Here is a 111,090-nt window from a genome sequence, read left to right as displayed (position 1 = left end):
GGCGTGGCGATGAAGGATGACTCAGAGACGATGGCCCTCACGGGGGCCGACCATGCCACCAACGATCCCGACGAGGCGCTGTGCAGATGCGGCCTGGTCATCGGCGGGGCCCGGCAGACCCGCAGCGGCGGAGGGTAGGCGAAGCGGCGTCCGGCGCCGAGGCCGAAGGACAACAAATGAGCTCTCGCGGAACAAAGTACTGGTCGGCCCGGGCAATTCCGCTCATAGCACCGGATATTCTCGGCGACATCATCGCGACGGCGTCGGACATCTCGATCGTGGTCACCGACATGGGCCACGTCCTGTCGGTTCTCGTGAATCCCCACCACGCCAGCTTCGGCCATCTCGACCACTGGGAGGGGCGCGATCTGCGCGATTTCCTCACCGGCGAGAGCGTCACCAAGCTCGATGCGCAGCTCAAGAGTTTCAGCAGCGGCGAAGAGGCCACGCGCTCGGTCGAGTTGAACCACACGGACGGCACCACGTGGGAGTTCCCCGTGCGGTACTCGTTTCATCAGGTCGGGCCGGACGGCGCGCTGTTGATGCTGGGCCGGGACCTGAGGCCCATCGCCGAGATGCAGCAGCAACTCGTCGAGGCCCAGCTCGCGCTCGAGCGTGACTACGAGGCGCAGCGCGACTCGGATACGCGGCTGCGGGTGCTGATGGAATCGACGGACGACGCCGTTGCCTTTGTCTCGCTCGCCTCGGGCCGGGTCAGCGAACTGAACGCCACGGCGGCCTCGATCCTCGGGCAGGCGGCGGGCGATCTCGTAGGTTCGGCCTTTTCCGACCTGTTCCAGGGGGACGGGCAGCGTGACGTGATCGAACGGCTGACCGACCCCGACCGCGCGGATCAGCGCGGGCCGGTCGAGATGACCGCGCGCAAGACGGGGCGTCCGGTCGCCGTGACGCCGCGCGTGTTCCGCGCCGCGGGCGAGCGGATGCTGTTCTGCCGGATGGCCGAGATCGGGCCGGCCGGCACGGGAAGCGACGCGCTGACCGGTGGGCTGCTGGGCCTCTACGACCGAGGCGCCGATGCCATCGTCTTTACCGACCTGCAAGGCCTTGTCACCACCGCGAACGAGGCGTTCCTGAACCTCGCGGACCTGTCCCACGCGGGCGCCGCGCGGGGCAAGCCGATCGCGGATTTCCTGTCGCGCGGATCGGTCGATGCGCGCGTGCTCATCGACAACGCGGTGCGGGCGGGGCGCATGCGGCTCTACAGCACCAAGCTGACATCCGAGTTCGGCGGACAGACCCCGGTCGAGATCTCGGCCACTCACCTGAGCGACGCCGGTGCGATCGCCTTCGTGTTGCGCGACGCCGGCCGGGCCGAGGCGTTGCGGATGCCGCAGATCGGCGGCGGCGACGACAGTGCCCGCAGCGTGATGGAGCTTGTCGGGTCGGCGACCCTCAAGGAAATCGTCGCCGAGACCACCGATGTGGTCGAGAAGATGTGCATCGAAACCGCGGTCGAGCTGACGAACAACAACCGCGTCGCCGCGGCCGAGATGCTGGGGCTGTCGCGCCAGTCCCTCTACGTCAAGCTGCGGAAATACGGCCTTCTGGCGCGCCACGGCGACTGACGCGTCAGCCGGGCAGGCCGTCCCAGAACGCGTCGATCGCGCTCGCGACCAGTGCGGGCGCTTCCTCGTGGGCCAGGTGGCCGAGGCCGGGAAGATGTCGCAGCGTGGCGTTCGGCAGGCGGTGCGCGGTGCGCTCGGACGTGGCGGGCGGCACCGATCTGTCACGATCCCCGACCATCAACAGCGTCGGCGTCGTGATCTGCGGCAGGTGGTCCAGCAGTCCGTTCAGGCGCCACTGAGCCATCATCGCCAGCGTCGCGTCGACGTGCCCCGAGTCCGACACGAGCCGGCGATAAAGCGCGATGCCCTCGTCGTGGATCGTCGATCCGGTCGAGTCCAGCAGATCGCGCACCCGCTTCTCCGACCCGGCGAACCGCGCAAAAAGCGGCGGCACCACCGGGTTGAGCGCCAGCATCCGCGCCATCACGGGAAACAGCCATCCCGCGACGCCCTCGAACGTGCCGAGCGCGGCGTTGATGCCCACCACGGCCCGCGGTGGCGTGGTCATCGCCATCTGCAACCCGACGGCGGCGCCGGCAGAGTGGCCGACGATCAGGTCGGGCGCCCAGCCCTCCTGCGCGCAGAGCGTCGCGATGTCCTCGGCCAGAGGCCCGAGCCCGCACCGCATCCGCGCGCCTAGGCGGGTGAAGCCCTGTCCCGGAAAGTCCGGCGCGACCACGGTGAACCTGCGGGCGAGCAACGGGAACAGGCCGCGCCAGCTTTGCGTCGCGCCCCCCGCGCCGTGCAGCAGCAGCGCGACCGGCCCGCGACCGGCGACCTGCACGTGCCAGTGATGCGGGCGGCAGACGACGAAGCGCGAGGCTTCGGCATTGGGCCAGTCGCGTCCGTCGCGCGTCCAGTCCATCAGCCGAGCACGGCGGACACCGCCCCCGACAGGCCCCGCGCGTCGGCACGGGGAAGCGCGAGATAGGGGGCATCGAACGCGCGCGCCAGCTCTTCCAGCGACCGCGCCGGCCGGCGGCCGGTGTCGATCACCAGCCCGGCGATTCCCTCGGTGCGCAGAAGGCGGGCCATCCGGCCGGCATCCGCTTCGGCGGTGCCGCGGTTCGCCGAGCCGTCCAGCGCGATGTTCGCCCGTCCGTCGGTCAGCAGCGCGAGGCTCGGTGTCAGGCCGCGCCCCCGGCTGGTCCGCGCCAGCTCGCACCCCGCCTGCAATCCGGCGGCAAGCGGCGTGCCGCCCCCGCCGGGCAGCCCCGCAAGGTGCCGCTTGGCCTGCACCAGAGAACGCGTCGGCGGCAGCAGCACGTCGGCGCGGTTTCCGCGAAAGCCGATCAGAGCCACGTGGTCGCGCCGGGCATAGGCCTCGGACAGCAGGATCTCGACCGCGCCCTTGGCCTCGGCCAGACGCGCCATCGCGGCCGAGCCGCTGGCATCGACGCAGAAGATCAGCACGCGGTCCGATGTTTCCTCGTACTGCTTCACGCGGATATCGGCGGACCGGATATGCAGCCGCCTGTCCGTCCGGTCGGCGGCGCGGCGCATCGGCTGCCACGGCGCGGCGGCGCGCAGGGTGGCGACAAGGTCGATTCGGGCCCGCCCGTCGAGCGTGCCGGGTCGCGGGGGCAGCGGGCGGCCGCGCCGATTGCCGCGGTGGGCCGCGCCACTGCCGCCGGCCGTGCCCGCCCGCCGCGTCCGCGCCTCGGCCAGCCGCGACAGCAGGTCCGGCGGCAGGGCGGCGCGGACCGCGTCGAGCAGCATGTCGTCGGGGATCTCGGGGCGCTGCGTCTCTCCGTCCTGCTCGTGGGACTCTTCGGGCGGTGCGGACGTGTCGTCCTCGGGCGCCGGAGTGGCCTGCGCGCGGTGGGCGAAGGTCAGCTCGCAGGCAAGGCGCAGGTCCGCGTCCTGGACCTGCGATCGTCCGTCGAGGGTCGCTGCGGTGCGCGCTGCGGCGGCGGCGAAACCCGGCGGCCGCAGGCTCGCGATGCCCAGAGACGCCGCCGTGACCGCCAGCGCGTCGCGCTGCTCGGAGGCGAGGGTCACGGTCGGAAGAGACGCCGGGAGGTGCATGTCGAGCGGCCCGGTGTCGCGCAGTGCAACGTCGTCGAGCGACAGGAACAGGCCGATCCGGTCGGTCAGGGCCGGTGGCGGGCACTCGTCCCCATCGGCGGCCTCGTCGAGCAGGATCAGGCTGCCCGCGCCGCGGTCGAGCCACTGGCCGAGCGTCGCGGCAAGCCCGCTGCCGCATCGCTCGGCCGAGGTCAGCAGGATCGTCGCGCCGGGGGCGAGCAGCCCGTCACGCAGCACCGGTGTCCCGGCCGACAGGGTGGCGGCGAGGTCCATGCCGCCGCTCAGGGCGTCGGAGGCGATGGCAGGGTGAATCCGGCGCGGCGGCACCGGCAGGCGGTCGAGCGCCGCAACCACCGCGTCCCTTGCCGGTCCGGGCCGGGCGCGCAGCCACAGCCCGCCAAGGCCCGACGGGTCGGCCGCAAGCAGCCGCAGTGCCAATGCGGCCCTGTTCCATGTCTCGGTGCCGCTCATTCCGCGGCGGTCTGGTAGGGGCCGAACACATCGCCCAGCGTTCGTGCCACCCGCGCGGTCGATCCTGCCTCGTCGAGCGGATCGCGGCGCAGGCGGTGCCGCAGGGCCGAGGGCGCGACAGCCCGCAGGTGGCTGCGCCCGACCTCGTCCTGCCCGTCGAAGGCGGCCAGCGCGCGGGCGGCCCGCAGCAATGTCAGCTCTCCCCTCAGCCCGTCCGCGCCGAGCGCGACGCACAGCTCGGCGCAGTCGCGCAAGCCCTGTTCGGGCGTTGCGACCGATGGCAGTGCCGTCCGCGCCGCCTCGATGCGCTTGCGCAGCTTTCCGTCGCGCGGGCGCCAGGTCTTCATGAAGGCGTCGTTGTCGTGCTCGTAGGCGTCGCGGCGGCGCAGGACCTCGATGCGCTGATCGACGTCGGTGGGGGATGTGACCTCGACCGACAGACCGAACCGATCCAGCAATTGCGGCCTGAGTTCGCCCTCTTCGGGATTGCCCGAGCCGACCAGAACGAACCGCGCCGGGTGACGGATGCTCAGTCCTTCCCGCTCGACCACGTTCTCGCCCGACTGGGCCACGTCGAGCAGCAGGTCGACGATGTGATCCTCCAGCAGGTTCACCTCGTCGATATAGAGGTATCCCCGGTTGGCGCGGGCCAGCAGGCCGGGCTGGAACGCCTTTTCACCGCGGGTCAGCGCGCGCTCGATGTCCAGAGCGCCGGTCACCCGGTCCTCGGTCACGCCGAGCGGCAGATCCACCACGGGCGTCGGACGCTTGACCAGCCGCGTCGATCCGACCTCGGCCCAGTCCGGACACTCGGCGGCGCGGGCCGAGTTCACCGGGCAGCCCTCGACCTGACGGATCGGCGGCAGAAGGGCGGCAAGCGCGCGCACCGCGGTGGACTTGCCCGTGCCTCTGTCGCCGAAGACCAGCACGCCGGACAGCGCCGGCTCGATGGCGGTCAGGAGCATCGCCTGCTTCATCTCGTCCTGGCCGACGATGGCCGAGAATGGGAAGGGCTGTTTCATGGCGCTTCTCCGTTAGGCAAGGGGCATGGGATGCCGTCGTCCGTGGTCGCAGGCAGCGGCATGGTCAGGCCGCCTCCCGCCGGGGCCGCGCGAGCGGCGGGGTTCCGTTCCAGCTGCCGCGTTCGCCGGTCACGGCAAAGCGGGCGTAAAGTTCTTCCGCGAACCAGCCGCCCTCGCGCACCGCGCGGATGGCGCGGGCATGGGGCCCGCCCGCGCGGGCGAAACGGGCCATGCTGTCGGTGTCCGGCCAGATCGAGAAGGTGACCTGGTGCAGCACCGGGATCTCGCCCAGCCCGATCCGGAACAGGACATCGGGATTGGCGGCGATCATGGTGGAGATCTCGGGCGCGCGCCGCCAGAACCGCAGAAGCTTCGACGGGCGGATCGTGGCGCGCGTCAGCGCGGCGATCGGCCCCGCGACCTCGGCACTCCCTGCGGCGAACGGTGTGTGTCCGCTCCAGTGGCCGCGCACGCTGGTCGGGGCGAGAAACACGGTCCACGTCTCATCCGCGCGGCGGCGCCAGCGGTGAAAGGGCGCGCCATCCTCAACCTGCCGCTCTGCCGTGGTGGCGTCGGGCCAGGCCGCGAGGATCGCCCAGATCGACGGGTCCGGCGCGGCGAAGTTCTCGCCACCCGAGCCGCAGAGCTTCCAGAAGCTGCAACCGGGCAGGCGGGCCATGTCCCGACGGGCCAACGCCATCTGCCCCACCGCCCAGAGCCGGGCGGCGGCGGTGTCGAAGCGATGGACGCTGAGCGTGACGGTCTGGATGGCGAGTCCTCCGGTAATGTGTAAGCCTACACTGACACCGATTGAGGCGCATGCAAAGGAAAAGAGGGAGATTGTCAACTTAACTGGACATGGCTAGCATCGAGAAATGCAAACGCGACTCCCCCCCGACGCCCCGGCGTCCAATCGTCCGCCGGCGCTGGTCGTGGGGGCCGGGCTTGGCGGCCTCGCCGCCGCGATGCGGCTTGGCGCCAAGGGCTATCGCGTCACGGTGCTGGACCGGCTCGAGACACCGGGTGGGCGCGGCACGGCGCTGCATGTGGACGGCCACAGGTTCGACCTCGGGCCGACGATCGTGACGGTGCCGCAATTGTTCCGCGACCTCTGGACGGCGTGCGGCGGCGACTTCGACGCAGATGTCGACCTGCGGTCGCTCGACCCGTTCTACGAGATCCGATGGCCCGACGGATCGCGCTTCACCGCCCGCGCCGACACCGACGCGATGCGGGCCGAGGTCGCGCGTCTCTCGCCGGCGGACGCGAGGGGCTATGAGACGTTCCTCCGCGACAGCGAGCTGCGCTACCGGATCGGCTTCGAAGACCTCGGCCGGCGCCCGATGCATCGCTTGGCCGATCTGTTCCGAGTCCTGCCCGCCTTCGCGCGCCTCAGGGCCGACCGGTCGGTCTATGCCCATGCGGCGCGGCGCTTCCGGGACGAGCGGTTGCGGATGGCGTTCTCGTTCCACCCGCTGTTCATCGGCGGCGATCCGATGAACGTGACCTCGATGTACATCCTCGTCAGCCATCTCGAGAAGGCGTTCGGCGTGCACTACGCGATGGGCGGCGTGGCCGCGATCGCCGACGCGATGGCCCATATGGTCGAGCGGCAGGGCGGGCAGCTGCGGCTGGGCGTCGAGGCCGACGAGATCCTGGTGGACAAGGGCCGTGCCAGGGGCGTCCGGCTGAGCGGGGGCGAAGTGCTGCGCTCGGACGTCGTGGTGTCGAACGCGGATGCGGGCCACACCTACGACCGGCTGCTGCGCAACCATGAACGGCGGCGCTGGACGCCGCCGCGCCTGCGCCGCACGCGGTGGTCGATGGGGCTGTTCGTCTGGTATTTCGGCACCTCCGCCACGCGGGACCTGTGGCCGGATGTCGGCCACCACACCATCCTCAACGGGCCGCGCTATGCCGGGCTCTTGCGCGACATCTTTCTTAAGGGGCGTCTGTCAGAAGATATGAGCCTGTATCTTCACCGCCCCTCGGTGACCGACCCCTCCTGCGCGCCCGCGCGGGGCGACACGTTCTATGCCCTGTCGCCGGTGCCGCATCTGGGCCATGCCGACAGGGTGGATTGGGCGGCGATGGCCGAACCCTATCGCGAACAGGTCTGCCGGGTGCTCGAGGACGGCCCGCTGCCGGGCCTGTCGCGGCATCTCTCGGCCAGCCGCGTGTTCACGCCCGAGACATTCCGCGACCGGTATCTCTCGCCCCACGGCAGCGGCTTCTCGATCGAGCCGCGGATCCTGCAATCCGCGTGGTTCCGCCCGCACAATGTCAGCGAAGAGGCGCAGGGCCTGTTCCTGGTCGGCGCCGGTACGCATCCGGGGGCCGGTCTGCCGGGGGTCATCTCGTCGGCCGAGGTGCTGGATCAGCTCGTGCCCGAGGCGCGGCCGCTGCCGCAACAGATGGAGGTGGCCGCGGAATGATCGACCCGAGAGACCTTGAGCATTGCCGCGCCGCGATCCGTCACGGCTCGCTGTCGTTCCACACAGCCTCGCGCCTGCTGCCGTCCGAGATCCGCGACCCGGCGCTGGCGCTTTACGCCTTCTGCCGGCTCGCCGACGACGCGGTGGACCTGCACGAGGAAAAGGCCGCCGCGGTGCTTCGGCTGCGCGACCGGCTGGACCTGGCCTACCAGGGGCGGCCGCGCAACGCTCCGGCGGACCGGGCCTTTGCCGCGGTGATCGCCGACCACGACATGCCGCGTGCCCTGCCGGAGGCTTTGCTGGAAGGGTTGGCCTGGGATGCGACGGGCCGGCGCTATGCCTCGCTGTCGGACCTGCGGGCTTATTCCGCGCGGGTCGCGGCGGCGGTGGGGGCGATGATGTGCGTTCTGATGGGCGTCCGCGATCCGCACGCGCTGGCTCGTGCCTGCGACCTCGGCGTGGCGATGCAGCTGACGAACATCGCACGCGACGTGGGCGAGGATGCCCGCGCCCGACGGATCTACCTGCCGGCGGACTGGCTGGCCGAGGCCGGGATCGACCCGCGCAGCTTCTTCGCCGACCCGCTGCCCACCGACCCGATCCGCGCCATGGTGCGCCGGCTCCTGCGCGAGGCGGATGGGCTCTATGCCCGGTCCGAGGCCGGGATCGCCCTGCTGCCACGCGGGGCGCGTCCGGGGATTTTCGCCGCACGCCACATCTATGCGGGGATCGGCGGGGCCATCGTGCGCAACGGCTACGATTCGGTCAGCTGGCGGGGTCGGACGAGCCGCCGGCAGAAGGTCGGCTGGCTGGGCCTGTCGGTGGGGCGGGCGGCGTTTGGTTCGGTCATGCCGCGCTCGGCGGTGCTGTATGCGCCGCCGCTGCCCGAAACGGCGTTTCTGGTCGAGGCCGCGGCGCAGCGCGCGCCCGAGGTCCCGACATGGGGCGAGGGCAGGGCCGGTGCGATGATCGCCCTCTTTGCCCAGCTCGAAGCGCAGGACCGTGCGCGTGCGGGCTAGCCGCGGGCGTACGGGGCGCTAAAGTATCGCTCATGTTCTGGATTCTGTTTCTCCTTTTCCTCGTCGTCTGCGGGGCTTCGGCCACCACGGGTTCGATGTTCCAGCCGGGCGAGTGGTACCGGGCGCTCGACAAGCCGACATGGACGCCGCCGAACTGGGTTTTTCCGGTGACTTGGACGGTGCTGTACCTGCTGATCTCGGCGGCGGCGGCACGGGTCGCGCCGCTCGACGGCAGCGGCGTCGCGCTGGGGCTCTGGGCGATGCAAATCGCCTACAACACGCTCTGGACGCCGATCTTTTTCGGGCTGCGTCGGATGCGCCCGGCACTGATCATCATTGGGGTGCTGTGGCTGGCCGTCGCGGCGACGATGGTGGCGTTCCTGCGGCTCGACCTGTGGGCCGGGCTGATGTTCGTGCCCTACCTCGTCTGGGTCACGATCGCCGGCGGGCTGAACGCCAGCGTCCTGCGCCGCAACCCCGCTTACGCCTGAGGGCGGTCAGTCGAACCGCCACCCCGCCCGCCGGGGGACACGTACGGCGAGCATCGGCTTGAGCCAGGGCGATGCGAACCGGTCGAGGTCGAGCGCTTCGTGCACGCCGGTCGTGTCCTCGCCGCAGATTCGCGTGCGCACGGCCGATCGCGTATAGAACGGGGCGTCCAGCATCGCCTTCACCTGCCGCGCGCCGTGCCCTTCATCCGCCCGTGTCTCGCGCCGCACGGCCCAGAGCGAACGGGGCAGCGGCGTCTTCGGCGGCAGCGGCAGGCGATGGGCGCGGCCGTCCGGGCCGAAGCGCAACCCGACCGCCAGCGTGGAGCCATCCCGCCGCGTCGCGTCGTAGAAGCAGGCCGCCCCGTCGCGCAGCGGGAACCGCCCCCACGTCCAGTAGCTGAAATCGTCCTCCAGCGCGCGGCGGCCGAAATTGGCGTCGAAGTAGCCGTGCCCGCCCCATTGCCAGCCCCGGCCCAGATCGACCTCGATCCGCGCGGTCGGCGCGAAGGGGCGCCAGACATGCGCGCCGTTGGGGTGCAGCGTCAGCTCGCGGTCGGTCATGGCGGCTGGGGTCAGCACGATCCGCCCGCGAAGGCGCGAGACGAGGGGCGGGGCGGCGATCTCGTCGATGTCGATCTCCAGCCGTCCGCCCCGCCATGCCATCGCCGATGGCCCGATCCGCAGCGTGTCCCGGCTCTGTTTCAGGGCGGCGCGGCCGCGGTCGGTCATGGCGAACCGCCCGCCGGGCCCGTAGGTGGCGACGTTCAGGCAGCAATGGTTCTGCGGTTCGCGCCGGCCAGACCAGCGGTACCAGGGCGAAAAGACCGAGCCTATGAAGCCGATGACGCTGACGGCGCGGGTGCCGTCGTCGCTGAGGCCGTCGACGTACCACCAGGCGTAGCCGTCCGGCGGGACGTCGACGTCGAAGGCCGGTCGCTCAGTATCGCCGCGGCCGCGTGCCGGCCCGAGAGCGTCGCCATCGGCACCCCCGGCCCCGGATGCACCCCGCCCCCCGCCAGGTAGAGCCCGGCGATCCGGCTTCGGGCCGTCGGCCTGCGGAATGCCGCCATCATCCCGTGAGGGCTGAGACCGTAGAGTGCCCCCGCGCTGCCGGGACTCAGCGTCTCGAACCCCTGCGGCGTCGTCAGGGCGCTGTCCGGCGGGGGCGGCGTGAAGGTCAGCCCGTGGCGGGCGAGCGCGGGAAAGGTGCGAAAGCGGCATGTCGGGGGCTCCTCCTCGGCGCCGCCGGGCAGGGGCGGAGCGTTCATGATGATCTCGAAGCGTTCGAGGTCGGGCGGCGTCAGGCCGGTGCCGCGATCCTCGGCGCAGACATAGAGCGTCGCCGCCCCGGTCGGGGCGCCACGGTCGAGCGGATCGAACTCGTCGGCGGGATCGGCGCAGAAAAAGACGTTGTGATGGGCCAGATCAACGCCGCTCGCCTTCGCTGCGAAGGCCCAGACACTGGCCGAGAGGCTGCGCCGCCGGGCCTGCCGGGGCGTAACGGCGTCTGTCGCGCCCTGCACCATGCCGGTGCGCAGCGCTTCCGGATCGCCGTTGAACAGCGCCGCGTCGCAGGGCAGGCGGGTGCCGTCGGCCGTCTCCACCGCCGTGACCGTGCCCTCGCGCCGTTCGATCCCGGTCGCCGTGGTGCTGTAGAGGATGCGCGCGCCCAGCGTCTCGGCGCGCGCGGCGATAGCGCGGGCGAGTGCATGGAGCCCACCGTCGACCCGCCAGACACCGCCGGCCTCGGCCTGCCAGATCAGCGACAGCAGTGCCGGAGTGCGGGCCGGCGTGCCGCCAACATAGGTGGCGTATCGTCCGAACAATTGACGCAGGCGCGGATCGGCAAAGTGACGGCGCAGGCGTCTGGCCAGGGTCTGACCCGGCATCAGGGCCGGCGTCAGCCCCGGCCGTCCCATCAGGGCTCGGGCGATCCCGAAAGGCGAGGGCGCCGGGGCGCGCATCACCGGGGCGTCAAACGCGGCATAGAGCGCGCGTGCTTCGGCCGAGAACCGCCGGAAGCCGTCCGCCTCTTTCGCGCCGGCAAGGGCATCGACGGCCTCGACGTTGAGCGCCTCGTCGGACCACAGGTCCAGTGACGCGCCGTCGGGCCAGTGATGGCGCGCCAGCAGCGGCTCGGCCGTCAGGACCACATGGTCGTCCAGCCGCGCGCCCGTCTCTTCGAAAAGGTCGTCGAACACGCCCCGCAGCGTCAGCACCGTCGGCCCGGCATCGACGGGCCCGGCAGGGCTGTCGATCTGCCGGGCCTTTCCCCCGGGCGTCTGGTGCAAGTCGAGGACGGTCACCGCGCATCCCGCATGGGCCAGCCGAAGCGCGGCCGCGAGGCCGCCCAGCCCGGCGCCGATCACCACGATGCGGTCAGGTCGCGTTGCCATGCGGCGATTGTTGACTTGCAGCGCCTAAGTGTCCAGACTGATTTACAGTATGTGTCCAAATATTGTGACACTTTGTCGGAGGCCCGCCATGTCGCTCAACGCCCGCATCGAAACCGCCGTCGCGGCGGCCCTCCGCTCGGCGCATGGCGCAGACGCGCCGCCGCAGCTTGGCTCGGCGCTGGATTATGCGGTGACACCCGGCGGCGCGCGCATCCGGCCGACGATCCTCTTGAGCGTGGCGATGGCCTGCGGCGACGACCGGCCGGCGCTGTCCAATGCCGCCGCCACCGCGCTTGAGTTGATCCACTGCGCCAGCCTCGTGCATGACGACATGCCGTGTTTCGACGATTCCGACCTGCGGCGGGGCAAGCCCAGCGTGCATCGCGCCTATTCCGAACCGCTGGCGCTGCTGACCGGCGACAGCTTGATCGTGCTGGCCTTCGAGGTCCTGGCCCGGGCCGCGCCGGACGGGCCGTTGCGCGGGATGGAGCTTGTCCGCCTGCTGGCGGCGCGCACCGGAATGCCCGGCGGCATCTGCGCCGGCCAGGGCTGGGAGAGCGAGCCCCGAATCGACCTCTCGGCCTATCACCGGGCCAAGACCGGCGCGCTGTTCATCGCGGCGACGCAGATGGGCGCCGCCGCCGCCGGGCAGGAGCCGGAGCCCTGGGCCGAGCTCGGCGCGCGCATCGGCGAGGCCTTCCAGGTGGCCGACGACCTGCGCGACGCGCTCTGTGACGAGGGGCAGCTGGGAAAGCCCTGTCACCAGGACGACCTGCACGGCCGGCCGAACGCGGTTGCCGAGCTTGGCGTGGCCGGAGCCATGTCGCGGCTCGACGACATCCTCTCCGGTGCCATTGCCTCGATCCCCTCCTGTGCGGGCGAGGCCGCCCTGGCGGGGATGGTGCGGGCCTATGCCGACCGTCTGGTGCCGCAGGGTGCGCGCCGCACGGTTCCGGGCGAATGAGCGGGGCGCGTGGCTGATCTCGGACTGCCGATGCGCCGCAGCCGCCCGGGCTGGGCGGCGCTGCGCAACCGGCTCGTGGCGTCTCCCCGGTTCCAGGCATGGGCCGCCAGGTGGCCGCTGGTCCGCCGCATCTCAGGACACGAGGGCACCGCGCTGTTCGGGCTGGTCTCGGGCTTCGTGCAGTCGCAATGCCTTGCGGCCCTGGTGGAGTTCGAGATTTTCGAGCTGCTCATGGAGGACCGGCTCGACGCCGACGCGGTCGCCCGGCACCGTGGCTTGCCGCGCGACCGGGCACGGGTTCTCTTGCAGGCGGGCGCGGCGCTGAAGCTGCTCGACCGGCGCGGGGACGGCTACATGACCGCGCGCCGCGGTGCGGCCCTTATGGGCGTGCCGGGGCTGACTGCAATGATCTCGCACCACGCGGTTCTGTATCGCGATCTGTCCGACCCGGTCGCGTTCTTCCGCGGCGAGACAGAGACCGAGCTGGCGCATTTCTGGCCCTATGTCCTTGGCGCCGAGGGCGCGGACGACGCGCAGGCCGCGCGGTACTCGGCGCTGATGAGCGACAGCCAGGGCCTTGTCGCAGACGAGACGCTCGACGCGGTCAGACTGCGCGGGGTGCGACACCTGATGGATGTGGGCGGCGGGTCGGGCGCCTTCCTCAGGGCGGTCGCCGCCAGGTATCCCGCGCTTGACCTCACATTGTTCGACCTGCCGCAGGTGGCGCCCGTCGCGCGGAAGGCTCTTGCGGCGCACGGTCTGGACGGCCGGATAGCGCTGGAAAGCGGCTCTTTCCGCGACGAGTCGCTGCCGCGTGGCGCGGATGCGATCAGCCTGGTCCGGGTGCTTTACGATCACGGCGACGATACGGTCGGCGCGCTTCTGGTGCGCGTCCACGACGCGCTGCCGCCCGGCGGACGGGTGATCGTGAGCGAGCCGATGTCCGGCGGCGCCCGGCCCGAATCGGCAGGCGACGTCTATTTCGCGACCTACACCCTGGCGATGCGCACAGGGCGGGCCCGGTCGGCTGACGAGATCGCGGCGGCGCTCCGCGCGGCGGGGTTCGGAGCCGTACGCCATCGCCCTACCACACGGCCTTTCGTGACCTCCGTCGTCGAGGCGTGGAAGCCTGTCAGCCAGGACTGACAGTCTTCAATGTCTGTTTAGATTGACATAAAGAAGTGTAAGGTTAAACTGACACATGAGCTTACGAGTGGCTCGGTCCATCGGACCGGCCGCCAACCGGGGCACCAACAGCGGGGAGGCACGCGCGATGCAGACCAATGCCGTTATCCTGCAGGGACCGCAGCAGCTGGACCTGGGCGCCCTTGACCTCATTGCCCCCGCCGCGGGCGATCTCGTCATCGAGATCGCGTCGTCAGGCATCTCCACGGGAACCGAAAAGCTGTTCTGGGACGGCACGATGCCGCCCTTTCCTGGCATGGGATACCCGCTGGTGCCGGGCTACGAATCGGTGGGAGAGGTGGTCGAGGCCGGAGCTGGCACCACCCTGCGCCCCGGCGCCCGCGTCTTCGTGCCGGGGGCCAACTGCTTCGACGGCGCGCGCGGCCTTTTCGGCGGTGCGGCCAGCCTGCTTGTGACGCCCGAGTCGCGGGTCACGCCGGTCGACCCGGCGCTGGGGGCCGAAGGAGCGCTGCTGGCGCTGGCGGCGACCGCCCGGCACGCGCTGGCCGGCTTCGACCACACGCTTCCCGAACTGATTGTCGGTCACGGCACGCTCGGCCGGCTGCTCGCGCGGCTGACCCTTGCCGCGGGCGGCCAGCCCCCCGTCGTGTGGGAGATCGATCCCGCCCGGCGCGACGGAGCCGCCGGCTATGACGTGATCGCGCCCGAGGACGACGCCCGCCGCGACTATCGCAGCATCTATGACGCGAGCGGCCGGGCCGACATGCTGGACAGCCTGATCGGCCGTATCGCGCGGGGGGGCGAGGTCGTTCTGGCGGGCTTCTACGCCGCGCCGCTGCAATTCGCTTTCCCGCCCGCCTTCATGAAGGAGGCGCGCCTGCGCGTCGCCGCCGAGTGGACGGCCGACGACATGGCCGCGACCCGCGCGCTGATCGATGCCGGCGCGCTCTCTCTCGGCGGTCTCGTCACCCATACCCTGCCGGCAGACCAGGCGGGCGCGGCATACGGCACCGCGTTCACGGATCCCGCCTGCCTGAAAATGATCCTGGACTGGAAAGGTACCGCATGACCCTCGACGTTCCGAACCTCAAGGACTTCGACCAGCGTCTGCGCGACGAGGCCAACGAGGACCTCGCCGATCTGATCTCCGAAGAGCCCACGAAACAGACGCAGATCATCGCGATCTACGGCAAGGGCGGGATCGGGAAATCGTTCACGCTCGCCAACCTGAGCCACATGATGGCCGAGCAGGGCAAACGCGTCCTGCTGATCGGCTGCGACCCGAAATCGGACACGACCTCGCTGCTGTTCGGCGGCAAGGCGTGCCCCACGATCATCGAGACCTCGACGAAGAAGAAGCTCGCCGGCGAGGAGGTCGCCATCGGCGATGTCTGCTTCAAGCGCGGTGGCGTCTTCGCGATGGAGCTGGGCGGGCCCGAAGTGGGCCGGGGCTGCGGCGGGCGCGGGATCATCCACGGCTTCGAGCTGCTGGAGAAGCTGGGCTTCCACGACTGGGACTTCGACTACGTGCTGCTCGATTTCCTTGGCGACGTGGTCTGCGGCGGCTTCGGCCTGCCGATCGCGCGGGACATGGCTCAGAAGGTGATCCTGGTCGCGTCGAACGACCTGCAATCGCTTTATGTCGCCAACAACGTCTGCTCGGCGGTGGAGTACTTCCGCAAGCTGGGGGGCAATGTCGGCGTCGCGGGGCTGGTCATCAACAAGGACGACGGTTCGGGCGAGGCGCAGGCCTTTGCCGAGACGGTGGGCGTGCCGCTGCTGGCGTCGATCCCGCAGGACGACGACCTGCGCAAGAAATCCGCGAACTATCAGATCGTCGGCAGCGCGGCCTCGCGCTGGGGCGACCTGTTCGCCGGGCTGGCCGAGCAGGTCTCGGCCGCTCCGCCGGTGCGCCCCGAGCCGCTGGACCAGGACGGTCTGCTGGCGCTGTTCGATTCCGACGAGGTCGGCGGCGGCATCGTGCTGGAGCCCGCGACCGACGCGGACATGCGCGGCAAGTACGCCACGAAGCGGGAAAGCCTCGAGGTGATCTATGACGACGCGTGACGATCTTCGGATCGCTGACGCGATCCGATCCGCCGGGAGGGCGCCGCCCTCCCGGACCCTCCCGGGATATTTTCGGACAGAAGAAGTGAGGGCGTGATGGCGAAGGACAAGTCCTGCGACGCTGACGGACAGACGGAGGCGACAGCCACCGGAGCGACGGGGTGCCACGGCGGCGCCGCAGAGATGGAGCGCGCGGCCCGCGCGGCGGGGCAGTCGGAAGTGCTCGACCGGTATGCCGCGGACTACCCCCAGGGTCCGCACGACAAGCCCCAGAGCATGTGCCCGGCCTTCGGATCGCTGCGGGTGGGCCTGCGGATGCGGCGTGTGGCGACGGTCCTGTCGGGCTCGGCCTGCTGTGTCTACGGGCTGACCTTCGTGTCGCATTTCTACGGCGCGCGGCGGTCGGTCGGCTACGTGCCGTTCGATTCCGAGACGCTGGTGACGGGAAAGCTGTTCGAGGACATCCGCGAGAGCGTACACGCGCTGGCGGACCCGGCGCGTTACGACGCGATCGTGGTGACCAATCTGTGCGTGCCGACCGCCTCCGGCGTGCCGCTTCGGCTGCTGCCGGACGAGATCAACGGTGTCCGGATCGTCGGAATCGACGTGCCGGGGTTCGGGGTGCCGACCCATGCGGAGGCGAAGGACGTGCTGGCGGGGGCGATGCTGAACTATGCCCGTCGCGAGATCGAGGCGGGGCCGGTGGCGCGGCCCGTGTCGGGGGTGTCGGACCGGCCGAGCGTGACGCTGTTAGGCGAGATGTTCCCGGCGGACCCGGTAGTGATCGGGCAATTGCTGGCGCCGATGGGGCTGGCAGCGGGGCCGGTGGTGCCGTGCCGGGAGTGGCGCGAGTTGTATGGCGCGCTGGATTGCGGGGCGGTGGCGGCGGTACATCCGTTCTACACCGCGGCGCTCAGGGAATTCGAGGCGGCGGGGCGCCCGGTGGTGGGCTCGGCGCCGGTGGGACTCGACGGCACGGCGGATTGGCTGGCCGCGATCGGCGCGGCGTTCGGGTTGTCCGCAGACCATGTGGCGGCGGCGCAGAACGCGGCTATCCCCTTGATTCGAGAGGCTTTGAAGGCGGCGCACATCGACGGGACGATCACGCTGTCGGGCTACGAGGGCTCGGAGCTTCTGGTGGCGCGGCTGCTGATCGAGAGCGGGGCGCGGGTGCCGTATGTGGGCACGGCCTGTGCGCGGACGGCGGCGGCGGAGGTGGATGCGGCGTGGCTGGAGGCGCAGGGGGTCCGGGTGGTGTTCCGGGCGTCCCTGGAGGACGACCTGGCCGCAATGGAGGGCGTTCGTCCGGACCTTGCGATCGGCACGACGCCGGTAGTCCAGAAGGCGAAAGAGCTAGGAATTCCGGCGCTTTACTTCACGAACCTCATCTCGGCGCGACCGCTCATGGGCGCCGCCGCCGGGGGGTTGGCGGAGGTCGTGCGGGGGGCGATCGGCAACCGGGAGCGGATGCAGCGGATGCGGGCCTTCTTCGAGGGGGTCGGCACCGAGGACAGTGCCGGGATCTGGGAGGGCGAGCCGAATTTGCGCCCGGATTTCAGGGCGTTGAACCAGCGCAAGCTGGAGCGCCAGGCAAAGGCCCGCAAGGCCGAGGAGATGATCTGATGGCGATGCACGAGGCATGCACAGGGTGTGCACGGAGCGTGCACAGGGCGGCATACGATGTGCGGTCGGGCGCCCGGGCCGGCGGGCGCGGTGCCTGTGCCGGGCCGGCGGGTTCTGGATATTTCCGGGCAGAAGAAGGATGGGGCCGAGCGCGCCATGGGCGGGCCGGTATTAGCCTGGCGGGAGGTGCGTCATGCTGGTGACGGATCACGACCGGGCGGGCGGCTACTGGGGGGCGGTCTACGCGTTCTGCGCGGTGAAGGGGCTGCAGGTGGTGATCGACGGGCCCGTGGGCTGCGAGAACCTGCCGGTGACCAGCGTGCTGCACTACACCGACGGTCTGCCGCCGCACGAACTGCCGATCGTCGTCACCGGACTCGGCGAGGAGGAGCTGGGCCGCGACGGCACCGAGGGCGCGATGACGCGGGCCTGGAAGACGCTGGACCCCGCGCTGCCGGCGGTCGTGGTCACCGGGTCGATCGCCGAGATGATCGGCGGGGGCGTCACGCCGCAGGGGACAAACCTGCAGCGGTTCCTGCCGCGCACCATCGACGAGGACCAGTGGGAATCGGCCGACCGGGCGATGACCTGGCTGTTCACCGAGTTCGGAATGACCAAGGGACGGATGCCCAAGGAGACCGCGCGCGACGAGGGCGCGGCACCGCGGGTGAACATCCTCGGGCCGATGTACGGCACCTTCAACATGCCCTCTGACCTCGCCGAGATCCGCCGGCTGGTCGAGGGGATCGGCGCCGAGGTGAACATGGTGATGCCGCTGGGCGCGCACCTGGCCGAGATGCGCCACCTGGTGAATGCCGACGTCAACATCTGCATGTACCGCGAGTTCGGCCGGGGCCTGGCCGAGGTTCTGGGCAAGCCCTACCTGCAGGCGCCGATCGGCATCGACTCGACCACGCTGTTCCTGCGCCGGCTGGGCGATCTGCTGGGGCTGGACCCCGAACCCTTCATCGCGCGCGAGAAGCATTCGACGATCAAGCCGGTCTGGGACCTGTGGCGGTCTGTCACGCAGGATTTCTTCGCCACCGCGAACTTCGCCATCGTCGCCAACGAGACCTATACCCGCGGGGTGCGCAACTATCTCGAGGGCGACCTGGGTCTGCCCTGCGCGCTGGCCGTGGCGCGGTGCCGGGGCAAGAAGACCGACAGCGAGGCGGTGCGCGCCGCGCTGGGCCGCGAGCGGCCGCTGGTCGTGCTGGGCTCGATCAACGAGAAGATGTACCTGGCCGAGCTGGCCGCCGGGCACGGGCCGCGGCCGCAATTCCTGCCGGCGAGCTTTCCCGGCGCGGCGATCCGGCGGGCCACGGGCACGCCGTTCATGGGCTATGCCGGGGCGACCTACCTGCTGCAGGAGGTCTGCAACAGCCTGTTCGACGCGCTGTTCCACATCCTGCCCCTGGGCAGCGACATGGATGCCGTCGACGCCACGCCGACTGCCCTGCGCCGCGACATGCCGTGGGACGCCGACGCCCAGGCCGAGCTGGACCGCATCGTCGCCGCGCATCCGGTGCTGACGCGGATCTCGGCCGCCAAGAGCTTTCGCGATGCCGCCGAGCGGGCGGCGCTGGCCCAGGGCGACGCGCGCGTCGTCCGCGAGACCGTGGCCGCGCTGTCGCCCGAGGCCGCCCCCGATCCACACCAGAAGACGGCGGAGAGCACGCCGCGCGAGCCGGGCGGGGCAAAGCCCCCGCGCCATGTCCAGCAAGGAGGACAGACATGACCGACATGACCACCGACACGCCGATGATGCCGGCGGCACGGGCCCGCAGGGCCGCGCCCCGGACCGAGTTCGCGGTCTATTTCGCGGTGATCTTCCTGGCGACGCTGCCGCTGGCGGCGCTGACCTGGGGACTGACCGCGCTGCGGCAGCTGCGGCTGCCCGAGCGCGGGCCGGTCGCGCGGGCCTGGAGCCAGGCGCGGATCATCACGCCGATGATCTTTTCCGCCTGAGGGCGGTGACGTGTTTCCCCGGCCGTCCGCGGCCGGGGGGAAGCCGGTGGGGGAGCCCGCCGGAACCCGGCCGCGGGGCCCCGCGGCGTCAGCATGACGATCCGGAGGAGAGTACATGGCTGATAGAACCGACCTGTCGTTCACAGGTCTAACCGACGAGCAGGCGCAGGAACTGCATTCCGTCTACATGAGCGGGCTCTGGCTGTTCACGGCCGTGGCCCTTGTCGCTCACCTGGCGGTGTTCATCTGGCGTCCGTGGTTCTGAGGAGAGAGAAATGGCTAAGTTCTACAAGATCTGGCTGATCTTCGATCCACGCCGCGTCTTCGTGGCACAGGGAGTGTTCCTCTTCCTGCTGGCGGCGATGATCCATCTCGTCCTGTTGTCGACCGAGCACTTCAACTGGTTCCAGCTGGCCGCCGAGCGCGCGGCCAACGGGGGCTGAGGCCGGTCGGCCGAGACGCAGGCCGCGGGCGGGCCGGCCCCGCCCGCGGCGATCCGGCATTACGGACGATCCCGGCGCCCAGCCGGGCCCAACAGGGAGAATGAAGCATGGCCCTGCTCAGCTTCGAACGAAAATACCGCGTGCCGGGCGGCACGCTCGTCGGCGGCGACCTGTTCGATTTCTGGGTCGGGCCGTTCTATGTCGGCTTCTTCGGGGTCACGACGGCGTTCTTCGCGCTGCTCGGGACGGTCCTGATCTTTTACGGCGCGGCGATGCAGGGGGTGTGGAACCCCTGGATCATCTCGATCAACCCGCCGTCGCTGGAATACGGGCTGGCGCCCGCGCCGCTGGACGAGGGCGGGCTGTGGCAGGTCATCACGATCTGCGCCCACGGCGCGTTCATCTCGTGGCTGATGCGCGAGGTGGAGATCTGCCGCAAGCTGGGGATCGGCTATCACGTGCCCTTCGCCTTCGGCGTCGCGATCCTGGCCTATACCACGCTGGTGGTGATCCGGCCGGTGCTGATGGGGGCTTGGGGGCACGCCTTTCCCTACGGCATCTTCAGCCATCTCGACTGGGTAAGCTATACCGGCTACCTCTACGGCAACTTCCATTACAATCCGGCGCACATGCTGGCGGTGTCGCTGTTCTTCACGACGACGCTGGCGCTGGCGCTGCACGGGTCGCTGATCCTGTCGGCGGCCAACCCCGAGAAGGGGACCGCGATGAAGCAGCCCGACCACGAGGACACGTTCTTCCGGGACTTCATCGGCTATTCCATCGGACCGCTCGGGATTCACCGGCTGGGGCTTCTGCTGGCGCTGAACGCCGGGTTCTGGAGCGCGGTCTGCATCGTGATCTCGGGCACCGTCTGGTTCGACCAGTGGATCGTCTGGTGGGACTGGTGGCTGAACCTGCCCTGGTGGGCGGACCTGTAGGGAGGCAAAGACATGGCGTATCAGAACATCTTCAGCCAGGTGCAGGTCCAGGGACCGCCCGAGATGGGCATGGTCGAGGACACCGACCTGCGCGACCGCACCAAGACCGCTGGCTTCAGCCCCCTCGTGGGCTGGCTGGGCAACGCGCAGCTGGGGCCGATCTACCTGGGTCCGTTCGGGGTGGTGTCGCTTGCCACCGGGTCGATCTGGTTCTTCCTGGTCGGCGCCTCGTTCTGGGGGCAGGCGGATTACAATCCGGCGGTGTTCGTCCGGGATCTGTTCTACATGGCGCTCGAGCCGCCACCGCCGGAATACGGCCTGTCCGTGGCGCCGCCGCTGAAGGAGGGGGGGCTATGGCTGATCGCCAGCTTCTTCCTGCTGATCTCGGTGCTGACGTGGTGGGTGCGGTCCTACATGCTGGCGGTGCAGCTGAAGATGGGCAAGCATGTCTGCTGGGCCTTCGCCAGCGCGATCTGGCTGTTCCTGGTGCTCGGGCTGTTCCGGCCGATCCTGATGGGATCGTGGTCCGAGGCGGTGCCCTACGGGATCTTCCCGCACCTGGACTGGACCAACCTCTTCAGCCTCACCTACGGCAACCTGTTCTACAATCCGTTCCACGCGCTCTCGATCGTGTTCCTCTACGGCTCGACGCTGCTGTTCGCGATGCACGGCGCGACGATCCTGGCGGTCAGCCGGTTCGGCGGCGACCGCGAGCTGGAGCAGATCGCCGACCGCGGCACGGCGGCGGAGCGGGCGGGGCTGTTCTGGCGCTGGACCATGGGGTTCAACGCGACGATGGAGGGCATCCACCGCTGGGCCTGGTGGTTCGCAGTGCTGACCACGCTCACCGGCGGGATCGGCATCCTGCTGACGGGCACCGTCGTCGACAACTGGTACGTCTGGGCGCTGGATCACGGCTATGCCTCGGACACCAACTATCTGCCCGGCAACTGAAGGAGACGAGACGATGTCCGACAAGCTGCCCTGGTACCTCGAGAACGAACGGCCGGGCCTCGGGGCCTGGATCTTCACCCAGATGACGGTCGGCGCGGCCTATGCCGCGCTGGTCCTGGCCGCCGCGATCGCCTTCATCCTGATCCTCAAGGTGATCTCGCGCCTGCTGCCCGAAGACCCCTATGCCGCGCTGGACGCGGGGCTGCGGGTCACGGGCCTGGCCTGACGAGAGACGACGGGGCGCGCGACGGCGGTTGCCGCCCGCGTCCCCGCCGGGATCGCGCCCGCCAAGGCGGACGCGGTAAGGGGCCCCAGGCCCCGGTTCCCTTCCTGTTGGCTACAGGAAACTGGCGCCGCAGGGCCAACTCCCTGCGGCGCGCTTTGCGTTCGCCCGCAGGATCGCCGCCACGGGAGGACGACGATGACACCGACACCCACATCCACACCCACACCCACACCCACACTGGACCGCGTGGCCGGCCCATCGGACCTGAAGGCCCTGAGCGACGCCGAACTCGCGCGGCTGGCGGGGGAACTGCGCGCCGAGGTGATCGACGCGGTGTCGGTCACCGGCGGACACCTGGGATCGTCCCTGGGCGTGGTCGAGCTGACCGTGGCGCTGCACGCGGTGTTCAACACGCCGTTCGACAAGCTGATCTGGGATGTCGGGCACCAGTGCTATCCGCACAAGGTGCTGACGGGCCGGCGAGGGCGCATCCGGACCCTGCGGCAGAAGGACGGGCTGTCGGGGTTCACCAAGCGGGCGGAATCCGAGCACGATCCGTTCGGCGCGGCCCATTCCTCGACCTCGATCTCGGCCGCGCTGGGCTTTGCCGCCGCGCGGGAGTTCGGGCGTGCGACGGGAGACGCGATCGCGGTGATCGGCGACGGTGCGATCAGTGCCGGCATGGCCTACGAGGCGCTGAACAATGCCGGCAGCCAAGGGCGCCGGCTGTTCGTGATCCTCAACGACAACGAGATGTCCATCGCACCGCCGGTGGGGGCGATGTCGCGCTATCTCTCGGGGCTTTACGCCAGCCCGCCCGCCGCGGCGCTGCAGCAGATGACCGAGGGGTTCGAGGCGGCGCTGCCGGGACCGCTCCGCGAGGGTGCGCGGCGGGCGCGGCAACTGGTGACGGGGATGCCCGGCGGCGGCACGCTGTTCGAGGAACTGGGTTTCAGCTATATCGGGCCGATCGACGGGCACGACATGGGGCAGCTCCTGCCGGTGCTGCGGGCGGCGCGGGCGCGGACCTCGGGGCCGGTGCTGATCCATTGCTGCACGGTCAAGGGCAAAGGCTATGCCCCCGCGGAACACGCGGCGGACAAGTATCACGGCGTGGCCAAGTTCGACGTCGCCAGCGGCGCGCAGACCAAGAAGGCGCCGAACGCCCCGGCCTATACCAAGGTGTTCGGCCGCGCGCTGACCGACCTTGCCGCCGAGGACGAGCGCATCGTCGGCATCACGGCGGCGATGCCGTCAGGGACCGGGCTGGACATCATGGCCGAGCGGTTCCCGGCCCGCGTCTTTGACGTGGGCATCGCCGAGCAGCACGGCGTGACCTTCGCCGCAGGGCTGGCGGCGGCCGGGATGCGGCCGTTCTGCGCGATCTACTCGACCTTCCTGCAGCGGGCCTATGACCAGGTGGTGCACGACGTGGCGTTGCAGCGGCTGCCGGTCCGCTTCGCCATCGACCGCGCCGGGCTGGTGGGCGCCGACGGGGCGACCCATGCCGGGGCGTTCGACGTGGCCTACCTGGCGAACCTGCCGGGCTTTACTGTCATGGCGGCGGCGGACGAGGCCGAGCTGATGCACATGGTGGCCACCGCCGCCGCGCATGACAGCGGCCCGATCGCGTTCCGCTATCCGCGGGGCGAGGGGGCGGGCGTCGACCTGCCCGAGCGCGGCGTCCCGCTGGAGATCGGCCGGGGCCGGGTGGTGCGCGAAGGGACGACGCTGGCGCTATTGTCCTTCGGCGCGCATCTGGGCGAATGCATCGCCGCCGCCGAGGCGCTGGAGGCGCGGGGCATCTCGGTCACGGTGGCCGACGCGCGGTTCGCCAAGCCGCTGGACACCGACCTGATTTCCCGGCTCGCGACCGGGCATGCCGCGCTGGTCACGGTCGAGCAGGGCGCGCAGGGCGGCTTCGGCGCCCATGTCCTGCATCACCTGGCGGCGACCGGCGCGCTCGATACCGGGCTGCGCATCCGGACGATGACGCTGCCCGACCGGTTCATCGACCAGGCGAGCCCGGCCGAGATGTACGCCGCCGCCGGACTGGGCGCGCAGGACATCGCCGCCACCGCGATGGAGGCGCTGGGCGTCGCCGCGCCGCATTTCGACCGTCAAAGGGCGTAGACGCGCTTGCGGCGGATCGCCTGCCCGGCGATAGCGGTCGGACGGACCAGTAAGCGGGGCAGGATCAGGCATGGAACAGGGCATCCTAACGGTGCAGTGCGACTCGCGCCGGGGCATCGTGGCGGCGATCTCGACGTATCTGTCGGAAGCCGGCTGCAATATCACCGACAGCGCGCAGTTCGACGACAAGGAGACCGGGCAGTTCTTTACCCGGATCGCCTTCGACAGCGAGAAGGGCACGACGACGTCGACCCTGGACGAGGGCTTTGCCGCGGTGGCCGAGCCGTTCGGCATGACCTACGCGTTCCATGACTCGAAAAGCCGGATGAAGGTGCTGATCATGGTGTCCAAGTTCGGACACTGCCTGCACGACCTGCTGTTCCGCTGGCGGATCGGGGCGCTGCCGATGGACATCGTGGGCGTGATCTCGAACCATCTGGAGTACCAGAAGGAGGTCGTGAACCACGACATTCCCTTCCATTACATCAAGGTGCGCCCCGAGACGAAGGCCGAGGCCGAGGCCCAGATGATGCGCATTGTCGAGGATACGGGCGCCGAGCTGGTCGTGCTGGCGCGGTACATGCAGGTCCTGTCCGACGATTTGTGCCGCAAGATGTCGGGGCGGATCATCAACATCCACCACTCGTTCCTGCCCTCGTTCAAGGGCGCCAACCCCTACAAGCAGGCGTATCATCGCGGGGTGAAGCTGATCGGCGCGACCTCGCACTACGTCACCGCCGATCTCGACGAGGGGCCCATCATCGAGCAGGACATCGCCCGCGTGACCCACGCACAGTCGGCGGCCGATTACGTGGCCATCGGGCGCGACGTGGAAAGCCAGGTGCTGGCGCGCGCGGTGCATGCCCATATCTACCAGCGGGTGTTTCAGAACGGCGACAAGACGGTGGTGTTCCCGGCGAGCCCCGGCAGCTTCGCGCCCGAGCCGCCGACCTGAGGCGCCGCGCGGCGCAACCCGTGGTCGCGGTGGGGCGTTGGAGTCCCGAGACCAAACCCGCGACCGGAGCGGCCATGCCCGACATACCCGCCGATCGCGCGCCGGATGCCACGCTGCAACTGCGCGCCGATCCCTACAGATTCATCTCGGCGCGCTGCCGGGCTCACGGCAGCGACCTCTTCGCCACGCGCGTGCTGATGGAGCCGACGATCTGCCTGCACGGCGCCGCCGCGGCCGAATTGTTCTACGATACCGACCGGTTCCGGCGGGCGGGGGCGCTGCCCGACCGGATCCGCAAGCTCCTTTTCGGCGAGGGCGGGGTGCAGGGGCTCGACGGGGCGGTGCACGCCCACCGCAAGGCGATGCACCTGTCCTTCATGACGCCCGAGCGGATGGCCGAGATGGAGACGCTGCTGCTGGACAAGCTGCGCATCCGCGCGGCCGCCTGGGAAGAGCGCGGCAAGGTCGAGATGCACGACGCGCTGGTGGGGCTGGTGGCCGATGTGGCGGCGACGTGGTGCGGGCTGGGGCCCGAGCCCGACATGACCCGGCGCCGCGACCAGTTGCAGTCGATGTTCGAGCAGGCGGGCAGCGCCGGCCCGGTCTACTGGGCCGCACGGCTGGACCGCCGCCGCGCCGACACCTGGGCGCGTGACCTTGTGGATGCGGTGCGGGCCGGGCTGGCGACGCCGCCGGCGGACAGCCCGCTTGCCATCATCGCCGACTGGCGCGACGCCGAGGGCGCGCTGCTGCCGTCCGAGGTGGCGGGGGTGGAATTCCTCAACGTGCTGCGGCCCATCACGGCGGTGGGCGACTGGCTGGTCTTCGTGCTGCACGCTCTGGCCGTCGAGGAGGCGCCGGACACGGACGACGCCTCGTTGAAGCGGTTCGTGACCGAGGTGCGGCGGCTCTACCCGTTCTTTCCGATGCTGGGCGCCCGCACCACCCGCGCGTTCGAATGGCAGGGCCATGCCTTTCCCGCGGACCGGCTGGTGCTTCTGGACGTCTGGGGCACAAACCGCGACCCGCGCGTCTGGGACGACCCCGACCGCTTTGCGCCGTCGCGGTTCGAGGGGCATACGCCGGGGCCGTTCGAGATGATCCCGCAGGGCGGTGGCGACCATGCCACCGGGCACCGCTGTTCGGGCGAGTGGCTGACGGAACGGATGATGCGTGTGGCTGCCCGCTTCTTCGTCGAGGAGCTGGACTGGGACGTGCCCGAGCAGAAGCTGGACCTGGATTACCGCCGGCTGCCGGGGCTGCCGCGGGGCGGGATGCCCCTGTCGCGGATTGCCCGGCGCTGAGCGTTCGCGCCTCAGATCGGCGGGTAGATGCGGACTGGGGCGCCTATCTCGACCCGATTGTAGAGGTCGATGATGTGCTCGTTCTTCAGCCGGATGCAGCCCGACGAGACGGCGGTGCCGATGGTCCAGGGCTGCGGCGTGCCGTGGATGCGGTACATCGTGTCGCGGCCGCCGCGATAGAGGTAGAGCGCGCGGGCGCCGAGCGGGTTCTCGGGGCCGCCGGGCACGCCGTCGGCATACTTGCCGTACATCTCGGGCTCGCGCCGGATCATGTTCTGGGTCGGCGTCCAGGAGGGCCATTCCTCCTTGCGCTTCACCGTTACGCGGCCGGTCAGGTTGCGACCGGCCTCGCCCACCGCGGTGTGATACTCGATCGCGCGGCCGGGGGAGGTGACGTAATACAGGACGAACCATTGCGGAACGACGTGGATCGACCCGACCTCGGCGTCGTCGCGGACATCGACGTTGCGGGGCTCGAAGCTCTGGGGCGAGTCGTGCGGGGGACCCATATGCGCGAGCGCGCCCGTGGGCAGCAATCCTAGGGCGGCAGCGGAAGTCAGGAATTGGCGGCGGCTTTGCATCTGCAGGCGTAACTCTTCTTGGCTTATTTATCCGAACTTAACGCGTGGACGCCGGATGGGTCCCACGATGGGCGTAAAAAGACGTGAGTCCTGACAGAGACGTGACCGAATCCGCGCGATTCAGGCCCGAGTCAGCGTCGGAAACAGCTGAAAGGCGTGCTCGCGGAGGTAGATTCGCAACCAAGGCGTGAACTTTTCGGGCGTGGCCGCGATCTCTTCGCCGAGCGAATCAAGCGTCATCCACCGTGTCTCGGCGACCTCGTCAGGATTCGGGATGGGGGTGGTCGCGGGGCCGGCCTCGGCCACGAAGAGGTCCACGACCTCGTGCTCGATCAGGCCGTCGCCCACCGGCGCGCGGTATTCGACGCGGCCGTGGGGCACCGGCGACAGGCCGGTCAGGCCCAGCTCTTCGCGCAGGCGGCGGCGGGCGCAGAGCTCGGCCGGTTCGTCCCATAGGGGGTGGGTGCAGCAGGCATTCGCCCACAGGCCCGGCGTGTGATACTTGGAGAGCGCGCGCCGTTGCAGCAGCGTCTCGTCCCCGCGCATGACGAACACCGACACCGCCTTGTGGCGCAGGCCGCGGCGATGCACCTCGAGCTTGTCTGTGGGTGTCAGCGTTCCGTCCTGCCAGGCGGGGATGGGTGGCGTCATGTATAGGCTTCCGGCACGAGGCGCGTCAGGTGGGCGATGTTCTTGAGCCCGATCCTGAGATGCGCCATCGGGCGGGCGGTGACGAGTTTCTTGTTCATGTAAGCCTCGAACGTCAACTTCTGAACGTCGACATCGTGGCAGAGCGAGACGAAGCGTTCGCGCCGCTCGTCCGACTTGTAATAGGCGTCCTGCATCGAGCGGAGCACCTTGAACACGGTCTTGTGCTCTTTCATGAACATCTTGCGCGCGGTGGACAGGTCGCGCGGGCGCCCGGTGACCAGTGCCGACAGCGCCGCCGTCGCCGCGACGCGGCCACCGACCATCGCGTAATAGATCCCCTCGCCCGAGGAGGGCGCGACGACGCCCGCCGCGTCCCCCGCCAGCACGAGATCGTGGCCGTTGTCCCAGCGGTCGAGCGGCCTGAGCGGGATCGGCGCGCCCTCGCGCCGGATCGTATCGCACCCGGCAAGCCCCGCGGCCTCGCGCAGCGCCGCGGTGGCGGTCTTGAGGTTCACGCCGTTGACGGCGGTGCCCATCCCGACGCTGGCCTGCGCGCCGTGGGGGAAGACCCAGCCGTAGAAATCCGGGCTGATCCGCCCGTCATAGACGACGTCGCACCGGTCGGGGTCGTATGTTCCGGTGGGCGCGGGGGCCGAGATGATCTCGTGATACGCGATGACGTAGGGGATCGTGCTGCCGCCGGGCATCTCCTGCCGCGCGACCTCGGATCGCGCGCCGTCCGCGCCGATCACCAGCCGGGTCGCCAGCGTGCGCTCTTCCTGCGTGGCGCGATCGCGGTAGATCACGCGGGGGCCGTCCCCGTCACGCTCGATCCGCAGGAAGGTGCCGGTGTGGCGGTGGGCGCCGGTGCGGGCGGCGCGGGCGCGCAGGAACTCGTCGAAATGCTCGCGGTCGACCATGCCGACGAAGCCGTTCTCGATCGGGATGTCGACGTGCCGCCCGGTGGGAGAGATCATCCGCGCGGTGGTGATCCGCGCGACGAGCTGGCTGTCGGGGATGTCGAAATCGACGATCAGGCGCGGCGGGATCGCGCCGCCGCAGGGCTTGATCCGCCCGACGCGGTCCAACAGGGCCACGCGCTTGCCCGCGCGGGCCAGATCCTCGGCGGCGGTGGCGCCGGACGGCCCCCCGCCCACGACGACGGCATCGTATGTCATGGTCATTCTCCGGGTACCAGTTGTGTCGGGGCGGGTGGGGCCGTGCGGTCCATGATCCGCGCGGCCATGAGGGCGGCGGCGAGGAACAGCGCCGCCTCGAACACGAACACCGCGCCGAAGGCGGTGGCGTCGCCCGTCACCTGGCGCATCACATCGACCGCGCCGGCGCCGAACAGGCCGCCGAACCCTGCCGCGATGGCCTGCGCCGCGCCCCAGAGGCCCATGCGCGTGCCCTCGCGCGCCTCGCGGCCCTGTCCGGCCAGCGCCATCATCGCGCCGATCGCGGCGACGGCGAACATGCCGTTGAAGATCCCCAGCGCCACCGCCGCCGGCACCAGCAGCGGCAGGCCCGCCTGGCCGATCGCGCTGATCGCCGCCAGCGCGGTGGCCGAGCCGAGGCACCCGGCCACGACCCAGTGCCGCAGGCTGCCGAGGCGCAGGCCGGTAGCCGCGATGCCCACCGTCAGCATCCCCAGGAACACGCCGCCGTTCTGCGCGCCCGAGAGCGTGGTGGACTGGCCGGGGGTAAAGTCGAACACCAGCCCGGCATAGGGTTCGAGGATCAGCTCCTGCATGAAATAGGCGGTCATGCTGAGGAACACGAAGATGGTGAAGTTGCGGGCCCGCCGCTCGGCCCAGATCTCGGCCAGACCTTGGCGGAAGGGCATCGGGTCGGACCGGGCGCGGGCGACGATCCGCCGCTCGATGCCCCAGACGGCCAGCACGGTCAGTGCCAGCGCGCCGGCACAGACGACCGCCACGATGCGGATCAGGCGCTGCGGCGAATAGGGGTCCAGCACGGCGCCGACCGAGGCGGCGGTGATGGCGATCCCGGCGACCATCATCAGCCAGGTGATCGTGGCGGCGGCGGCGCGGCGGCGCGGTTCGGTCGCGGTGGCGAGAAGCGCGAGCAGAGAGGTGCCCGAGGCGCCGACGCCAAGGCCGATCAGCGCATAGGCCAGCGCCGACAGGGCCAGCCCGCCGGCAAGGTGGCTGTCGAGCACCAGGACGCCGCCCGCCGCCAGCAGCCCGCCGAGCGCGAGCACCGCCATGCCGCCGACGATCCAGCGGGTGCGGTGGCCGCCGGTGTCGCTGAGGAAGCCCCAGTTGGGGCGGGTGATCTGGATGCCGTAATGCAGCGCCACGAGAGCGCCGGGCAGCACCGCCGGCAGGGCCAGTTCGACCACCATCAGGCGGTTCAGGGTCGAGGTCGTCAGCACAACGATGGCGCCGAGACACATCTGCACCAGCCCGAGCCGGGCAATGGACATCCAGGACAGGGTCATGGGCCGATCTCCACGCTGCGGACGGCGAGGGCCGCCGCCATCATGCCCGCAACATACAGCGGAACGCCCATGCCGCTGTACCAGGTGGCCTGCGCCACGGGGTCGCGCAAAAGGCGCCGCATCGCGACGATCTGCGTCGCGATCAGGGCGGCGACGACCAGCGCATGCCACGGGCGGCCCCAGACCAGCAGCATCACCGTGACGACCAGCTGCGGCACGATCATCACCGAGCAGGCGATGCGGGCGGCGATGTCTGGGCCCTTGAGGACGGGCATGGACTTGATGCCAGTGGCGCGGTCCCCGGCCATGGCCTTGAAGTCGTTCAGCAGCATGATGCCCTGCGCGCCCATCGCGTAGAGCAGCGCGAGCGCCAGCACGGGGAAGGGCGGCGCCCCGGCGGCGAGGACGGCGGCCCCGGTGACCCAGGGCAGCCCCTCGTAGCACAGCGCGACCAGCGACGGCCCCCACCAGCCCGACCGCTTCAGCCGGATCGGCGGCGCCGAATAGGCCCAGGCGGCGACGACGGCGAGCGCGGTGGCCCCGAACCCCCACGGTCCGAGCATCCAGCCCAGGAGAAGGGCGGCGCCGCTCATCACCAGCGCGAGGCCGAGCGCCCAGGATGCGGGCACGCGGCCCGAGGGGATCGGCCGGTCGGGCTCGTTGATCGCGTCGACATGGCGGTCGCACCAGTCGTTGGCGGCCTGGCTCATGCCGCAGACGACGGGGCCGGCCAGCACCATGCCCAGCAGGACCAGCGGCCAGGCCGAAAGGGGAGAGACGCCGATCGAGACGACGCCGCAGAGATAGGCCCAGACCGGCGGGAACCACGTGATCGGTTTGATCAGTTCCAGCAGGGCGGCGGGCGCCGGCATACGGCGGGGGTGTATCACGTTACTGACACTCATGTGTCAACTAAAGCTTACAGCCCGAGTCGGCGCAAGAGAAAGCTGCGCGGTTCAGGAATCGAGCCGCATGCGGCTCATCTCGCGGCCGATGGCGTCGCACATCAGCCGCTTTGCCGGATCCACCGCAGACGAGGACGACACCATGGTGGCGACGCGCACGTTGTTCAGCGTCTCCTGCAGGAGCGGCACGAACTGCAACGCGCCGCGCTCCGTCTCGTCGTAGAAGCCGATCTTGGTGTAAAGACCGATCCCCTGGTTGGCGAGGATCATCTCCTTGGCCAGGTGCAGCGTGTTGGTGAAGACGTGTGTCGACAGGGGCGAGGCGAGCGTGTTGATCGCCTGGTCGATGATCGAGTTGCGGCCGCGCGCGTCGATGGTGCGGACGAGCCGATAGGCGGCGATGTCATCGACGGTGACGCTGGCGCGTCCGGCAAGCGGGTGGTCGGGGCGCAGGATGATCCCGAAGGGCGCCGATTTCTCGGACAGGATGCGCACGTCGGGATGGGTGGAAAAGCTGAAGGCGATGCCGATGTCGGCCTCGCCCTCGGCGACGGCGTGGGTCACGTCCTCGGGCTGGGCCGTGGTGACCGAGATAGAGATGTCGGGGAAGGTCTCGGCGAACTGGTTCATCGCGCGGGGCAGGCATGCGACTGACACCGAATCGACGGTGAAGATGGTGATGTGCCCGGTCCGCAGGTCGCGGATGTCGTCGATCAGAATCTTGGTCCGCTCGTAGTCGTGCAGGGTCTTGCGGCAGTGCTCCAGAAGGATGCCGCCCACCGCCGTCAGCTCCACCCCTTCCGGCGTTCGATCAAAAAGTGGGACACCCAGCCTCTTTTCTATGCTCAGGAGCTTCCGGTTCACCGAGGTGGACGAGACGTTCAGCACCAGCGCCGCCTTCCGGATCGAGCGGTGCCGCGCGACTTCGTCGAAATATTTCAGGAAGATGGAGTGGATCATGTCCGCGTCTCCGGAAGGGCGGTGCAGAAAATGCATCACCGTTGGCAGAACTTTGTTCTACCTGCATCGCCAGACGCAGACCTAGAGTCAACGAAACAAGGTCGAACCAACAAAATGGCCGTCAAGACAGTTCCAACTGGAGAGAGCGAGACATGACCAGCGATCATCAATCCGGAGTGACCCGACGGTCCGTCCTATCGTCGCTCGGCGCGACGGCGGGCCTTGCCTGTGCCGGCACCTTCGCAAGTTTCGGCCCGGCCCGCGCGCAGGACCTCAGGACCGTGAACCTCCAGCTTGGCTGGCTGGCGAGCAATGGCATCCTGGGCGAGGTCGCGGCGGCAGAGCAGGGCTTCTTCGCGGAAGAGGGCCTGGAGCTGGACATCACCGCGGGCGGTCCGAACGTGGACGGTGTCGCGTCGGTCGCGTCGGGGCGTGCCGCGCTCGGTTCGATCTCGTCCAGCCCGTCGCTGATGCTGGCGCGGTCGGCGGGCCTGCCGGTCAAGTGCATCGCGGCGGGATACCAGCAGCACCCCTTCACCTACTTCTCGCTCGAGAAGAACCCGGTGCGAGAGCCCAAGGACCTGATCGGCAAGACCGTGGCGACCAACGGCACCGCGCGCATACTGCTGCAGGCGCTGCTGGCCAAGAACGAGATCCCCGAGGACGAGGTCGAGGTTCTGGTCATGGGGTCGGACATGTCGCCGCTGATGACCGGACAGGCCGATGTCGTGACCGGCTGGAAGACCAACACCAGCGCGCTCGAGGTGATCGGCGACCAGCGGGTCGACATGTCGCTGTGGGATGCGGGGATCCAGCTTTACGCCAACCCCTACTACGTCACCGACCAGAGCCTGTCGGACGAGCCCGAGCTGGTGAACGCCATGCTGCGCGCCGTGGCCCGCGGCTGGGGCTGGGTGCACGATAATCCCGAGGCCGCCGTGGACCTGCTTGTCGGACGGTATCCCAATCTCGACCGCGAGGCCGAGTTGAACACCGTCGACATGGTGCTGGACTATTCCTTCAACGACGCCACCGCCGAGCGCGGCTGGGGCACCATGACGAAGGAGAACTGGCAGGCCCAGCTCGACACCTACGACTCTCTCGGACAGTTCGAGAACGCCGCGCCGGCGGTCGACGACGTGATGACGCTCGCGCCGCTCGAGGCCACCGCAGACACCCGCCCGAACTACGGAGGCTGACCCATGCTGGCTGTCGAACAGACCATTCAGGCCGACCCCGTGCCGCCGCCCCAGCGCGATCTCGCCGCCTCGCTTCAGGGCGCGTCGGTCCGCTTCGGCCGGTTCACCGCGCTGGAGGACATCACGCTCGATATCGACTGCGGCGCGTTCTACACGATCCTTGGACCGTCGGGATGCGGCAAGTCCACCCTGCTGCGGCTGGTGTCGGACCTGATCCCCGCCGCCTCGGGCGACGTGTCGATCTTCGGCAAGACGACCGAGCAGGCGCGGCTGGCGCGCGAGTTCGCCTTCGTGTTCCAGGACGCCACGCTGCTGCCGTGGCGCAGCGCCCTGAAGAACGTGGAGCTGCCGCTCGAGATCGGCCGCAGCCGCGGGATCGACATTCCCGCCGGCAATCGTAGCCCGCGGGAGCTGCTGGAACTGGTCGGGCTGAAGGGGCGCGAGGACGCCATGCCGCACGAGCTTTCCGGCGGGATGCGCCAGCGCGTCGCCATCGCCCGTGCGCTGGTCTGCCAGCCCAAGCTACTGCTGATGGACGAACCCTTCGGCGCGCTGGACGAGATGACGCGCGACCGGCTGAACCTGCAGCTGCTGGACATCTGGCGCGAGACCGGAACGACGATCCTGTTCGTCACCCATTCCATCGCCGAGGCGGTGTTCCTGGGCGAGAAGGTCGTGATGCTGCGCGCCCATCCGGGCCGGTTGCGCGAGGTGGTCGACATCGACCTGCCGGCGCCCCGCACGATCAAGCAAAGAGATTCGCAGGAGTTCAACCGCTACTGCGGCTACCTGCGCGACCTGCTGGAGACCTGCTGATGGCTGTTGTCGAAGAAATCCCGAATGTCGCCGATGACGTGGAAGCGCAGGAGGTCGCCGCCGCCCGCAAGGAGAAGATCACGGCGATCGGCGTGCCGCTGGGCACCGCGCTGGGCCTGCTGCTGTTGTGGGAAGCGGGAGTGACGCTGTTCGGCGTGCCGACCTACATCGCCCCGGCGCCCTCCGACGTGGCGGTCGCCTTCGTCGAGAAGTTTCCCATCCTGATGCAGAACTTCTGGCCGACGCTGTTCGAATCCGTCGCCGGTTTCGCGGTGGGCAACATCGCGGCGATCCTGATCGCGGTGGCCTTCGTCCATTCGCGCCATGTCGAGCGGGCGTTCTTTCCGATCGCGGTGTTCATCAACACGATCCCGATCCTGGCCATCGCGCCGATTCTGGTGCTGATCTTCGGCCCCGGCATCACCGCGAAGGTCGTCATCGCGGCGCTGATCTGCTTCTTCCCGACGCTGGTGAACATGGTGCGCGGCCTGCAATCGGTCAGCGACCAGGCGCTGGAGCTGGCCCGCATCCTGTCCGCCTCGCGCTCGGAGGTGTTCTGGAAGATGCGGCTGCCCTCGTCGCTGCCGTTCCTGTTCTCGGCGCTGAAGATCTCGGCCACCACGTCGGTGATCGGCGCCATCGTCGGCGAATGGGTCGGCGCGGATCTCGGCCTGGGTGCTCTGATCATCGAATCGACCTTCAACTTCAACTCGCCGCTGCTCTACGCGACCGTGTTCATGTCTTCCGGGCTTTCGGTCGCCATGTTCGCCGCCGTCTCGATCGCCGAGCGACTGGTCGTCCGCTGGTAGGCTAAGCCGCTGGCAATAAATTCAAAATTCGCGCCCGGTCCGCAACGCGGCTCCCGGCGCCACAGGAGGAGTTCGTCAGAATGACCGATCGTATCAAAGCCCACGTGATGTCCCGCAGCGAGCAGGTCCCCGTCGTCGCCGACACCGACGTGGTCGTCGTCGGCGCCGGCCCCGCCGGCCTTAGCGCCGCGGTATCGGCGGCCCGCAACGGGGCGTCCGTCACGCTGCTGGAGCGGTACCACCACCTCGGCGGCATGGCCTCGGGCGGGATGGTCCTCGTGCTCGACGACATGGTCAACGAGGGCAACGAGATCGTCACCACGGGCATCGTGGACGAGTTCGTCGACCGGATGGAGCGCCAGGACGGCGCCGTCTACCCGCCGTCGGAGGATTGCCTGACGAACTGGGACATGTGGCAGAAGTGGTCCCGCTGGGGCTGCATCGACTTTCACAAGCCGGGCATGCCGCAGCCGATCATCCACGCCGTCGCCTTCGATCCCGACGCGTGGAAGCGGGTGAGCCTAGACCTCGTGAAGGATGCCGGCGTCAACCTGCGGACCCATTCGTGGTTCTCCGAGGCGCTGGTCGAGGACAGCCGCGTCACCGGCGTGATCTGCCAGACCAAGATGGGCCGGCAGGCGATCCGCGCGAAGATGGTGATCGACGCCAGCGGCGACCTCGATGTCGCCTCGTCGGCGGGGGCGCCGTTCATCGACGGGCAGTACATCGTCACCACCGTGTTCCGCCTGATGGATGTCGACACCGACAAGGCGGAGGCGTTCGAGTATTCCCATCCCGAGGAGTACAAGAAGCTCGACCGCCAGGCGCGTCGGATCATCGGCGGCGCCTGGGGGATGTGGTGGCTCAAGACGCCGCTGCCGGGCGTGGTGTGGTGCAACTGCCCGCACATGCCGGGCTATGACGGCATGTCGCCCGAGCACATGGTCGAGGCCGAGTTCGAGGGCCGCGAGCGGATGATGGGCCTTCTGGCCTTCGCCCGCGAGAACCTGCCGGGCTTCGAGAACGCCAAGATGCTGGGCGCGGCCGAGCAGATGGGCATCCGCCAGACCCGCCTGCTGCAGGGCGAGTACGTCGTCACCAAGGACGACGTGAAATCGCGTCGCCACTTCGCCGACAGCGTCTGCCGGGGTCGCGACTACTATACCCCGTACCGGGCCCTGCTGCCGCGCGGCATGGACAACCTGATCGTCGCCGGCCGCCATTACTCGGTCGAGAGCGAGGCGCAGAAGCAGTCGCGCGAGATCCCGCCGTGCATGGCGCAGGGCGAGGCCGCCGGCATCGCCGTGTCGCTGGCGCTGAACGAGGACAAGCCGCTGCGCGACGTCGATGCCCGCAAGATCCAGCAGCAGATGCGGGCGCAGGGCGCCGATCCGGGCGACGTGCCCTCGGCCAACGCCCTGGTCGAAGAAGAAGTCGACGCGTGAGGGAGGACGAGATGAGCACGCACCACCTGCCGCTCGAGGGCGTTCGCGTCCTCGACTTCACCCAGGTCATGATGGGGCCCTGCGCCACGCAGATGCTGGCCGATTTCGGCGCCGACGTGATCAAGATCGAACGACCCGGCGCCGGCGACCTGTCCCGCAACTTCTTCGGCGAGCCGACGGAAGAGGCGATGAACAACGCCGTCTTCGCCTCGCTCAACCGCAACAAGCGCTCGGTGACGATCGACACCAAGTCCGAAGAGGGGCGCCGCATGGTCTATGACCTGGTGGCGGACTCGGATGTGGTGGTCGACAACTTCCGCGCCGGTGTGATGAAGCGGCTCGGCTTCGACTACGACACGCTGAAGGAGATCAATCCGCGCATCATCTGCGCCTCGGGCACCGGCTACGGCGAGGTCGGCCCCTATGCGCACAAGGGCGGGCAGGACGTGCTGGCCCAGGCGATGAGCGGGGTGATGGAAAAGACGCAGGATCCCGCGATCCCGAAGTCGATCTATCCCACGACGCTGTGCGACTACACCGCCGGCATGCACCTTGTGCAGGGCATCCTGGCCGCGCTTCTGGGCCGCGAAAGGACCGGCCGGGGGCAGAAGGTCGGCGTGTCGCTCTACGATTCGATGATCGCGATGCAGATGCAGGAGGCCGCGCAATGGTCCCAGCATCGCGAGGTGCTGAACTGGGCCGCGATGCCGCTGACGGGCGTGTTCGACACGACCGACGGCGCGCTGGTCGTCGTGGGGGCGTTCAAGGCGAACCCGCTGCGCGACATCTGCACCGCGCTGGGGGTCGAGGACCTGTCGCCGCACTACCCGACGCTGGCAACTCAGCGGGCGAACAAGCCCTACCTGCAGGGTGTGTTCCGCGATGCCTTCGCCACCAACACCACTGCGCACTGGATCGAGCGGCTGGAAGAGCAGGACCTGCTCTGCGCGCCGGTCCGGTCGCTGGGCGAGGCGCTGGACGATCCGCAGACCGCGGCGAACCAGATGCTCCTGGACCTAGAACATCCGTTCCTGGGCAAGGTCACGCTGGTCAGCTCTCCGGTGCACCTGAGCGACGCGCCGGTCGTGGTGCGCCATGTCCCGCCCCGCTTGGGCGAGCACACCGACGAGGTGATCCGCGAGTTCAACCTTCAGGCCACGGCCCGGCGGGAGGCGGTATGAGCGTCCGCTTCGAGGTCGAGTCCCACGTTGCGCGTGTCACCATAGACCGGCCGGACCGGATGAACGCGGTCGACGGTGCCACCGAGGCGGAACTCGACCGCATCTGGGACGAGATCGAGGGGCGCGATGACATCCGGTGCGTCGTGCTCACCGGCGCCGGGGAGCGCGCGTTCAGCGCCGGCGCCGACCTCAAGTCGGACACCGGCAAGTCGGGCCTGGAATACTGGGCCAGCGGCAATCCCAACGGCTTCGGCGGCATCTCGTTGCGCACCAGCCTGGGCGTGCCGGTGATCGCGCGGGTCAACGGCCTGGCGCTCGGCGGCGGGTTCGAGATGGTGCTGGGCGCCGACATCGTCATCGCCTCGGACGGCGCCAAGTTCGGACTGCCCGAGGCGCGGGTGGGGCGGCTGCCGCTCGATGGCGGGATGGTGGCGTTGCAGCGGCTGATCCCGCGCAACATTGCCGCAGGGCTGATGATGACCGGCCGCACGCTGTCGGCGCAGGAGGCGGCGCATTACGGCCTGGTCAACGCCGTGACGGCGGCCGACGGCCTCGATGCCGAGGTCGACGCCTGGGTCGCCGACATCCTGGCCTGCGCGCCGCTCTCGCTCGCCGCGATCAAGCACACGCTGCGCGGCACGGCGCATCTGTCGCCGGCCGAGGCCCGCAATCTGCAGACACCGGCCCTGATGGCCGCCCTCGTGTCGGAGGATTCCGAAGAGGGGGTCAGGGCCTTCCGCGAAAAGCGCGCGCCCGTGTGGCGCGGCAGGTAATCGGAGGCACACCATGACGCTCGTCATTCAAAGCCAGTGCATCGACGTGAAGGACGGGATCTGCACGACGTCCTGCCCGGTCGACTGCATCTACGAAGGCGAGAGGATGTACTATATTCATCCCACCGAATGCATCGAGTGCGGGATGTGCGAGAGTATCTGTCCGGTGGACGCGATCCGCTACGACGACGAGATGGAGCCCGAAGAGGCCGTGTTCGCGCAGATCAACGCCGATGCGTTCCGTGACGAGTCCGGCGAGATCGACGAGCCGGGCGGGTGGAGCAAGAAGGACCCGCAGCGCAAGGACCCGCCGCAGCTTGCGGCGTTCGCCAGGCGGGTGCCGCAGGACACATGAGGAGAAGCCCATGAAGGGTGTCGTTGCAGCCGTCCCGACCCCGGTCGATGCCACCTGGCAGCCGATAGAACCCCTGTTCCTCGAACATTGCCGCTGGGCGCTGTCCAACGGCTGCGACGGGCTGAACATCCTTGGCTCGACCGGCGAGGCGAGTTCCTTCGACACCGCGACCCGCCGCACCGTGATGGCATGGGCCGCCGAGGAACTGGATCGTGAGCGACTGATGGTCGGCACTGGCACGCCGTCGCTGGCCGAAACCATCGCGCTGACGACCCATGCCGACGATCTTGGCTACCGCGTCGCGCTGGTGCTGCCGCCCTACTATTACGCGCCGGTGTCGGATGCGGGGCTGATCCGCTGGTACATGGCGCTGCACGACGCGCTGGGCGACCGCGCGATCGAAGTCTACTTCTACAACTATCCCAAGATGACCGGCCTCACGATCCCGGTCGAGGTGATCGAGGCCCTCCATGCCGCCTCGCCGCAGCGGTTCCGCGGGATCAAGGATTCCTCGGGCGATCTGGACTATTGCCGCGACATCGTCGCCCGCGTGCCGGGCATGGCAGTGTTTCCCAGCGCCGAGACCAGCCTGCACCTGTCGGCGGAATGGGGGCTGGCGGGGTGCATCTCGGCCACGGCGAACCACACCGCGCCGCTCTGCGCGCGGGCATGGCGCGGCGAGGCGAACGATGCCCTTGTGCACCGCATCGCCGACCTGCGGGCCACCATATCGCAGCAGCCGCTGATCCCGTCGGTGAAATACCTCGTCTCGCTGCGCACCGGCGAGCCGGCCTGGACGAACACCGTGCCCCCCTTCACCGACCTGTCCGAGGACCAGGCGGCGGCGCTGGACGCGCTGGCCTTCACCGAACGCGCGGCGGCGGGCTGAGATGGCGGACGACACCACCTGGGCCCGGCGCTTCCTCGCGCTCGCCGACGAGATGGCGAGCTGGTCCGAGGACCGCGACTTTCACGTCGGCGCGGTGATCGTGGGCGCCGGGCACGAGGTCCGGGCGAGCGGCTACAACGGCCTGCCGCGCGGCGTGTCCGACGCCGACGACGCGCGCTTCGACCGGGCCACCGGCGAGAAGTTCTTCTGGATCGAGCACGCCGAGCGCAACGCCATCTACAACGCCGCGCGGGCGGGCACGGCGCTGGAGGGATGCACGATCTACGTCAATCGCTTCCCCTGCGCCGATTGTGCCCGCGCCATCATCCAGAGCGGGATCGTCCGCGTCGTCGCTCCGCCGCGGCCCGAGAATGACGGCGCGCTCGACCACAGCTTCGCGGTCTCCGAGCAGATGCTGGTCGAGGCCGGGGTCGATATCGGCGTGGTGACCGACGCCTAGCTGTATTTCGCCAGCAGCTCGCCCAGCAGGTCCGCCGCGGGCTGTCCCTTCAGGCTGCGCCGCCACAGGTCCCGCGCGACCGACTGGTGCAGATCGACCGATTCCTGCGCGGCGGTGACCGTGGCTACGCCGATGCGCGTGTTGGCGAAGGTGCCCAGCCGGAACGGCGAGACGAGCACCTGCGCCGACGGCCCCTGGCCGATGACTTGAAAGCTCGAACCCGGCAGGGCGTCGATGATCACGCCGATCTGCACCCCCATCGGCGGATCGGCGAGCAGGGTGGCGATGTTCTCGACCTCGCTCCGGGCCACCGCGCGGCGCTCGGCGCGGGTGGTCTCGTCTGGCAGGTGGGCGCCCACGAAGCCTTCGCGCAGGAACTGTTCCAGCTCGCCTGCCGAGACAAGGCTGACGATGTTCGGGCGGCGCTGGCGATAGGTCTCTTTCCGGCTGCGCAGGATCTCGGTGACGCGCGCGCCGTGGGCCGTGTCGCGTTCCGGATCGGCCACTTCCGACGGCACGCTCTCGCGCAGGACGTCCGGCAGCACCGCGTCGAAGGCATCCGTCGTCAGCAGGTAGGACACCGGGCCGAACAGCACGGTGATATGATCCGCTTCGGCCTCGAGCTGGCGCATCCTCTCGAAGAACGACACCGCCGACGAGAAATACTCGGACCCGACGCCCAGCAGTGAGGTCAGCGAGACCCCCAGCAGTTCGGCGATCTTGCCCAGCGAGTCGACGCGCATCGGCTGACCCGCCTCGTATCGGTAGATCGCGGCGCGCGAGATTCCCGTCCGGCGGGCAATCTCGTCCGGCGTGAGCCCCTTGCCCAGCCGATACGCACGAAGCCGTCCGCCCAGTGCCGCGATCGCGTTTTCCTGCGAGGTCATCCATCCCCCGATGCGGTTTGCCTCACGACATTAGGCGCGTGCGTAAACTTTTCGCAAGATCGGGATTGAATAACCTCATATTCTCAAAATTGAGAAAAATCTTGACTTGGGGACGCCGCTGTCGTGACATTCTTCCTGTCCAACAACGGAGAAGATCATGCTGACATCAGACATTCTGCGGCGCGGGGCCGTCACCGCGGCGCTGAGCCTCGGGCTCGGCGCGCTCTCCGGCGCCGCTGTCGCACAAGACTACACCGCACGCATCGGCCATCTCGAGTCCGATCAGCAAAGCCGGCACGTGCTGCTCGAAAAGGTGGCAGAGCTCGTGAACGAGCGCACCGACGGCGACGTCGAGTTCCAGCTCTTCCCGCAGGGCCAGCTGGGCAACCAGCGCCAAATGACCGAGGGCGTGCAACTCGGCACGCTGGAAGCGACGGTCGCGCCGGCGGCGTTCCTGGGCGGCTTCAATCCGGCGGTCTCGGTGCTCGACATTCCGTTCCTGCTGCCCGAGGACGAGGACCAGGCGCAGGAGCTGCGCCAGGGTGAGTTCGGCCAGGCGCTGCTGGACACGTTCGACGACAAGGGCGTCGAGGCGATCGCGCTGTGGCCCAACGGGCGCAAGCACTTCACCTCGAACGAGCCGCTCGAGGACATCTCGGCGTTCGAGGGCCAGAAGTTCCGCGTGATGGATTCGAAAATCCTGATCGAGCAGTTCAACGCCCTGGGCGCCTCGGCCATCGCGCTGCCCTTCGGCGAGCTCTATACATCGCTTCAGACCGGCGTCGTTGACGGGCAGGAGAACCCGCTCGACACGATCCAGCGTATGAAGTTCTACGAGGTGCAGGACTATCTCGTCGTGTCGGGCCACGGCGCGATGGAGGACGTGGTCCTGTTCAACCCCGCGTGGTGGAACAGCCTGCCGGAAGAGCACCGGACCACCATCGTCGACACCTTCAACGAGGTCATCCCCGAGCTGCGTCAGCACAAGGCCGACGCGGTGAACGCCGCTCTCGAGGTGATCCGCGACAGCGACATCGAGGTGCGCGAAGCCTCCGCCGACGAAAAGGCCCGCTTCCGCGAGCAGATGTACGCCCCGGCCCGCGACGCCTATCTCGAGCGCGCCGGCGATGTCGGCCAGCAGCTGATCGACACCTACGAGTCGCAGCGCGAAGAGATCGTCCAGTAAGACGGCCCTTGTTCAAGGCGGGGCGCACCGGCGCCCCGCCACCTGTTTTTCTTACCGCGGAGACGTCATATGGCCGCGCTAGCCCTTCTCAGGCGCGTCGAACGGACGCTTCTGGTCACGATCTTCCTGACGATGGTCGGGCTTTTCTTCTTCAGCGTCCTCGCGCGCGAATTCGGCGGCAGTTTCGCCAGCCGTGTCGCCTGGATCGAGGAGGCCGTGCGCCTTCTGAACATCTTCCTGGTCTTTCTCGGGCTTGGCCTCGCGCTCGAGCGGGGGCTGCATGTCGGGATCGACACGTTCCGCGACCGGCTGCCCGACCGGCTGAGGCGGCCGCTGCTCAAGGTCGTGGATCTCTGCGGGGTTCTCTTTTCTGCCTACCTGGTCTGGCTCGGCGTCGGTCTCGTGCGCTTCGTGCTGATGACAGGGCAGCGGAGCCCCACGCTGGAGCTGCCGATGGGCTGGATCTATGCCGCGCCGGTCGCCGGGTTCGCGCTGTTGGGGCTGCGCTTCGCGCTCAGCCTCTTCGGGGTGATCGACCGATTCCAGCCGGCCGAGCCGCTGGTGGGAGAGGCGCAATGATCCTTATCGCCATCCTCGCACTCGCCGTGCTGCTGCTCGTGGCCGGGTTCGAGATGTTCCTCGTCCTCGGCATCCCGTCTCTGGTCACCAAGGAGGCGTTCTTCGCCTCGATCCCGGACCCCGCGGTGGTGCAGAAGATTCTCGGCGGCGTCGACCATTCGACCCTGCTGGCGATCCCGTTCTTCATCCTCGCCGCGAACCTGATGGGCTCGGGCCAGATCGCGGCGCAGCTGATCGGCCTGGTGCGCTCTCTCGTCGGCCACACGTCAGGCGGCATGGGCCATACCGTCATCGGCGGGTCGATGGCGTTCGGCTCGGTCTCGGGCTCGGCGCCGGCGACGGTCGCCGCGATGGGCCGCATGGTCTATCCCGAGATGCGCAAGAGCGGCTTTTCGGACCGGTTCAGCCTGGGCCTGCTCGTCGCCAGCGCCGAGACGGCCCTGCTGATCCCGCCGTCGATCACCTTCATCATCTACGGCTGGATGACCGGCACGTCGATCGCGCGGCTGTTTGCCGGCGGGCTGGCCGTGGGCCTGCTGCTGGGGCTTGCCTTCGCGATCTATGTCAGCATCGAGGCGCGGCGCAGCGGGATCGAGACCTCGGCCCGCAAGGGCTGGGGCGAACGGCTGCGCACGATGCGCAGCGCGGGCTGGGCGCTGGGGATGCCGGTGATCATCCTGGGCGGCATCTACAGCGGTTTCGTCACACCGACCGAGGCCGCCGCCGTCAGCGTCGTCTACGCGATCTTCGTCGAGATGGTGGTGTATCGCAATTTCGGCCTGCGCGAGCTTGCCCGGATCACCGAGCAGAGCGCGCTGGCCACCACCATCATCTTCATCCTGCTGGCGATGGGCGGGCTGGTGTCGTTCTATGTCACGCTGGCCCAGGTGCCGCAGCAGATCATCGCCTTTCTGGAAGCCACCGGCGCGGGGCCGGTCCAGTTCCTGCTGGTCGTGAACATCTGTTTCCTGATCGCGGGGATGTTCATCGACCCGAATTCGGCGCTGCTGATCCTGGTGCCGCCGCTGTTCCCGGTGGCGACCAGCCTGGGTGTCGATCCGGTGCATTTCGGCATGATCGTCACACTCAACATCAGCCTCGGGATGATCACGCCGCCCTTCGGGCTCGACATCTTCGTGGCCTCGTCGACGCTGGGCAAGCGGGTGCTCGACATCATCGCGGGCGTCTGGCCGTTCGTCGTGGTCAACCTGATCGTCCTGCTCATCGTCACCTACGTGCCGGAGATCTCGCTCTTCGTGCCGCGTCTCATCTTTGGATAGGAGGGGGTCGTGATGGAAACCGTCATCGAAATGCCCACACGGGGCGCCCTGCGCAAGGGGCCCGTGGCCGAGGGCATGGCCCGGATCAAGAGCAACGACATCGTCACCGGCGACTACCGCCTGATGGTGCTGGATGCGCCGCCGGAAATGCTGGACTGCCGCGCGGGCCAGTTCTTTCACATCCTGTGCCCCACGGGCGAGAGCTTCCGCCCGTATCTGCGCCGCCCGATGAGCATCTACTGCTTCGACCCGGCCGCCGGTGAGTTGAAGTTTCTCTACAAGGTCACCGGAGAGGGCACCGGCGCGCTGTCCGAGCTGCGCGACGGCGCCGAGGTCAACCTGCTGGGACCGCTCGGCAACGGCTTCACGATCCGCGAGGACTGGAAGAACCTGCTTCTGGTGGCGCGGGGCGTGGGGCTGGCCACGCTGGCCCCGCTCGCCAAGGAGGCGCGCGAGGCCGGCTGCACCCTCACGGCCATCTGCAGCGCCCGGACCGAGGCGCTGTTGATGTCCATCGCCGAGTTCGAGGCGATGGGCGCCGAAGTCATCCCCGTCACGGACGACGCGGGAACCTCGGGGGTCGAGGCGCTGCGCGAGGTGATCGAGGGGCGCATCGCTGAAGGCGGTCTGGACGCGATGTATACCTGCGGCTCCAACCGCATCCTGACGCTCCTACAGGACATCGGCGCGCGCCACGCAATTCCCGGCGAGATCGCGCTGGAGCAGCAGATGGCCTGCGGGTTGGGCATGTGCCACTGCTGCGTGCGCTCGTTCCGCCGGGAGGGCGGCATCGTGCACGAACGCGTCTGCCGCGAGGGCCCCGTTTTCGACCTGCAGGAGGCGATGGGATGGTAGACCTGACGACCCGCCTCGGCGCGCTGACGCTGAAGAATCCGATCATGCCGGCCTCGGGGACCTTCTCAGAGGATCTGGCCGACGTGTTCGACCTCGACTGCCTTGGCGCCCATGTCACCAAGACCATCACGCGGGAAATCCGGGGCGGCAACCCGACGCCGCGGGTCTGCGAGGTGCAGGGCTCGATGCTCAACTCGATCGGCATCCCCAGCAAGGGTCTGGACTACTTCAAGAGCACGATCCTGCCGCACTACGCCGCCTACGAGACGCCGCTGGTCGTCTCGATCTCGGCCAACGACGCGGACGGGTTCGCGCGGCTCTGCTCGGACGTGACGCTGCCCGGCGTTGCCGCGATCGAGGTGAACATCTCGTGCCCGAACATAGAGGAGGACGGCAAGGCCTTCGCGATGCGGCCCCGCACCACGACCGAGGTGATGGAAAAGCTGCGCGCCGCCACCGACCTGCCGCTCTGGGCCAAGCTGACGCCGAACACCGGCGAGACGATCGAGGTCGCGCAGGCCGCCGAGGCGGCGGGCGCCGACGCGCTCGTCGTGTCGAACACGCTGCTGGCGATGGCGATCGACGTGCGCACCCGGCGGCCCAAGCTGGGCAACCTGATGGGGGGCCTGTCGGGGCCGTCGATGAAGCCGATCGCCCTGCGTATGACCTATCAATGCGCCAAGTCCGTCGATATCCCGGTGATCGGCTGCGGCGGCATCGGCGAGGTCGAGGACGTGGTCGAGTTCCTGATCGCCGGCGCCAGTGCAGTGCAGGTCGGCACCGCCACCTTCATCAATCCCACGGTGATGCCGCGCCTGATCGACGGGCTGGCAGAGTACATGCACCACGCCGGGATCGCGCGGATCTCGGACCTTGTCGGCAGCGTCCGCGACGAGGAGGCCGCCGACGGCGTCGTGTTCATGGAGGCCGCGCCATGAGCGCCGCACCCGAGGCGGCGGCCCTGGCCGACGATGCCGGCCGCGAGCTTGCCATGCGTATCTTCGACGGCGTCGCGGCCCTCAGCCCCGACCGCGAGGGCGTCAGCCGACCCGCCTTTTCCGACAAGGAGACCGAGATCCTCGAGCATCTCGCAGCGCTGGCCGTGGACGAGGGGCTGTCGATCGGCTGGGACGCGGGCAGCAACCTGTGGATCGCGCTGCCCGAGGACGCGGATGCACCCGGTGCCTCGGTCGTCGGCAGCCATGTCGACAGCGTGCCGATGGGGGGCAACTTCGACGGTCTGGCAGGCGTGGCCGCCGGGCTGGTTTGCCTGATCCGCGCCCGGCGGGCCGGCCGGCGGTTCGCCCGCCCGGTTCAGGTGCTGGCCATGCGCGGCGAGGAAAGTGCCTGGTTCGGGCCCTGCTACAACGCGTCAAAGGCGCTGACCGGCGTGCTGAGCGCGGCCGAGATCGACTCGCCGCACAAGGGCGACGGCCGCCCGATGGGCGCGCACATGACCGATATCGGCATCGACATGGACCGGGTCCGCGCCGGCGAGCCGCTGCTGCCCGAGGGGCGGATGCGAGACTACCTGGAACTGCACATCGAGCAGGGCCCGCTGCTGATCGAGAAGGGCCTGTCCGTCGCCGCCGTCTCGGCCATCCGGGGCAATTTCCGCCACCGGGCGGTGCGCTGCATCGGCGAGGCCGGCCATTCCGGCGCCGTGCCCCGCGCCTATCGCCACGACCCCGTTCTGGCGATGGCCGACCTGTTGTCGCGGCTCGACGAAAGCTGGCTGGCGATCCTGCAGCAGGGCGGAGATCTTGTGCTGACCGCCGGGATGGTGAACACGGACCCCGAACGCAGCGCGATGTCGCGGATCGCCGACGAGGTGACCTTCTCGCTCGACGTCCGCTCGCAGGACACGGAGGTGCTGGACAACATGCGCACCCTGCTCAGGGACGAGATCGCCGAGGTCGAGCGCGCGCGCGGCGTGCGCTTCGAGCTGGGCGACGAGGTCGCCGTGGCGCCCGGCGCCATGGCCGCCGATCGCGTCTCGGCGTTGCAGGACGCGATGTCCGGCCTCGGGCTCGACCCGTTCGTGATGCCGTCGGGGGGCGGCCACGACGCGGCGATCTTCGCGCAGTCGGGCATCCCGTCGGCGATGCTGTTCGTCCGGAACCGCAACGGCTCGCACAATCCCAACGAAGCGATGGAGATCGACGACTTCCTCGTCGCCGTCGCCGTGATCGACGCCTATCTCTCGAAAGGAGCGCCATGACCCGCGCCGAGATCGTCATACCGCGCCCCGATGACATGCACCTGCACCTGCGCGACGAGGCCATGCTGCGGGCGGTGACGCCCGCCTCGGCCCGTAATTTCGGTCGCGCCGTCATCATGCCGAACCTCGTGCCCCCGGTGGTGAGCCGCGCCGATGTCAGCGCCTACCGGGCGCGCATCCTCGCCGCCGTGCCCGACGGGACGCCGTTCGAGCCGCTGATGACGATGTATCTGACCGAGGCGTCCGATCCCGACGAGATCGCCGCGGCCCATGCCGCGGGCGAGATCGTGTCGATGAAGCTCTATCCCGCCGGGGCGACGACGAACTCGGACAGCGGCGTGCGCGACATCGACCGCGTGATGCCGGTGCTCGAGAAGATGGCCGAGATCGGCCTGCCGCTCTGCGTCCACGGCGAGGTGACGGATGCCGAGATCGACATTTTCGACCGCGAGGCCGTCTTCGTCGAGCGCGTGCTGGCGCCGCTCCGCCGCCGCCTGCCGGAACTGCGCGTGGTGATGGAGCATGTCACCACCGCCGACGGGATCGACTACGTCCGCGACAGCGGTGGCGACATCGCGGCGACGATGACGGTCCAGCACCTTGCTCTGAACCGCAACGCGCTGCTTGCGGGTGGCATCCGGCCGCACAATTACTGTCTTCCGGTGCTCAAGCGCGAGCGTCACCGGCTGGCATTGCGGGCCGCCGCCATGTCGGGCGATCCGCGCTTCTTCCTCGGCACCGACAGCGCGCCCCATCCGCGCCACACGAAAGAGGCCGCCTGCGGCTGCGCGGGCTGTTTCACCGCGCCCGTCGCGCTCGGCATCCTGGCGCAGATCTTCGAGCAGGAGCGCGCGCTCGAGCGGCTGCCCGACTACGTGGCGGGCCACGGTCCGGACTTCTACGGCCTGCCGACGTCGACGGCCCGCACGCGTCTCGTCCGCTCGGAGGAACCGGTCGACCTGCCGACCCGCGTGTCGGCCGAGGGAATGGATGTCGAGGTATTCGATCCCGGTTTCGACGTGCACTGGCGCGCGGAGCCGTTGGAATGACCTTTTCCAGCACATTCGGCGACCGCGACGAGATCGCACTCAAGACGACTCGGATGCTGCTCGAGATCGACGCCGTCCGGTTCGATGCGGACCGGCCGTTCATGTTCACCTCGGGTATCGCCAGCCCTGTCTACATCGATTGCCGACGCATCATCTCGTACCCGCGAATCCGCGCGGCGCTGATGGATTTCGCCGTGGCGACCGTCCTGCGCGACGCCGGCTTCCAGCGGTTCGACGCGGTGGCGGGCGGCGAGACGGCGGGCATCCCCTTCGCGGCCTGGATCGCCGCCGAGATGGGCCTGCCGATGCAGTATGTCCGCAAGCGGGCCAAGGGATTCGGTCGCGCCGCGCAGGTCGAGGGGCGGCTGAAGGACGGCGAGCGCGTGCTGCTGGTCGAGGACCTGACGACCGACGGCGGCAGCAAGATCCGGTTCTGCGAGGCGCTGCGCCGGGCAGGGGCCGAGGTGGGTCACGCGCTGGTGCTGTTCCAGTACGACATCTTCCCGCAGACCCGCACGCGGCTGGCCGAGCATGGCCTGACGCTTCATTCCCTCGCCACATGGCGGGACGTCTTCACCCTCTGCTCGGAGGAGAACCGCTTCGATCCGGCCGTCCTGGCCGAGGTCGACGCCTTCCTCTCCGACCCGTTGCGCTGGTCCGGCAATCACGGCGGCGCGTCGGAAATCATGATCTGAAGGAAAGCCAGATGTTCGAAGAATTCGTGCAGATCCTCAACGACATGGGCCGCAGCATCCATGCCTACCAGCGCTGTGCGACCCAGGCCTACGACAAGGCCGGCACAGACCCCGACCACGCCGCGGCCTACCTGATGATCGCGATGGCGGCCGAGAGCTTCGTCGCGCGGAACGAGCGGATGCCGATCACCGCCGACGACGTGCAGGCCGCGTACGAGCGGTTCAGCGGCCATGTCTCGCGGCTGCAGGAGGCGTACGAGACTAGCGGCACCGACGCGCGCATGGCCGCCCTGAACGAGACGGCCACGCGCATCGCGGCCGAGCGCTGAGCGCTCAGGCGCGGCCGAAGGCGGCGGTGACGGGCGAGATCACGTAGGTCACGAGGGGGATCAGTACCGCCCCCAGGGCCAGCCCGACCACCCCGTCGAGAAAGGCGGTGATGATCCACTGGATCGCGCCGTTGTCCGACGTGTGGGCGACGTGCTCGATCAGTTCGGTGGGCGCGTGCCAGCCCAGCTGGTGCAGGCCGTGCACGATGATCGAGCCGCCGACCCATATCATCGCCGCGGTGCCGACGATCATCAGGCCCTTCATCACCCAGGGCATCGCCCGGACGATGCCGCGCCCGAGGCGGCGGGTGAAGGCGGCATTGCCCTCGGCGGCCATCGCCAGCCCGGCATCGTCGGCCTTCACGATCACCGCCACGGCGCCGTAGACCGCCACGGTGATGATCACCGCCGACAGCGCCAGCGCGGCGGCCACGGACCAGATCGACATCTCGGCGGGCAGGGCGGACAGAACCAGCGTCATGATCTCGGCCGAGAGGATGAAGTCGGTCTTGACCGCCGCCTTCACCTTCTTCTCCTCGAGATGGGCGTCGGCCTTCTTCTCCTCGTAGATCTCCTCGGCATGGTGGTCCTTCGGGTTGACCACGTGCCACACCTTCTCGGCCCCCTCGAAGCAGAGATACGCCCCGCCCAGCATCAGCAGCGGCGGGATCGCCCACGGCGCGAAGACCGTCAGCAGCAGCGCCACGGGCAGAAGGATCACCAGCTTGTTGAAGATAGAGCCCCGCGCGATCTTCCAGACGATCGGCAGTTCGCGCTTGGCGGAAAAGCCGTGCAGGTATTTCGGCGTGACGGCGGCGTCGTCGATCACGGCGCCCGCGGCCTTGGACGATGCCTTGACCGTCTGGCCCATCACGTCGTCGACCGAGGCCGAGGCGACCTTGGCGATCGCCGCCACGTCGTCCAGTAGCGCCAGAAGTCCACTCATGCTCAGCCTTTCCTGCCTGCCTGCGGTCTAGGATAGCGGCGCCCGCGCCCCCGGCAACACGATCAGGTCCACATCCCGCGCATTCGCGCCGAGACGTCGATCGGGGCCGGGGCGGGGCGCCGGTCGCGGTGGCTGGCGCCGGTGGCCGTGGGCGTCACGCGGTCGAACCGGTCCAGGATCGTGTCGGGGATGAAACGGGTCCGCAGCGCGTGGACGAACCGGTCGCCCCGCCGGCTCTGCTGGGTGACGTGAAAGCGGACGGGCATGCCGAGGCTCAGGCTCTCCTTCGCGCGGGTCATCGCGACGTAGAGCAGGCGCCGCTCTTCCTCGACCTCCTCGGTGGTGCCGGTGCCGAGGTCCGAGGGGATGCAGCCGTCGACCGCATTCAGGACGAAGACCGAGGTCCATTCCTGCCCCTTGGCCGAGTGGATCGTGGACAGGATGAGGTAATCGTCGTCCTTCAGCGGCACCCCCGCCTGGCCGCCGGTGGCGTCCGGCGGGTCGAGCGTCAGCTCGGTCAGGAACCGCTCGCGCGAAGGATAGCCCGAGGCGATCTCTTCCAGCCGCTCCAGGTCGCCGCGGCGATAGATTGCGTCCTCGTGCTGCCGGTCGAGATGGGGATCGTACCAGGCGCGGGCGCGCGAGAGGGCGTCGGGCCAGGCCTCCGACCCCACCAGCGCCGTCACCAGCGCGCGCCAGTCGTCGCCCGCGCGGGGCGGCGGCGCCACGTCGGCCAGCGCCTTTCCGGCGTCGAGCGCGTCCAGCACCCGTGCGGCCGAGGTGGGGCCGACGCCGGGGATCAGCTGCAGCACCCGGAACCCCGCCACCAGGTCCCGCGGGTTGGTGGCAAAGCGCAGGACGGCGAGCAGGTCCTTCACATGGGCAGAATCGAGGAATTTCAGCCCGCCGAACTTGACGAACGGCACGTTGCGGCGCGTCAGCTCGACCTCGAGCTGGCCGGAATGACTGGCGGTGCGGAACAGCACCGCCTGCTCCTGCAGCCGGACGCCGCGTTCCCGCGCGTCGAGCACCTCGTCGACCACATGGCGGGCCTGGTCGGCCTCGTCGGACAGGGTGACGAGGCGCGGCTTGGCGCCGGTCTCGCGATCCGTCCAGAGGTCCTTGGTGAACCGCTCGCCCGCCTCGCCGATCACCGCGTTCGCCGCGGCGAGGATTGGCCCCGTCGAGCGATAGTTGCGGTCCAGCGTGACGATCTGGGCCGGGGGCGAAAAGGCGGCCGGAAAGTCGAGGATATTCCGCACCGTGGCCGCGCGGAAGGCGTAGATCGACTGCGCGTCGTCGCCCACAACGGTCAACCCGCGGCCCTCGGGCTTCAACGCCATCAGGATGCGGGCCTGCAGGCGGTTGGTGTCCTGGTACTCGTCGATCAGGACGTGATCCCACGTGGCGCCGATATGCGCGGCGAAATCGGGATCCGTCATCACCTGCGCCCAGGCCAGTAGCAGGTCGTCGTAATCCAGCACGTTCTGCGCCTGCTTGGCCGCGACGTAGCCGCTGAATAGCCGCTTCAACTCGTCCTCCCAGCCGGCGCACCACGGGAAGTGGTCGCGCAGGACGTCGGCCAGCTCGGCCTCGGCGTTCACGGTGCGGGAATAGATCGACAGGCAGGTGCTCTTGGCGGGAAAGCGGCTTTCGGTCTTGGAAAAGCCCAGCTCGTGCCGGACGAGGTTCATCAGGTCGGCGCTGTCCTCGCGGTCGTGGATCGAGAACTCGGGGTCGAGCCCGATCGAGGCCGCGTGCTCACGCAAGAGACGCGCGCCGATGGCGTGAAACGTGCCCGCCCAGGTCAGCGCCTCGCTGGCGAAGCCGGGGCCGACGGTGCGGGCGGTGATCTCTTCGACGCGGCGGATCAGGTCGGTGGCGGCCCGGCGCGAGAAGGTCATCAGCAGGATGCGCCGCGGATCGGCGCCGTGGGTGACGAGATGCGCCACCCGCGTGGCCAGCGTGCGAGTCTTGCCCGACCCGGCCCCCGCGATCACCAGAAGCGGCGGGGGCAGGGCGCCGTCGCTGGCGCCAAAGGACGCCGCCGCCCGCTGGTTGTCGTTCAGCCCGTCCAGATATGCGGTATCCATGCCGGCCCCTCGCTCTGCCCCTGCCTGACGGGTAGCCTAGCGGTTAACGAACGAAAGGTGAACTGTCCTGCGCGGCGTCAGCCGTCGCCGGGCGCCGCGGTGCTGCCGCGCCGCACCAGTTCCACGGGCTCGATCCGGTGGGTCGCGCCATACAGCTCGGGCGCGGCGATCAGGTCGAGCAGTAGCTTGGCCGCGTCGATGCCCAATGCGCGGCGGGGCTGGTGCAGGGTGGTCAGCGGCGGATGCACGTGCTGTGCCAGTTCGATGTCGTCGAACCCCGCGACCGACACGTCGCGCGGCACCGACACGCCCTTCGCCGCCAGCGCCGAGATGAAGCCGCACGCCATCTCGTCGTTCGAGCAGAACACCGCCCGCGGCCGGTCGGGCAGGGCCAGCCACATCTCCGCCGCGCGGGCGCCCGACGCCAGACTGAAGTCGCCGGGCAGGATCCAGTCGTCGCGGCAGGGCAGGCCGGCCTCGGCCAGGGCCGTGCGGTAGCCCTCGGCGCGGGTCTGGGTCAGCACGTTCTCGGGCGGTCCCATCACGTGCGCGACGTCGCGGTGTCCGAGGTTCAGCAGGTGCTCGGTCACCACCCGAGCGCCGGCCGCGTTGTCGATTCCGACATGGGGCAGGGGGCGTCCCTCGAGCCACTCGCAGGCCATGACCAGCGGCGGCGTCTCGACCCCGGCGCGCGGCTCCAGCGCGGTGGGCGAGACGTTGCCGTCGAACAGGATCACCCCGTCCGAACGCGTGCGGTCGAGATAGTCGCGCACCGGCCCCTCGCGGTTCTCGCCCGCCAGTGTGTCGGCGATCAGCAGGTTCAGCCCGGCGGGTCGCAGCACCGACGAGATGCCCGCCAGGATCGCCGAGAAGAACGGGTTCGCGATGTTCGGGACCAACGCCACGACACTTCCGGTGCGCCGTTGGCGCAGGTTCCGTCCGGCCGGGTTCACGCTGTATCCGGTGGCCTTCACCGCCTCGAGCACGGCGCGGCGGGTCTCTTCCGAGACCCGGCCCGGCGCGTTCAGGGCCCGGCTGACCGTGGCCGTCGAGACACCGGCGGCCTGTGCCACGTCACGGATGCTGATCGCCCGTTTGTCCACGGCCTTCCTTTCGCTAAGCTGCCGCACGCGACTAGCGGGATGCCGCGGGCGACGTCCAGAAAATCGCGTCTTGTAAACGATTACATCATGTGCTTCCCTTTCGCTAGGACAACGGTTGGCAGGCCACACGCCGCGACCGGACGGGAGGACAGCATGAAGACGATGAAAGGCCCTGGCCTTTTCCTTGCGCAATTCGCAGGGGACGAAGCGCCGTTCAATTCCTGGGATGGTATCACCAAGTGGGCGGCCGAGTGCGGCTATGAAGGTGTGCAGGTGCCCAGCTGGGACGCGCGGCTGATCGACCTCGACAAGGCCGCCGAGTCCACCGGCTATTGCGAGGACTGGGCCGGCGTCGCCGCCGAGAACGGCGTCGTTGTGACCGAGCTGTCGACGCATCTCCAGGGGCAGCTGGTCGCCGTGCATCCCGCCTATGACGAGGTGTTCGAGGGCTTTGCCGACCCGTCGGTGCGCGGCAATCCGAAGGCGCGGCAGGAATGGGCGGTCGACCAGGTCCGCAAGGCGCTGACCGCCTCGCGCAACCTGGGCCTGACGGCGCTGCCCAGCTTCTCGGGCGCGCTGGCCTGGCCCTACGTCTATCCGTGGCCGCAGCGACCGCAGGGGCTGGTCGAGGCGGCGTTCGACGAACTCGCCGCGCGGTGGAAGCCGCTGCTCGACCACGCCGACGAGATGGGCGTCGATGTCTGCTACGAGATCCATCCCGGCGAGGACCTGCACGACGGCATCACCTACGAGATGTTCCTCGAGCGGACGGGCAACCATCCGCGGGCGATGATGCTCTACGATCCGTCGCACTACGTGCTGCAGTGCCTCGACTACCTCGACAATCTGGACATCTACGCCGAGCGGATCGGCGCCTTCCACGTCAAGGACGCCGAGTTCAATCCCACCGGACGGCAGGGCGTCTACGGCGGTTACCAGTCGTGGGTCGACCGCGCCGGCCGCTTCCGCAGCCCCGGCGACGGGCAGGTGGATTTCGGCGCGGTGTTCTCCAAGCTCACGGCGATGGACTTCGACGGCTGGGCGGTCGTCGAGTGGGAATGCGCCATGAAGCACCCCGAGGACGGCGCGCGCGAGGGCGCGGCCTTCGTCCGTGACCACATCATCCGCGTGACAGAGCGCGCCTTCGACGACTTCGCGGACGGCGGCAGCGACGACGCCGCCAACCGCCGGATACTGGGACTGGATCGATGAGCAGATATTCCGACCGCACAGGACCGATCAAGCTGGGCATGGTCGGCGGGGGGCAGGGCGCCTTCATCGGCGGCGTCCACCGCATCGCCTCGCGCATCGACGGGCATTATCAGCTGGTGGCCGGGGCGCTGTCCTCGACCCCCGAAAAGGCGCAGGCGTCGGGGCGCGAGCTGGGCCTGGCCGACGACCGCATCTATTCCGACTTCGAAGAGATGGCCCGGACGGAGGCCGCCCGCGACGACGGGATCGAGGCCGTCGCCATCGTTACCCCGAACCATATGCACGCCGCCGCGGCGACGGCGTTTCTGCGGGTGGGCATCCACGTCATCTGCGACAAGCCGCTGACCGCGACGATGGACGACGCCAACGCGCTGGCGGCCGAGGTCGAGAAGGCCGACGCGCTGTTCGTGCTGACGCACAACTATACCGGCTATCCGATGATCCGGCAGGCGCGCGAGATGGTCGCGAACGGCGACCTGGGCAAGCTGAGGGTCGTGCAGGTTGAATACCCGCAGGACTGGCTGGCCGAGGACATGCCAGATGTGAAGCAGGCGCAATGGCGCACCGATCCCGAACGCTCGGGCGCGGGCGGGGCCACCGGCGATATCGGCACCCACGCCATCCACCTGGCCCGATATGTCACCGGGCTCGAGATCGACCGGCTGGCCGCGGATCTCGACGCCTTTGTGCCGGGCCGCAAGGTCGACGACAACGCCCACGTTCTGCTGCGCTACAGCGGCGGCGCCAAGGGGATGCTCTGGTGCAGCCAGGTCGCCGTGGGGCACGAGAACGCCCTGCGCCTGCGCGTCTTCGGCGAGAAGGGCGGCCTGGAATGGTACCAGGAAGAGCCCAACCGCCTGTGGCACACGCCCTTCGGCGAACCCAAGCGGCTGCTGACCCGCAACGGCGCCGGCGCCTCCGAGGCGTCGACCCGCGTGTCGCGGATTCCCGGCGGCCATCCCGAGGGCTATCTGGAAGGCTTCGCCAACATCTATACCGAGGCCGCGCACGCGATTACCGCGCACCGCACCGGGGCGACGCCACCCGCCGGGGTCCACTTCCCCGGCATCGACGACGGCATGTTCGGCGTGCGCTTCGTCGCGGCCTGCGTGACCTCCTCCAAGGACGATGCCGCGTGGGTGGGCCTGGGATGAACGATGCGCCGCTTCTCGCCATCCGCGACGTCTCGCGCAGCTTCGGCGGGATCGAAGTGCTGCATGGGGTCGATTTCGATCTTCGCCCCGGCGAGGTCCACGCCCTGATCGGTGAAAACGGCGCGGGCAAGTCCACCACGATGAAGATCCTCGGCGGCTACCTGCCGCCGTCCTCGGGCACGGTCGAGCTGGACGGATCGACCGTCTCGTTCTCGGCCTCGGACGAGGCCGAGGCCGCCGGCGTCGTGATGATCCACCAGGAATTCAATCTCACCGAACAGCTCACCGTGGAAGAGAACGTCTTTCTCGGGCGCGAGCTGACCAAGGGGCTGTTCCTCGACAAGACCACCATGCGCGCACGCACGCGCGAATGGCTGGAGCGGCTGGACTGCCATCTCGACCCGACGCTCCGGGTGTCGCAGATCTCGGTCTCGGACAAGCAGATGGTCGAGATCGCCAAGGCGCTCGGGCGCAACGCCCGCGTCCTCATCATGGACGAGCCGACGGCGGTGCTGACCCGGCGCGAGACCGACATCCTGCTGGACCTGATCGCGCGGCTCAGGGACGAGGGGACCGCAATCCTCTATACCTCGCACAAGCTGGACGAGATCGCGCGCATCGCCGACCGCGTGACCGTGCTGCGCGACGGGTCCGTGGTGATGGCGCAAGAGGCCGAGGGCCTGACCGAGGACGACATGGCCCGCGCCATGGTCGGCCGCGAGATGAGCGACCTCTATCCGGACAAGGCGCCCGAACCCTCGGGCGAGACGGTGCTGGACGTGCAGGGCCTCAGCGTGCCCGGCCACGTGCGCGACGCCTCGTTCACCCTGCGGCGCGGCGAGGTGCTGGCCTTTGCCGGGCTCGTCGGCGCGGGCCGGACCGAGCTGATGGAGGGCGTCGTCGGCCTGCGCGAGGCCACCGGCAGCGTCCATGTGGGCGAGCGCAAGCTGCCGCCCAACAACGTCGCCGCGGCCCGTTCCGCGGGCCTCGTCTACCTGACCGAGGACCGCAAGGGGCGGGGGCTCTTGCTGAACAAGAACCTGGCCGAGAACCTGACGCTACTGGCGCTGAACCGGTTCTCGGGCGTCACCATCGACAAGCGGGCCGAGGACGAGGCACTGACCGACGCGATCTCGCGCTATGACATCCGGGCGGGCGACCGCGGGATGCTGGCGGGGCAGCTTTCGGGTGGCAACCAGCAGAAGCTGTTGCTGGCCAAGACGATGCTGGCCGAGCCGGACATCGTCATCATCGACGAGCCCACCCGCGGCATCGACATCGGAACGAAACAGCAGATTTACGGAATCATCCAGCGCCTGGCGGCCGAGGGCAAGGCGGTGATCGTCGTCTCGTCAGAGATGGCCGAGGTGATCGGCCTGGCCCATCGCGTCGTCGTCATGGCGCAGGGCCGCATCGCCGGGGAACTCACCGGCGACGACATCGGGGACGAGCCCATCGTGCGGCTCGCTATGGGGCTGGACGCGAAGGAGGCAGCGGCATGAGCGCGGCGGACACCACGACCCAGACCGGCGGCGGCCGTCGTCTGGACTTTCACGTACTGGGCCCGGTCCTGGCGCTGATCGCGCTGATCGTGCTGGGGACGCTGATCAACACCAACTTCCTCAGCCCCGGCAACATCACCAACGTGTTGGCGCGATCGGCCTTCATCGGCATCATTGCCGTGGGCATGACCTTCGTCATCACCGCCGGGGGGCTCGACCTGTCGGTCGGCTCGATGGCGGCCTTCATCGCCGGTCTGATGATCATCGTGATGAACGCCACGATGTCGGTGATGGGCGTCGGGCTGATGACGGTAATCGTCGGGATCCTCACGGCGCTCGTCGCGGGACTGGCGGCGGGGGCGATCAACGGCCTTCTGATCACGAGGGGGCGGATCGAGGCCTTCATCGTCACCCTGGGCACGATGGGCATCTATCGCAGCCTGGTGACGTGGCTCGCCGACGGCGGCACGCTGTCGCTCGATTTCGACCTGCGCACCTTCTACGGGCCGGTCTATTACGGCGGCATCCTCGGCGTGACGTGGCCGATCATCGTCTTCGCCCTCGTGGCGATCGTGGGCGAGATCGCGATGCGGCAGACGGCGTTCGGGCGGCATTGCGCGGCGATCGGCTCGAACGACCAGGTGGCGCGGTACTCGGCCGTGCATGTCGACCGGGTGCGCACGGCCACCTACGTGCTGCTCGGCCTGCTCGTGGGCGTGGCGACGATCATGTACGTCCCGCGCCTCGGATCGGCCTCGTCCTCCACCGGCCTTCTGTGGGAGCTCGAGGCGATTGCCGCCGTCATTATCGGCGGCACCGTGCTGAAAGGCGGCTTCGGCCGGGTCTGGGGCACCGTGATCGGCGTCCTGATCCTCAGCCTGATCGGCAACATTCTTAACCTGACCGACGTGGTGAGCCCGTACCTGAACGGCGCGATCCAGGGGGTCATCATCATCCTCGCCGTCGTCATGCAACGCGGGACCAACGTGTCCCGCTGACGGCGGAGGGGCCATTCCGAAGGGAGGAGAGACCATGAAACACATTACCAAGGCGGCTCTGGCCGCGACGATGCTCACGGCGCTGCCCGCCGTGGCGCAGGAGCAGGAGAGCGCCACGATCGGCGTGTCGATCCCTGCCGCGACCCACGGCTGGGCCGGGGGCATGAACTTCCACGCCCAGCAGGCGGTCGAGCAGCTCGGCGAGCGCTACGACAACCTCGACTTCGTGCTGTCCACCGCCCCGGATCCGGGCCAGCAGGTCAACGACATCGAGGACATGGTCGCCGCCCGCGGCATCGACGCCCTCGTCGTCCTGCCCTTCGAGTCCGAGCCCCTGACCGGCCCCGTCGCCTCGGTCGCCGAGCAGGACATCTGGGTCACCGTGGTCGACCGCGGGCTCAGCCAGGAGAACATCGAGGATCTCTACGTCGCCGGCGACAACCCCGGCTTCGGCCGCGTGGCGGGCGAGTACTTCGTCGAGAACATGCCCGACGGCGGCCAGATCGTCGTCCTGCGCGGCATCCCGACGACCATCGACAACGAGCGTGTCGAGGCGTTCCAGCAGGCGATCGACGGCTCGGGCATCGAGATCATCGGCATGGAGCACGGCAACTGGAACCGTGACGACGCCTTCACCGTGATGCAGGACTTCCTGTCGCGCCACGGCCAGATCGACGCGGTCTGGGCCTCGGACGACGACATGGCGGTCGGCGCGCTGGCCGCCATCGACCAGGCGGGCCGCGACGACATCCAGTTCGTGCTCGGCGGCGCCGGCATGAAGGAGATGATCCAGCGCGTGATGGAGGGCGACGAGATGGTGCCCGCCGACGTGACCTATCCCCCGGCGATGATCGCCACCGCGATCGAGATGACGGCGCTGAACTTCGTCGGCAGCGCCCCGGTCTCGGGCGAATTCATCATCGGGTCCGAGCTGATCACGCAGGAAAACGCCGAAGAGTACTACTACCCCGACAGCCCGTTCTGATCGGCCAAGGGCCGCACATGGCGGCCTTTTTTCGACAGTTCCCACGACGCCCGGCACGGACCCTCGTGCCGGGCGTTTTCGTGCAACTTGCTCATTATTGGGGCACATGCCCCCTGCCTCGGCAATCCTTCGCCGTTCGACCGCCCGGCAGGGGGTCCAGACGTTGCGCATGGGGTGAAGTCACACCATCGCTTGACCATATGTCCGAAGATACACGCCGAAGAAGGGTTTGCCCGCTTCCATGACCATGTCCGATCCCGAGACGTCCCTGACGCCCGAGACTTCACTCACCCGGCGCCAGGCGCTGACGCTCGCGGCCGCCCTCGGCGCGACCGTGTCGGTGCGCCCGCATCTCGCCGCGGCGCAGGACGACGCGACAGCGCCCCAGCAGGCGGGAGAGCCCTTCTCGTTCGACGCGCTGACCGACCGCATGCGCGAGGCCGCCGGCACCGCGTTCGAGGCGCGGCCCGTCCCCGAGGATTACTTCCGTCCCGAAAGCTACGATGACTACCGCAAGGTACGCTTCCGTGAATCGCGCACCCGCTGGGCGCAGGACGAGGACGCGCGCTACCGGCTTCAGGCATTTCCGCTCGGCTGGCTGTTCGAACGCCCCGTGAAGCTTCATGAGGTGGTCGACGGCGAGGCGCGCGAGATGACCTTCACGACCGAGGACTTCCGCTATGCCGACGAACTGTCCGATCAGGTCGACGCGAACCACGAGCTGCCGGGTGTCGCGGGCTTCCGGCTGAACACGCCGCTGAACCGGCCCGACCATTACGACGAGCTCGTCTCGTTCCTAGGCGCCAGTTATTTCCGCGCGCTCGGCCGGCACAGCGTCTACGGCCTCAGCGCCCGCGGTGTCGCGATCGACACCGCCACCCGCCGCCCCGAGGAGTTCCCCGATTTCACCGCCTTCTGGCTGGACCGGCAGGTGAATCCCGGCGCGATGACGATCTATGCCGCGCTCGACGGGCCCAGCATCGCCGGCGCCTACCGCATCGTGATCCGCCCCGGCGCCACGACCGAGATGGACGTGACCGCGCGGCTTTTCCCGCGCACCGAGATCGGACAGCTCGGGATCGCGCCGCTGACCTCGATGTTCCTCTACTCGGCCCGCAACCGGTCGGATTTCGACGATTACCGGCCCGCGGTGCATGACAGCGACGGCCTGCTGATCGAGCGGTCCGACGGCGACATCCTGTGGCGGCCCCTGAACAACCCGCCGCGGCTGACCGGCTCGTACTTCTCCGAGACCAGCCTGCGGCGCTTCGGGCTGCACCAGCGCAGCCGCAGCTTCGAGGACTTCGAGGACGACGGCGCGCGCTACGACCGGCGGCCCTCGCTCGACGTCACGCCGCAGGGCGACTGGGGCAAAGGGGTCGTGCGCCTGATCGAGATTCCGACCGAAACCGAAGCGAACGACAACATCGTGTCCTTCTGGATTCCGGAAATTCCGGCCGCCGCCGGGGATGAGCTGGAATTCGCCTATCGCCTCAGCTGGGGGGATCTGCCCCCGGAACGGGACCAGACGTTGGCGTTCGCCGAGGCGACCCATGCCGGGGCAGGGGGCGTCGCAGGTGTCGAAAGCCCTGAAAACACTCGGAAATTCGTAATAGACTTCGTTGGTGGCATGTTGGCCGACCTGCCGCCGGAAGCCGCCGAACCGCCGCGAGCGGAAGATGACGCAGCGGCCCCGCCGGGGGAACCGGCGATCCGTCCGGTAGTTAATGCGCAAGGGGGAGAGATACGCGAGGCCACGCTCCATCGGCTGGAGGAAACCGGGGCGTGGAGACTCGCGTTCGATGTCGAAGCGCCGGCCGACGAGCTTGTGGAAATGTCGGCGCACGTCGCCGGCTTCGGGAAAAAGCTTTCCGAAGTCTGGCTCTGCCAATGGATCAATGCGTGATGCCCAAAGATCGTAGTTTCGAAGACCTCGACTTTCGACATGACACTTCGCTGGCCGATGTGGCCGCGCGGCTGGGTGAGCTGCCGCGCGCGCCCATGAAGATGCCCGACCAGACCATGCTTCGCCAGCACGAGATCGGCACCCCGCCGGTCCTCAGCCTTGCCGCGCCCCGGATGCGCGTCTGACCATGAGCACGCCGCGACCGTCCAATGCGGCCGCGATGCGCCTGGCCGCGGTGCTGGGCAGCCTCGCCTGCGCAGCCGCCGCCGTCATCCTGTACAACGTCAACAGCGGCAGCCGCGCCGGTATCATCGGCGCGCTCGCCGACCTGGCGTTGTTCGGCGCGACCTTCTGGCTGGCATGGGGCGCCGCCCAGGCGCTTCTGGGCCTGCCGCCGCGCCGGTCCGGCCATGCCGTCCCGACGCTGGCCCCAGATACCACCCCGACCGAGACCTGCGTGGTGGCGATCCCGATCTACAACGAGGATCCCGCCGACACCTTCTCGCGCATCGCGGCGATGGATTCCGCCCTCAGCGCCTATCCCGAGGGCAAGCTCTTCCAGTTCGCGATCCTGTCGGACACCACCGACCCCGAGATCGCCGAAGCCGAGGCCGAGTGGTTTCTGCGCCTTCTGTCCGACCGCAACGCCGAGGGTCGCATCTTCTACCGTCGGCGGGAGTCCAACGTCGGGCGTAAGGCCGGCAACCTGCGCGATTTCGTCGAAAGCTCGGGCGGGGCGTGGGACCATGTCCTCGTGCTCGACGCCGACAGCCTGATGGCGCCCGAGACGATGATCGAGATGCTCCGCCGGATGGAGGCCGAGCCTCGTCTCAGCCTGCTGCAGACCGTGCCGCTGGTCATCAACTCGCAAAGTCTCTTCGCCCGTGCGACCCAGTTCTCGGGCGCGCTGTTCTCGCCCGTGTTCTCCCGCGGCGTCGCCCGCATGCAGGGTGAGACGGGTCCGTTCTGGGGCCACAACGCGATGATCCGGATGCGGGCCTTCGCCGAGTGCTGTGGCCTTCCCGACCTGCCGGGCAGCCCGCCCTTCGGCGGCCCGATCCTCAGCCACGATTACGTCGAGGCCGCGCTCCTGGCCCGCGGTGGCTGGATCGTGCGGCTCGACGACGACCTCGGCGGCTCGTTCGAGGAAGGCCCGGCCAACCTCATCGCCCACGCCAAGCGCGACCGGCGCTGGTGCCAGGGCAACCTGCAGCACGCCCGCCTGATCGGCGCGCCCCGCCTGCGGCTGTGGAGCCGCTTCGTCTTCGTGCAGGGCATCCTGGCCTATGTCGCCTCGCTGTTCTGGCTGTGCTTCCTCGTCGCGACCATCGCGGCGGCGGCTTTGCCCGCGGCGACGAACTACTTCCCGCACCAGGGCTGGTCGTTCCCCGTGTTCCCCGGTCTCGAGACGACGCGCGCCCTCGAACTGGCCATCGGCGTCGCCGGCCTGCTGCTGTTGCCCAAGGCGCTGATCGTGGTCGACGCCGCCCTGCGGGGCCGCGCGCGCGGCTTCGGCGGGGCGGGGCGGGCCACGCTGTCGGCGCTGGCCGAGGTGGCGCTGGCCAGCCTCGTGGCGCCGATCCTGCTGGTCTTCACCGTGCGCGCCATCGGGCAGATTCTCGCCGGGCGCGACGGCGGCTGGCCGGCTGCCGGCCGCGACGACGGCAGCGTGCCGCTCGGCGCCGCGGCGCGGGGCTGCTGGTGGATGGTCGTCATCGGCGTCGCGCTCCTGACCTTCGCCGCGCTCGCCGCGCCGGGGCTGGTGCTGTGGCTTCTGCCGGTGGCGCTGCCGCTGATCCTGTCGCCCGTCATCATCTGGTGGACCTCGCAACCCAGCGCGGCCCTTGGCCTGTTCCGTGTTCCCCAAGAGGTCGCGCCCGCCCCCGTGACCGTGCTGCAGTCCCAGATCCTCGCCCGCTGGCAGGATCGCGACGCGCCTCCGAACGACGCCGCGCCGCCGTCGGAGCCCCTTGTTCCCGCGGGCGGCTGGAGTGCCTCGAGTGGCTGACCCCGCTGTCCGCAAGCCGCTGTCCCGCCGTGATCAGCGGCTGGACGTGTTTCGCGGCCTTGCCCTGATCACGATCTTCATCACCCACTCGCCGCCGAACGTGTTCGAGGGGCTGACGATCCGCAACTTCGGCTTCTCCGACGCGGCCGAGGGGTTCGTCCTGATGTCGGGGATCTCTGCCGGACTGGCCTATTCCCCCGGCCTGCGCGAGCGCGGCGCGAGCGCCTGGCAGACGACGCTGCGGATCTGGGCGCGGGCGCGGACGCTCTACTTCACGCACCTTCTGATCACCGTGGTGGCGCTGCTGATCGCGGCCACCTTCGCGGCGGTGTTCGCCGCGCCCGAGCTGCTGCACAAGCACGGCATCGACCTGATGTTCGAGGCGCCGGGACAGTTCCTGCTGGCGGTGCCGCTGCTGAGTCACCAGCTCGGTTACATCAACATCCTGCCGCTCTACATCGCGCTCCTGCTGGTGACGCCCGCGCTGATAGCCGCCGGGGTCAGGCGTCCCGCCTGGCTGCTGGCGGGCTCGGTCGCGCTCTGGGCGCTGGCGGGGCACTGGCGGGTCAACATCCCCGACTGGCCGAGCGAGGGGGGCTGGTTCCTCAACCCGTTCTGCTGGCAGCTGCTGTTCGTCGTGGGCCTGCTGACCGGCATCGCCATGCGCGCCAAGACCGGTCCCTGGGGGCATCTGCGCTGGCTGCGCTGGGTCGGCCTGTTCGGGCTCGTCCTGGCGCTGGCGTGGCGCGAATGGGACTGGCTCGGCGCCAGCGGCAACCACCTGCTCTGGCTCGGGCACGAGGCGGGCCTGTCGTCGCTGCTGACGTCGTTCAACAAGACGCACATCGCCGTGCCGCGGCTGCTGCATGCCTTCGCGCTGTTCGCGGTTGTCGCGGGCTTTCCCGTCTTCAAGCGCCTGTGCGAACAGCGCGGCGCCGCGCCGATCGCGCTTCTGGGGCGGCAGGCGCTGCCGGTCTTCGCGCTGTCGACGCTGCTGGGCTACACGGTGCAGGGGGTCAAGACGATCACGCCGGGCGGGCTGGTGCTCGACACGCTGCTGATCGGGGCGGGTGTGGCGCTGCTCCTTGGCTTTGCCGCCGCGAAGGAGGCGCGCGCCACCCGCACCGCCCCCAGGCCCGTCCCGGCCGACCCCGAGCCGGTGCGCGCGGCGGGCTGATCCCTCCGGCGATCAGGACAGGACCGGAGGCGTCCGCCGCATCTACCGAGCCGGGGAAATGACCGCTCCGACTTGAACCGGCACCGGCCCACGCCACGCCAAAGGCACCCGGACCGCAGCGCGGCGGCCGGCGCCCTCAGCCCACCAGCGACCGTAGCGCCACCGCGCCCACGTAGATCAGCAGGATGTTCAGGCTCTCGAAGCCGATGTTGCCGGTGCCCCGCTTCTCTCGCATCAGCAACCCGATCAGCAGGATGCCGTTCAGCACCAGCCCGATCGCCACCCAGAACAGGTCCGCCGTATCGACGTTGTGATAGAGCGAGCCCTCGCGGTAGGCCATGTCAGAGGCCACGAGGAACAGGGTATCGAAGGTGTTGCCGCCGATGATGCCGCCCACGGCCAGCTGCAGCGCGCCCCGGCGCACGGCGGCGATGGTCGTCACCAGCTCGGGCAGGGAGGTCACCGTCGCCGTCATCAGCGCGCCCACGATCGAGCCCGAGATCCCCAGCTCGTCGATGATCACCCCGGCGGTGTTGGCCAGAACCCAGCCGGTGCAGCCCAGAACCGCCATCAGGCCGGCGAATTTCAGCGCCGGGCCCTTCACGCTGCGGTTGGGCTCCTCGTCGTCCTCGGGGGCGTCCACGCGGGTCTCTTCGGTGCGGATCGGGCGCCACATCGGTTCGTCGTGGACCTTCTGCGCGGCGAACGCCCCGGCAAGGTAGACGCCGAGGATGGCGAAGGACACCGGATGCACCGCGAACACGGTGAACTCGGGCGAGGTGACCGCGACGAAGGGCAGGGTCAGCAGCAGGATCAGCAGGCCGCACTGGAACACGTTGGCCAGCTCGGCGGCAGCATGTTCGAGGTTCGCGCGCCGGTGCACCACATCGGCCAGGGCGAGGAACGCGGTCTGCGCCGCGATCCCGCCCACGCCGTTCGAGAACGCAAGGCTCGCCCGCCCGTCCAGCGCGGCCGTGATCGACACCACGCTGCCCGAAAGGGAGGTCGCCGCACCCAGCAGGATGCCGCCTGTCGTGGCCTCTCCCAGCCCGGTGCGGTCGGCGATGATGTCGGCCAGCCGGGTCATCGCGGTGCCGCCGATACCGATGACGGCGGCGCAAGCGGCGAAGATGGCCCAGATGGCGGGCATCGGCAATTCAGCGATCATGCGTGGTCCTGTCCCCTTCGAAGCACTATCTCCAACTGGCCGCCGCCGCCGGGGTTCCTGACGGCGTTCGGTTTTGGCATGCCCGTGCTCACACGGCACGACGGGAGGACGACAATGGACGATATCGTCACGGTTTCGGGCCTTGGAAAGCGCTTTGCCAGCGGCTTCACCGCGCTCCGCTCGGTCGACCTGTCTATCCGCCGGGGCGAAATCCTCGCGCTGCTGGGGCCGAACGGCGCGGGCAAGACCACGCTCATCTCGTCGATCTGCGGCCTGACCACGCCGACCTCGGGCGAGATACGGGTCGGCGGCCACGATGTCGTCCACGATTACCGCAAGGCCCGCGCGCTGGTCGGTCTGGTGCCGCAGGAGATCAACCTCGAACCCTTCGAGAAGGTCATCAACACCGTCCGCTTCTCGCGCGGGCTGTTCGGCAAGCCGCGCAACGACGCCTATATCGACGAGGTGCTGCGCAAGCTGTCGCTCTCGGACAAGCGCGAGTCCAAGGTGATCGAGCTGTCGGGCGGCATGAAGCGGCGGGTGCTGATCGCCAAGGCCCTGTCGCACGAGCCGCGCGTGCTGTTCCTCGACGAACCCACCGCCGGCGTCGATGTCGAGCTGCGCAAGGACATGTGGCGCGTGGTCCGCGCGCTGAAGGACGACGGCGTCACCGTCATCCTCACGACCCACTACATCGAAGAGGCCGAGGAGATGGCCGACCGCATCGCCGTGATCAACGACGGAGAGATCCTGCTGGTCGAGGAAAAGGCCGCCCTGATGCGCCGGATGGGCCAGAAGCAGATGATCATCGAACTGCAGGAGGACGTGACCGAGGTGCCGCCGGCGCTGGCGGGCTACGACCTGCACCGCAATGACGACGGCGACCTCGTCTACACCTACGACGCCAAGGCCGACCGCACCGGCATCACCCGACTCCTGTCCGACGTGGCCGCGGCCGGACTGACCCTGCGCGACCTCCAGACGCGCCAAAGCTCGCTCGAGGACATCTTCGTCGGCCTCGTGGGAAAGGATCCTGCATGAACCTCGAAGCCGTCCGCGCCATCTACCGTTTCGAGATGGCCCGCACCTTCCGCACGCTGCTGCAGAGCATCGTGTCGCCGGTGATATCGACCGCGCTCTATTTCGTCGTGTTCGGCGCTGCCATCGGCAGCCGGATCGAGCAGGTCGAGGGCGTCAGCTACGGCGCGTTCATCGTGCCGGGCCTCATCATGCTGAGCGTGATCGTGCAATCGGTGAACAACGCCTCGTTCGGGATCTACTTTCCCAAGTTCATCGGCACGATCTACGAGCTGCTCTCGGCCCCCGCCTCGTTCCTCGAGATCACGGCGGGCTACGTGCTGGCGGCGGCGACCAAGTCGCTCGCCATCGGGCTGATCATCCTGGCAACCTCGTTCCTGTTCGTCGACGTCACCATCGCCCATCCGTTCGCGATGATCGCCTTCCTCGTGCTGACCTGTCTCAGCTTCAGCCTGTTCGGCTTCATCATCGGCATCTGGGCGCAGAACTTCGAGCAGCTCCAGCTGGTGCCGCTGCTGGTCATCACGCCGCTGATCTTCCTCGGCGGGTCGTTCTACTCGATCTCGATGCTGCCGGAGATCTGGCAGACGATCACGCTGTTCAATCCGGTGGTCTACCTCGTCTCGGGGTTCCGCTGGGCGTTCTTCGGTATGGCGGACGTGTCGATCGGTCTCAGCCTGCTGGCGATCCTCGGTTTCACCGCGCTCTGCCTTGTGACGATCTGGTGGATCTTCCGCACCGGCTGGCGCATCCGCAGCTGACGGGCGGGGTGCAGATCGTATGCCGGATCGTGCACGCCTTGTGCACGTCCGGTGCACGGATCGCATACCGTGCCGCGCCGCCTTGTTGCGGGTCCGCGGGGCCTCTAAATGGTCAGGTATGATAAAGCACATTCCCTTCCTGCGTCCCGGCCCGAAGGTCGGCGTCATCCGGTTGCAGGGCATCATCGCCAGCGGCCCCGGTCCCGGCCGTCTCAGCGACGCGGCCCTCGCACCCCTTGTGGAAAAGGCGTTCCGGCGCGGCAAGCCCAAGGCCGTGGCGCTGGTCATCAACTCGCCGGGCGGCAGCCCGGTGCAGTCCTCTCTGATCGGCGCCCGCATCCGCCGCCTGTCGGAAGAGAAGGGGATTCCCGTTCACGCCTTCGTCGAGGACGTCGCCGCCTCGGGCGGCTACTGGCTCGCCGCCGCCGCCGACCAGATCTGGGTCGATCCGAACTCGATCGTCGGCTCCATCGGCGTCATCTCTTCCGGCTTTGGATTGAACAAGTTCATCAGTCGCCACGGCATCGAAAGGCGGGTCCACACCGCCGGCGAATCCAAGAGCATGCTGGACCCGTTCCAGCCCGAGAAGGACGAGGACGTCGCGCGCCTCAAGACCCTTCAGGGGCAGATCCACGACAGCTTCATCGACCATGTTAAATCCCGCCGCGGCGACCGGCTGGCCTCCGACCGGGATCTGTTCACCGGCGACATCTGGGTCGGCGAGCGCGCGCGCGAGATCGGGCTGGTCGATGGCGTGGCCCACGTCGTGCCGAAGATGAAAGAGCTCTTCGGCGACGAGGTGCGCTTCATCTCGTACCAGCAGAAGAAGCCGCTTCTGTCGCGCCTCGGCGCCCGCGTGGTGGGCGACGCGCTGTCCGAGTTCGAGGACCGCGCCGCCTATGCCCGGTTCGGTGTGCAGCCTTGATCGTAAAGATCGTCTTACTCTTCCTGATCGGCATGGGCGTGATGGCAATGTTCGGCCGTCTCCGCATGCCGGGTCAGAAGCAGTTGAAGTCGCTGAAATGCACGTCCTGCGGGCGTTACCGGATCGGGTCGGGCCCCTGTCCCTGCGGCAAGGCCAAGGGCTGAGCGGATGGATTTCCTGCTCGCGGGACTTGGCCTCGTCATTCTTCTGCTCGCCGGTGACGCACTGGTGCGCGGAGCGGTGAACACCTCGCTCCGGCTCGGCGTGCCGGCGCTGATCGTGTCGCTGACCATCGTCGCCTTCGGGACGTCGGCCCCGGAATTGCTGATCTCGGTCAACGCGGTGCTGGCCGACGCGCCGGGCATCGCCATCGGCAACGTCGTCGGGTCGAACACGGCGAACGTCCTTATGGTGCTGGGCGTGCCGGCGTTGATCTTCGGCTTCTGGACCGACGAGTGCGACAGCCGCAGGACCTACTGGATGATGCTGGCCGCGACCGCGCTGTTCATCGCGCTGTGCTTCTTCGCGCCGCTGACATGGTGGCACGGCCTCGTCCTGCTGGCAGGTCTGGCGGTGATGCTGGGCGACCAGTTCCGCGCCGCCCTGAACCACCGCCGCGCCGACGCCGAACGCACGGCCGAGGCTGCGTTGACGGACGATGTCGAGGACCTGGAGGGCGCGGATCCCAGCATGCGCTGGTGGAAGATCCTGATGTTTCTCGTGCTGGGACTGATTGGCCTGCCGCTTGGCGCCGACATCCTGATCGACTCCGCGACCGAGATCGCGCAGCGCTTCGGCGTCAGCGACAGCGTCATCGGCCTGACGCTGGTGGCGATCGGGACATCGCTGCCGGAACTGGCGACGACGGTGTCCGCCGCCTACCGCAAGCAGGCCGACGTGGCGCTCGGAAACGTCATCGGCTCGAACATGTTCAACCTTCTGGCCATCATCGGCATCGCGAGCCTGGTGGGCGAGATCGACGTCGATCCCGCGTTCCTGCGCTTCGACCTATGGGTCATGGCCGGCGCGTCGGTGCTGCTGGCGCCCTTCGTGCTGCTGCACTGGTCGATGGGTCGTGTCTGGGGGGGCGCCTTGACCGTACTTTATGGCGGCTACCTTTGGCTGGTTGTCGGCTGAGGAGACGAGGAATGCAGCACAGGGCACTGGTGACGGGCGGCGGAAAGCGGCTGGGACGCGCGATGGCGCTCTATCTCGCGGACCGGGGATATGATGTCGCGGTGCACTACAACGGCTCGGTCGACGCGGCCGGCGAGGTGGCCGAGGAAATCCGCGGCAAGGGCCGCCGGGCCGACGCCGTCCAGGCCGACCTGCTGGATGCCGGACAGACCGAGACGCTGGTGCCGCGCGCCTCCGAGGCGCTTGGCGGGCCGTTGACCCTGTTGGTGAACAACGCCTCGATCTTCGAGCACGACAGGCTGGACACCGCCACGCTCGAAAGCTGGGACAGGCACATGGCCTCGAACCTGCGCGCGCCGCTGTTCCTGACCCAGGCCTTTGCCGCCCAGGCCCCCGTGGCCGAGCAGGACGAGATGGACGAACCGCGCGCCGTCGCGCTGGTCATCAACATGATCGACCAGCGGGTGCGCAAGCTGACGCCGGAGTTCACGACCTACACGCTGGCCAAGGCGGGCCTCTGGACGTTGACCCGGACCGCCGCGCAGGCGCTGGCGCCTCATGTCCGGGTCAACGGGATCGGGCCGGGACCGACGCTGCAGGGGGCGCGGCAGTCGGAGTCGCACTTCGACAGCCAGCGCGCGGCGACGATAATGTCGCGCGGATCGAACCCCGCGGACATCACCGGCGCGCTGGGATACTTCATCGACGCCCCGGCGGTCACGGGCCAGCTTCTGTGCGTCGATGGCGGGCAGCATCTGGCCTGGCGAACCCCGGACGTCGTGGGCGTCGAATAGCAGCTTCGGCCGCGACCCTAGGTAAGTTATGCACGTCGGGCCGGGAGGCGCCGTGTATAGCCGGAAAAATACGTGAAAATTCAATGTATTGCGTCAACTACCATAAAAATAACATTGAAAATCAATGGGTTGGATATGCGCCCAAAAAGTATGCAATTCGTTGAATCCGCCCGATTACAAAGGAAAATCGGCACTTGTCGAGAAATTGTCCCGCGACTTATCCACACATTTGGTGGAGATGTTTGCCCTTGCCCCCACTGCCGCTTCTTGGCAGCCGCATGACAGAATCGTAAATAACCCGCGATGACCGACCAGGCCCTCACCGGCTATGCCTGTATCCAGAGCTACCTGAAGACGCTCGACGCCTCGCCGGGCGTGTACCGCATGCTCGATGCGATGGGCGCGGTGCTGTATGTCGGCAAGGCGCGGAACCTGCGCGCGCGGGTGTCGAACTATGCCCGCCCCTCCGGCCACAGCCCCCGGATCGCCCGCATGATCGAGGACACCGCCTCGATGATGTTCCTGACGACCCGCACAGAGACCGAGGCGCTGCTGCTCGAGCAGAACCTGATCAAGCAGCTCAAGCCGCGCTACAACGTGCTGGCGCGCGACGACAAGTCGTTCCCGAACATCCTCGTCGCCAAGGATCATGGTTTTCCCCAGATCAAGAAGCACCGCGGCGCCAAGAAGGAGAAGGGCGCCTATTACGGCCCCTTCGCCAGCGCGGGCGCCGTGAACCGGACGCTGAACCAGCTGCAGAAGGTGTTCCTTCTGCGCAATTGCACCGACTCCACCTTCGAGACCCGGACGCGGCCTTGCCTGCTGTACCAGATCAAGCGCTGCAGCGCGCCCTGCGTCGGCTATATCGGGGAAGAGGAATATGCCGGCCTCGTGGCGGATGCCGAACGCTTCCTGCAGGGCAAGACGACCAAGGTGCAGGGCGAGCTGGCCAAGCAGATGGCCGAGGCGAGCGAGGCGATGGAATTCGAGCGCGCGGCGGCCCTGCGCGATCGTATCCGCGCCCTGACGCAGGTGCAGTCCGCGCAGGGCATCAACCCCAAGGGCGTGGCCGAGGCCGACGTGATCGCGCTCCACATGGAGTCGGGCCAGGCCTGCGTGCAAGTGTTCTTCATCCGCGCCAACCAGAACTGGGGCAACCGCGACTACTATCCCCGCACCGGCTCGGGCGCGGGAGCCGAAGAGGTGCTGCAGGCCTTCATCGGCCAGTTCTACATCGACAAGGACCCGCCCAGGCTGCTCCTGCTGTCAAACGGAATCGAGGATCCCGATCTCGTCACCGAGGTCCTGTCCGAAAAGGCGGGCCGCAAGGTCGAGCTGCACGTCCCCCAGCGTGGCGAGAAGGCCGAGCTGGTGGCCAGCGCCACCCGCAACGCACGGGAGAGCCTGGCGCGCAAGATGGCCGAGACCGCGACCCAGTCGAAGCTCTTGAAGGGACTGGCCGAGGCGTTCGACCTGGACACGGTGCCGCAGCGGATCGAGGTGTTCGACAACAGCCACATCCAGGGCACGAACGCCGTCGGCGCGATGATCGTGGCCGGGCCCGAGGGCATGATCAAGAGCCAGTACCGCAAGTTCAACATCCGCGGCGACGACCTGACGCCGGGCGACGACTTCGGCATGATGAAAGAGGTTCTGACCCGCCGCTTCCAGCGCCTCCTGAAAGAGGACCCGGACCGCGACAAGGGCATGTGGCCCGACCTGCTGCTGATCGACGGCGGCGCGGGGCAGGTGAGCGCCGTGCATGGCATCATGGCCGAGATGGGGGTTGAGGACATCGCAATGGTGGGCGTGGCCAAGGGCATCGACCGCGACGCCGGCAAGGAAGAGTTCCACCGCCCCGGCCAGCGGCCCTTCGCCCTGCCGCACAACGACCCGGTCCTCTACTTCATCCAGCGCCTGCGGGACGAGGCCCACCGCTTTGCCATCGGCACCCACCGCGCCAAGCGCGCCAAGAGCGTCAGCGCGACGCCTCTCGACGAGGTGCCGGGCGTCGGCGCCACGCGGAAACGGGCGCTCTTGTCGCATTTCGGCTCGGCCAAGGCGGTCAGCCGGGCGAATCTCGCCGACCTGCGGGCCGTCGACGGCATCAGCGAGGGGCTGGCCGAGACGATCTACGACTTCTTCCACCCGAAGGGCTGAGCCCGTCACCGAAGTGTCGCAGCTGCGAAACACGCCTGTCACCGGGCGCGCTCAAATGTCCGCGGGACAATACCGTGGAGAATGCAGATGATACCCGTTCGGCTTTGGTCCCCCCTCGCTCTCGCCCTGGTGCCGCTGGCGCTCGCGGCACAGGAAAGCGGCCCGCAGCGCTTCACCGCCACGCTCGCGCAGCATGCCGTCCTGCCGGCGCAATCATTCGTGCCAGCGCCGGCGGATGCGCCGCCGATGTTCGGCATGTCCGGCCGTTTCACCGCCGACGAGCGGGTCGAGGACCTCTACGCGATCCACGATCCCGCGACGGGCCTGTCGCGGCCGTTTCCGGGACAACCGCTGCAGGGCTTCTCCGGCATCCGCAGCCTCGGGGGCGACCGCTTCCTCGTGCTGACGGACAACGGGTTCGGCGCCAAGGCGAACTCGGCCGACGCGCTCCTGATGTTTCACGAGATGCGCGCCGACTGGGCGGCGGGCCGCATGATCCCCGAACGGACGGTGTTCCTCTCCGATCCCGACCGGAAGGTGCCCTTCCCGATCACGAACGAGGCCACCGTGCAGCGTTATCTTACCGGCGCCGATTTCGACACCGAATCGATCCAGCCCGTCGGCGACGGCTACTGGATCGGCGACGAGTTCGGCCCGTGGCTGATCGAGGTCGACGGTACGGGCTTCGTGCGGCAGGTCGTGCCCACCGAACCCGGCGGCAGCCTGATCCGCTCGTCCGACAACCCCGCCGTCGCGACGCCCAATCCCGGCACGGCGCTTCCGAGCGAGGTGCGGGCGATGCGCTCCGGCGGCTACGAGGGGATGGCCCTGTCCGAGGACGGCCGGACGCTCTATCCCTTGCTGGAAAAGCCGCTCTGGAACCCCGGAGAGGGCGCGCCCATGACGATCGACGGGACGCCGGTCCTGCCGATGTTCACCTTCACGCCCGAGGATGCGGCCTGGGGGGACGAGACACGCTACTACCCGCTCGAGGCGGCGGATCACGCGATCGGCGATTTCAACCTGATCGGCGGCACCCGGGGTCTCGTGATCGAGCGCGACGGCGGGCAGGGCACGGCCGCCTTCTCCGACGATCCTGCCGCGTTCAAGCGCATCTACCTCGTCGATCTCGGCCGCACGGGCGCGAACGGCGTGCTCGAGAAGATCGCCTATATCGACCTTCTCGACATCGCCGATCCCGACGGTTTGGCAGACAGCACCACCGACGGGACCTTCACCTTCCCCTTCGTGACGATCGAAAATGTCGACCGGGTCGACGCGGACACGATCGTCGTGGCGAACGACAACAACTATCCCTTCTCGGTCGGACGCCGGGCCGGACGGGCCGACGACAACGAGTTCATCCTCCTCGAAGTCGCCGATCTCCTCGCCGCGGAGTGAAAAATCGTGGAAAGGCGCCGCGCAGGCACGCGGCGCCTTTCCCAATCCCGCCGCAGGGATTAGATGTGCCGCAATGACATGGACCGTTCCCAACGTGCTGACCGTCCTGCGCCTGCTTGCAGCGCCGGGCGTCGCCATCGCCTTTCTCTACTTCAACCGGCCCTGGGCCGACTGGTTCGCGCTTCTGCTGTTCGTCGGCGCGGCGGTGACCGACTGGTTCGACGGCTATCTCGCCCGCAACTGGGCGCAGGAAAGCCGCTTCGGTGCGATGCTGGACCCGATCGCGGACAAGGCGATGGTCGTGATCGCGCTTCTCGTGATCGTCGGCTATTCGTCGATGTCGCCGTGGCTCGTCCTGCCGGCCACGATGATCGTCTTCCGCGAGGTGTTCGTCTCGGGCCTGCGCGAGTTTCTCGGGGCCAAGGCCAAGCAACTCAAGGTGACCAAGCTCGCCAAGTGGAAGACGACGCTGCAGATGGTCGCCATCGCAGTGCTGTTCTCGCAGGGCATCTTCCTGCATCACCTGCTGGACCGCAGCCAAGGCATGGACGCCGCCATGATCGACGGCATCATCACCGGCAGCCTGCCCGACGAGGTCGGCCTGACTTGGCTCGCCCAGGCCCGCGACGCGGCCGGGATCGTCGGTCTCGCGCTGTTGTGGCTGGCGGCGGCGTTGACGCTGGTGACGGGCTGGGAATACTTCCGCAAGGCGCTGCCGCATCTGCGCGAGCCGGAGGAGACATGATCGACGTTCTCTACTTCGCCTGGGTCCGCGAACGCATCGGCCTGCCGAAAGAGCGGGTCGAGACCGACGCCGCCACCGTGGCCGACCTCGTGGCCGAGCTGAAATCGCGCGAAGCCCGCTACGAGGCCGCCTTCGCCGATCCCGCGGCGATCCGCGTGGCCCTCGACCAGGAACTCGCCGATTTCGACGCGCCGCTCGCCGGCGCGCGCGAGGTGGCGTTCTTCCCGCCGATGACCGGCGGATGAGCGTCGTCCGCGTCCAGTCCGCCCCGTTCGACCTCGGGGCCGAGACCGGCGCCTTCGCCGCACGCGCCGCCGGGGCTGGGGCGGTCGTGACCTTCACCGGCCTCGTCCGCGACGACACCGGCGATCTTCAGGCGATGGAGATCGAGCATTATCCCGGCATGACCGACCGCGCGATCCGCGCCATCTGCGACGAGGCCGCCACCCGCTGGTCCCTCGCCGAGACCCTGGTCATCCACCGCCACGGCCGGCTGGCACCGAACGAGCTGATCATGATGGTCGCCACCGCCGCGCGCCACCGCGCCGACGCCTTCGCCGCCGCGGAATACCTGATGGACTACCTCAAGTCCCGCGCCCCCTTCTGGAAGAAGGAAATCGGCGCGACCGGCGCCGCCTGGGTCGCGGCCCGCCCCGAGGACGAGGACGCCCTCGGCCGCTGGTGACCCGCACCCTCTTTGGTTCCGGAAATATCCCGGGGGAGTCCCCGCATCGCGGGGACGGGGGCAGAGCCCCCGGACGCTACTGCACGTGGCTCATCCGCTCGACATAGGCGCGCAGCTCCTCGGCCTCGTGGCGCGCGTCCCGCAGACCGTCCATCGCAGCGCGCAGTTCGGCCTCGGTCTGGCTCAGCTGGCCGGCCATCTCGGTCTCGCGCTGCTGCAGGTGCGCCAGCGCCTGGTCGCGGCTCTCCTCCGCGTCGTGCAGCTGCTGGGCCATGGTCTCCAGCGCGCCGATATCCGCCTGGCTGACGCGCGTCAGCCGGTGCACCAGCCAGCATGCGAACCAGCCCAGGGCGAAGGCGACGAAGAGGATTACCGCCGTGGCAATGATGAATTCCGTGCGGTTCACTGAGCGTCACCTTCGTCCGTTGTTTCCGTTCCCGAGGCGTCGTCCCCGCCCGCGCCTTCCGGCCCGCTGTCCTCATCGTCCTCACCTGACGCATCGCCGCCCTCGGGTGCGATGAGCGAGAACTCGATCCGCCGGTTCGCCTCCCGGCCCGAGGCGGTGCTGTTGTCGGCGATCGGCTCGGTCTCGCCGTAGCCCTTCGCGGTCAGGTTCGACACCAGCACGCGCCGCGCCATGAGCGCGCCCAGCACGGCCTCGGCGCGGGATTGCGAGAGTTCCTCGTTCATCACCTCGCGGCCCTGGCTGTCGGTGTGGCCGGCGACTTCCATCTGGACGTCCTCGCAGGTCTTCAGCAGCTCGGCGATGCGGTCGAGGCTTTCGCGCGCTTCCGAATCGATCGTGGCCGAGCCGGGGGCAAAGGTGATCTGCCGGGTCTCGAGCACCGCGTTGATCTGTTCGACGCATTCCTCGGGCGTCGGCGCCGAGAGGGCCGGGTCGAGGGTTTCGTCATAGGTCACGTTGACGGTGAACTCGGCCGATCCGCCGAGGCGCTCGGTCATCAGCCGCGCGATCTCGGCGCGGGCGTCGGCGTTGCCGGTGGTGCCCGATACGACGATTTCGTCCCGCTCGACGGTGGCGGCGCCGCGGTCCAGCAGGCTCAGCGTGTCCACCGCCGCCAGCACCCGGTTCGCCCAGGCGTCCGGCAGATCCGGTTCCAGCCGTAGCGCATTGGTCACGGTCTCCAGCCCGAAGCGCGCCTGCGCAAAGCTCTCGACGGCGTCGCTGGCGCGCTCGTCGCGCACGAGGCCCCGCATCTGGACCTCGCCCTCGGGGCTGCGCGTCGCGACGAAGGTGGGGTCCGGGGTGTCGGCGTCGGGCTCTTCCGCCGGTTCCTGCAGCGTGGCGTCCAGCGAGAAGGCGTCGGGCAGGGCGGCCTGCAGGGTGCCGACCTCGCGGTCGAAGGCGTCGCGCTCGATCTCGGGCGGTGCGACGAGGGCGATGTCGGCGTCGCTCATGGTGACGGTGCCGGCGCCAAGGCGCGCGACCGCCGCGATCGCCTCGGCCGCGGCGTTCGACCAGTCGGGCGTGGGGCGGCCCAGGCCCAGCGTGCATCCGATTTCACCCTCCATCCCGGCCTCGGCAGCCGCCTGCCGGATGCGCGAGCGGCCTTCCTCGGTCTCGGCCGAGCAGGCGTCGAACCGGGGCCCGTCGCCGTCGATCCGGAAGCGCAGCGTGAAGGGCGTGATCACCGGCCGCGGCGCCGATAGGTCGAGCGTCAGGCTCACCTCCTGGGGGGCTGCCCGGGACAGGCTGTTCTCGAGTCGCGTCTTGGCCGCGCGGTCCTCGGCGATGGCGGTGACAGACACCGCGTCGGGCGAGATCGAGACCTTCGAGCGGGGCAGCTGCCGCAGCGCCTCGAGGCCGAAATCCACCGCGGGATCCCAGCCCTCGGGCGCGGGGAAGTCCGCCGTCTCGAGCAGGTCGGTGACCTCGGCGCCGTCGGACAGCGATTCGATCCGGTCGACCAGCGCGCCACGGTCCGTTGCCGCCGGCACCAGCCCGATCAGCGAGATGCCCTCGTCGTTGCGCAGCACCTCGATGGAGAAGTCCGGTGCGTCGATCGCCTCGGCCTCGGCGACCTGCATCCGGTCGATCACCCGGCTCGGATCGACGATCCCGGCCGCGATGGACAGGGCGCGGAACCGCGTCGCCTCGTCCGGTGCGGTGCCGGTCAGGGTCAGTTGCAGCCCGTCCGCGTCCACCTCGGACCAGCCGTGCCCGGCGCTTTCCAGAGCGGTGTCGACGGCCTCGACCGAGCGGCGCTCGATCTCGGAGACGCTCAGCGCGGCGGCGCCGAAGGCGACCGCTCCGGCGGTGCCAAAGGCGATCAGGGCGGGAAGGCGGGCGCGTCGCGTCATCGGGGTCCGATTATGTTGCCTCTGTCTGCGCGGTGAATACCGCCGGGCGGCGGGCCGTGCAATCAGACCAGAAGGGCACAGGCGAAAAGTCCCACCGGAATCAGCCCGGCGTTCCGGTTCGATCGGAATAGCCGCAGGCAGAGGTCCGGGTCATCGATATCGACCGTCCGGATCTGCCAGAACAGGTGCCAACCCATCGCCCAGGGCGCCCCGAACGCCACGGCGAGCGTCAGTGGGCCGGCCGGACCGACCAGCGCCAGCAGCACAGCCAGCCCCATCAGGGACACGGTGGCGGCGGCAAAGCCGATCAGCCATCGCCGCGTGGCCGACCCGAACAGCAGCGCGGTGGACTTCACGCCGATCAGGACGTCGTCCTCCTTGTCCTGGTGGGCGTAGATCGTGTCATAGACCAGCGTCCAGCAGATGCCGCCGAGGTAGAGCGCGACCGCTGGCCATCCCGGCGATCCGGTCGACGCCGTCCAGGCCAGAAGCGCGCCCCAGTTGAAGGCGAGGCCCAGGAAGATCTGCGGCCAGTAGGTGAACCGCTTGGCGAACGGATAGATGCAGACCAGCCCGAGCGAGCCGATCCCGAGCGCGATGGCGGCGGGCGGAAAGGTCAGCAGGATACAGAAGGCGGTCAGCGCCTGCGCGCAGAGCCAAGCGAAGGCCTGCTTCGCGCTGACCTGCCCCGACGGGATCGGGCGCGACATCGTGCGCGCCACCGCGCCGTCGAAATGCCGGTCGGTGATGTCGTTCCAGGTGCAGCCGGCACCGCGCATCAGCCACGCGCCGATGCCGCATCCGGCGAAGATCCAGGCATCGAACCACGTGAACCGCCCTTGGCTGAGAGCCGCGAGCAACAGTCCCCACCAGCAGGGCAGAAGCAGCAGCCAGGTGCCGATGGGCCGGTCGGCGCGCGACAGCCGCAGGTAGGGCCGGGTGGCCGCGGGGGCGAGCCTGTCGACCCAGTTCCCCTTGACGGCGTCGGCCACTTGGCCTTCAGGTCCGGTCGTCGTCGCCTGGCTCATGATCGGGGGGTCCCTTGGCTGCAAAAGTCCGACTCTTTGTAGACCAGCCCCTCGGGGCAGAGCAAACCGTTGCGCTGTCGCCGGCGCAGGCGAACTACCTGTTCAACGTGATGCGGCTCGCTGTCGGCGCCGAGGTCGCGCTGTTCAACTCGGCCGATGGCGAGTGGCGGGCCGAGGTCGCCGAGACCGGCAAGAAGAAAGGCGTGCTGCTCTGCCGCGCGCAGACCGCGCCCTTGCGCCGGCCGCCGGACCTGTGGCTGCTGTTCGCGCCGATCAAGAAGGCCCGCACCGACTTCATCGTCGAGAAGGCCGCCGAGATGGGCGCGGCGCGGATCGTGCCGGTGCAGACCGACTTCACCAACTCCGAGCGCATCCGGCAGGACCGGCTTCAGACCCACGCCATCGAGGCGGCCGAGCAATGCGGCGGCACCTTCGTCCCCGAGGTCACTGGGCTGCACAAGCTGAGCGATCTGGTGTTGGGCTGGGACGCCGACCGCGCGATGATGTTCTGCGACGAGGCGCAGGCGGGCATGGCGCACGGGTTGGAAGGGGCGCAGCGCGGTCCCTGGGCCATCCTGATCGGGCCCGAGGGCGGGTTTTCCGAGGCCGAACGGGGGCGGCTCGCGGCCCTCCCGCAGGTCCGCACCGTCAGTCTCGGCCCGCGCATCCTGAGGGCGGATACCGCCGCCGTCGCGGCCATGACACTGTGGCAGCAGGCGTTGGGAGATTGGGCATGACCCCGGCCGGCGCGGAAGACCTGCCCGATATCGAGCGGTTCCTGAAGCGGCACGGCGACGTCGCGATGTTTCCGCGCGCGAACCTCGACCGCTACGGGCTCGACGGTGCGGCGGACCACGCTCCGACGTTCTGGATCGCGCGGGACGGGGACGAGGTCACCGACGCGCTGACGGTCACCCGCGGCGGCGCGGTCTTTCCCATCCTGCCCTCCGGCGACTGGGAGGCGGCGTCGGCGCTGCTGCGTGGCCGGACCGTGACCCACGCCATCGGCGCGGCCGAGTATCTGCGGCCGCTCGTTTCCGCGGCCGGGCTGGGCCGGGCGCGGACCACTCTGGATTCCGACGAGCCGCTGCTGGCCCGCGACCTGTCGCCGCTGGCGGTGCCGGACGGGCCGGGGCGGATCCTGCCGCTGGCCGAGGTTCCGCGCGACACGGCGATCGAGTGGCGCAGCCAGTACGTCATGGAGACGCTCGGCATCCCGCAGGACCGCGCGCGCAGCCGCGCCGCGTCCGAGGTCGACGCCGCAATCGCGGTGGGATCGCATGTCATGCTGTTCGACGGTGACACACCGCTCGCGATGACGGGGTTCAACGCCGCTCTGCCCGAAATCGTGCAGATTGGCGGCGTCTACGTCCCGCCGGAACGCCGGGGGCAGGGGCTGGCGCGGCGGGCGGTGGCGCTGCACCTGACAGCGGCGCGTGAGCGGGGCGTCTCTCGCGCGGTATGCTTCGCCGCTTCCGACGCCGCGCTGCGGGCCTATCGCGGGCTCGGATTCGAGCGGATCGGCACGCTGGCCCTGTGTTTCTTCGATGGCCCGCAGGAGGTCTCATGAGCTTTGTCCGTCCGCAGGTCCGCGCCCTCATGTGGCGCTGGCGCGAGGCGCTGGCCGGGGGCGGGGCGATCCTGCTCGGCCTCTGGTGGGCGCTGGTCACGGGCGGACTGATGCTGTGGATCGGCATCGTCGTGGTGCTGGGCGGCGTCGCGCTGGCGGTGTCCGGCATTCAGCGCGGCCGCTTCCGTAGGGGCGGCGGCGGGCCGGGCGTGGTGCAGCTGGTCGAAGGGCAGCTCGGGTATTTCGGACCGCTGACCGGGGGCGTCGTGGCGACCGACGACATCACCTTCCTGGGGCTGACCGCGCTGCCCGGAGGGCGGGCGCAATGGGATGTCGTCGGCGGCGACGGCACCAACCTGTCGATCCCCACGGATGCCGAAGGCGCCGAGGCGATGCTGGACGTGATTGCCCGGTTCCCCGATCTGCGCACCGAGGATGTGCTCTCGCGCCTGTCGAAATCCCCTGTTCAGGGGGGCACGGTCTGGCGCAAGGATCGGCCGCGCCTGCATTGACTTCCTCCGCCGATGAATCCACGTCAGGGCTTCTGAGGCGCGGCCACGTTCGGAGTTAGTACCCATGTCCATTCCCCAGTCCGGCGGTGGCCCGATCGAAGACGTCTCGCAGCTTGCGGCCTATCTCGAGGCCGGGTGCAAGCCGCCCGAGGATTGGCGGATCGGCACCGAGCACGAGAAGTTCGGCTATTGCAAGGACACGCTCAAGCCGCTGCCCTATGACGGCCCGCGCTCGATCCGGGCGATGCTCGAAGGGCTGCGCGACAGCTTCGGCTGGAGCCCGGTGGAAGAGGGCGGCCTGATCATCGGGCTCGAGAAGGACGGCGCGAACGTTTCTCTCGAACCGGGCGGGCAACTGGAACTGTCGGGCGCCCCGCTCGAGAACATCCACCAGACCTGCGACGAGGTGAACCAGCACCTCGCCGAGGTGAAGTCGGTGGCCGACGGGATCGGCGCGGGCTTCATCGGTCTCGGCGCCGCGCCCCATTGGCGGCACGAGGACATGCCCCGCATGCCCAAGGGCCGCTACAAGCTGATGACCGACTACATGGGCCGCGTCGGCACCCACGGCACGCAGATGATGTACCGGACCTGCACGGTGCAGGTGAACCTCGACTTCGGGTCCGAGGCTGACATGGTCCGCAAGCTGCGCGTCGCGGTGGCGCTGCAGCCGGTGGCGACGGCCCTTTTCGCCAATTCGCCGTTCTTCGAGGGCGGGCTGAACGGCCACAAGTCGTGGCGCAGCCGCATCTGGCGCGACCTCGACGCCGACCGCACCGGCATGCTGCCCTTCGTGTTCGAGGACGGCTTCGGCTTCGAGCGGTGGGTGGACTACGCGCTCGACGTGCCGATGTACTTCGTCTACCGCGACGGGCAGTACATTGACGCGCTCGGCCAGTCGTTCCGCGACTTTCTCAGGGGCGAGCTGCCGGCGCTGCCGGGGGAGATCCCGACGCTGTCGGACTGGGCGGACCACCTGACGACGATCTTCCCCGAGGCGCGGCTGAAGAAGTTCATCGAGATGCGCGGCGCCGACGGTGGCCCGTGGCGGCGGCTCTGCGCGCTGCCGGCGTTGTGGGTCGGGCTGACCTACGACCGTAACGCGCTGGATGCCGCCTGGGACCTCGTGAAGGACTGGGATGCCGAAACCCGCGAGGCGCTGCGCGTCTCGGCCTCGGTCCACGGCCTGCAAGCCGAGGCGAACGGCGTGAAGATGCACGATCTCGCCCGCGAGGTAGTCGCCATTGCCGATCGCGGGCTGAAGGCGCGCGGCCGGCAGGGCGCCGGCGGCATGCTGCCGGACGAGAGCCATTTCCTGAACGCGCTGAAAGAAACGGTCGAGACCGGCCAGACCCCGGCGGACGAGCTGATCGCTCGCTACGAGGGGGACTGGAACGGCGACGTGACCCGCGTTTTCGGCGACTACAGCTACTGATCCGGCACCAGCGCCAGCACGAACGCCACGACCTTGTCGTCGGACATTTCGCAGGGCCGCAGGCGCTGGCGCCCGTCGCGCAGGGTGTAGAGGTTCAGGCTGACGTGATCGCCGTCCTCGGCCTCGGCCCAGAGTTTCCGGCTGCGACCGTCGGCCCACGAGGTCTTGGCGACCACCCAGCGGCGCCCGTGGGCCGTGCCGGTGAAGGTACCCTCCGGCAGCGCGTCGAATGCGCGGCGAAAGGCGTCGGTCACTTCCCGATCTTCGGCTCGATCCCGCGCGCCAGCCGCACGATGTTGCCCCGGTGGCGCCAGAACACCAGCACCGCCAGCAACGCCAGCAGCAGCGACAGGTCGGACCGCCCCAGGGCAAAGGCCGCGACCGGCGTCAGCGCCGCCGAGACGAGCGCCGACAGCGACGAGATGCGCAGCAGCGCGGCGGTGCCGATCCACAGCGCGCACGAGATCAGGCCCACCGGCCACGACAGCGCGAGCGCCGTTCCCAGGAACGTGGCCACGCCCTTGCCGCCGAGAAAGCGGGTGAAGACCGGGTAGCAATGCCCCGCGAACGCGGCGAACCCCGCCACCTGCGCCGCCGTTTCGCCCAGGAGCAGCCGCGCGGCGATCACCGCGATCGCGCCCTTTCCCGCGTCGAGCACCAGCGTCAGGAACGCCGCCAGCTTGTTCCCGGTGCGCAGCACGTTCGTGGCGCCGGGATTGCCCGAGCCGATCTGGCGCAGGTCGCCCAGCCCGAACAGGCGCGCCATGACGAACCCGAACGAGATCGAGCCCAGGAGGTAGGCCAGCACGGCCACCAGGATCAGCATGTCGTTTCCCTCTTCGTGGGGGTGAGGCGCGCGCGCAGGATCATCCGAAGACGCGCCGTCCGTTGACCCAGGTGCCCAGCACCCGGCCCTCCATGCGCTGCCCGTCGAACGGCGTGTTCTTGGACTTCGATCTCAGCGTGAAGCGGTCCAGCACGAAGGGCGCGTCCGGATCGAACAGCACGAGGTCCGCCGGGGCGCCCGCGCCCAGCCGTCCGCCGGGCAGGCCCAGCCGCCGCGCGGGGTTCAGTGCCATCGCCCGCCACAGCGTCGGCAGGTCGAGGTCGCCCGCGTGATAGAGCCGCATCGCCGCCGGCAGCAGCGTCTCGAGCGCCACCGCGCCGCTCGCCGCCTCTTCGAAGGGCAGGCGCTTGCTTTCTTCGTCCTGCGGCGTGTGCATCGACGAGATCACGTCGATCAGGCCGCTCGCCACCGCTTCGACGACAGCGCGGCGATCGTCCTCGGAGCGCAGCGGGGGCTTCACCTTGAAGAAGGTGCGATAGTCGCCGACGTCCAGTTCGTTCAGCGTCAGGTGGTGAATCGAGACCCCGGCGGTCACGTCGAAGCCGTTCTGCTTGGCCCGCTCAAGCGGCGGCAGGGTGCGGGCGCTGGTTACCTGGTCGGCGTGGTAGCGGGCGCCGGTCATCTCGACCAGCGCCATGTCCCGGTCGAAGCCCATCCGCTCGGCCATGGGCGTGACGGCGGGCAGCCCGCGCAGGGCGGCGAACTTGCCACTGGTCGCGCTGGCGCCGGCGGACAGGCCCGGATCCTGCGGGTGGGCCAGAACCAGCGCGCCCAGGCCGCGGGCATAGGTCAGGCAGCGCTGCATCACCTTGGTATCGGCGATCACCCGGTCGCAATCGGTGAAGGCGGCGGCGCCGGCATCGAGCATGAAGCCGATCTCGACCATCTCGCGTCCCGCCCGGTTGCGGGTCAGGGCGGACATCGGGACGACGTTCACCGGGCTGTCGGCATTGGCGCGGCGGGCGGCGAATTCCAGCACTTCCGGCGTGTCGATGGCGGGGTCGGTGTCGGGCCGGGTGACAATCGTCGTCACGCCCCCCGCCGCCGCCGCCAGACCGGCCGAGCCGAAGCTTTCCTTGTGGCGCTCGCCGGGCTCGGACACCTTGACGCCGAGGTCGACGATGCCGGGCGCAAGGCACTTTCCGCCCGCGTCCACGCGGGCATCGCAGGTGACGTCGTCGGGCCGCGGCGTGTCGAAGACATGGGCGATGCGGCCGTCCTCGACCAGAAGCGCGCCGGCGGCATCTCTCCCGCGCTCGGGGTCGATCAGGCGGGCATCGTGGATCAGCGTGCGTTCGGTCATCCGGCGAAGGCCCAGACCAGCAGCAGCGCCGCCACGGCGAGTGCCGCGATCACGGCGATCAGCCGCGCGCGCGATCCCTGGCCCGCCGGGGCGGGATCGGTGCGCCCGCCGGTGAGCGTGCCGCGCGCGCTTTCGGATTCGAGCCGTTCATTGGCGGGGCGGGCCGGCGTTTCGCTGTAGGTGGCGAAATGGGCCAGCGGCGCCGTCGGTCTCAGCGTCTGCGCCCCTGTGCCCAAGGCGACGGACGGCAGGACCACGACATGCCCGGTCAGCGCATCGAGCCGCGCGCGGTCGGGGACGACCTGCGCCTCCTGCACGCCCTGTCCCTCGACGAGGTAGCCCGACAGGCCCATTCCGGTCAGCTCGCGCGTGGCCAGCACCTCGACCCGTTCGGGGTCCAGATGCGTCGCGCCGAGCGCCCGTTTCAGCGGCCAGCCGGAATCGTCCGGGGTGGTAAAGGCCGGGACCTCGTCGGCGCGAAGGTCCAGCGTGAAGACGTGGACCTTGCCCCAGTCGCGCTCAGGTATCTCGATCGTGTCGGTCATCGCTATCTCTTCGTTGCGTGGCGCCGCTCAGGCATCGGCGGCCTCCGCCCGCGCGGCGCGCAGGTTCTGCGCCAGGAGGTCCATCGCGGCCATGCGCACCGCAACCCCCATCTCGACCTGTTCCTGGATCACCGAGCGGTTGATGTCGTCGGCAAGCGTGCCGTCGATCTCGACCCCGCGGTTCATCGGGCCCGGATGCATCACGATGGCATCGTCCTTGGCGCCGGCCAGCTTGTCGGCGTCCAGCCCGTAGCGGTGGTAGTATTCCCGCTCGGACGGGATGAAGCCGCCGTCCATCCGCTCTTTCTGAAGGCGCAGCATCATCACCACGTCGGCGTCCTCGAGCCCGGCGCGCATGTCGTCGTAGACCTCGACGCCCCAGTCCGCCGCGGCCGAGGGCATCAGCGTGGGCGGCCCGACCAGCCGCACGCGGTTCTCCATCTTGCCCAGCAGCTGGATGTTCGACCGCGCCACGCGGGAATGGGCGATGTCGCCGCAGATCGCCACGACCAGCCGGTGCAGGCGCCCCTTGGCCCGGCGGATGGTCAGGGCGTCCAGCAGCGCCTGCGTGGGGTGCTCGTGCCGCCCGTCGCCCGCGTTCAGTACCGCGCAGTTCACCTTCTGCGCCAACAGGTCCACGGCGCCCGAATGGGGATGCCGCACCACCAGCAGGTCGGGCCGCATCGCGTTGAGGGTGAGCGCCGTGTCGATCAGCGTCTCGCCCTTCTTGATCGAGCTCGCCTGCATCGCCATCGACATCACGTCGGCGCCCAGGCGTTGCCCGGCCAGCTCGAAGCTCGCCTGCGTGCGGGTGGAGTTCTCGAAGAACATGTTGATCTGGGTGAGGCCCTTTAGCGCCTCGGCGTGCTTGTCCTCGGAGCGGTTCATCGCGACGTAATGGTCGGCGCGGTCGAGGATCGCGGTGATCTCGAGAGGATGAAGCGGCTCGATCCCCAGAAGATGCGTCTGTGTGAACATCGCGCCCCGCTCGTCCTCGGTCTCCGCCGTGTATAGAAGCGAGACCGCCGGGGTACAACGACCCGTTCGGGCGGCTGTTCCGCGCCGCTCCGTGCCCCTATAAGGGGGCCATGATTCAGGGACTCGATCCACAGGACGCCTTGGCGCTGCTGGCCTGGCAGGTGGAGGCGGGCGCGACCGAGGCGATCGGCGACGCGCCGGTCGACCGCTATGCCGCCCCGCCGCCGCCCGAGCCGAAGGCGGCGCCCGCGGACGGGCCGTCGGCCGCGGTGGCCGAGGCCCCCCCGCGCGACGCCGGACCCGACGCCGTGGGCATTGCAGAAGAGGCCGCCGCGGCGGCGCAGGACCTTGAGGGGCTCCGCGCCGCGCTGGCGGCGTTCGAGGGCTGCGAGCTGAAGCGCGGGGCGAAGTCGCTGGTGTTCTGCGACGGCGACCCGGCGGCGCGTGTGATGATCATCGGCGAGGCGCCCGGCCGGGAAGAGGACCAGCAGGGCAAGCCCTTCGTCGGGCGGGCCGGGCGGCTGCTGGACCGGATGTTCGCCGCCATCGGCCTGGGCCGCGACCGGCCGGGGACCGAGGCGCTCTATATCACAAACATCCTGCCGTGGCGGCCTCCGCACAACCGCGACCCGAACGCCGACGAGATCGCGATGATGTTGCCGTTCATCCGCCGTCACGTCGATCTCGTCGACCCCGAACTCGTGATCCCGATGGGCAACATCAGCTGTCAGGGCCTCTTGGGCCGCCGGGGCATCACCCGGCTGCGCGGCACCTGGACCGAGGCGCTGGGGCGCCCGGCGCTGCCGATGCTGCACCCCGCCTACCTGTTGAGAAATCCCGCCGCCAAGCGCGAGTCCTGGGCCGACCTGCTGGCGCTGCAGGCCCGCCTGCGCGGCGATGGCAAGGAGTGACGATGTCGTCCATAGACGAAACCCGCACGTTCATCCCGGTCCGCATAGCAATCCTCACCGTTAGCGACTCGCGCTCGCCCGAGGACGACCGCTCGGGCGACACTCTGGTCGAACGGCTGGAGGCGGCGGGGCATGTCCTGGCCGACCGCGCGATGCTGCGGGACGACCGCGCCGCGATCGCGGAGAAGCTGCGCGAGTGGTGCGTCAACCCGGATGTCGACGTGGTCATCTCGACCGGGGGCACGGGGCTGACAGGCCGCGACGTGACGGTCGAGGCGCACCGCGACGTCTACGAGAAGGAGATCGACGCCTTCGGGACCGTCTTCACCCATGTCTCGATGGCCAAGATCGGCACCTCGGCGGTGCAGAGCCGCGCCTGCGGCGGCGTGGCGAACGGCACCTACCTGTTCGCGTTGCCCGGCAGCACGGGCGCCTGCCGCGACGGCTGGGACGAGATCCTGTCGCTGCAGTTCGACTACCGGCACCGGCCCTGCAACTTCGTCGAGATTTTTCCGCGTCTCGACGAACACCGGCGACGGAAATAGGCGGCCGGCGCGTAACAACCTCGTAACTTGGTCGAACCCGGTCCTGCCTGTAGACCTGCGGGACCGCTCGCGAGAGGTTGAGACGACATGCAATTCCTGCGCCGCACGCTGGTCGGCGTCTTCCTGATGGCGACGACGGTCGGGCTTCTGGCGCTGGCCGCCGCGACGGTGTGGTCGGCGCTCCAGACCCGGCTGGCCGACACGCCCGCCCGTCCTCCGGCCGAAGAGCCGGTGGTCAGCGTCGACGTGATCGAGGTCACGCCCGAAACCATCGCCCCGGTGCTCGAGACCTTCGGCGAGGTTCAGAGCCGCCGGTCGCTGGAGGTGCGCGCCTCGGCCTCGGGGCGGGTGATCGGAGTGGGCGAGAGCATCGACGCCGGCGCCCGCGTGACGCGGGGCGACCTCCTGTTCCGAATTGATCCGACCGAGGCCGAGCGCGCCCGCGATATCGCCCGCACCGACGTGGCCGATGCCGAGGCCGAGTTGCGGGACGCGCGCCGCGCCGTCGACATCGCGCGCGACGACCTGGCGTCGGGCCGGGCGCAGGCCGAGTTGCGGCGGCAGGCCCTCGCGCGACAGCGGGACCTGTCGGATCGCGGCGTCGGCACCGCCGCCGATCTCGAGACCGCCGAACTGAACGCCGCCGCCGCCGACCAGGCCGTGCTGTCGCGCCGGCAGGCTCTGGCCGATGCCGAGGCGCGGGTCGACCAGGCGACGACCGCGCTGGAGCGCCAGCGGATCGCGCTGGACGAGGCCAAGCGGGCGCTGGACGACACCGAGGTCGTCGCGCCCTTCGACGGCATCCTGTCCGAGGTCGTGGTCAGCGAGGGCGGTCTCGTCTCGGCGAACGAGCGGATGGCCGACCTCATCGACGGCGAGGCGCTGGAAGTGGCGTTTCGCGTCTCGACCCCGCAATACGCGCGGCTGGTGGACGAGGCGGGCAGCCTGATCGACGCACCGGTGACCGTGTCGCTCGAGGTCAACGACTACGTCCTCTCGACCACGGGCGTGATTACCCGCGAAAGCGCACTGGTCGCCGAGGGAGAGACCGGGCGCGTCCTCTATGCCCGTCTCGACAGCGCGGCGGGCTTCCGGGCTGGGGATTTCGCGACCGTCCGGGTGACTGAGCCCGAACTGGGCGGCGTCGCCCGGCTGCCGGCCAGCGCGGTCGATTCCGCGGGGCAGGTGCTGATCGTGGGGCCGGAGCAGCGGCTCGCCGTGGTCCGGGCGCCGGTGCTGCGCCGGCAGGACGACGACGTGATCGTCGCCGCCGATGCGATCGCCGGAGAGCTGGTCGTCGCCCGGCAGACACCTCTTCTGGGCACCGGCATCAAGGTCGATCCCGACATGCGGCGTGGCCCGGCCGACAGCGGGCCGGGGGATACTGAGGAGATGGTCGCGCTGTCCGCCGAACGTCGCGCCCGACTCGTCGCCTTCGTCGAGGATGACGCCGTCATGCCGCCGCAGGCCAAGACGCGGGTGCTGGCGCAGCTGCGCGCCCCCGAGGTGCCGGCCACGATGGTCGCCCGCATTGAAGCCCAGATCGAGGGCTGAGCCATGCGCCGTCTCTCTCCGATCGCCGGGCTCCTGTCGTATTTCACCCGCCACCGGACGGCGGCGAACCTGCTGCTCGTGATCCTGCTGGCCCTCGGAATCGCGGCGGCGCCGCGGATGCGGGCGCAGTTCTTTCCCGACATCGTGGTCGAGAGCATCGACGTCGACGTCAGATGGGAGGGCGCCGGCGCCGAGGACGTGGACAACGCCATCGTCGGCCTGATGGAACCCGCCCTGCTGGCGGTCGAGGGCGTCGAGAGCAGCGAAAGCCGCAGCTCCGAGGGCCGCGCCTCCATCGAGGTGGAGTTCGAGCCCGGCTGGGACATGGACCGCGCCTACAACGACGTGCAGGCGGCGGTCGACGGCATCTCGGACCTGCCGGAGGACGCGGAAGAGCCCCGCGTCAGCCGCGACGGCTGGCGCGACAGGGTGACGGACGTGGTCATCACCGGCCCGGTCGGGGTCGATCAGCTGGCGCGCTTCGCCGACGAGTTCAACACGCGGCTGTTCCAGCAGGGCGTGACCCGCACCAGCCTGCGGGGCCTGTCGGCGCCGAACACCATCGTCGAGGTGCCGCAGATCGCCCTGATGCGCCATGACCTGACGCTCGAGACCATCGCCGGGGCGCTCGCGGCGGCGGCCGAGGCGAACCCGGCGGGCGACGTCTCGGGCGCGGCGCGGCTGCGCACCGGCACCGCCCGCCGCACGCCCGAGGAATTGGCGAACGTCGTCCTTCGTTCGAACCCGGACGGATCGACGCTGCGGGTCGGCGACGTGGCCGACATCCGGTTCGAGGGCGTCGACCGCGACAGGGCCTACTACGTTGGTGCCGATCCGGCGATCTCGCTCCGCGTCGACCGCAGTGCGACCGGCGATGCCCTGTCGCTTCAGGAAACGGTCGAGAGCGTCGCCGCCGACATGCGGGCTGGGTTGCCGCAGGGTGTCTCGATCGACCTGATCCGCACCCGCTCAGAAGAGATCAGCGGCCGCCTGAACCTGCTGCTCGACAACGGGCTGATGGGGCTCGTGCTGGTGGTGGCGCTGCTGTTCCTGTTCCTCAACGCGCGCACCGCGCTGTGGGTGGCGGCGGGGATCCCGGTGGCGATGACCGTGGCCATCGCGCTGATGTACGTGGCGGGGCTGACGTTCAACATGATCTCGCTCTTCGCGCTGATCCTGACGCTGGGCATCGTGGTCGACGATGCGATCGTGGTGGGAGAGCACGCCGATTTCCGTGTCCGACGGCTGGGCGAGACGCCGACCGAGGCCGCCGAGACCGCGGCGGGCCGGATGTTCGCGCCGGTCTTCTCCGCGACGATCACCACGGTCATCGCCTTCTTCGGACTGGTGGCCGTCGGCGGGCGCTTCGGCGGGCTTATCGCCGACATCCCCTTTACCGTCATCGTCGTGCTGCTGGCGTCGCTGATCGAGTGCTTCCTGATCCTGCCGAACCACATGGCGCACGCGCTCGCCTCGTCCGCGAAGCAGCACTGGTACGACTGGCCCTCGCGGCAGGTGAACCGCGGTTTCACCTTCGTCCGCGAACGCGCGTTCCGGCCGCTGATGCGGGGCGTGATCCGGGCGCGCTATCCGGTGCTGGCGGGGGCCGTCGCGCTGTTGGCCAGCCAGGTGGCGCTGGTCCTGACGGGCGACGTGCAGTGGCGCTTCTTCAACTCGCCGGAACAGGACAGCGTGTCGGGCAACTTCGCCATGCTGCCCGAGGCCGAGCGCGCCGACACGATGGAGATGATGCGCAACCTCCAGGCGGCGGTGCGGGCCACGTCCTCGGACTATGCCGACCGCTACGGCAGCGACCCGGTGGCCTATGCCGTGGCCGAGATCGGCGGAAACGCCGGACGCGGCCTGTCGGGCACCGAGAGCAAAGAGAGCTATCAGCTCGGCGCGATCTCGGTCGAGCTGATCGGCCCGGACGAACGCCCCTATCCGGCCTCACAGTTCACCGCCGACCTTCAGGACCGGATCGAGCGGCACCCGCTGCTCGAGACGCTCAGCTTCCGCGGAGGGCGCTGGGGGCCGGGGGGCGACTCGCTCGACGTGCAGCTGTTCGGGGCCGAGACGCCGGTGCTGAAAGCCGCGGCCGAGGATTTGAAATCCACGATGGAGCAGTATCCCGAGGTCTCGGGGCTGGAAGACACGCTCGCCTACGACAAGGACGAGATGGTGCTGACGCTCACCCCCCAGGGTGAGGCGCTTGGGCTGTCGATCGACGCGCTCGGGGCGACGCTGCGCAACCGGCTCACCGGGATCGAGGCGGCGACCTATCCGGTCGGACCGCGCTCGGCCGCGATCCGCGTCGAGCTGCCCGAGGACGAGCTGACGGCGGATTTCGTCGACCGCACCCAGGTCCGCACGCCCGACGGGGTCTATGTCAGCCTCGCCGACGTGGTCTCGGTCGAGACGACCTCGGGCTTTTCCACCGTCCGGCGCGAGAACGGCATCCGTCTGGTGTCGGTGCTGGGCGATATCTCCGAGGACGACCCGGCCCGCGCCACTGAGATCCAGGCCGAGCTGCAGGACCGCATCCTGCCCCAGCTCGAGGCGGATTTCGGGGTCTCGACCCGCATGTCGGGGCTGGCCGAGCAGGAGAGCGAGTTCCTGAGCGACGCGGCGACCGGCTTCGTGCTCTGCCTGCTGGGGATCTACCTGACGCTCGCCTGGATCTTCGCCAGCTGGACGCGCCCGCTCGTCGTGATGGCGATCATCCCGTTCGGGCTGGTCGGCACGATCTGGGGGCACGACCTGTGGGGGATGCCCCTGTCGATGTTCACGGTTGTTGGGCTGATCGGCATGACCGGGATCATCATCAACGACTCGATCGTCCTGGTGACGACGGCCGACGAATACGCCGAGGGACGCGGGTTGTTCCCGGCGATCGTCGATGCCGCCTGCGATCGGCTGCGCCCGGTGCTGCTGACGACGCTGACCACCGTGCTCGGGCTGGCGCCGCTGTTGTACGAAAGCTCGCAACAGGCCGAGTTCCTCAAGCCGACGGTGCTGACGCTCGTCTTCGGGCTGAGCTTCGGGCTGGTGCTGGTCCTGCTGGTGGTGCCGGCGCTGATGGCGATGCAGGCCGATCTGGCGCGGCAGCGGGCGTCCTTGCGACGGGCGCTCGGCCGGGCGCGGGGATCGGTTGCGGGGCGTGCCGCGATGATCCTGTCGGCCGGGGCCGCTGTGCTGTTCGCGCTGACCATCGGCGCGACGCTCTGGACCGGGGCGCTGCCCGCGATGCTGGGCGGCGGCGGGCCGGCGGCGGCGCTGGCGATCTTCCTCGCCGCGCTCGCGGTTCTGACGCTCGGGGTCTACGCGGTTGCGGCGGCGCTGATGTCGCGGACGCGGCGGGCCTGAGCGCGGTCAGCCCCAGCTTTCGGCCCAGGTGGGCAGCACGTCGCCCTCGGCCGATGTCGCGGCATGCACCCCGCGCGCGATCGCCCGCGCCAGGCAGCACGCGGCGGCATGGCCAAGCCGCAACTCGCCCGCCGGGTCCGGTGCGGGACGCGTCCCCGTGGCAGCGGCGAACACGAGGTCGCCGTCGAAGGGCGTGTGGCTGGGCAGCAGCGCGCGGGCCATGCCGTCATGCGCCGCCATCGCCATCCGCCGTGCCTGCGCCTTGGTGAGCGTGGCGTCGGTCGCCACGATGGCGATCGTCGTGTTGGTGCCCTCGGTCAGTTTCGTTGCCGGAAAGCCGCCGCCGTCGTCCTTCGGGGCGCCCCGGTCGCCGTATTCGCCGCCCCGCTCGAACGGGGCCGCCCAGAATTGCCCGGTGCCGGGGTGAACCGCGCTGCCCACCGCGTTGACCGCGACGAGCGCGCCGAGTGTCGTGCCGTCCGCCAGCACCGCCGAGGCCGATCCCAGGCCGCCCTTCACCCCGGCCGTGGTGGCCCCGGTGCCGGCGCCGACGCTGCCCAGATCAAAGTCTGGCCCGGCCGTGTCGAGGGCCTGCCGGCCCAGGGGCTGGTAGGGCGACTGGGTCCAGTCATGGGTGCCGCCCGCCGCCAGGTCGAAGAGGATCGCGGCTGGCACGATGGGCACCCGGTGGCCCGCCGCCTCGAACCCGCGTCCCGCGGCGCGCAGCCCCGCGGCCACGCCATCGGCCGCCGCCAGCCCGAACGCCGAGCCGCCGGACAGGACCAGCGCGTCCACCGCGGGCACGAGGTTCTCGGGCGCCAGAAGATCGGTCTCACGCGTGCCGGGCGCGCCGCCGATGACCTGGACGGCGGCGGTGAAGGGCCTGTCGCCGGTCAGCACCGTGGTGCCCGATTTCAGGCGCGCGTCCTGCGCGTGGCCCACGCGCAGTCCAGGCACGTCGGTGATAAGGTTGCGTTCACCCGGTTTCATTCGCGTCCCTCCGGCCAGCGCCCGCACGATGCAGGGGGCGCCGGGATGAGGCAAGTCGCCCCTTGCCGAGCCGCCGCCGGCGCACGACCTTGAACCGCAGGAGGCGCCGCCCGTGACCCTGACGCTCGAACTCGCCCTGCCGCTGATCGTGCTGGCCGTGGCCGCCGCCGCGGTGCCGCTTGCGATCTGCCGTGTCTGGCCGCCACGCGGCGACGCGGGGCTGGCGCTGCGCGGTCTGCTCGCGGCGCTCGTGCTGGTCGTTCTGGCCGCCGGGCTTTTCGCCGTTCTCTATGCGGTCGGCGGCGCCCGACTGGGCGCGGCGGCGCAGTCCGCGCCGCTGGCGAGCGTCTGGCACTTCCTGTGGCTTGGAACGATGTCGGCGCTGGTCTGGGCGCCGTTCCTGCTGCTGACGATCCTGGGCCTCGGGCGCCGGCTGCGCGCGGCGCGGCAGGCCGAGGAGATCCGCAACGGATGACGCGCTTGCCTCGCGGCGCGCGATGAGGGAAGACAACGGTATGCTCTACGTGAAATGGACCATTCGCATCGTCGTCCTTCTGCTGCTGGCGGCGTTCCTTCACTACACCCTCCCGCAGCGCGACGTGGTGCGGATCGCGGACACGTATGAACGCCGCATCGATCCGGGCAACAACGCGGTGTTCTGGTCCCGCGCCAACACCGGCAACGCCCAGAACGACAATCGCGACGTGTTCTTCGTCCAGACGATCCAGGCCGACGGCGATCCGATGGTCTATCGCAACGAGGATACCGGCTGGGGCTGGCCGCCCTACCTGAAGTTCGACAGCGCCAGCCTGCAGACCCGGGCCGCCGACCTCCGCTCGACCGGGGACGAGCCGCAATGGGTCGTGCTGCGTCACTACGGATGGCGCATGGACATCCTGTCGGTGTTTCCGAACGCGTTGGGCATCCGCCCCGTCGACTCGCCGGATGTCGAACTGTTCCCGTGGGGCAACATCGTCCGCATCGTCGTCATCGTGCTGCTGATCCTGACGATCCGGCGGCTGCTGATCATGTTCCGTCAGTCGAACATCGACCCGCTGACCGACGGCGATCCCAGCACCAAGCCCAGCTGGTGGCCTGGCCGGCGGCGCTGACCGGGCCGGGGCTACACAAACACCCTACGAGGCGGTAGGAAAGCCTCGGGACCGACCTTCCGGGAGATAACGCCATGTCCGCCAGAGCCATCAAGATCGCCCCGTCGATCCTGTCGGCCGACTTCGCCGATTTCGGTGCCGAGTGCCGCGCCATCGAGGACCAGGGCGCCGACTGGGTCCATGTCGACGTGATGGACGGCCACTTCGTGCCGAACATCACCTTCGGTCCAGCGACCTGTGCCGCGATCCGCCCGCATATCAAGGGCACGATGGACGTCCACCTGATGATCGCGCCCGTCGATCCCTACATCGCCGCCTTTGCCGAGGCGGGCGCAGACATCCTCACCGCCCATGTCGAGGCCGGGCCGCACCTGCACCGCACGCTGCAGGCGATCCGCGCGGCGGGCGTCCGGCCGGGCGTGGCTCTGAACCCGGCCACCCCGGCGTCGGCCGTGGCGCATGTGCTGGACCTCGTCGACGTGATCTGCGTGATGACGGTGAACCCCGGCTTCGGCGGGCAAGCCTTCATCGACGGCCAGCTCGACAAGGTGCGCGAGCTGCGCGCCATGGTCGGTGACCGCGACATCCACATCGAGTGCGACGGCGGCGTCGACACGACGAGCGCGCCCCGCTGCGTGGCCGCCGGGGCGGACGTTCTGATCGCCGGCTCCGCCGCCTTCAAGGGTGGCAGTGTGACCGAGCCCGACGCCTATGGCCGCAACATCCGGGCCCTGCGCGACGCGGCGGTGGGCTGAGCGATGGAGGACACGGACCGCCGCCTGCTGACGTCGCTGTTCGAGGCCGCCGTCGAGGCGGCCGATCCGCACCGCGCGTTGAAGGATCATCTGCCCGAGCCGCCGCCGGGCCGCACCGTCGTCGTGGGCGCCGGCAAGGGCGCGGCCCATCTCGCCGGTGCGTTCGAGGACCTCTGGCCGGCTCCGTGCGAGGGGGTCGTCGTCACCCGGCACGGATTCGGCGCCCCGACGCGGACGATCCGGGTGCTGGAGGCGGCGCATCCGGTGCCCGACGCGCCCGGTCTCGAGGCGAGCGAGGCGCTGCTCGACGCGGTGACGGGCCTCGGCCCCGACGATCTGGTGGTCGCACTGATCTGCGGCGGGGGCTCGGCGCTGCTGCCGGCGCCGCCCGAGGGCCTGACGCTGGCGGACGAACAGGCGCTGACCGAGTCGCTCCTGCGCTCGGGTGCCCCGATCGGCGCGATGAACGCCATTCGCAAGCAAGTGAGTCGCATCAAGGGCGGACGCCTCGCCGAAGCCGCGCATCCCGCGCGGGTGGTCAGCCTGATCGTCTCGGACGTGCCCGGCGATGCGCCGGCCGAGGTGGCCTCGGGCCCGACCGTGCCCGACAGGCGCGACATCGAAATCGCCCGCGCCGCGGTGCGCGACTGGAACATTGAGCTGCCCGATGCAGTGGCGCGGCACCTTGAGACCGCTCCGAAGGCGCCGGATCCCGACGATCCCGCCTTCGCGCGGGACGAGGTGCATGTGATCGCCTCGGCCGCACGCTCCCTCGAAGCGGCGGCGGAGGCTGCGCGGTTGGCTGGGATCACGTCGCACATCCTGTCGGACGCGATCGAGGGAGAGGCGCGCGACATCGGCCGGATGCACGCCGCGCTCGCCCGCGAGGTCGCGACGCGGGACAGACCCTTCGCGCGGCCCTGCCTTCTGCTCTCGGGCGGCGAGACCACGGTCACGCTGCGGCAGAAGGGGCGGGGCGGCCGCAACACAGAGTTCCTGCTGGCCTTCGCGATGGCGGCGGACGGGGTGGACGGGCTTGCCGCCCTTGCGGCCGATACCGACGGGATCGACGGCTCCGAGGACAACGCCGGCGCCTTTGCCGACGGCCAGAGCGCGCGGCGCCTGCGCACGGCGGGCCACGATCCCGCGGACCTGCTGGCGCGCAACGATGCCTGGCGGGCGTTCGACCTGCTTGGGGACCTGTTCGCGCCCGGCCCGACCGGCACCAACGTCAACGATTTCCGGGCGATCCTGATCCGCTGAGCCCCGCGCGGGTCAGGTGACGCGGAACCGTGCGCGCCGTCCCTTGTGGTGGGGAGCGAGAGAGTGGCACTCGATCATCCAGTCGCCCGGATTGTCGGCGACGAAGATCACCTGACGCGAGTCGCCGGCCCGTATCAGCACGGTGTCCCGCACCGCGCCAAGGCTGTTCTCGCGGTCGATGAGATGCATGTGGTGTCCGTGCAGGTGAACCGTCTGCATCGCGGTTGAGTCGTTCGTCAGGCGCAGTTGCACCGTTTCGCCAGCGCGGGCGGTGAAGAGCGGCGGCCCGTCCGGACCGTGCGAGCGGCTGAGACGCATGACCATCCGGCGGACGCTGCGCCGCATCGGCTGCGCGAGCGGATTCGGCTCCAGCGGCAGCGGTGCGCGGCGAGAGCGACCGCGCCCGGTGACGGGGAAAGTCGCCAGCACCACCGGACCGGATGCCGTGCGGTGCAGCAGGGCCGCCCGCTCGCCCGCGTCGAGCGTCACGTCGGCGAGGATGTCGGCCCGCTGCCCTGGCGCCAGCAGGAAGGGCGCGCTCAGCCGGCGCGCCTGCGGCAGGGGCATCCCGTCGAGCGCCGCGATCCAGGCGGTCAGGCCGTGAGGCTCGAGCCGGAGCAGGTGATGCGCCGAGGCGTTCACCATGCGCAGCCTCAGCCGCTGCCCCTGCCGCATCTCGCAGGTGACCAGCCGCGGCGTGTGGTCGTCCGGCGCGGGGTCGAGCGCGACGTGCCGGTCGGTGACCGCCAGCGGCAGGTCCTCGTCGATGTCCGGAGGGGCTTCCTCACCGACGATGAGAAAGCCGTGCAACCCGCGCGCGATGGGCGTGCGCGCCTGATCGAGCGAGCGATACCAGTAGGTTCCGGCGTCGCGCACCGCGAAATCGTAGAGAAAGCCGCTGCCCGGCGCGACCGCGTCCAGAAGGTGATCCGCGCCGCCGTTCCCGGAATCGATGCGGGTCCCGTGCCAGTGCACGGCAGACGCGACGGGCAGGCCGTTCTCGAGCCGCCGGACCACCCGCCGCCCGCGCTCGGCATGGATCACCGGTCCGGGCAGCATGCCGTCATAGGCCCAGATCGGGCCGCTCTGGCCCCCGACACCGCCCAACTCGCCCGCCCGCAGGACGTCAGGCATGTGGGCGCGCGCGGCGCCCGTTGCGGGACGCGCGGTGGCGGCAGCGATCAGGGCGGTGGTGAATTGGCGACGCGTGAGTGGCACGACGATATCCTCCCTCGTCGGCAAAATAACGCCGTTCGCCGGGGAAGGCGAGAGGGAACCGAATCATCGCCGGCCTTTCTGGCACTCGCCCTCACAACCCATTCGGAGAATAAGGGCAGGATTGTGACCGATACGCAACGCCGCCCGCGCGGAACGATTGCCTGAGATACGTCCGATGGATTCTGAAGGGGTATTTGGTGGAGCCTAGGGGAGTCGAACCCCTGACCTCCTGCATGCCATGCAGGCGCTCTCCCAACTGAGCTAAGGCCCCGTGCCGTGCGGCGTCTCTAGGGGATGGCGCGGGGCGGTGCAAGTGAAAAAATCGCTCCGCCCCGTACCGAATCTTCAGCTTTCGTCATCCTCGTTGGAGACGTCGGCAATGTCGTCGAGGGAGACGTTGTCGTCGTCCTCATCGTCCTCGAGCACGTCGTCGCCGAGATCGACATTGTTGTTGCTGTCGTCCTCGAGGACGGAGTCGTCGTTCTCGGACTTCTCGGTCTCTTTCGTGCTCTGCTTGTCGGCCTTGTCGGCAAGCATGGTGCGCGAGCCCTTGCCGGTCTCGAGCGGGACGACTTCACCGGTGTAGGGACTGACCACCGGATCTGCATTGAGATCGTAGAAGCGCTTGCCCGTCGTCGGGCAGAGGCGCTTCGTGCCCCATTCTTCCTTGGGCATCGCAAACCCTTTCACAACTCGTTGGCTGGGATCGGCGCCACGTGCCACAGCTGCCGGTCCCTGTCAAAGCCTTTCCCCGATCGGACGGCGCCACTGGCGTCGGGGTGCCGGGCCGCCTAGTGTCACCGCGGCCAAGGCGGTTTTCGGAGGCTTCGGATATGGGACACGCGGTCCTGCCGGGCAACCCCCCGATCGACATCACCCTGCGCCGGTCCGGACGGGCGCGGCGGCTGTCGCTGCGCGTCTCGGGGCTGGACGGGCGGGTGACGCTGACGCTTCCGCCGCGCGTGACCGAGACCGAGGCGCTGCGCTTTGCCCGCTCGCGCGAAGGGTGGATTCGCAAGGCGCTGGAGGGGCAGGAGCGGCCGACACCGGTGGTCGCGGGCACGCAGCTGATCGTGGCGGGGAAGGAAATGGCGGTCACCGAGGGCCCCCGCCCGCGGTTGGGCGAGGGGGCGATCCAGGTGGCACCGGGGCGGTCCGCCGGCCCGCAGGTGGCGGCGCTGCTGAAGGCACTGGCCCGCGAGCGGGTGGTGGCGGCGGCCGACCTTCACGCCGCCCGTCTGGGGCGACCCTATGGGCGGGTGACGGTGCGAGATACACGCTCGCGTTGGGGGTCCTGCTCGCCGGCGGGGGATCTGATGCTTTCCTGGCGGCTGATCCTCGCGCCGCCGGACGTGCTGGACTACGTCGTGGCGCACGAGGTGGCGCATCTCGAGCACATGGATCACTCGGCGGCGTTCTGGAGCGTGGTGGCGCGGCTTCGGCCCGATTTCGAGGAGCCCCGATCGTGGCTGCGGCACAACGGACAGGGCCTGCATCGCTGGCGTTTCGCCGATTGACCGCGCCGCGCCGGGACCGGATGATCGCCCCCATGCTGATGACCTCCCGATCAGAGGCCGTTCCGGCCGCCCACGACCGCGTCTACCGCACCCTGCGCGGCCGGATCATGCATGGCGAGCTCGCCCCGGGCGCCGCGCTGACCTTGCGCGGCATCGCCAAGGAGTTCGACGTGTCGATGACGCCTGCGCGCGAGGCCGTGCGCCGGCTGGCGGCGGAGGGCGCGCTGACCCTGTCGCCCTCGGGGCGGGCGACGACACCCGTCCTGTCGCGGGAACGGATCGAGGAGCTGGCGGCGCTGCGGGCGCTGATCGAGACGGAACTGGCCAGTCGGGCGCTGCCGCGGGCGCATATCGCGCTGATCGACCGGCTTCAGACGATCAACGCGGCGATCGCCGAGCGCATCGCCCACCACGACGCGGTCGGCTATATCTCGACCAACCTGGAGTTTCACCGCACGCTCTACCTGAGGGCGCAGGCGCCGGCGATGCTGGCGATGGCCGAGACGGTGTGGCTGCAGCTGGGGCCGACGATGCGGAAACTCTACGGGCGGCTGAACCGCTCGGACCTGCCGGCGGGCCATCGCCAGATCGTCGCGGCGCTACGGGCCGGGGACGAGCCGGGGCTGCGCTTGGCGGTGCGGACGGACGTCACCCAAGGGCTGCGGATGCTGGTGGGCTGACGGCCCGCGCGTTTGCCGAATTGCGCGCCTGCGGCGCATACGATGATGGCGGCGCCTCCGGCGCCGCGCTGCGGGGCGCCGCCAGCGGCGGCACCCCGGTTGGATATTTGCGGGCAGAAGAAGACCCGCGGCCCGTCAGGAGTGGATCGGGCCGTCGCCGCAGGCGAGGGCGGCCTCGCGCACGGCCTCGGAATAGGTCGGGTGTGCGTGGCAGGTGCGGGCGAGGTCCTCGGCCGCGGCGCCGAATTCCATCGCGACGCAGATCTCGTGGATCAGGTCGCCGGCCATCGGGCCGATGATATGCGCCCCGAGGATGCGGTCGGTCTCCTTGTCGGCGAGGATCTTGACGAAGCCGTCCGCGGCGAAGTTGGCCTTGGCGCGGCCGTTGCCCATGAAGGCGAACTTGCCGACCTTGTAGGCGCGGCCCGAGGACTTGAGAGATTCCTCGGTCTCGCCGACGGCGGCGACCTCGGGGTGGGTGTAGATCACCGAGGGAATCACGCCGTAGTTCACGTGGCCGGCCTGGCCGGCGATGCTTTCGGCTACGGCCATTCCCTCGTCCTCGGCCTTGTGGGCGAGCATGGGGCCCTCGATTGCGTCGCCGATGGCCCAGATGCCGTCGATCGTCGTCTTGCGGTGCGCGTCGGTCTTCACCTGGCCCTTGTCGGTGATCTCGATCCCGAGGTCGGTCGCGCCGAGGCCGTCGGTGAAGGGCTTGCGGCCTGTGGAGACAAGGACGACGTCGGCGTCGAGCGTGTGCTCGCTGTCGTCCTTCTTCATCTTGTAGGAGACCTTGGCCTTCGTCTTGGTCGTCTCGACGCCCTGCACGGCGGCGCCGAGGACGAAGTCCATGCCCTGTTTCTTGAGCAGTTTCTGGAAGTTCTTGGAGACCTCGCCGTCCATCGTCGGGGTGATGCCGTCGAGATACTCGAGCACCGTGACCTCGGTTCCGAGGCGGTTGTAGACGCTGCCCATCTCGAGGCCGATGACGCCGGCGCCGATGACGATCATCTTCTTCGGCACCTTCGGGAGCGACAGGGCGCCGGTGGAGCTGACGACCAGCTTCTCGTCGATCTCGACGCCCGGGAGGGAGGCGGTTTCGGAGCCGGTGGCGATGACGATGTTCTTGGCCTCGTGGACCTCGTCGCCGACCTTGACCTTGCCCTTCTCGGGGATTGAGCCCCAGCCCTTGAGCCAGTCGACCTTGTTCTTCTTGAACAGGAACTCGATGCCCTTGGTGTTCTGGCCGATTGTGTCCTCCTTGTAGGACTGCATCTGCTCCCAATCGACCGAGGGGGTCTTTCCCTTGAGGCCCATCTTGGCGAAATTCTCTTCCGCTTCATGGAGTTGGTGGGTGGCGTGCAGGAGCGCCTTGGAGGGGATGCAGCCGACGTTGAGGCAGGTGCCGCCCAGCGTCTCGCGGCCCTCGACGCAGGCGGTCTTGAGGCCGAGCTGCGCGCAGCGGATAGCGCAGACATAGCCGCCGGGACCGGAGCCGATTACGATGACGTCATAGCTGGACATGGGGTCTCCTTCGTTGTCACAGGGCGTGCACCGGGCGTGCACAGGGCGTGCACCGATGCGGCATACGATGGCGCACAGGGCGCCGGGGGGCAAATTCGCATTTTCTCGGTCTGGACATCCGCGGTCTTGCTCCCGTCACACCAGCGCCGCGAGCAGCATCAGCACGGTCGCAAAGAAGCCCACACCGAAGATCAGTGAGCGCCACGGCACCCAGCCGAAGGCGTAGGCGGGGACGTAGAGGATGCGGGCGCCGAGATAGACCCAGGCGCAGGTGGCAGTCAGCCAGGTCGACTGGTCCGAGAGGGTGACCACGACCACCGCGACGGTGAACAGGATCAGCGCCTCGAAGTGGTTGTTGAGCGCGCGGAACAGCCGGCCCGTGCGAACGCTGACCTGTTCGATCAGCGGCTTGCCGAGCCGCTGCGGATCGCGCGGGCTCATCGTCTTGCCGGGGCCGAGTTCGAGGTTGGCCGGCACCGACATCAGGCCGAACTGCACGACCTGCAGGAGGCCGGCGAGGGTGAGGACGAGCAGTTCGGGCGTCATTGCGGCTCCACGAGATTGGGGGGCCGCGCCGGACCGGTGATGGATCGCCGGGGCGCGGCGCTGGACGGCGAGGGGGACAGGCGGGGGCCCGTGCGGCGTGTCAGGCGGTGCGCAGGAAGTGCAGCTGGATGTCCGTGGTGTTCTCGTTGAGCTTGGCGCGTGTCTTGAAGTGGCTGCGCGCCTTTTCCCGGTCGCTGGCCTGGTAGAGGCCCCAGACGCGGTTCGGCGTGTCGGCATCGTGCCAGAGCTGCATCTGCGTCACGCCGGAGTGTTGCCGGTCCTCGGACCCGCCGTCATAGGCGGCTTTCCAGGTCTCGTAGCCGGTGGTGTCGAAGCGGACGAGAAGTTGCATCGGTGTCTCCTTCGGAACGGCACGCCGTGGCGGGCCTTGGCACGGTTGTCTTCTGTCGGACCGGCGCCGGGGCGCCGGACGGGGAGCTCAGGCGTCGCAGCGGAGCGGCGCGGCGAGCATCGTGTCGGCATAACGCGCGCCTTGGGCGCGGGTTCGCTCCTCGATCTCGACGCGGGGCGCGCGCACCCAGCGGCAGGCCGGATCTGCGGCGGTAGCCGAGCGCGCCAGGGCGAGCCGATCGTCGAGCGAGCGCGGTTCGGCCGGGTCGAACACGAACAGGTGCCAGCGCGCGCCGCCCTCGTAGACGTTGGTCGAGGCGAAGTGCCGGACAGCGGGCGCGCCGGGCTGGTTCACGCTGGGGCCCGCGCAAGCCGCGAGAAGCGGCACGAGGGGCAGGAGGCGGGCGAGGCGTCGGGGCATGGTCTGTCTGTCCTGGTCCGTCTGACGGTCCGTGGCCGGGGCCGGCGGCGGCCGCCCGGACGGCCCCCGAGGAAGGGGCGTCCGGGCGGGGCGACGCTTACAGGTCCATCAGCATCCGGCGCGGATCCTCGAGCGCCTCCTTGACGCGGACGAGGAAGGTCACGGCGCCCTTGCCGTCGACGATGCGGTGATCGTAGCTCAGCGCGAGATACATCATCGGGCGGATCTTGATCTCGCCGTTCACGACCATCGGGCGTTCCTGGATCTTGTGCATGCCCAGGATGCCGGATTGCGGCGGGTTCAGGATCGGCGAGGACATCAGCGAGCCGTAGACGCCGCCGTTCGAGATGGTGAAGGTGCCGCCCTGCATCTCGGCCATCGACAGCTTGTTGTCGCGGGCGCGCTTGCCCTTCTCGCCGATCGCCTTTTCGATCTCGGCGAAGGACATCGAGTCGGCGTCGCGGATCACCGGCACGACGAGGCCGTTGGGCGTGCCGGTGGCGATGCCCATGTGCACGAAGTTCTTGTACACGATCTCGGTGCCGTCGATCTCGGAGTTGACCTCGGGGACCTCCTTCAGGGCGTGGCAGCACGCCTTGGTGAAGAAGGACATGAAGCCCAGGCGGACGCCGTGCTTCTTCTCGAACAGCTCCTTGTATTCCTTCCGGAGCGCCATCGTCTCGGTCATGTCCACCTCGTTGTAGGTGGTCAGCATGGCCGCGGTGTTCTGGGCGTCCTTCAGGCGGCGGGCGATGGTCTGGCGCAGGCGGGTCATCTTGACCCTTTCCTCGCGGCTCTCGTCCTCGGCGGGGACGGGGGCGCGCGGGGCCTGCTTGGGCTGCTCGGCCTTCTCTTCCTTGGGCTGGTTGAGGGCGTTGATCACGTCCTCCTTCATCACCCGGCCGTCGCGGCCCGAGGCCTGCACCTTTTCGCGGTCGACGCCCTTCTCGGCCATCATCTTCTTGGCCGAGGGGGCGTCCTCGGTGTCCTCGCGGCCCTTGTCGGCGGGGGCGGGCGCCTCGGAGGCGACCTGCTTAGGGTCCTCGGTGGTCTCGGGCGTGCCTTCCTGGGCCGAGTGGGCCTGCCCCTCGCCGCCGCGGGTCATCGTGGCGACGCGACCGCCGGCCTCGACGGTGTCGCCCTCGTTGGCGAGGATGTCCTTCAGCGTGCCGGAGGCGGGCGCGGGGACCTCGACCGAGACCTTGTCGGTCTCGAGCTCGCAGAGCATCTCGTCGGCCTTCACGGTGTCGCCGGTCTTCTTGAACCAGGTGGCGACGGTGGCCTCGCTCACGCTTTCGCCGAGGGCGGGCACCATGACGTCGACCTCCTGCCCCTCGTCGGGGGCGGATTTCGGCGCGTCGCTCTCGCCCTTGGCGTCGGCCTTGGCCTCGCCTCCGTCGGACTTCGTCGTCTCCTTCGCCTTGGTCTCCTCGGGGCCGGCATTGCCGGCCTCGGAGATCTGGGCCAGCAGGGCGTCGACGCCGACGGTCTCGCCCTCCTGCGCGACGATTTCGCTGAGCTCGCCGGAGGCGGGGGAGGGGACCTCGACGGTGACCTTGTCGGTCTCGAGCTCGCAGAGCATCTCGTCGGCCTCGACGCGCTCGCCCGGCTTCTTGAACCAGGTGGCGACGGTGGCTTCGGTGACGCTTTCGCCCAGGGTGGGCACGCGGACTTCAGTGCTCATCGGTGATCCTTATTCCTCGATTGCCAGCGCCTGGTTCACCAGCGCCTGCTGTTGCTCTTTGTGTTGCGAGGCGAGCCCGGTGGCGGGGGCCGCCGCGGCCGCGCGTCCGACATAGACCGGGCGGGTGTGCTCGGCCTTGGTGCGCGACAGCACCCATTCGATGTTGGGCTCGACGAAGTTCCAGCCGCCCTGGTTCTTGGGCTCTTCCTGGCACCAGATCATCTCGGCCTGGGGGAAGCGCTGCAGCTCTTTCGACAGGGCGAGGGCGGGGAACGGATAGAACTGTTCCAGCCGCATCAGGTAGACGTCGTCGATGCCGGCCTCGTCGCGCTTTTCGAGCAGGTCGTAGTAGACCTTGCCCGAGCACAGCACCACGCGGCGCATCTTGTCGTCGGAGACCAGCTGGGTGTCCGAGTTGCCCTTTTCGGCGTCGTCCCACAGCACTCGGTGGAAGCTGGAGCCGGTCACGAACTCTTCCCGCCGGCTGACCGCCATCTTGTGCCGCAGGAGCGACTTGGGCGTCATCATGATCAGCGGCTTGCGGAAGGTGCGGTGCAGCTGCCGGCGCAGGATGTGGAAGTAGTTCGCCGGCGTGGTGCAGTTGGCGACGATCCAGTTATCCTGGCCGCATTGCTGCAGGAACCGCTCGAGCCGGGCCGAGGAGTGTTCCGGACCCTGGCCCTCGTAGCCGTGGGGCAGCAGGCAGACGAGGCCGGACATGCGCAGCCACTTCGCCTCGCCGGACGAAATGAACTGGTCGAACATGATCTGGCCGCCGTTGGCGAAGTCGCCGAACTGCGCCTCCCAGCAGGTGAGCGCGTTGGGCTCGGCCAGCGAGTAGCCGTACTCGAAGCCCAGGACGGCGTATTCCGACAGCATCGAGTCGATTGCCTCGTACTTCGCCTGGCCCTCGCGGATGTTGTTGAGCGGGAAGTACCGGTCTTCGCTCGTCTGGTCGATGATCGCCGAGTGGCGCTGCGAGAAGGTGCCGCGGACGCTGTCCTGGCCGGACAGGCGCACCGGGTAGCCCTCGGTCAGGAGCGAGCCGAAGGCCAGCGCCTCGGCGGTGGCCCAGTCGAAACCCTCGCCCGAGTCGAACATCTTGCGCTTGGCGTCGAGCAGGCGGTTCACCGTCTTGTGGATGTTGAAATCCTCGGGCACCCGCGTCAGCGCGGCGCCGACCTCGTCGAAGGTCTCTTCGGCGATGGCGGTCTGGCCGCGCTGATACTTGTCGCCCTCCTTGTCGAGATGCGACCAGCGCCCGTCCAGCCAGTCCGCCTTGTTCGGCCTGAAGGTCTTGCTGGCCTCGAACTCGTCGTTGAGCGTCGACTGGAACTGCGCCTTGATGTCCTCGATCTCGCCCTCGGGGATCAGGTCGTCGGCCACGAGGCGATCGGTGTAGCGGGTCAGCGTGGTCTTCTGCTGCTTGATCCGCTTGTACATCGCGGGGTTGGTGAACATGGGCTCGTCGCCCTCGTTGTGACCGAACCGCCGGTAGCAGATCATGTCGATCACAACGTCCTTGTGGAACTTCTGCCGGAACTCGGTGGCCACCTTGGCGGCGTGGACCACGGCCTCGGGGTCGTCGCCGTTGACGTGGAAGATCGGCGCTTCGACCATCAGCGCGATGTCGGTCGGGTAGGGCGACGAGCGCGAGTTGTGCGGCGCTGTGGTGAAGCCGATCTGGTTGTTCACGACGATGTGGATCGTGCCGCCGGTGCGGTGCCCCTTGAGGCCAGAGAGACCGAAGCACTCGGCCACGACGCCCTGGCCGGCGAAGGCCGCGTCGCCATGCAGCAGGATGGGAAGGACGGCGGTGCGCTGGGGATCGTTGTGCTGGTCCTGCTTGGCGCGGGCCTTGCCCACGACGACCGGGTTCACCGCCTCGAGGTGCGAGGGGTTCGCGGTCAGCGACAGGTGCACCTTGTTGCCGTCGAACTCACGGTCGGAGGACGCGCCGAGGTGGTATTTCACGTCGCCAGAGCCGTCGACGTCCTCGGGCTTGAAGCTGCCGCCCTGAAACTCGTTGAAGATCGCGCGGTAGGGCTTGCCCAGCACGTTGGCCAGCACGCTGAGGCGGCCGCGGTGGGGCATGCCGATGACGATCTCCTTCACGCCGAGGCTGCCGCCGCGCTTGATGATCTGTTCCATCGCCGGGATCAGGCTTTCGCCGCCGTCCAGGCCGAAGCGCTTGGTGCCCATGTACTTGACGTGTAGGAACTTCTCGAAGCCCTCGGCCTCGACCATCTTGTTGAGGATGGCGCGGCGGCCCTGCTCGGTGAAGGTGACCTCCTTGCCGTAGCCCTCGATCCGCTCCTTCAGCCAGCCGGACTGCTCGGGGTCGGAGATGTGCATGTACTGCAGCGCGAAGGTGCCGCAATAGGTGCGGCGCACGATGTCGAGGATCTCGCGCAGCGAAGCGACCTCGAGCCCGAGCACCTTGTCGATGAAGATCGGCCGGTCCATGTCCTGATCGGTGAAGCCGTAGGACTTTGGGTCGAGCTCGGGGTGCGGGGTCTTGTCGCGCATCCCCAGCGGGTCGAGATCGGCCACCAGATGCCCGCGGATGCGGTAGGCGCGGATCAGCATCAGCGCGCGGATCGAATCCAGCACGGCGCGCTTGATCGCCTGCTCGCTGACCTTGACCTGCGAGCTGTCGGCCTTCTGCGCGATCTTCTCGGCGATCGCCTTGCCGTCGTCCGCGGCGACCGGCGCCGCGCCCTCGGCCGGGGCGGCGGAGGGCCACTGCCCGTCGAGCGCCGCGATCAGTTCGTCGTTGGGCGAGATCGGCCAGTCGGCGCGCGCCCAGGAGGGGCCTGCGGCCTCGGCCTTCACGCTGCCCTCGTCGTCGCCCAGCGTGCGGAAGAACTCGGCCCAGGCGTCGTCGACGGCGGCGGGATCGTTCGCCCAGCGGGCATAGAGCTGTTCGAGATAGGCCGCGTTCTGTCCGCCCATGAACGAGGAGGCGTGATACAGGTCGTTGCGGGATTGATCGGTCATGGCGTTACCTCACGAGGGTTTGGCCCGTAATCGTTCGGGCCGGGCTGGCTGGGCCGTGCCAGCCACCAAAGCACCAACAGGGGAGAGATCAAGAAGACGAAGATGCCGATGGCGAATCCGATACCGGCGAGCCCGGAGGGGATCGCCCCGTCGCCCAATACGGGACCAAGCATGCCCATCAGCGCGCCGAATGTGCCAAGTCCCACCATCACGATGAGAGGATAGAGCAGATAGAGCCCGGAACGACCCGTGTCGTGCATCCGGCGCCATCCGGCCGCCAGGCTGGGGATCAGCGTGGCCAGGGAAAAGATCGCCGACACGATCGCGGGCGATGTGCCCTCTTGGCCGCCGTCGGGCGCGGTTGCGGTGCCGAACAGCGCCATGTCGATCCAGCCGGTGACGATGTTGCCGACGAGGATGAAGAGGAAGAACCACCAGTATTCCGGGCGCGGCGCGCGGCCCGAGAAGGTGGCGTACTTGCGCAGGCAGGTGCGGATCGCCTGTTGCGGTGTCATGGGTCGTGTGAACCAGTGCAATCGGAACGCGCGGCGCCGCGAGGGGACCGCGCTGGGAAAAGGGGGGTGCCGGGCGCCGCGCGGGCGGCACCCGGAGACGGGGCGGTCGGCGCTGCCGCTCGCCCCGCTCGCATCAGCCGATCGCCTTGAGCACGGCCTCGCCCAGGTGGGCGGGGCTCTCGGCGACGACGATGCCGGCCGAGTTCATCGCCTCGATCTTGTCCTCGGCGCCGCCCTTGCCGCCGGCGACGATCGCACCGGCGTGGCCCATGCGGCGGCCCGGAGGCGCGGTGCGCCCGGCGATGAAGCCGGCGGTCGGCTTCCAGCGGCCCTTCTTGCGCTCGGCGGCGAGGAATTCGGCCGCGTCCTCTTCGGCGGAGCCGCCGATCTCGCCGATCATGATGATCGCCTCGGTCTCGTCGTCGTCGAGGAACATCTCGAGCACGTCGATATGCTCGGTCCCCTTGATCGGGTCGCCGCCGATGCCGACGCAGGTGGACTGGCCCAGGCCGACGTCGGTGGTCTGCTTGACCGCCTCGTAGGTGAGCGTGCCCGAACGGCTGACGACGCCGACCTTGCCGCGCTTGTGGATGTGGCCGGGCATGATGCCGATCTTGCAGGCGTCGGGCGTGATGACGCCGGGGCAGTTCGGCCCGATCAGCGTGGTCGAGGTGCCCTGCAGGGCGCGCTTGACCTTCATCATGTCGAGCACCGGGATCCCCTCGGTGATGCAGACCACCAGTTCGATCCCGGCGTCGACCGCCTCGAGGATCGAGTCGGCGGCGAACGGCGGCGGCACGTAGATCACGCTCGCGTTCGCGCCGGTGCGGTCCACGGCCTCGTGGCAGGAGTTGAAGACCGGCAGGTCCAGATGCGTCTGGCCGCCTTTGCCCGGCGTCACGCCACCGACCATCTTGGTGCCATAGGCGATCGCCTGTTCGGAGTGGAAGGTGCCCTGGCTTCCCGTGAAGCCCTGGCAGATCACCTTTGTGTTTTCGTCTACGAGTACGGCCATGCGTCCCTCTTGTTCCTTTCCCCGAGGCGTGCGCGCCCCGGTCGCGTGTCAGTAGCGCGCGTCGTCTTCGTCCACGATCTCGTCGAGCGCGCGCAGCAGGATCAGTCCCGCGCCCATGATCATCAGTGTCCGACCGAAGCTGTCGTTGAGATTGTCGGGCATCACGTTCGCCAGGCCGTCACGGGCCTGGCGGGCAACGTCCTGCGGGTCGGCCGGATCGGGCAGTCGCGGCGCCTGTGCCGGCGCCGGAAGGTTCAGCGCACCGGGGCGCAGCTGGCGCAGGCCGAAGCCCACGCCGGCCAGCGCGATCCCGGCGACGAACGGCAGGTATCCCGGCCCCCGGCTCATCCCTTGACCGCCTCGACGATCTTCTGCGCGCCGTCCTTGAGGTCGTCGGCGGCGATGATGTTGACGTCGGAGCTGTTCAGGATCTCCTTGCCCGTCTCGACATTCGTGCCTTCGAGGCGGACGACGAGCGGCACGCTCAGGCCGACTTCCTTGACCGCGGCGACCACGCCCTCGGCGATCACGTCGCAGCGCATGATGCCGCCGAAGATATTGACCAGGATGCCTTTGACGTTCTTGTCGGAGGTGATGATCTTGAACGCCTCGGTCACCTTCTCCTTCGTGGCGCCGCCGCCGACGTCGAGGAAGTTGGCCGGCTCGGCGCCGTAGAGCTTGATGATGTCCATCGTCGCCATGGCAAGGCCGGCGCCGTTGACCATGCAGCCGATCTCGCCGTCGAGCGCGATGTAGTTCAGGTCGTACTTCGAAGCCTGGAGTTCCTTGGGATCCTCCTCGGATTCGTCGCGCAGGGCGGCGATGTCCGAGTGGCGGTAGAGCGCGTTGCTGTCGAAGCCGAGCTTGGCGTCGAGGCACTTGAGCTGCCCGCCGTCGGTGACGATCAGCGGGTTGATCTCGAGCATCTCGCAGTCCTTCTCGATGAAGAGACGGTAGAGATTGCCCATCAGCTGCACGCACTGCTTGACCTGCTGACCCTCGAGCCCGAGGGCGAAGGCGATGCGGCGACCGTGGAACGGCTGGTAGCCGGCGGCGGGATCGACGCTGAACGAGAGGATCTTCTCGGGCGTGGAGGCGGCGACCTCTTCGATGTCGACACCGCCCTCGGTCGAGCAGACGAACGACACGCGGCTGGTCACGCGGTCGACGAGAAGGGCGAGGTACAGCTCACGCTCGATGCCCGAGCCTTCCTCGATGTAGATGCGGCCGACCTGCTTGCCCTCGGCCCCGGTCTGGTGCGTGATCAGCGTCCGGCCGAGCATCCTGCGCGCCTCGTCGGCGGCTTCCTCGACCGACTTGGCGAGACGGACACCGCCCTTGTCGCCGGCGTCGGCTTCGGCGAAACGGCCCTTGCCGCGGCCGCCGGCGTGGATCTGCGCCTTGACCACCCAAAGCGGGCCGTCGAGTTCGCCGGCCGCCGTCTTGGCCTCTTCCGCACGTGTGACCGTGCGGCCGTCGGAGACGGGCGCGCCGTAGTCGCGAAGCAGAGCCTTCGCCTGGTATTCGTGGATATTCACCTGTCACTGTCCCTTCTGCGGTTCGCGCTTCATCAAAGCACATGACATCCGAGGCGCGCTCGTCAAAGATGTTTTGACCCCAATGCGACCTTTCGCAAGTGCAGAGGGGTTTTTGTGATCACAGGTTTCGGCGGTGTTATCACAAATATCCTCTCTGCGGCGAATCATCGCCGATGCGACATGTCGCGGCAGGAAGACGACGCCGCCACCGGGCGCGATTCGCGGATTTTCCGCATCGCTCAGCGCCGCGCAGTGGAATTATTAACCATGGCGCACTTATCCGGGCGCATGGCCGATGGGGCGCATCGCCGGTCGCGCACGCGGGAACCTTGGGCTTGCACGCAGGTTAGCCCTGAGCCTACCCATTGGGGGCGCCGCGCCGGCGCCGCCCGATCACGGGTGTTCGACACAGGGGGACGATATGGCGGACGACTCTAAGACTTCATTCGGCGGGACGACGATCGCGCTCGTCATCGTGGCCGTGCTGGGCTGGCTCTTCGCAGCCTATTTCTGGACGCGCGGCAGCTCGATGAGCGACGAGCTGGAAGCGGCTCAATCCGCGGTCGAGACCGCGCAGGCCGACCTCGACGAGCAGGTCTCGGCCTCGGGCTCGGTCGAGGATCTGAACGCGCAGATCGAGACGCTCGAGCCGGAGGTCGAGAGCCTGACGCAGGAGCGGGATCAGATCCAATCGCAGATCGACGAGCTGCAGCCGCAGCTCGAGGACCTTCAGACGCAGCTTTCCGACCTGGAGAGCAACGTCGAGGACCGGCAGAACCAGGTGTCCGAACTGGAAAGCCAGGTGGAGCCGCTGCGCGAGGAGCTGAACAACTACGAGGAACGCCGCGCCGAGCTGGAGCAGCAGATCGCCGATCAGACGGATCAGCTGGCCGAGGTCGGCAACCGGCTGGAAGAGGCCCGCTCGCAGGAAGCGCAGCTGCAGGAGAGCATCTCGAACCTGCAGAACGAGAACGCCACGCTGACCGAAGAGCTGTCGCAGGCCGAAACGGCCCTGCAGAACGCTCGGTCCGAGGAATCCTCGGTGCGCGAGGAACTGTCGTCTATGCGCGAGGAAGTCACCTCGCTGCAACAGCGCCAGACCGAGCTGGACGACGAGGTCGTCACCCTGAGCGAGCGCCGCGACACGCTGGAGCGCAACGTCTCGCAGGCGCAGGATCAGCGGTCGGAAATCCAGGACACTCTGACGGCGCTGACGATGGACGTCGCCACCCGCTCGGCCGCGCTGTTCGCGATCGAGCAGGGCATCTCGCAGCAGATTTCCGAACTGGAAGCCGCGCAGGAAAGCAGCCAGCAGTCCTCGGAGGGCTCGCAATCGGGCGATCAGTCGGGTCAGCAGGCCTCCGGGTCGGAGCAGTCCGGTGAGCAATCGTCGGACGGTTCGGGCGACG

The 111,090-nt window shown here is 69.1% G+C and carries 110 protein-coding genes, 1 tRNA gene and 1 pseudogene (1 of these 112 only partly in view); 73 read left to right on the top strand and 39 right to left on the bottom strand.

Annotation, left to right across the window (positions count from 1 at the left end):
• Positions 1-138, top strand: partial view of a cobalamin B12-binding domain-containing protein gene (locus tag BMZ25_RS06430; RefSeq protein ID WP_092690425.1) — the final stretch only. It extends 657 nt beyond the left edge of the window; 138 of the gene's 795 nt are visible here — the last part of the coding sequence; the start codon falls outside the window, past its left edge; it ends in the stop codon at positions 136-138.
• A 38-nt stretch (positions 139-176) separates the two neighbouring features.
• Positions 177-1,586, top strand: a complete 1,410-nt coding sequence (ppsR, locus tag BMZ25_RS06425) for a transcriptional regulator PpsR (protein ID WP_092690422.1) — start codon at positions 177-179, stop codon at positions 1,584-1,586.
• Between the two features lie 4 nt (positions 1,587-1,590).
• Here the strand turns inward: ppsR and bchO are convergent, their stop codons facing one another.
• The 4 genes from bchO to crtA form a co-directional block, all read right to left on the bottom strand.
• Complete coding sequence (gene bchO, locus BMZ25_RS06420) at positions 1,591-2,451, bottom strand: alpha/beta fold hydrolase BchO (RefSeq protein WP_092690419.1); 861 nt, start codon at positions 2,449-2,451, stop codon at positions 1,591-1,593.
• A complete protein-coding gene (locus tag BMZ25_RS06415) occupies positions 2,451-4,085 on the bottom strand; it encodes a magnesium chelatase subunit D (RefSeq protein ID WP_092690416.1) in 1,635 nt (544 codons plus the stop codon). Before BMZ25_RS06415 ends, bchO begins: the two co-directional genes overlap by 1 nt.
• The gene (gene bchI, locus BMZ25_RS06410) at positions 4,082-5,107 is read right to left on the bottom strand and encodes a magnesium chelatase ATPase subunit I (RefSeq protein WP_092690412.1); all 1,026 of its coding nucleotides are present in this window, start codon (positions 5,105-5,107) and stop codon (positions 4,082-4,084) included. The genes BMZ25_RS06415 and bchI overlap by 4 nt, the downstream gene beginning before the upstream one ends.
• Before the next feature lie 64 nt (positions 5,108-5,171).
• Complete coding sequence (gene crtA, locus BMZ25_RS06405) at positions 5,172-5,876, bottom strand: spheroidene monooxygenase (protein WP_408033427.1); 705 nt, start codon at positions 5,874-5,876, stop codon at positions 5,172-5,174.
• A gap of 106 nt (positions 5,877-5,982) precedes the next feature.
• On the opposite strand from crtA, the gene BMZ25_RS06400 reads away from it, so the two are divergent.
• From BMZ25_RS06400 to tspO, 3 genes are read left to right on the top strand one after another with little or no spacing between them, the layout of a single operon-like run.
• On the top strand, positions 5,983-7,542 hold the full coding sequence (locus BMZ25_RS06400; protein WP_092690409.1) for a phytoene desaturase: 1,560 nt from the start codon (positions 5,983-5,985) through the stop codon (positions 7,540-7,542).
• Positions 7,539-8,561, top strand: a complete 1,023-nt coding sequence (gene crtB, locus BMZ25_RS06395) for a 15-cis-phytoene synthase (protein ID WP_092690406.1) — start codon at positions 7,539-7,541, stop codon at positions 8,559-8,561. Before BMZ25_RS06400 ends, crtB begins: the two co-directional genes overlap by 4 nt.
• Positions 8,562-8,593: 32 nt before the next feature.
• On the top strand, positions 8,594-9,052 hold the full coding sequence (gene tspO, locus BMZ25_RS06390) for a tryptophan-rich sensory protein TspO (protein ID WP_092690400.1): 459 nt from the start codon (positions 8,594-8,596) through the stop codon (positions 9,050-9,052).
• A gap of 6 nt (positions 9,053-9,058) precedes the next feature.
• Here tspO and crtC read toward each other — a convergent pair whose 3' ends face one another.
• Both crtC and crtD read right to left on the bottom strand, forming a co-directional pair.
• Positions 9,059-9,895 carry a carotenoid 1,2-hydratase gene (gene crtC, locus BMZ25_RS06385; RefSeq protein WP_092690992.1) on the bottom strand — a complete coding sequence of 279 codons (837 nt, stop codon included), beginning with the start codon at positions 9,893-9,895 and terminating at the stop codon, positions 9,059-9,061.
• Complete coding sequence (gene crtD, locus BMZ25_RS06380) at positions 9,883-11,448, bottom strand: 1-hydroxycarotenoid 3,4-desaturase CrtD (RefSeq protein ID WP_092690397.1); 1,566 nt, start codon at positions 11,446-11,448, stop codon at positions 9,883-9,885. Before crtD ends, crtC begins: the two co-directional genes overlap by 13 nt.
• 88 nt (positions 11,449-11,536) lie before the next feature.
• Between crtD and BMZ25_RS06375 the strand changes: the two genes are divergently transcribed.
• The 15 genes and pseudogenes from BMZ25_RS06375 to BMZ25_RS06305 all read left to right on the top strand — a co-directional run bounded on the left by BMZ25_RS06375 (position 11,537) and on the right by BMZ25_RS06305 (position 26,169).
• Entirely contained in the window at positions 11,537-12,412 is an 876-nt protein-coding gene (locus BMZ25_RS06375) for a polyprenyl synthetase family protein (RefSeq protein WP_092690394.1), read from the top strand.
• A gap of 30 nt (positions 12,413-12,442) precedes the next feature.
• The gene (locus tag BMZ25_RS06370; RefSeq protein ID WP_092690391.1) at positions 12,443-13,558 is read left to right on the top strand and encodes a methyltransferase; all 1,116 of its coding nucleotides are present in this window, start codon (positions 12,443-12,445) and stop codon (positions 13,556-13,558) included.
• A 127-nt stretch (positions 13,559-13,685) separates the two neighbouring features.
• The gene (gene bchC / locus BMZ25_RS06365) at positions 13,686-14,627 is read left to right on the top strand and encodes a chlorophyll synthesis pathway protein BchC (protein ID WP_092690386.1); all 942 of its coding nucleotides are present in this window, start codon (positions 13,686-13,688) and stop codon (positions 14,625-14,627) included.
• On the top strand, positions 14,624-15,625 hold the full coding sequence (locus BMZ25_RS06360; RefSeq protein WP_092690384.1) for a chlorophyllide a reductase iron protein subunit X: 1,002 nt from the start codon (positions 14,624-14,626) through the stop codon (positions 15,623-15,625). The genes bchC and BMZ25_RS06360 overlap by 4 nt, the downstream gene beginning before the upstream one ends.
• A gap of 96 nt (positions 15,626-15,721) precedes the next feature.
• The gene (gene bchY / locus BMZ25_RS06355) at positions 15,722-17,248 is read left to right on the top strand and encodes a chlorophyllide a reductase subunit Y (protein WP_092690379.1); all 1,527 of its coding nucleotides are present in this window, start codon (positions 15,722-15,724) and stop codon (positions 17,246-17,248) included.
• A gap of 193 nt (positions 17,249-17,441) precedes the next feature.
• Positions 17,442-18,884: pseudogene (gene bchZ / locus BMZ25_RS06350) on the top strand (chlorophyllide a reductase subunit Z); the annotation flags it as partial.
• 98 nt (positions 18,885-18,982) lie between these two features.
• On the top strand, positions 18,983-19,216 hold the full coding sequence (gene pufQ / locus BMZ25_RS06345; protein ID WP_092690371.1) for a cytochrome PufQ: 234 nt from the start codon (positions 18,983-18,985) through the stop codon (positions 19,214-19,216).
• Between the two features lie 115 nt (positions 19,217-19,331).
• Positions 19,332-19,481, top strand: a complete 150-nt coding sequence (gene pufB / locus BMZ25_RS06340; protein WP_092690364.1) for a light-harvesting antenna LH1, beta subunit — start codon at positions 19,332-19,334, stop codon at positions 19,479-19,481.
• A 10-nt stretch (positions 19,482-19,491) separates the two neighbouring features.
• Positions 19,492-19,659 (top strand): light-harvesting antenna LH1, alpha subunit, encoded by a 168-nt coding sequence (pufA, locus tag BMZ25_RS06335; RefSeq protein WP_092690359.1) that lies wholly within the window; start codon positions 19,492-19,494, stop codon positions 19,657-19,659.
• Positions 19,660-19,766: 107 nt separating this feature from the next.
• On the top strand, positions 19,767-20,597 hold the full coding sequence (gene pufL, locus BMZ25_RS06330; RefSeq protein WP_092690353.1) for a photosynthetic reaction center subunit L: 831 nt from the start codon (positions 19,767-19,769) through the stop codon (positions 20,595-20,597).
• Positions 20,598-20,609: 12 nt separating this feature from the next.
• The gene (gene pufM / locus BMZ25_RS06325; protein WP_092690350.1) at positions 20,610-21,551 is read left to right on the top strand and encodes a photosynthetic reaction center subunit M; all 942 of its coding nucleotides are present in this window, start codon (positions 20,610-20,612) and stop codon (positions 21,549-21,551) included.
• Positions 21,552-21,564: 13 nt separating this feature from the next.
• Complete coding sequence (pufX, locus tag BMZ25_RS06320; RefSeq protein ID WP_092690344.1) at positions 21,565-21,777, top strand: RC-LH1 core complex protein PufX; 213 nt, start codon at positions 21,565-21,567, stop codon at positions 21,775-21,777.
• A 195-nt stretch (positions 21,778-21,972) separates the two neighbouring features.
• A complete protein-coding gene (dxs, locus tag BMZ25_RS06315; protein ID WP_092690339.1) occupies positions 21,973-23,910 on the top strand; it encodes a 1-deoxy-D-xylulose-5-phosphate synthase in 1,938 nt (645 codons plus the stop codon).
• Between the two features lie 70 nt (positions 23,911-23,980).
• Complete coding sequence (gene purU / locus BMZ25_RS06310; protein WP_092690336.1) at positions 23,981-24,865, top strand: formyltetrahydrofolate deformylase; 885 nt, start codon at positions 23,981-23,983, stop codon at positions 24,863-24,865.
• A gap of 74 nt (positions 24,866-24,939) precedes the next feature.
• Positions 24,940-26,169, top strand: a complete 1,230-nt coding sequence (locus BMZ25_RS06305) for a cytochrome P450 (RefSeq protein ID WP_092690331.1) — start codon at positions 24,940-24,942, stop codon at positions 26,167-26,169.
• An 11-nt stretch (positions 26,170-26,180) separates the two neighbouring features.
• On the opposite strand, the gene BMZ25_RS06300 is transcribed toward BMZ25_RS06305, so the two are convergent.
• From BMZ25_RS06300 to BMZ25_RS06275, 6 genes are all read right to left on the bottom strand, one after another.
• Positions 26,181-26,678 carry a L,D-transpeptidase gene (locus tag BMZ25_RS06300; protein WP_235859797.1) on the bottom strand — a complete coding sequence of 166 codons (498 nt, stop codon included), beginning with the start codon at positions 26,676-26,678 and terminating at the stop codon, positions 26,181-26,183.
• 192 nt (positions 26,679-26,870) lie between these two features.
• Entirely contained in the window at positions 26,871-27,401 is a 531-nt protein-coding gene (gene idi, locus BMZ25_RS06295; protein ID WP_092690325.1) for an isopentenyl-diphosphate Delta-isomerase, read from the bottom strand.
• Positions 27,398-28,579, bottom strand: a complete 1,182-nt coding sequence (locus BMZ25_RS06290; RefSeq protein WP_092690319.1) for a geranylgeranyl diphosphate reductase — start codon at positions 28,577-28,579, stop codon at positions 27,398-27,400. Before BMZ25_RS06290 ends, idi begins: the two co-directional genes overlap by 4 nt.
• Positions 28,580-28,581: 2 nt before the next feature.
• Entirely contained in the window at positions 28,582-29,865 is a 1,284-nt protein-coding gene (locus tag BMZ25_RS06285; RefSeq protein WP_092690316.1) for a BCD family MFS transporter, read from the bottom strand.
• Positions 29,862-30,770 (bottom strand): chlorophyll synthase ChlG, encoded by a 909-nt coding sequence (gene chlG / locus BMZ25_RS06280; RefSeq protein WP_092690313.1) that lies wholly within the window; start codon positions 30,768-30,770, stop codon positions 29,862-29,864. Before chlG ends, BMZ25_RS06285 begins: the two co-directional genes overlap by 4 nt.
• 51 nt (positions 30,771-30,821) lie before the next feature.
• Positions 30,822-31,730, bottom strand: a complete 909-nt coding sequence (locus BMZ25_RS06275; protein ID WP_235859796.1) for a LysR family transcriptional regulator — start codon at positions 31,728-31,730, stop codon at positions 30,822-30,824.
• A gap of 152 nt (positions 31,731-31,882) precedes the next feature.
• Between BMZ25_RS06275 and BMZ25_RS06270 the strand changes: the two genes are divergently transcribed.
• The 9 genes from BMZ25_RS06270 (at position 31,883) to BMZ25_RS06230 (ending at position 39,657) form a co-directional block, all read left to right on the top strand.
• Positions 31,883-32,929 (top strand): ABC transporter substrate-binding protein, encoded by a 1,047-nt coding sequence (locus tag BMZ25_RS06270; protein WP_092690310.1) that lies wholly within the window; start codon positions 31,883-31,885, stop codon positions 32,927-32,929.
• 3 nt (positions 32,930-32,932) lie between these two features.
• A complete protein-coding gene (locus BMZ25_RS06265; RefSeq protein WP_092690307.1) occupies positions 32,933-33,745 on the top strand; it encodes an ABC transporter ATP-binding protein in 813 nt (270 codons plus the stop codon).
• Positions 33,745-34,554 carry an ABC transporter permease gene (locus tag BMZ25_RS06260; protein WP_092690304.1) on the top strand — a complete coding sequence of 270 codons (810 nt, stop codon included), beginning with the start codon at positions 33,745-33,747 and terminating at the stop codon, positions 34,552-34,554. The genes BMZ25_RS06265 and BMZ25_RS06260 overlap by 1 nt, the downstream gene beginning before the upstream one ends.
• An 80-nt stretch (positions 34,555-34,634) precedes the next feature.
• Positions 34,635-35,999 carry an FAD-dependent oxidoreductase gene (locus tag BMZ25_RS06255; protein ID WP_092690299.1) on the top strand — a complete coding sequence of 455 codons (1,365 nt, stop codon included), beginning with the start codon at positions 34,635-34,637 and terminating at the stop codon, positions 35,997-35,999.
• Between the two features lie 11 nt (positions 36,000-36,010).
• A complete protein-coding gene (locus tag BMZ25_RS06250; protein WP_092690296.1) occupies positions 36,011-37,180 on the top strand; it encodes a CaiB/BaiF CoA transferase family protein in 1,170 nt (389 codons plus the stop codon).
• Positions 37,177-37,953: an enoyl-CoA hydratase-related protein gene (locus BMZ25_RS06245; protein ID WP_092690293.1), complete on the top strand. Its 777-nt coding sequence runs from the start codon at positions 37,177-37,179 to the stop codon at positions 37,951-37,953. The genes BMZ25_RS06250 and BMZ25_RS06245 overlap by 4 nt, the downstream gene beginning before the upstream one ends.
• Before the next feature lie 13 nt (positions 37,954-37,966).
• On the top strand, positions 37,967-38,308 hold the full coding sequence (locus BMZ25_RS06240; protein ID WP_092690288.1) for an indolepyruvate ferredoxin oxidoreductase subunit alpha: 342 nt from the start codon (positions 37,967-37,969) through the stop codon (positions 38,306-38,308).
• Positions 38,309-38,318: 10 nt separating this feature from the next.
• Positions 38,319-39,197, top strand: a complete 879-nt coding sequence (locus tag BMZ25_RS06235) for a dihydrodipicolinate synthase family protein (RefSeq protein WP_092690282.1) — start codon at positions 38,319-38,321, stop codon at positions 39,195-39,197.
• A 1-nt stretch (position 39,198) separates the two neighbouring features.
• A complete protein-coding gene (locus BMZ25_RS06230; protein WP_092690279.1) occupies positions 39,199-39,657 on the top strand; it encodes a deoxycytidylate deaminase in 459 nt (152 codons plus the stop codon).
• Here the strand turns inward: BMZ25_RS06230 and BMZ25_RS06225 are convergent.
• Positions 39,654-40,544, bottom strand: a complete 891-nt coding sequence (locus BMZ25_RS06225) for a helix-turn-helix domain-containing protein (RefSeq protein ID WP_092690274.1) — start codon at positions 40,542-40,544, stop codon at positions 39,654-39,656. The two genes, BMZ25_RS06230 and BMZ25_RS06225, sit on opposite strands and share 4 nt — an antisense overlap.
• A 157-nt stretch (positions 40,545-40,701) precedes the next feature.
• Between BMZ25_RS06225 and BMZ25_RS06220 the strand changes: the two genes are divergently transcribed.
• From BMZ25_RS06220 to BMZ25_RS06180, 9 genes are all read left to right on the top strand, one after another.
• Complete coding sequence (locus BMZ25_RS06220; protein ID WP_092690268.1) at positions 40,702-41,730, top strand: TRAP transporter substrate-binding protein; 1,029 nt, start codon at positions 40,702-40,704, stop codon at positions 41,728-41,730.
• 69 nt (positions 41,731-41,799) lie between these two features.
• On the top strand, positions 41,800-42,309 hold the full coding sequence (locus tag BMZ25_RS06215; RefSeq protein WP_092690263.1) for a TRAP transporter small permease: 510 nt from the start codon (positions 41,800-41,802) through the stop codon (positions 42,307-42,309).
• A complete protein-coding gene (locus BMZ25_RS06210) occupies positions 42,306-43,589 on the top strand; it encodes a TRAP transporter large permease (protein ID WP_092690259.1) in 1,284 nt (427 codons plus the stop codon). Before BMZ25_RS06215 ends, BMZ25_RS06210 begins: the two co-directional genes overlap by 4 nt.
• A 12-nt stretch (positions 43,590-43,601) precedes the next feature.
• The gene (locus BMZ25_RS06205; RefSeq protein ID WP_092690256.1) at positions 43,602-44,444 is read left to right on the top strand and encodes a dihydroorotate dehydrogenase electron transfer subunit; all 843 of its coding nucleotides are present in this window, start codon (positions 43,602-43,604) and stop codon (positions 44,442-44,444) included.
• The gene (locus BMZ25_RS06200; RefSeq protein WP_092690253.1) at positions 44,438-45,382 is read left to right on the top strand and encodes a dihydroorotate dehydrogenase; all 945 of its coding nucleotides are present in this window, start codon (positions 44,438-44,440) and stop codon (positions 45,380-45,382) included. The genes BMZ25_RS06205 and BMZ25_RS06200 overlap by 7 nt, the downstream gene beginning before the upstream one ends.
• Entirely contained in the window at positions 45,379-46,665 is a 1,287-nt protein-coding gene (locus BMZ25_RS06195; protein ID WP_092690248.1) for a Zn-dependent hydrolase, read from the top strand. Before BMZ25_RS06200 ends, BMZ25_RS06195 begins: the two co-directional genes overlap by 4 nt.
• On the top strand, positions 46,662-47,714 hold the full coding sequence (pyrC, locus tag BMZ25_RS06190; protein ID WP_092690245.1) for a dihydroorotase: 1,053 nt from the start codon (positions 46,662-46,664) through the stop codon (positions 47,712-47,714). Before BMZ25_RS06195 ends, pyrC (BMZ25_RS06190) begins: the two co-directional genes overlap by 4 nt.
• Positions 47,711-48,409, top strand: coding sequence for an orotate phosphoribosyltransferase (locus BMZ25_RS06185; RefSeq protein ID WP_092690244.1), 699 nt, complete (start codon positions 47,711-47,713; stop codon positions 48,407-48,409). Before pyrC (BMZ25_RS06190) ends, BMZ25_RS06185 begins: the two co-directional genes overlap by 4 nt.
• An 11-nt stretch (positions 48,410-48,420) precedes the next feature.
• The gene (locus BMZ25_RS06180) at positions 48,421-48,738 is read left to right on the top strand and encodes a hypothetical protein (RefSeq protein WP_092690242.1); all 318 of its coding nucleotides are present in this window, start codon (positions 48,421-48,423) and stop codon (positions 48,736-48,738) included.
• Positions 48,739-48,742: 4 nt separating this feature from the next.
• Here the strand turns inward: BMZ25_RS06180 and BMZ25_RS06175 are convergent, their stop codons facing one another.
• The 3 genes from BMZ25_RS06175 to BMZ25_RS06165 form a co-directional block, all read right to left on the bottom strand.
• Positions 48,743-49,684, bottom strand: a complete 942-nt coding sequence (locus tag BMZ25_RS06175) for a DUF808 domain-containing protein (RefSeq protein WP_092690238.1) — start codon at positions 49,682-49,684, stop codon at positions 48,743-48,745.
• Between the two features lie 62 nt (positions 49,685-49,746).
• Positions 49,747-51,777, bottom strand: a complete 2,031-nt coding sequence (locus BMZ25_RS06170; protein ID WP_092690235.1) for an ATP-dependent helicase — start codon at positions 51,775-51,777, stop codon at positions 49,747-49,749.
• 77 nt (positions 51,778-51,854) lie between these two features.
• On the bottom strand, positions 51,855-52,880 hold the full coding sequence (locus BMZ25_RS06165; RefSeq protein WP_092690231.1) for a LacI family DNA-binding transcriptional regulator: 1,026 nt from the start codon (positions 52,878-52,880) through the stop codon (positions 51,855-51,857).
• A gap of 153 nt (positions 52,881-53,033) precedes the next feature.
• On the opposite strand from BMZ25_RS06165, the gene BMZ25_RS06160 reads away from it, so the two are divergent.
• The 9 genes from BMZ25_RS06160 to BMZ25_RS06120 all read left to right on the top strand — a co-directional run bounded on the left by BMZ25_RS06160 (position 53,034) and on the right by BMZ25_RS06120 (position 63,822).
• Positions 53,034-54,092: a sugar phosphate isomerase/epimerase family protein gene (locus BMZ25_RS06160; protein WP_092690229.1), complete on the top strand. Its 1,059-nt coding sequence runs from the start codon at positions 53,034-53,036 to the stop codon at positions 54,090-54,092.
• The gene (locus BMZ25_RS06155; RefSeq protein WP_092690226.1) at positions 54,089-55,246 is read left to right on the top strand and encodes a Gfo/Idh/MocA family protein; all 1,158 of its coding nucleotides are present in this window, start codon (positions 54,089-54,091) and stop codon (positions 55,244-55,246) included. The genes BMZ25_RS06160 and BMZ25_RS06155 overlap by 4 nt, the downstream gene beginning before the upstream one ends.
• Complete coding sequence (locus tag BMZ25_RS06150) at positions 55,243-56,748, top strand: sugar ABC transporter ATP-binding protein (RefSeq protein WP_092690223.1); 1,506 nt, start codon at positions 55,243-55,245, stop codon at positions 56,746-56,748. The genes BMZ25_RS06155 and BMZ25_RS06150 overlap by 4 nt, the downstream gene beginning before the upstream one ends.
• A complete protein-coding gene (locus BMZ25_RS06145) occupies positions 56,745-57,746 on the top strand; it encodes an ABC transporter permease (protein WP_092690218.1) in 1,002 nt (333 codons plus the stop codon). Before BMZ25_RS06150 ends, BMZ25_RS06145 begins: the two co-directional genes overlap by 4 nt.
• Positions 57,747-57,780: 34 nt before the next feature.
• Positions 57,781-58,731: an ABC transporter substrate-binding protein gene (locus BMZ25_RS06140; RefSeq protein WP_092690213.1), complete on the top strand. Its 951-nt coding sequence runs from the start codon at positions 57,781-57,783 to the stop codon at positions 58,729-58,731.
• Positions 58,732-58,972: 241 nt separating this feature from the next.
• Complete coding sequence (locus BMZ25_RS06135; protein ID WP_328586835.1) at positions 58,973-60,637, top strand: OpgD/OpgG family glucan biosynthesis protein; 1,665 nt, start codon at positions 58,973-58,975, stop codon at positions 60,635-60,637.
• Positions 60,637-60,822 carry a hypothetical protein gene (locus BMZ25_RS06130; RefSeq protein ID WP_092690208.1) on the top strand — a complete coding sequence of 62 codons (186 nt, stop codon included), beginning with the start codon at positions 60,637-60,639 and terminating at the stop codon, positions 60,820-60,822. The genes BMZ25_RS06135 and BMZ25_RS06130 overlap by 1 nt, the downstream gene beginning before the upstream one ends.
• 2 nt (positions 60,823-60,824) lie before the next feature.
• The gene (mdoH, locus tag BMZ25_RS06125; protein ID WP_092690203.1) at positions 60,825-62,645 is read left to right on the top strand and encodes a glucans biosynthesis glucosyltransferase MdoH; all 1,821 of its coding nucleotides are present in this window, start codon (positions 60,825-60,827) and stop codon (positions 62,643-62,645) included.
• Positions 62,638-63,822, top strand: coding sequence for an OpgC family protein (locus BMZ25_RS06120; protein WP_092690201.1), 1,185 nt, complete (start codon positions 62,638-62,640; stop codon positions 63,820-63,822). The genes mdoH and BMZ25_RS06120 overlap by 8 nt, the downstream gene beginning before the upstream one ends.
• Positions 63,823-63,958: 136 nt before the next feature.
• On the opposite strand, the gene BMZ25_RS06115 is transcribed toward BMZ25_RS06120, so the two are convergent.
• Positions 63,959-64,990 carry a sodium:calcium antiporter gene (locus BMZ25_RS06115; protein WP_092690198.1) on the bottom strand — a complete coding sequence of 344 codons (1,032 nt, stop codon included), beginning with the start codon at positions 64,988-64,990 and terminating at the stop codon, positions 63,959-63,961.
• Between the two features lie 114 nt (positions 64,991-65,104).
• Here BMZ25_RS06115 and BMZ25_RS06110 point away from each other — a divergent pair, with 114 nt between their 5' ends.
• The 11 genes from BMZ25_RS06110 to BMZ25_RS06065 all read left to right on the top strand — a co-directional run bounded on the left by BMZ25_RS06110 (position 65,105) and on the right by BMZ25_RS06065 (position 74,636).
• A complete protein-coding gene (locus BMZ25_RS06110; RefSeq protein WP_092690195.1) occupies positions 65,105-66,031 on the top strand; it encodes an ABC transporter ATP-binding protein in 927 nt (308 codons plus the stop codon).
• Positions 66,028-66,789, top strand: coding sequence for an ABC transporter permease (locus BMZ25_RS06105; RefSeq protein ID WP_092690191.1), 762 nt, complete (start codon positions 66,028-66,030; stop codon positions 66,787-66,789). The genes BMZ25_RS06110 and BMZ25_RS06105 overlap by 4 nt, the downstream gene beginning before the upstream one ends.
• A gap of 118 nt (positions 66,790-66,907) precedes the next feature.
• Entirely contained in the window at positions 66,908-67,714 is an 807-nt protein-coding gene (locus BMZ25_RS06100; RefSeq protein WP_092690184.1) for a S49 family peptidase, read from the top strand.
• The gene (locus BMZ25_RS20755; RefSeq protein ID WP_177190401.1) at positions 67,711-67,878 is read left to right on the top strand and encodes a hypothetical protein; all 168 of its coding nucleotides are present in this window, start codon (positions 67,711-67,713) and stop codon (positions 67,876-67,878) included. Before BMZ25_RS06100 ends, BMZ25_RS20755 begins: the two co-directional genes overlap by 4 nt.
• Positions 67,879-67,882: 4 nt before the next feature.
• Positions 67,883-68,851, top strand: a complete 969-nt coding sequence (locus BMZ25_RS06095) for a calcium/sodium antiporter (protein WP_092690181.1) — start codon at positions 67,883-67,885, stop codon at positions 68,849-68,851.
• A gap of 11 nt (positions 68,852-68,862) precedes the next feature.
• The gene (locus BMZ25_RS06090; RefSeq protein ID WP_092690178.1) at positions 68,863-69,645 is read left to right on the top strand and encodes an SDR family oxidoreductase; all 783 of its coding nucleotides are present in this window, start codon (positions 68,863-68,865) and stop codon (positions 69,643-69,645) included.
• A 303-nt stretch (positions 69,646-69,948) separates the two neighbouring features.
• Positions 69,949-71,805, top strand: coding sequence for an excinuclease ABC subunit UvrC (gene uvrC, locus BMZ25_RS06085; RefSeq protein WP_092690175.1), 1,857 nt, complete (start codon positions 69,949-69,951; stop codon positions 71,803-71,805).
• Positions 71,806-71,892: 87 nt separating this feature from the next.
• Positions 71,893-73,206, top strand: coding sequence for an esterase-like activity of phytase family protein (locus tag BMZ25_RS06080; protein ID WP_218142514.1), 1,314 nt, complete (start codon positions 71,893-71,895; stop codon positions 73,204-73,206).
• A 73-nt stretch (positions 73,207-73,279) separates the two neighbouring features.
• A complete protein-coding gene (gene pgsA, locus BMZ25_RS06075) occupies positions 73,280-73,951 on the top strand; it encodes a CDP-diacylglycerol--glycerol-3-phosphate 3-phosphatidyltransferase (RefSeq protein WP_092690169.1) in 672 nt (223 codons plus the stop codon).
• Entirely contained in the window at positions 73,948-74,196 is a 249-nt protein-coding gene (gene moaD / locus BMZ25_RS06070; protein ID WP_092690166.1) for a molybdopterin converting factor subunit 1, read from the top strand. The genes pgsA and moaD overlap by 4 nt, the downstream gene beginning before the upstream one ends.
• Positions 74,193-74,636 (top strand): molybdenum cofactor biosynthesis protein MoaE, encoded by a 444-nt coding sequence (locus BMZ25_RS06065; RefSeq protein WP_092690159.1) that lies wholly within the window; start codon positions 74,193-74,195, stop codon positions 74,634-74,636. The genes moaD and BMZ25_RS06065 overlap by 4 nt, the downstream gene beginning before the upstream one ends.
• A gap of 76 nt (positions 74,637-74,712) precedes the next feature.
• On the opposite strand, the gene BMZ25_RS06060 is transcribed toward BMZ25_RS06065, so the two are convergent.
• The 3 genes from BMZ25_RS06060 to ubiA form a co-directional block, all read right to left on the bottom strand.
• The gene (locus tag BMZ25_RS06060) at positions 74,713-75,042 is read right to left on the bottom strand and encodes a hypothetical protein (RefSeq protein ID WP_092690155.1); all 330 of its coding nucleotides are present in this window, start codon (positions 75,040-75,042) and stop codon (positions 74,713-74,715) included.
• Entirely contained in the window at positions 75,039-76,958 is a 1,920-nt protein-coding gene (locus BMZ25_RS06055) for an OmpA family protein (RefSeq protein ID WP_092690152.1), read from the bottom strand. Before BMZ25_RS06055 ends, BMZ25_RS06060 begins: the two co-directional genes overlap by 4 nt.
• Before the next feature lie 62 nt (positions 76,959-77,020).
• Positions 77,021-77,986 carry a 4-hydroxybenzoate octaprenyltransferase gene (ubiA, locus tag BMZ25_RS06050; RefSeq protein ID WP_092690147.1) on the bottom strand — a complete coding sequence of 322 codons (966 nt, stop codon included), beginning with the start codon at positions 77,984-77,986 and terminating at the stop codon, positions 77,021-77,023.
• A 14-nt stretch (positions 77,987-78,000) separates the two neighbouring features.
• Here ubiA and BMZ25_RS06045 point away from each other — a divergent pair, with 14 nt between their 5' ends.
• The 4 genes from BMZ25_RS06045 (at position 78,001) to BMZ25_RS06030 (ending at position 81,503) form a co-directional block, all read left to right on the top strand.
• Complete coding sequence (locus tag BMZ25_RS06045; RefSeq protein WP_092690145.1) at positions 78,001-78,723, top strand: 16S rRNA (uracil(1498)-N(3))-methyltransferase; 723 nt, start codon at positions 78,001-78,003, stop codon at positions 78,721-78,723.
• Entirely contained in the window at positions 78,720-79,556 is an 837-nt protein-coding gene (locus BMZ25_RS06040; RefSeq protein ID WP_092690142.1) for a GNAT family N-acetyltransferase, read from the top strand. Before BMZ25_RS06045 ends, BMZ25_RS06040 begins: the two co-directional genes overlap by 4 nt.
• A complete protein-coding gene (locus tag BMZ25_RS06035; RefSeq protein WP_092690139.1) occupies positions 79,553-80,068 on the top strand; it encodes a hypothetical protein in 516 nt (171 codons plus the stop codon). Before BMZ25_RS06040 ends, BMZ25_RS06035 begins: the two co-directional genes overlap by 4 nt.
• A gap of 64 nt (positions 80,069-80,132) precedes the next feature.
• On the top strand, positions 80,133-81,503 hold the full coding sequence (locus tag BMZ25_RS06030) for a glutamate--cysteine ligase (protein WP_092690136.1): 1,371 nt from the start codon (positions 80,133-80,135) through the stop codon (positions 81,501-81,503).
• On the opposite strand, the gene BMZ25_RS06025 is transcribed toward BMZ25_RS06030, so the two are convergent.
• From BMZ25_RS06025 to BMZ25_RS06005, 5 genes are read right to left on the bottom strand one after another with little or no spacing between them, the layout of a single operon-like run.
• Entirely contained in the window at positions 81,497-81,757 is a 261-nt protein-coding gene (locus tag BMZ25_RS06025) for a hypothetical protein (protein ID WP_092690133.1), read from the bottom strand. The genes BMZ25_RS06030 and BMZ25_RS06025 overlap by 7 nt on opposite strands.
• The gene (gene plsY, locus BMZ25_RS06020; RefSeq protein WP_092690130.1) at positions 81,754-82,329 is read right to left on the bottom strand and encodes a glycerol-3-phosphate 1-O-acyltransferase PlsY; all 576 of its coding nucleotides are present in this window, start codon (positions 82,327-82,329) and stop codon (positions 81,754-81,756) included. Before plsY ends, BMZ25_RS06025 begins: the two co-directional genes overlap by 4 nt.
• A 40-nt stretch (positions 82,330-82,369) precedes the next feature.
• A complete protein-coding gene (pyrC, locus tag BMZ25_RS06015) occupies positions 82,370-83,653 on the bottom strand; it encodes a dihydroorotase (protein ID WP_092690127.1) in 1,284 nt (427 codons plus the stop codon).
• Entirely contained in the window at positions 83,650-84,198 is a 549-nt protein-coding gene (locus BMZ25_RS06010) for a hypothetical protein (protein ID WP_092690125.1), read from the bottom strand. The genes pyrC (BMZ25_RS06015) and BMZ25_RS06010 overlap by 4 nt, the downstream gene beginning before the upstream one ends.
• A gap of 27 nt (positions 84,199-84,225) precedes the next feature.
• Positions 84,226-85,176, bottom strand: coding sequence for an aspartate carbamoyltransferase catalytic subunit (locus tag BMZ25_RS06005; protein ID WP_092690120.1), 951 nt, complete (start codon positions 85,174-85,176; stop codon positions 84,226-84,228).
• Between the two features lie 110 nt (positions 85,177-85,286).
• Between BMZ25_RS06005 and BMZ25_RS06000 the strand changes: the two genes are divergently transcribed.
• The 4 genes from BMZ25_RS06000 to BMZ25_RS05985 all read left to right on the top strand — a co-directional run bounded on the left by BMZ25_RS06000 (position 85,287) and on the right by BMZ25_RS05985 (position 91,552).
• Entirely contained in the window at positions 85,287-86,087 is an 801-nt protein-coding gene (locus tag BMZ25_RS06000; protein WP_092690117.1) for a uracil-DNA glycosylase, read from the top strand.
• 2 nt (positions 86,088-86,089) lie between these two features.
• The gene (gene moaB, locus BMZ25_RS05995; protein ID WP_092690114.1) at positions 86,090-86,632 is read left to right on the top strand and encodes a molybdenum cofactor biosynthesis protein B; all 543 of its coding nucleotides are present in this window, start codon (positions 86,090-86,092) and stop codon (positions 86,630-86,632) included.
• Positions 86,633-86,719: 87 nt separating this feature from the next.
• Complete coding sequence (locus tag BMZ25_RS05990; RefSeq protein WP_092690109.1) at positions 86,720-88,186, top strand: efflux RND transporter periplasmic adaptor subunit; 1,467 nt, start codon at positions 86,720-86,722, stop codon at positions 88,184-88,186.
• A 3-nt stretch (positions 88,187-88,189) separates the two neighbouring features.
• On the top strand, positions 88,190-91,552 hold the full coding sequence (locus BMZ25_RS05985; RefSeq protein WP_092690106.1) for an efflux RND transporter permease subunit: 3,363 nt from the start codon (positions 88,190-88,192) through the stop codon (positions 91,550-91,552).
• A 6-nt stretch (positions 91,553-91,558) separates the two neighbouring features.
• Here BMZ25_RS05985 and BMZ25_RS05980 read toward each other — a convergent pair whose 3' ends face one another.
• Positions 91,559-92,542 carry a P1 family peptidase gene (locus tag BMZ25_RS05980; RefSeq protein WP_092690101.1) on the bottom strand — a complete coding sequence of 328 codons (984 nt, stop codon included), beginning with the start codon at positions 92,540-92,542 and terminating at the stop codon, positions 91,559-91,561.
• 112 nt (positions 92,543-92,654) lie between these two features.
• Here BMZ25_RS05980 and BMZ25_RS05975 point away from each other — a divergent pair, with 112 nt between their 5' ends.
• From BMZ25_RS05975 to BMZ25_RS05960, 4 genes are all read left to right on the top strand, one after another.
• Complete coding sequence (locus tag BMZ25_RS05975) at positions 92,655-93,017, top strand: hypothetical protein (protein WP_092690099.1); 363 nt, start codon at positions 92,655-92,657, stop codon at positions 93,015-93,017.
• 40 nt (positions 93,018-93,057) lie between these two features.
• Positions 93,058-93,654, top strand: coding sequence for a DUF1523 family protein (locus tag BMZ25_RS05970; protein WP_092690093.1), 597 nt, complete (start codon positions 93,058-93,060; stop codon positions 93,652-93,654).
• Between the two features lie 74 nt (positions 93,655-93,728).
• Complete coding sequence (gene rpe, locus BMZ25_RS05965) at positions 93,729-94,409, top strand: ribulose-phosphate 3-epimerase (protein WP_092690088.1); 681 nt, start codon at positions 93,729-93,731, stop codon at positions 94,407-94,409.
• Positions 94,410-94,412: 3 nt separating this feature from the next.
• A complete protein-coding gene (locus BMZ25_RS05960) occupies positions 94,413-95,672 on the top strand; it encodes a glycerate kinase type-2 family protein (RefSeq protein WP_092690082.1) in 1,260 nt (419 codons plus the stop codon).
• 12 nt (positions 95,673-95,684) lie between these two features.
• Here the strand turns inward: BMZ25_RS05960 and BMZ25_RS05955 are convergent, their stop codons facing one another.
• From BMZ25_RS05955 to BMZ25_RS05945, 3 genes are all read right to left on the bottom strand, one after another.
• Positions 95,685-96,890, bottom strand: coding sequence for a multicopper oxidase family protein (locus tag BMZ25_RS05955; protein WP_092690076.1), 1,206 nt, complete (start codon positions 96,888-96,890; stop codon positions 95,685-95,687).
• A gap of 195 nt (positions 96,891-97,085) precedes the next feature.
• Positions 97,086-97,161, bottom strand: a tRNA-Ala gene (locus tag BMZ25_RS05950).
• A gap of 74 nt (positions 97,162-97,235) precedes the next feature.
• A complete protein-coding gene (locus BMZ25_RS05945; protein ID WP_092690071.1) occupies positions 97,236-97,565 on the bottom strand; it encodes a TIGR02300 family protein in 330 nt (109 codons plus the stop codon).
• Positions 97,566-97,723: 158 nt separating this feature from the next.
• Here BMZ25_RS05945 and BMZ25_RS05940 point away from each other — a divergent pair, with 158 nt between their 5' ends.
• A complete protein-coding gene (locus BMZ25_RS05940) occupies positions 97,724-98,407 on the top strand; it encodes a M48 family metallopeptidase (protein ID WP_092690065.1) in 684 nt (227 codons plus the stop codon).
• 32 nt (positions 98,408-98,439) lie between these two features.
• The gene (locus tag BMZ25_RS05935; protein WP_092690979.1) at positions 98,440-99,087 is read left to right on the top strand and encodes a GntR family transcriptional regulator; all 648 of its coding nucleotides are present in this window, start codon (positions 98,440-98,442) and stop codon (positions 99,085-99,087) included.
• A gap of 135 nt (positions 99,088-99,222) precedes the next feature.
• Here BMZ25_RS05935 and lpdA read toward each other — a convergent pair whose 3' ends face one another.
• The 10 genes from lpdA to sucC form a co-directional block, all read right to left on the bottom strand.
• A complete protein-coding gene (lpdA, locus tag BMZ25_RS05930; RefSeq protein ID WP_092690059.1) occupies positions 99,223-100,611 on the bottom strand; it encodes a dihydrolipoyl dehydrogenase in 1,389 nt (462 codons plus the stop codon).
• A 135-nt stretch (positions 100,612-100,746) separates the two neighbouring features.
• Entirely contained in the window at positions 100,747-101,157 is a 411-nt protein-coding gene (locus BMZ25_RS05925; RefSeq protein WP_092690056.1) for an MAPEG family protein, read from the bottom strand.
• A gap of 100 nt (positions 101,158-101,257) precedes the next feature.
• Positions 101,258-101,509, bottom strand: coding sequence for a hypothetical protein (locus BMZ25_RS05920; RefSeq protein WP_092690053.1), 252 nt, complete (start codon positions 101,507-101,509; stop codon positions 101,258-101,260).
• A gap of 87 nt (positions 101,510-101,596) precedes the next feature.
• Complete coding sequence (locus BMZ25_RS05915; protein ID WP_092690047.1) at positions 101,597-101,929, bottom strand: hypothetical protein; 333 nt, start codon at positions 101,927-101,929, stop codon at positions 101,597-101,599.
• Between the two features lie 97 nt (positions 101,930-102,026).
• A complete protein-coding gene (gene odhB, locus BMZ25_RS05910) occupies positions 102,027-103,613 on the bottom strand; it encodes a 2-oxoglutarate dehydrogenase complex dihydrolipoyllysine-residue succinyltransferase (RefSeq protein WP_092690044.1) in 1,587 nt (528 codons plus the stop codon).
• 9 nt (positions 103,614-103,622) lie between these two features.
• A complete protein-coding gene (locus BMZ25_RS05905) occupies positions 103,623-106,613 on the bottom strand; it encodes a 2-oxoglutarate dehydrogenase E1 component (protein ID WP_092690040.1) in 2,991 nt (996 codons plus the stop codon).
• Complete coding sequence (locus BMZ25_RS05900; protein ID WP_092690036.1) at positions 106,610-107,128, bottom strand: DUF805 domain-containing protein; 519 nt, start codon at positions 107,126-107,128, stop codon at positions 106,610-106,612. The genes BMZ25_RS05905 and BMZ25_RS05900 overlap by 4 nt, the downstream gene beginning before the upstream one ends.
• Positions 107,129-107,261: 133 nt before the next feature.
• Complete coding sequence (gene sucD / locus BMZ25_RS05895) at positions 107,262-108,143, bottom strand: succinate--CoA ligase subunit alpha (RefSeq protein WP_092690033.1); 882 nt, start codon at positions 108,141-108,143, stop codon at positions 107,262-107,264.
• Between the two features lie 48 nt (positions 108,144-108,191).
• Positions 108,192-108,491 (bottom strand): hypothetical protein, encoded by a 300-nt coding sequence (locus tag BMZ25_RS05890; RefSeq protein ID WP_092690030.1) that lies wholly within the window; start codon positions 108,489-108,491, stop codon positions 108,192-108,194.
• Positions 108,488-109,681, bottom strand: a complete 1,194-nt coding sequence (gene sucC, locus BMZ25_RS05885) for an ADP-forming succinate--CoA ligase subunit beta (RefSeq protein WP_092690027.1) — start codon at positions 109,679-109,681, stop codon at positions 108,488-108,490. Before sucC ends, BMZ25_RS05890 begins: the two co-directional genes overlap by 4 nt.
• Positions 109,682-110,102: 421 nt before the next feature.
• Here sucC and BMZ25_RS05880 point away from each other — a divergent pair.
• On the top strand, positions 110,103-111,090 hold a 988-nt coding region (locus tag BMZ25_RS05880; protein WP_177190400.1), incomplete at its 3' end, for a DUF1664 domain-containing protein.

It is taken from the genome of Tranquillimonas rosea (genome assembly GCF_900111315.1).
Lineage (GTDB): Bacteria > Pseudomonadota > Alphaproteobacteria > Rhodobacterales > Rhodobacteraceae > Tranquillimonas > Tranquillimonas rosea.
This window is presented reverse-complemented; position numbering and strand designations above follow the sequence as displayed.

Bases quoted from the DNA above. Each gene is read 5' to 3' on its own strand.
- rpe (WP_092690088.1), top strand. From the start codon at position 93,729: ATGTCCGCCAGAGCCATCAAGATCGCCCCGTCGATCCTGTCGGCCGAC.
- BMZ25_RS05980 (WP_092690101.1), bottom strand. From the start codon at position 92,542: ATGAAACCGGGTGAACGCAACCTTATCACCGACGTGCCTGGACTGCGC.
- BMZ25_RS06145 (WP_092690218.1), top strand. From the start codon at position 56,745: ATGAGCGCGGCGGACACCACGACCCAGACCGGCGGCGGCCGTCGTCTG.
- BMZ25_RS06215 (WP_092690263.1), top strand. From the start codon at position 41,800: ATGGCCGCGCTAGCCCTTCTCAGGCGCGTCGAACGGACGCTTCTGGTC.
- BMZ25_RS05890 (WP_092690030.1), bottom strand. From the start codon at position 108,491: ATGAGCCGGGGGCCGGGATACCTGCCGTTCGTCGCCGGGATCGCGCTG.
- BMZ25_RS06100 (WP_092690184.1), top strand. From the start codon at position 66,908: ATGATAAAGCACATTCCCTTCCTGCGTCCCGGCCCGAAGGTCGGCGTC.
- tspO (WP_092690400.1), top strand. From the start codon at position 8,594: ATGTTCTGGATTCTGTTTCTCCTTTTCCTCGTCGTCTGCGGGGCTTCG.
- moaB (WP_092690114.1), top strand. From the start codon at position 86,090: ATGTCGTCCATAGACGAAACCCGCACGTTCATCCCGGTCCGCATAGCA.
- BMZ25_RS06305 (WP_092690331.1), top strand. From the start codon at position 24,940: ATGCCCGACATACCCGCCGATCGCGCGCCGGATGCCACGCTGCAACTG.
- BMZ25_RS06275 (WP_235859796.1), bottom strand. From the start codon at position 31,730: ATGATCCACTCCATCTTCCTGAAATATTTCGACGAAGTCGCGCGGCAC.
- BMZ25_RS06115 (WP_092690198.1), bottom strand. From the start codon at position 64,990: ATGATCGCTGAATTGCCGATGCCCGCCATCTGGGCCATCTTCGCCGCT.
- BMZ25_RS05945 (WP_092690071.1), bottom strand. From the start codon at position 97,565: ATGCCCAAGGAAGAATGGGGCACGAAGCGCCTCTGCCCGACGACGGGC.
- BMZ25_RS06185 (WP_092690244.1), top strand. From the start codon at position 47,711: ATGACCTTTTCCAGCACATTCGGCGACCGCGACGAGATCGCACTCAAG.
- BMZ25_RS06030 (WP_092690136.1), top strand. From the start codon at position 80,133: ATGTCCATTCCCCAGTCCGGCGGTGGCCCGATCGAAGACGTCTCGCAG.
- bchY (WP_092690379.1), top strand. From the start codon at position 15,722: ATGGCGAAGGACAAGTCCTGCGACGCTGACGGACAGACGGAGGCGACA.
- pyrC (WP_092690127.1), bottom strand. From the start codon at position 83,653: ATGACCGAACGCACGCTGATCCACGATGCCCGCCTGATCGACCCCGAG.
- BMZ25_RS06170 (WP_092690235.1), bottom strand. From the start codon at position 51,777: ATGGATACCGCATATCTGGACGGGCTGAACGACAACCAGCGGGCGGCG.
- BMZ25_RS05960 (WP_092690082.1), top strand. From the start codon at position 94,413: ATGGAGGACACGGACCGCCGCCTGCTGACGTCGCTGTTCGAGGCCGCC.
- BMZ25_RS05985 (WP_092690106.1), top strand. From the start codon at position 88,190: ATGCGCCGTCTCTCTCCGATCGCCGGGCTCCTGTCGTATTTCACCCGC.
- BMZ25_RS06010 (WP_092690125.1), bottom strand. From the start codon at position 84,198: ATGACCGACACGATCGAGATACCTGAGCGCGACTGGGGCAAGGTCCAC.
- BMZ25_RS06135 (WP_328586835.1), top strand. From the start codon at position 58,973: ATGACCATGTCCGATCCCGAGACGTCCCTGACGCCCGAGACTTCACTC.
- BMZ25_RS06130 (WP_092690208.1), top strand. From the start codon at position 60,637: ATGCCCAAAGATCGTAGTTTCGAAGACCTCGACTTTCGACATGACACT.
- BMZ25_RS06300 (WP_235859797.1), bottom strand. From the start codon at position 26,678: ATGGGTCCCCCGCACGACTCGCCCCAGAGCTTCGAGCCCCGCAACGTC.
- BMZ25_RS06195 (WP_092690248.1), top strand. From the start codon at position 45,379: ATGAGCGCCGCACCCGAGGCGGCGGCCCTGGCCGACGATGCCGGCCGC.
- BMZ25_RS06415 (WP_092690416.1), bottom strand. From the start codon at position 4,085: ATGAGCGGCACCGAGACATGGAACAGGGCCGCATTGGCACTGCGGCTG.
- BMZ25_RS06360 (WP_092690384.1), top strand. From the start codon at position 14,624: ATGACCCTCGACGTTCCGAACCTCAAGGACTTCGACCAGCGTCTGCGC.
- lpdA (WP_092690059.1), bottom strand. From the start codon at position 100,611: ATGTCCAGCTATGACGTCATCGTAATCGGCTCCGGTCCCGGCGGCTAT.
- BMZ25_RS06200 (WP_092690253.1), top strand. From the start codon at position 44,438: ATGGTAGACCTGACGACCCGCCTCGGCGCGCTGACGCTGAAGAATCCG.
- BMZ25_RS06035 (WP_092690139.1), top strand. From the start codon at position 79,553: ATGAGCTTTGTCCGTCCGCAGGTCCGCGCCCTCATGTGGCGCTGGCGC.
- pufX (WP_092690344.1), top strand. From the start codon at position 21,565: ATGTCCGACAAGCTGCCCTGGTACCTCGAGAACGAACGGCCGGGCCTC.
- BMZ25_RS06235 (WP_092690282.1), top strand. From the start codon at position 38,319: ATGAAGGGTGTCGTTGCAGCCGTCCCGACCCCGGTCGATGCCACCTGG.
- BMZ25_RS05935 (WP_092690979.1), top strand. From the start codon at position 98,440: ATGCTGATGACCTCCCGATCAGAGGCCGTTCCGGCCGCCCACGACCGC.
- bchC (WP_092690386.1), top strand. From the start codon at position 13,686: ATGCAGACCAATGCCGTTATCCTGCAGGGACCGCAGCAGCTGGACCTG.
- BMZ25_RS06210 (WP_092690259.1), top strand. From the start codon at position 42,306: ATGATCCTTATCGCCATCCTCGCACTCGCCGTGCTGCTGCTCGTGGCC.
- BMZ25_RS06260 (WP_092690304.1), top strand. From the start codon at position 33,745: ATGGCTGTTGTCGAAGAAATCCCGAATGTCGCCGATGACGTGGAAGCG.
- BMZ25_RS05905 (WP_092690040.1), bottom strand. From the start codon at position 106,613: ATGACCGATCAATCCCGCAACGACCTGTATCACGCCTCCTCGTTCATG.
- plsY (WP_092690130.1), bottom strand. From the start codon at position 82,329: ATGCTGATCCTGGTGGCCGTGCTGGCCTACCTCCTGGGCTCGATCTCG.
- BMZ25_RS06005 (WP_092690120.1), bottom strand. From the start codon at position 85,176: ATGTTCACACAGACGCATCTTCTGGGGATCGAGCCGCTTCATCCTCTC.
- BMZ25_RS06270 (WP_092690310.1), top strand. From the start codon at position 31,883: ATGACCAGCGATCATCAATCCGGAGTGACCCGACGGTCCGTCCTATCG.
- ppsR (WP_092690422.1), top strand. From the start codon at position 177: ATGAGCTCTCGCGGAACAAAGTACTGGTCGGCCCGGGCAATTCCGCTC.
- chlG (WP_092690313.1), bottom strand. From the start codon at position 30,770: ATGAGTGTCAGTAACGTGATACACCCCCGCCGTATGCCGGCGCCCGCC.
- BMZ25_RS06230 (WP_092690279.1), top strand. From the start codon at position 39,199: ATGGCGGACGACACCACCTGGGCCCGGCGCTTCCTCGCGCTCGCCGAC.
- BMZ25_RS06140 (WP_092690213.1), top strand. From the start codon at position 57,781: ATGAAACACATTACCAAGGCGGCTCTGGCCGCGACGATGCTCACGGCG.
- pufQ (WP_092690371.1), top strand. From the start codon at position 18,983: ATGACCGACATGACCACCGACACGCCGATGATGCCGGCGGCACGGGCC.
- BMZ25_RS06065 (WP_092690159.1), top strand. From the start codon at position 74,193: ATGAGCGTCGTCCGCGTCCAGTCCGCCCCGTTCGACCTCGGGGCCGAG.
- crtB (WP_092690406.1), top strand. From the start codon at position 7,539: ATGATCGACCCGAGAGACCTTGAGCATTGCCGCGCCGCGATCCGTCAC.
- BMZ25_RS06375 (WP_092690394.1), top strand. From the start codon at position 11,537: ATGTCGCTCAACGCCCGCATCGAAACCGCCGTCGCGGCGGCCCTCCGC.
- crtD (WP_092690397.1), bottom strand. From the start codon at position 11,448: ATGGCAACGCGACCTGACCGCATCGTGGTGATCGGCGCCGGGCTGGGC.
- idi (WP_092690325.1), bottom strand. From the start codon at position 27,401: ATGACGCCACCCATCCCCGCCTGGCAGGACGGAACGCTGACACCCACA.
- BMZ25_RS06175 (WP_092690238.1), bottom strand. From the start codon at position 49,684: ATGAGTGGACTTCTGGCGCTACTGGACGACGTGGCGGCGATCGCCAAG.
- BMZ25_RS06250 (WP_092690296.1), top strand. From the start codon at position 36,011: ATGAGCACGCACCACCTGCCGCTCGAGGGCGTTCGCGTCCTCGACTTC.
- BMZ25_RS06205 (WP_092690256.1), top strand. From the start codon at position 43,602: ATGGAAACCGTCATCGAAATGCCCACACGGGGCGCCCTGCGCAAGGGG.
- BMZ25_RS06080 (WP_218142514.1), top strand. From the start codon at position 71,893: ATGATACCCGTTCGGCTTTGGTCCCCCCTCGCTCTCGCCCTGGTGCCG.
- BMZ25_RS05920 (WP_092690053.1), bottom strand. From the start codon at position 101,509: ATGCAACTTCTCGTCCGCTTCGACACCACCGGCTACGAGACCTGGAAA.
- purU (WP_092690336.1), top strand. From the start codon at position 23,981: ATGGAACAGGGCATCCTAACGGTGCAGTGCGACTCGCGCCGGGGCATC.
- bchO (WP_092690419.1), bottom strand. From the start codon at position 2,451: ATGGACTGGACGCGCGACGGACGCGACTGGCCCAATGCCGAAGCCTCG.
- BMZ25_RS06290 (WP_092690319.1), bottom strand. From the start codon at position 28,579: ATGACATACGATGCCGTCGTCGTGGGCGGGGGGCCGTCCGGCGCCACC.
- BMZ25_RS06255 (WP_092690299.1), top strand. From the start codon at position 34,635: ATGACCGATCGTATCAAAGCCCACGTGATGTCCCGCAGCGAGCAGGTC.
- BMZ25_RS06105 (WP_092690191.1), top strand. From the start codon at position 66,028: ATGAACCTCGAAGCCGTCCGCGCCATCTACCGTTTCGAGATGGCCCGC.
- BMZ25_RS05990 (WP_092690109.1), top strand. From the start codon at position 86,720: ATGCAATTCCTGCGCCGCACGCTGGTCGGCGTCTTCCTGATGGCGACG.
- BMZ25_RS06370 (WP_092690391.1), top strand. From the start codon at position 12,443: ATGCGCCGCAGCCGCCCGGGCTGGGCGGCGCTGCGCAACCGGCTCGTG.
- BMZ25_RS06225 (WP_092690274.1), bottom strand. From the start codon at position 40,544: ATGACCTCGCAGGAAAACGCGATCGCGGCACTGGGCGGACGGCTTCGT.
- pufM (WP_092690350.1), top strand. From the start codon at position 20,610: ATGGCGTATCAGAACATCTTCAGCCAGGTGCAGGTCCAGGGACCGCCC.
- sucD (WP_092690033.1), bottom strand. From the start codon at position 108,143: ATGGCCGTACTCGTAGACGAAAACACAAAGGTGATCTGCCAGGGCTTC.
- pufA (WP_092690359.1), top strand. From the start codon at position 19,492: ATGGCTAAGTTCTACAAGATCTGGCTGATCTTCGATCCACGCCGCGTC.
- uvrC (WP_092690175.1), top strand. From the start codon at position 69,949: ATGACCGACCAGGCCCTCACCGGCTATGCCTGTATCCAGAGCTACCTG.
- dxs (WP_092690339.1), top strand. From the start codon at position 21,973: ATGACACCGACACCCACATCCACACCCACACCCACACCCACACTGGAC.
- pufB (WP_092690364.1), top strand. From the start codon at position 19,332: ATGGCTGATAGAACCGACCTGTCGTTCACAGGTCTAACCGACGAGCAG.
- mdoH (WP_092690203.1), top strand. From the start codon at position 60,825: ATGAGCACGCCGCGACCGTCCAATGCGGCCGCGATGCGCCTGGCCGCG.
- BMZ25_RS05900 (WP_092690036.1), bottom strand. From the start codon at position 107,128: ATGACACCGCAACAGGCGATCCGCACCTGCCTGCGCAAGTACGCCACC.
- BMZ25_RS06285 (WP_092690316.1), bottom strand. From the start codon at position 29,865: ATGACCCTGTCCTGGATGTCCATTGCCCGGCTCGGGCTGGTGCAGATG.
- BMZ25_RS06160 (WP_092690229.1), top strand. From the start codon at position 53,034: ATGAAGACGATGAAAGGCCCTGGCCTTTTCCTTGCGCAATTCGCAGGG.
- pgsA (WP_092690169.1), top strand. From the start codon at position 73,280: ATGACATGGACCGTTCCCAACGTGCTGACCGTCCTGCGCCTGCTTGCA.
- BMZ25_RS06240 (WP_092690288.1), top strand. From the start codon at position 37,967: ATGACGCTCGTCATTCAAAGCCAGTGCATCGACGTGAAGGACGGGATC.
- BMZ25_RS06110 (WP_092690195.1), top strand. From the start codon at position 65,105: ATGGACGATATCGTCACGGTTTCGGGCCTTGGAAAGCGCTTTGCCAGC.
- BMZ25_RS06155 (WP_092690226.1), top strand. From the start codon at position 54,089: ATGAGCAGATATTCCGACCGCACAGGACCGATCAAGCTGGGCATGGTC.
- BMZ25_RS05915 (WP_092690047.1), bottom strand. From the start codon at position 101,929: ATGCCCCGACGCCTCGCCCGCCTCCTGCCCCTCGTGCCGCTTCTCGCG.
- BMZ25_RS06265 (WP_092690307.1), top strand. From the start codon at position 32,933: ATGCTGGCTGTCGAACAGACCATTCAGGCCGACCCCGTGCCGCCGCCC.
- BMZ25_RS06000 (WP_092690117.1), top strand. From the start codon at position 85,287: ATGATTCAGGGACTCGATCCACAGGACGCCTTGGCGCTGCTGGCCTGG.
- ubiA (WP_092690147.1), bottom strand. From the start codon at position 77,986: ATGAGCCAGGCGACGACGACCGGACCTGAAGGCCAAGTGGCCGACGCC.
- BMZ25_RS06040 (WP_092690142.1), top strand. From the start codon at position 78,720: ATGACCCCGGCCGGCGCGGAAGACCTGCCCGATATCGAGCGGTTCCTG.
- BMZ25_RS06245 (WP_092690293.1), top strand. From the start codon at position 37,177: ATGAGCGTCCGCTTCGAGGTCGAGTCCCACGTTGCGCGTGTCACCATA.
- BMZ25_RS06055 (WP_092690152.1), bottom strand. From the start codon at position 76,958: ATGACGCGACGCGCCCGCCTTCCCGCCCTGATCGCCTTTGGCACCGCC.
- pyrC (WP_092690245.1), top strand. From the start codon at position 46,662: ATGACCCGCGCCGAGATCGTCATACCGCGCCCCGATGACATGCACCTG.
- BMZ25_RS06090 (WP_092690178.1), top strand. From the start codon at position 68,863: ATGCAGCACAGGGCACTGGTGACGGGCGGCGGAAAGCGGCTGGGACGC.
- BMZ25_RS06220 (WP_092690268.1), top strand. From the start codon at position 40,702: ATGCTGACATCAGACATTCTGCGGCGCGGGGCCGTCACCGCGGCGCTG.
- BMZ25_RS05970 (WP_092690093.1), top strand. From the start codon at position 93,058: ATGCTCTACGTGAAATGGACCATTCGCATCGTCGTCCTTCTGCTGCTG.
- pufL (WP_092690353.1), top strand. From the start codon at position 19,767: ATGGCCCTGCTCAGCTTCGAACGAAAATACCGCGTGCCGGGCGGCACG.
- BMZ25_RS06095 (WP_092690181.1), top strand. From the start codon at position 67,883: ATGGATTTCCTGCTCGCGGGACTTGGCCTCGTCATTCTTCTGCTCGCC.
- bchI (WP_092690412.1), bottom strand. From the start codon at position 5,107: ATGAAACAGCCCTTCCCATTCTCGGCCATCGTCGGCCAGGACGAGATG.
- BMZ25_RS05940 (WP_092690065.1), top strand. From the start codon at position 97,724: ATGGGACACGCGGTCCTGCCGGGCAACCCCCCGATCGACATCACCCTG.
- BMZ25_RS06150 (WP_092690223.1), top strand. From the start codon at position 55,243: ATGAACGATGCGCCGCTTCTCGCCATCCGCGACGTCTCGCGCAGCTTC.
- BMZ25_RS06400 (WP_092690409.1), top strand. From the start codon at position 5,983: ATGCAAACGCGACTCCCCCCCGACGCCCCGGCGTCCAATCGTCCGCCG.
- BMZ25_RS05925 (WP_092690056.1), bottom strand. From the start codon at position 101,157: ATGACGCCCGAACTGCTCGTCCTCACCCTCGCCGGCCTCCTGCAGGTC.
- moaD (WP_092690166.1), top strand. From the start codon at position 73,948: ATGATCGACGTTCTCTACTTCGCCTGGGTCCGCGAACGCATCGGCCTG.
- odhB (WP_092690044.1), bottom strand. From the start codon at position 103,613: ATGAGCACTGAAGTCCGCGTGCCCACCCTGGGCGAAAGCGTCACCGAA.
- BMZ25_RS06180 (WP_092690242.1), top strand. From the start codon at position 48,421: ATGTTCGAAGAATTCGTGCAGATCCTCAACGACATGGGCCGCAGCATC.